Below are 89,263 nucleotides of genomic sequence, written 5' to 3'. Positions count from 1 at the left end.
TACCCCCCGTCCTGCCTGCCGAGGTGGCGGACGCCCTCAAGCGCGACGGCGCCGGCCTCGTGGCTGCGATCGTCCAGCAGTTCGACACCAACGAGGTGCTGATGCTCGGCTGGATGGACGACGAGGCGCTGCGGCGCACCATGACCACCGGGAGGGTGACGTTCTACTCCCGTTCCCGCCAGGAGTACTGGCGCAAGGGCGACACGTCCGGCCATGTGCAGTGGGTGAAGTCCGTTGCACTGGATTGCGACGGCGACGCCCTGCTGGTCCGCGTTGACCAGGTCGGCGCGGCCTGCCACACAGGCACCCGGACCTGCTTCGACGGCCGCGGGCTCGCCGTTATTCCCGGCGACGCCGGTGCCCACGCCGGCTGACAGGATTACGGCCGGGGGCGGCGCAGGCGCAGGACACCCCATCCACACGTTTCAGGCACCACTCAAGAACAGGCGGAGAACCATAGCCATGCAGGACCTTGGAATCATCAGCCCGGGCCTCGAAGAATTCCGGGAACTCGCCAGCCACAGCCGTGTCATCCCCGTCCGGTTGAAGGTACTGGCGGACGCGGAGACGCCCATCGGGCTCTATCGGAAGCTGGCAAACGGCCAGCCCGGCACCTTCCTGATGGAATCAGCGGCCGTGGGCGGTTCGTGGTCCCGCTATTCCTTTATCGGCGCCAAATCCCGCGCCACGCTGACCACCAAGGACGGCCAGGCGCACTGGCTGGGCGAACCACCTGCCGGCGTGCCCGTGGACGGGAACCCGGTGGACGCCATCAGGGACACCGTCGAAGCACTGCGCACCGACCGCTTCGACGGCCTGCCGCCCTTCACCTCGGGACTGGTCGGCTTCCTGGGCTGGGAGACCGTGCGGCACTGGGAGAAACTCACCAGCCCGCCCGAAGACGACCTGGAGCTGCCGGAACTGGCTCTCAACCTCGTCACCGACATGGCCGTGCACGACAACATGGACGGCACCGTCCTGCTGATCGCCAACGCCATCAACTTCGACAACAGCTCTGAGCGGGTGGACGAGGCCTGGCACGACGCCGTCGCCAGGGTCAAGGCACTCCTTGCCAAGGTCAGCACGCCTGTTGAGCAGCCGATTTCCGTGCTGGAACCGGCAGCACTGGACTTTGCCTCCAGCGTCCAGGAACGCTGGAACGAGCCCGACTACCTTGCTGCCCTGGACCGCGGCAAGGAAGCGATCGTGGACGGTGAAGTATTCCAGGTGGTTATTTCCCGCCGCTTCGAAATGGAGTGCGGCGCCGACCCGCTGGATGTGTACCGGGTGCTGCGCAATACCAACCCCAGCCCGTACATGTACATCTTTAGCCTCGAAGACGCCGCCGGCCGGCAGTACTCCATCGTGGGATCCTCCCCGGAAGCCCTCGTGACGGTCACGGGCGAGGAAGTCATCACCCACCCCATCGCCGGCTCCCGTCCCCGGGGCAAGACCGTGGAGGCGGACAAGGCTTTCGCGGAGGAGTTGCTGGCCGACCAGAAGGAACGCGCCGAACACCTCATGCTGGTGGACCTCTCCCGCAACGACCTCTCCAAGGTGTGCGTTGCCGGCACTGTGGACGTCACGCAGTTCATGGAGGTGGAGCGCTTCAGCCACATCATGCACCTGGTCTCCACGGTGGTGGGCAGGCTTGCTCCCGCCGCCAAGGCCTACGACGTCCTGAAGGCAACGTTCCCGGCAGGGACGCTCTCCGGAGCTCCGAAGCCCCGTGCGCTCCGGCTGCTGGATGAGCTGGAACCGCACCGCCGCGGCATCTACGGCGGAGTGGTGGGATACCTGGACTTCGCCGGTGACATGGACATGGCTATCGCCATCCGTTCCGCGCTGCTCCGTGACGGCCGCGCCTACGTCCAGGCCGGCGGCGGCATCGTGGCCGACTCCGTCAACCCGACCGAAGCCCTCGAAACGGTCAACAAGGCGGCCGCGCCGTTGCGCGCCGTGCACACGGCCGGCTCCCTGCACAACATCACCGCCGACTCCGTTCCGGAGCCAGGAGATGCCGCGGGCAGCTCACCCCGCCAAAGCCCGGGCAGTTGATGGGCGTCATGGAAGACGGCGTCAGGGAGGACAAAACGAGCCAGCCGGCCAGCAAAGGAATTGGTGTCCCGGTGTGGGCGCGGAAGTCCACGCTGGTCCTGGTCATTGCCGCGATGGCCCTGGCGGTGTTCGGCACTACTACGCAGACGTGGCTGACTGTCCATCTGGATCCGGCGCAGCTGGGCCAGGCGGTCAACAGCCAGGACGGCCTGCAGGTGCAGGGCAGCAAAGCGGCGACTACGGTCACCGCGCTGGCACTTGTGGCGTTGGCGGGCGGACTCGCCGCGTCGATTGCGGGGCGGATTGCGCGCTGGATCATTACGGCGATCATTGTCCTTGCGTCAGTGGGCATCGTGACCGCGGCGGTGACGGTGATGACGGACCCGCTTGCTGCCGCCCAGGGGTCCATTGCCGCCGCCACCGGCATCACCGGCAGCAGCGTCCAGGTGAGCGTCTCCGCTTTCCCGGCACTGGCCGTCGTCGTCGGCGTCCTGCTGGGGCTGGGAGCCCTGCTGATCATTCCGGCCGGTCGTCACTGGAAGACGCGGACCAAATATGACTCCGCAGCGGCCGGCACGGCCGGCGCTCCGGAGGGCCCCGCGGACGAGATCGACAGCTGGGACAGGCTGTCCCGAGGCGACGATCCCACCTGAGCCTGACTGCCGATGTCCAAGGCACCGCCAAAAAATGGCAGAATGTAAGCAGTATTCATCCTGAGGAGATTCCCATGAGCAAAGCCACTGTTTCCGCATCCAAATCCGCTGCTGCGCAGAACGTCAACACCGGCGTCGACCACAGCGCAGACCTCGGCCACGGCAACAGCCCGGCAGCCTGGACGTGCGTGATCGTTATGCTGATCGGCGCGCTCATCGCGTCCATCGCCTTTGTCATCGCCAGCACGCCCATCTTCATTGCCGGCGCAGTCGTGATGGTCATCGGCCTGCTGCTCGGCTGGATCATGCGTAAGGCCGGTTACGGCGTGGACGGCAGCAAGCTGAAGAACTCCGGCCACTAGCAGTGACTGTTCTCGATGACATCAATGCCGGTGCACGGGAGGACATGGAGGCCCGCCGGCGCCTGGTGTCCCTCGCCGAACTGAAGGAACGCGCTGCTGCGGCGGCGCCCGCCCGTGATGCATGGGCTGCCCTCGGCGGAGATACCTCGCCGCGGAACCAGCTGAAGGTCATTGCCGAAATCAAGCGGCGGAGCCCCTCCAAGGGCGATCTGGCGAGCATCGCCGATCCTGCCGAGCTCGCGGCCCAGTATGCCGACGGCGGCGCTTCCGTCATCAGCGTGCTCACCGAACAACGCCGGTTTAGCGGGTCCCTCGCCGACCTGGACGCCGTCCGGAAAGCCGTGGATGTGCCGCTGCTCCGCAAGGACTTCACAGTTGACGAGTACCAGATCTGGGAAGCGCGTGCGCACGGCGCGGACCTGGTCCTGTTGATCGTCGCCTCGCTCAGCGACGCTGAGCTGCGCGACTTCAGCCAGCTCACCCGTGAACTGGGCATGAACGCGCTGGTGGAGACGCACACGGCGGAGGAGATCGAGCGCGCCGTGGCGGCTGACGCCCGGATCATCGGCGTGAACGTCCGCAATCTCAAGACGCTCGACGTCGACCGTTCCGTTTTTGCCTCCCTCGCCGGCGGCATCCCTCCGGAAGCGGTCATCGTTGCCGAATCCGGAGTCCGCGGCGCGGACGACGTCCGGCATTACGCCGCGAACGGCGCCAACGCCGTGCTGGTGGGCGAAGCGCTGGTGAGCGACGCTACCCCGCGTGAGCGGATTGCCGAATTTACCGCTGCCGGCGCCGAAGCCATCGCAGCACGGGTCTGACGACCGGGGCGCCCGGCAGCAGACCGCTGACGCCGGGCGCCATCCGATATTTCTTTTGAACAGTGGAACAGGATGGTGAGACCGATGGTCGACGCGCCAACAACCGGCAATGATGAGGGCACCGCGGACGCATTTCTGCAAGGAGACCGGTCCCTGCGCCACGCGCCGGGCCCGTATTTCGGCTCCTACGGCGGGCGCTGGATGCCCGAATCGCTTATTGCAGCCCTTGACGAGCTGGAAGACACTTTCGAGAAGGCCAAGGCCGACCCGGAATTCGTCGCCCAGATCAAGGACCTGAACAAGAACTACTCCGGCCGCCCGTCCCTGCTCACCGAGGCCAAGCGCTTCGCCGGGCACGCCGGGGGCGTCCGCATCTTCCTCAAGCGCGAGGACCTCAACCACACCGGTTCGCACAAGATCAACAACGTCCTGGGCCAGGCCCTGCTCGCCAAGCGCATGGGCAAGACCCGCGTGATCGCCGAGACCGGCGCAGGCCAGCACGGCGTGGCCAGCGCCACCGCGGCCGCCCTGCTGGGCCTTGAGTGCGTGGTGTACATGGGCGCCGAGGACTGCCGCCGCCAGGCACTGAACGTGGCCCGCATGGAGCTCCTGGGTGCCACGGTCATCCCGGTGACCAGCGGATCGCAGACCCTCAAGGATGCCATCAACGAGGCACTCCGTGACTGGGTTGCCAACGTCGACCACACCCACTACCTGCTCGGCACGGCCGCCGGAGCCCACCCGTTCCCGGCGATGGTGCGGTATTTCCACGAGGTGATCGGCGAGGAAGCCCGCGCCCAGATCCTGGAACAGGCCGGCCGGCTCCCTGACGCGGTCTGCGCCTGCATCGGCGGCGGCTCCAACGCGATCGGCATCTTCCACGGATTCCTGGACGACCCCTCGGTCCGGATCTTCGGCTTCGAGGCCGGCGGCGACGGCGTGGACACCGGACGCCACGCCGCCACCATCACGCTGGGCAAGCCCGGCGTGCTCCACGGCGCCCGTTCGTACCTGATGCAGGACGACGACGGGCAGACCATTGAGTCGCACTCCATCTCCGCAGGCCTGGATTACCCCGGCGTCGGTCCGGAGCACGCCTACCTGGCGGACATCGGCCGCGTCAGCTACGAACCCATCACCGACGCTGAAGCCATGGACGCCTTCCGGCTCCTGTGCCGGACCGAAGGCATCATCCCCGCCATCGAATCCGCCCACGCCCTGGCCGGCGCCATCAAGGTGGGACAACGCCTCGCCGCCGAAGCGGCGGCCGAAGGCCAGCCCGCGGACAGCAAGATCGTCGTCGTGAACCTGTCCGGCCGCGGCGACAAGGACGTGGCCACGGCCGCTGAATGGTTCGACCTGTTGGACAAGGATTCCGTTGAGGCCGAGATCGGCAAAGAAGGGGAACAGCTGTGACCGGCGTTCAGGACATCACCAGCACCAGTAAATCGGCAGCGGCCATCGACAAGGCACGGGCTGAAGGGCGGGCTGCCCTCATCGGCTACCTGCCGGCCGGCTACCCCAGCGTGGAGCAGACCATCGCCGCCGGCATCGCGCTGGCCGAAAACGGTGCCGACCTGATCGAGATCGGCATCCCGTACTCCGACCCCGTCATGGACGGGCAGGTCATCCAGGCTGCCACCACCGAGGCCCTCGCCAAGGGTTTCCACGTCCGCCAGGTCTTCGACGTGGTCCGCGGGATCACCAGCAAGACCGACGCCGCCGTTTTGGTGATGACCTACTGGAACCCGGTGGTCCGGATGGGTGTGGACGAATTCTCCCGCCAGCTGGCCGAAGCCGGGGGAGCCGGGCTCATCACCCCTGACCTGATTCCCGACGAAGCTTCCGAGTGGATGGCTGCCTCGGACAAGTACGGCCTGGACCGGGTTTTCCTTGTGGCCCCGTCGTCCTCGCCGGAACGCATGAAGCGCACCGTTGATGCCAGCCGAGGCTTCGTGTACGCCGTGTCCATCATGGGCGTCACCGGTGCACGAACGTCAGTCAGCAGTGCCGCGGAAGGCGTTGTTGCCGCAGCGCACGCGGCCGGGGCGGAACGCGTGTGCGTCGGCCTCGGAGTGTCCAACGCCGGCCAGGTCCGCGAGATCGCGGCCTACGCCGACGGCGTGATCGTGGGCACGGCGCTCGTCGCCGCCATCCGCGACGGCGGCGTGGACGCTGTCGCCGCCCTGACCAAAGACCTCAGCACCGGCCTGTCCAGGGAAGAAGCCTAAATAATGCAGACTGTCCTCCACGCTGCGGCCATGATCCCCGCCAGCATTCCGAGCCCGGACTGGTCCGGGTTCGATATCCCGCTGCCGTGGGGGTCGCTGCGCATCCACGCGTACGCGCTGTGCATCCTTGCTGGAATCGTGGTTGGCCTGTGGCTGACCTCGGTCCGCTGGAACAAGCGCGGCACGCCGGAGGGCAGCCTGTGGGACATCGCCATCTGGGCCATCCCGTTCGGCATCATCGGCGGCCGGCTGTACCACGTCTTCTCGTCCCCGGATGCCTACTTCGGCCCCGGCTTCGACGGCACGGGCGACCTTTCCCTGATCCCGCAGATCCAGCGCGGCGGGCTGGGGATCTGGGGTGCTGTGCTGCTCGGCGCCGTGGGCGCGTGGATCGGCTGCCGCCGGGCGGGGGTCAAGCTCACCGCGTTCCTGGACGCCGCCGCTCCCGGGCTGTTGCTGGCCCAGGCTGTGGGGCGCTGGGGCAACTATTTCAACCAGGAACTCTTCGGCGGGCCCACCACGCTTCCCTGGGGCCTGCAGATCGACGCCGAAAACGCGAACTTTCCGGCCGGAATGCCCGCCGAAACCCTCTTCCACCCGACGTTCCTTTATGAATCCCTTTGGAACATCGTCGGCGTCGTGATCCTGCTCGCACTCGACCGGAGGTTCAACTTCCGCCGCGGGCGGCTGTTCTGGCTGTACGCCATGTACTACACACTCGGCCGCGTCTGGATCGAAGCCATGCGCATCGACGATGCCGAACAGATCAACCTGTTCGGCATCACCACCCGCCTCAACGTCTGGACCAGCATCTTCGTCTTCCTGGCGGCCCTGATCGTGTTCATCGTGCTGGGTCTTCGCAAGCGTGATGAGCCGGACACCCCGTACCTGGCCGGTCACGGTCCGTCCGGCGATGCCGGGGCCAAGCAGGCGGAAGATGCCGAATTGGCAGTCGTTCCGGCGGACGGCAAAAGCATCCGCCATTCGGACAAGAGTGTCTCAGATAGTGGGTCCCGTGGTAATCTCCCAGATAACCAAAACGGTCCGGGGCGCACTTCCGCCCCAACTGAAGCGGTGAAGGAACCAGCTGTCGGCACCACGCCCGCCAAGGGCGGCCAGGCAGCTGAAAACTCCGTTCACCTCGACTCCGGATCCGCGCCGGACACTGACCGCACCAAGTAGTCAGGGCCGGCAAACCGGGCAGCAGGGCTACCGCCCGCAGCGCCCGTTCCCACAGCGTCGTGGCACCAGGGCCCCTTCCCGTCAGCACAGAGCTGCCGTCGGGTCAAGCCCAGGTCAGGGCCTGCGTAACTGTTAGTTCAGCAGGCCGGGCTGACCTACAATTTCCAGTAAGTAACACTTTGTTGTGCCCATCACACAGGCACCGCGAGTGGGGCCAACGTTGTCCCTTCCATACGCTCGATCAGGAGGAAGGACGTCTCCCATGACCCAAACTCTTCACAGCCCCAGTTGGTCCGAACCGAACCAGCCTGCATCTGCCATGTCGCCGTTCAAGCGGTTCGCGGCGCTGCCGGAAGCCGGTGGGCTCTACAACCCGGAGCAGGAGAAGGACGCCTGCGGCCTCGCCATCATTGCCACGCTCCGCGGGGAGCCCGGCTATGACATCGTCGACGCCGCCCTGACCGCCCTGCGCAACCTTGAGCACCGCGGTGCCGTGGGTGCCGACGAAGGAACGGGCGACGGCGCCGGACTGCTGATGCAGATCCCGGATGAGTTCTTCCGCGCCGTCACCGAGTTTGAGCTTCCGGCGCCCGGACAGTACGTAGCGGGTACGGCATTCCTGCCCGCCGAGCAGCGAGAAGCCGACGCCGCCAAGGCCGGCATCGAAGGCCTTGCCGCCGATGAAGGACTCACCGTCCTCGGCTGGCGCGAGGTTCCGATCGTGGCCGACCTTGTCGGTGCCATGGCGCGGGCCTGCATGCCGTACTTCTCCCAGCCGTTCTTTGCCTCCAGCACCGGGGAAGTGCTGGAGCGCAACGAACTCGACTCCCGCGCCTGGCGCATCCGCAAGCGCGCCCAGAACAAGTTCGGCGTGTACTTCCCGTCGCTGTCCTCGCGGACCATCGTCTACAAGGGCATGCTCACCACTGCCCAGCTGGAGCCGTTCTACCCGGACCTCTCGGACAAGCGCTTCAAGACCAAGCTCGCGATCGTGCACTCGCGCTTCTCCACCAACACGTTCCCGTCATGGCCGCTGGCCCAGCCGTTCCGCACCATCGCCCACAACGGTGAAATCAACACCGTCAAGGGCAACCGGAACTGGATGCGTGCGCGCCAGTCCCAGCTGGCCAACCCGCTGCTGGGGGATTCCCCCGAGGAGCTCTACCCCATCTGCACCCCGGGCGCATCCGACTCGGCGTCGTTCGATGAAGTGGCCGAGCTGCTCTGGCTCTCCGGGCGCCCCATCACGCACTCGATCATGATGATGATCCCCGAGGCCTGGGAAAACCACGCCACGATGGATCCTGCCCGCAAGGCGTTCTACGAATACCACTCCCTGCTGATGGAACCGTGGGACGGCCCTGCCGCCGTCTCCTTCACCGACGGCAGCCTGGTCGGCGCAACGCTGGACCGCAACGGCCTGCGCCCGGGACGCTACTGGATCACCGAAGACGGCCTGGTGGTGTTCGCCTCCGAGGTGGGCGTCATCGACGTCGAACCTTCCAAAGTGGTCAAAAAGGGCCGCGTCTCCCCGGGCAAGATGTTCCTGGTGGACACCGAGGCCGGCCGGATCATCGACGATGAAGAGGTCAAAGCCGAAGTTGCCGCCGCCAACCCGTGGGCGGAGTGGGTCAAGGACAACCTGATCGACCTCAACGACCTGCCGGAACGCGAACACGTGGTGCACACTGCCGCGTCCGTGAACATCCGCCAGCGGACCTTCGGCTACACCACCGAAGAACTGAAGATCCTGCTGGGCCCGATGGCCCGCACCGGTGCCGAGCCCCTCGGCGCCATGGGTTCGGACACTCCCGTGGCCGTGCTGTCCAAGCGCCCGCGGCTCCTCTTCGACTACTTCGTGCAGTCCTTCGCGCAGGTCACTAACCCGCCGCTGGACGCCATCCGCGAAGAACTGGTCACGTCCCTGATGTGCGCCATCGGCCCGAACGGCAACCTGCTTGACACCAAGCAGGTCCGGCAGCCGCAGGTTTCGCTGCCGTTCCCGGTGATCAACAACGACCAGCTCGCCAAGATCGCCAACATCGAAACCCCCGACGGCGACAGGATCGCCATGAAGGTCCGGGGCCTGTACCGCCCCGAAGGCGGCGAAAACGCGCTGCGTGCCCGCCTGACGGAAATCTGCGAGCAGGTCTCGGGTGCCATCAACCGCGGCGTTCAGTACGTGGTGCTCTCGGACCGCGACTCGAACGCCCAGTGGGCGCCCATCCCGTCGCTGCTCCTGGTCAGCGCCGTGCACCACCACCTGCTGCGCAGCGCCAACCGGACCAAGACCGCCCTGGTGGTCGAGGCCGGCGACGTCCGCGAGACGCACCACGTGGCAGTCCTGATCGGCTACGGCGCCTCTGCCGTCAACCCGTACTTGGCCATGGAATCCGTGGAACAGCTCATCAGCAGCGGCGACGTTGTTGGCGTGACCCCTCAGGACGGCGTCTACAACCTGATCAAGGGCCTCGGCAAGGGCGTCCTGAAGATCATGTCCAAGATGGGCATCTCCACGGTGGCCTCCTACACCGGTGCGCAGACGTTCGAAGCCCTTGGCCTCGGCCAGGAACTGGTGGACGAATTCTTTGCTGGCACCCACTCCCAGCTCGGCGGCGTCGGACTCGACGTCATCGCGGCTGAGGTGTCCGCCCGGCACCAGATGGCCTACCCGGAGGGCGGCATCGAGCAGCCGCACCGTCCGCTGCTCGGCGGCGGCGAGTACCAGTGGCGCCGCGACGGCGAGCCGCACCTGTTCAACCCGGAGACGGTCTTCCGGCTGCAGCACGCCACGCGTGAACGCCGGTACGACATCTTCAAGTCCTACACCCGGGGCGTGGACGACCAGTCCGAGAACCTCATGACCCTCCGCGGCCTGCTGCGGTTCAAGTCCGGTGTGCGTCCGGTGGTTCCGCTGGAGGAAGTGGAGCCGGTGTCCAGCATCGTCAAGCGCTTCTCCACGGGCGCCATGAGCTACGGGTCCATCTCGAAGGAAGCCCACGAGACCCTGGCCATCGCCATGAACCGGCTGGGCGGCAAGTCCAACACCGGTGAAGGCGGCGAGGACGTGGACCGCCTGCTGGACCCCGAGCGCCGCTCGGCCGTCAAGCAGATTGCCTCCGGCCGTTTCGGCGTCACCAGCCTGTACCTGACCAACGCCGACGACATCCAGATCAAGATGGCGCAGGGTGCCAAGCCCGGCGAAGGCGGCCAGCTGATGGCGCAGAAGGTGTACCCCTGGGTTGCCCGGACGCGCCACTCGACCCCCGGCGTCGGACTCATTTCCCCGCCCCCGCACCACGACATCTACTCGATCGAAGACCTCGCCCAGCTGATCTATGACGCCAAGCGCGCCAATCCTTCGGCCCGGGTGCACGTCAAGCTTGTCTCCGAGGTGGGAATCGGCACGGTTGCCGCCGGTGTCACCAAGGCGAAGGCCGACGTCGTACTGGTTTCCGGTCACGACGGCGGTACCGGCGCCTCGCCGCTGAACTCGCTCAAGCACGCCGGTGTTCCGTGGGAGCTGGGGCTCGCAGAGACCCAGCAGACCCTGATGCTCAACGGCCTGCGCGACCGCGTGGTGGTGCAGGTGGACGGCCAGCTTAAGACCGGCCGCGACGTCGTGATCGCCGCGCTGCTCGGCGGCGAGGAATTTGGCTTCGCCACGGCACCGCTGGTGGTGGAAGGCTGCATCATGATGCGCGTCTGCCACCTGGACACCTGCCCGGTGGGCGTTGCCACGCAGAACCCCGAACTGCGCGCCCGCTTCAGCGGCAAGCCGGAGTTCGTGGTCAACTTCTTCGAGTTCCTGGCCGAGGAAGTCCGCGAGATCCTGTCGGAGCTCGGTTTCCGCAGCATCGAAGAGGCAATCGGCCACGCCGAAATGCTGGACACCCGTGAGGCGATCAACCACTGGAAGGCCGAAGGGCTGGACCTGGACCCGATCCTGCACGGACTCGAGTTCGACGACGACGCCCCGCTGCGCAACCTGACCGGCCAGAACCACGAGCTGGACAAGCACTTCGACCAGCGGCTCATCACCATGGCCGCCGAGGCGTTGACCGACCGCAGCCCGGTGAAGATCGCCGTGGACGTCATCAACACCGACCGTTCCGTCGGCACCATGCTGGGCCACACCGTGACCAAGACGTTCGGTACGGACATCCTGGCGACCGACACGATCGACATCACGCTGACCGGAACGGCGGGCCAGTCGCTGGGCGCGTTCCTGCCTGCCGGCATCACCCTGCGCATGTTCGGCGACTCGAACGACTACGTGGGCAAGGGCCTGTCCGGCGGCCGCATCATCGTCCGCCCGGACCGCACCAACGTGTTCCAGGCGGAGAGCAATGTGATTGCCGGCAACGTGATTGGTTACGGCGCCACCAGCGGCGAGATGTACCTGCGCGGCCAGGTGGGAGAACGCTTCCTGGTCCGCAACTCCGGCGCCACCGCCGTAGTTGAAGGCATCGGCGACCACGGCTGCGAGTACATGACCGGCGGCCAGACGCTGATCATCGGCCGGACGGGCCGCAACTTCGGTGCCGGCATGTCCGGCGGAACGGCCTACGTGCTGGACCTGCGGACCACCCGCGTCAACAAGCAGGCGCTGGAGTCCGGCGAACTGCAGCTGCGTGAACTGGACGCCGAGGACCGCGACATCGTCCACGGCCTGCTGGTCAAGCACGTTGAAGAAACCGAATCCCTGCACGCGCAGCGGCTGCTCGAAAACTTCGACGACACCGCGGCCCGCATTACCAAAGTCCTGCCGCGCGACTACGCGGCCGTATTGCAGACACGCCTTGACGCCATCGAAGAGGGCCTGGACCCCGATGGCGAAGAAGTATGGTCTCGAATCCTGGAGGTGACCGGTGGCTGATCCACGCGGATTTCTGAAAGTACGTCAGCGTGAAACCCAGCCGCGCCGTCCCGTTCCCGTCCGCATCATGGACTGGAAAGAAGTGTATGAGGCCCAGGAAAAGGGTGTCCTGAAGAGCCAGGCTGGCCGCTGCATGGACTGCGGCGTGCCGTTCTGCCATCAGGGCTGCCCGCTGGGGAACCTGATTCCCGAATGGAACGACCTCGTATGGCGGGACAAGGGCGAGGAAGCGATTGAGCGGCTGCATGCCACCAACAACTTCCCGGAGTTCACGGGCCGTCTGTGCCCGGCTCCCTGTGAGGCGTCCTGCGTGCTGGGAATCAACCAGCCGGCGGTGACCATCAAGCAGGTTGAGGTCTCCATCATTGATGAGGCATTCGACAACGGCTGGGTCAACCCGCTGCCGCCGACGCGCCTGACCGGCAAGACCGTGGCAGTCGTGGGCTCCGGCCCCGCCGGCCTGGCCGTTGCCCAGCAGCTGACCCGCGTGGGCCACACCGTTGCCGTGTACGAGCGCGACGACAAGATCGGAGGGCTCCTGCGGTACGGCATCCCCGACTTCAAGATGGAGAAGGAACAGGTTGACCGGCGCCTTGAGCAGATGAAGGCCGAAGGCACCCGCTTCCGGACCGGAGTTGCCGTGGGCACCGATGTGACCTGGGAGCAGCTCCGCCGCCGGTACGACGCCGTGGTGGTTGCCACCGGTGCCACCGTGCCGCGGAACCTGCCGATTCCGGGCCGCGAGCTCGAAGGTGTCCACTACGCCATGGATTATCTTGTTCCCGCCAACCGCGTGGTGGCGGGGGAGCAGGTGGAGAACCAGATCCACGCCAAGGGCAAGCACGTGGTGATCCTGGGCGGCGGCGATACCGGTGCTGACTGCCTCGGCACCGCACACCGCCACGGGGCCGCCTCGGTGACCACCCTCGCGATCGGCAAGCAGCCGTCCGCGGAGCGCATGCCGAACCAGCCCTGGCCCACGTTCCCCACGCTCTTCGAGGTTGCAAGTGCGCACGAAGAAGGCGGCGAGCGTACATACCTCGCCTCCACCGTGGAATTCGTTGGTGAAAACGGCAAGCTCACCGGGGTGAAGGTTGCCGAGACCGAGTTCGTGGACGGCAAGCGTCTCCCGAAGGCAGGCACTGAGCGGATCATTCCCGCGGACCTGGTGTTCCTGTCCCTGGGCTTCACCGGCGCGGAGCCTGCCGGCATCACCGAGCAGGTCCACGCTGAATTTGACGGCCGCGGCAACGTGGCCCGTGACGGCTACTACATGACCAACACCGAGGGTGTCTTCGTTGCCGGTGACGCCGGCCGGGGGCAGTCGCTCATCGTCTGGGCCATCGCCGAAGGCCGCGCCTGCGCTGCGGCCGTTGATAAATTCCTGATGGGAACCACGATCCTCCCTGCCCCGGTTGCCCCAACCGACCGGGCGATCGCCGTTCTCTAGTCACAGCTCTGCAGTCACAATCGGGGGACCACGGAAGTTCACCAGCGGTACAACTTCAATCCAGTAACAGACCAATAGGGTAGGTATATGAGACGCGCTAAGATCGTGGCAACATTCGGACCGGCTATTTCCAGCTTCGAGAACACCCTCGCAGTAGTGGAAGCCGGCGTGGATGTTGCCCGCATGAACATGAGCCACGGCGACTACTCGGTGCATGACGTGACGTACGAAAACGTCCGCAGGGCATCAAAGCAGCTCGGCAAGCCCGTGGCCATCATGGCCGACCTTCAGGGCCCCAAGATCCGCCTGGGCCGCTTCGTTGACGGCCCGCACGAACTGGCCGTCGGCGACATCTTCACCATCACCACCGAAGACGTTCCCGGCACCAAGGAAATCTGCTCCACCACGCTCAAGAGCCTCACCGATGACGTCAACGTCGGCGACGCTCTGCTGATCGACGACGGCAAGGTGGCCCTGCGGGCCATCGAGGTCGACGACGTCAAGGTGGTCGCCCAGGTGACCGTCGGTGGCTTCGTATCCAACAACAAGGGCATCAACCTGCCCGGTGTTGCCGTCAACGTTCCCGCGCTGAGCGAAAAGGACGAGGACGATCTGCGCTGGGCCATGCGCCGCGGCGTGGACATGGTTGCCCTGTCCTTCGTCCGTGACGCCACGGACATCAAGCGCGTCCACGAAATCATGGACGAAGAGGGACGCCGCGTTCCGGTCATCGCCAAGATCGAGAAGCCGCAGGCTGTTGACCAGCTGCACGAGATCATCGACGCGTTCGACGCCATCATGGTGGCCCGTGGCGACCTCGGTGTGGAGCTTCCCCTCGAAGAGGTGCCGATCGTCCAGAAGCGCGCCATCGAACTGGCCCGCCGCTGGGCCAAGCCCGTCATCGTGGCCACGCAGGTGCTCGAGTCCATGATCGACAACCCGCGCCCCACCCGCGCAGAGGCTTCGGACTGCGCCAACGCAGTGCTCGACGGCGCCGACGCAGTCATGCTCTCCGGCGAGACGAGCGTGGGCAAGTACCCGATCGAAACCGTCAAGGTCATGGCCCGGATCATCGAATCCACCGAAGTCCACGGCCTGGAGCGCGTCCCCCCGCTGGGCACCAAGCCCAAGACCCGTGGCGGCGCCATCACCCGTGCCGCCGTCGAAATCGCCGACCAGCTGGACGCCAAGTACATCTGTGCTTTCACCCAGTCCGGCGACTCCGCACGCCGCCTGTCCCGCCTGCGTCCGGTCAAGCCTGTGTTCGCGTTCACTCCGGTGGAGCACGTGTGGAACCAGCTTGCGCTGACCTGGGGCATCCAGCCGGTTCTGGTTCCCATGGTGGACCACACCGACGAAATGACGGCCCAGGTTGACCGCAGCCTGCTGGAACTGAACCTGGTGGAGGACGGTGACCTGGTGGTCATCGCTGCCGGTTCCCCTCCCGGAAAAGCCGGTTCCACAAACTCGCTGAAGGTGCACAAGGTGGGCGACCTCGCTGATTCCACCTTCGCGGGCGAAGTGGCCAGCAACAAGGAAAAGCTCGGCCCCTGGCCGGAAAAGAAGAAGAAGGCCTAGTACGTCCCCTGCGTGCGGCGCGAGCCGCACGCAGAACAAAAGGGAGGGTCCCCGCCGGTTGGCGGGGACCCTCCCTTTTTGTCTTGCTCATGACCCGGCGAGTGGTGCCGGGTGGCAGGTGCCCGGCAGGCCGCCGTCGTACGCTGCCTGCCGGGGTGCAGCTGTTAGTTGACCTGGTTGATGATGGTTTCGGCGACCTCGCGCATGCTGAGGCGGCGGTCCATGGAGGTCTTCTGGATCCAGCGGAAGGCCTCGGGTTCGGTGAGGCCCATCTTGGTGGTGAGCAGGCTCTTGGCGCGCTCTACGAGCTTGCGCGTGGCGAACTGCTCCTGAAGGTCCGAGACCTCGCTTTCGAGCGCCTTGATCTCTTCGTGGCGGGAGAGGGCGATTTCGAGGGCGGGGATCAGGTCCGCTGGAGTGAACGGCTTGACCACGTAGGCCATGGCACCGGCGTCGCGGGCGCGCTCCACGAGTTCCTTCTGGCTGAAGGCCGTGAGGAGGACGACAGGTGCAATGCGGGCCTTGACGATCTTTTCGGCGGCGGTGATGCCGTCCATGACCGGCATCTTGACGTCCATCAGGACGAGGTCGGGCTTGAGTTCCTCGGCGAGCTGGACGGCCTTTTCGCCGTTGTCCGCTTCGCCGATGACGTCATAGCCTTCGCCCCGGAGGATTTCGATGATGTCCAGGCGGATAAGGGTCTCGTCCTCGGCGACAATAACGCGGCGCGCCGGCTGGGTGTTGGGGTTTGACTCCGTCTGTTCTGACACGGGAACTCCTTGAAAGGTACGGCGGGAACTAGTCCATCTTAGTTGGGCCCGCTGTTGTACTTGGAACTGCTTGGGTTCGTTGCGGCTTCACTGGCGCGATTCTGGAATTCAGCCTATCTGCATGTAGAGTAATTTCGCGCACTGGAAGCGATCGCGTTGCTCACAACTCAGCTGTGAGCCTAAGATTGTTACTCCGTGTAATCCGCGCCCGAGTGGCGGAATTGGCAGACGCGCCGCACTCAAAATGCGGTATCGAAAGGTGTGTGGGTTCGAGTCCCACCTCGGGCACAGTGTTTCCGCAGGTCAGCGGCCTAATGGGCCGTTGACTGTGGACAAAACTCCAAAAAGTGTGGACAGCGGCGTAGCATTTTTTCTATGGCCAGCATTCGAAAGCGCACAAAGAAGGACGGAACTACGTCCTTCATGGTCTGCTGGCGGGACCCGGCCACCACTAAAGAGCAAGGCATTACATTCGCCAACGAGGCAGAAGCCGTCACGCTGAAGCGACTCCTTGATGCCAACAACCAGTCCTTCGAAATCGCCCAGCATGCGATGGTCAAGAACCAGACCAAATCACCCACTGTGGCGGCGGTGATCCAGGAACACATCGACCTTCTGGTGCGCCCGTCCGTCGGGACGGTCCACACGTACCAGACGATGTTGAAGCTGCACATCGCGGACGTCATCGGCCACATTCCCGTGGACAAGCTGGACTACCGGCACCTGACCTACTGGATCAAGACGATGCAGAAGAAGGGCAGGTCTCCGAAGACCATCAAGAACAACCATGGCCTGATCTTCGCGGCCATGGAGACGGCCGTTATGCTGCGCTACCGGAAGGACAATCCTTGCCGACATGTTCAGCTCCCGTCGGGCGAAAAGGCAGAGGATGAGGCCCGGTTCCTGACGCACGCCGAATTTGGGATGATCCTTGAATGCATGGGGGAGCGGTACAGGGCTTTCACCGAGTTCCTGGTCATGACCGGAACCCGCTTTGGCGAGGCAACGGCCGTTACCGTAGCTGACGTGGACCTGATGTCCAAGCCCGCAACAATGCGGATCAATAAGGCATGGAAACGTGGCGCTGATTCCGAGTACTACATCGGTGCTACCAAGACGGGCGCCGGCAAGAGGACGGTTTCCTTGAACCCGCATTTGGTGGAGGTGCTCATTCCCCTGGTGGCCAGCCGGCCTGGATCGGAGCTTCTGTTTACGACGCCAAAGGGTGAACGGATCATTCACAAGCTGTATTGGCATCACTACTGGGTTCCGGCAGTGAAAGCGGCGCAAGCGCGCGGGCTGACCAAGTCGCCCCGAATTCACGATCTGCGCCATACTCACGCGTCCTGGCTAATCCAGGACGGCGTTTCTCTGTTCACTATCTCCAGGCGCCTGGGGCATGCGTCCACTCGTACAACGGAGCAGGTGTACGGCCACTTGATGCCACAGGCACTTCAAGATGCCGCGGATGCCGTTGAGCGGTCCGCCGTCGTCTGGCGCGGCTAGCGGCGCTCGCCCAAATTATGAGTATTTCTGCCGTGCCTTGGCCCGGGTCCCGATCATTCGGACGGAGGCCTGGGAAGGAGTAGATGATCGGACTTCGCGCAGCTGGGCAATCTCCTTCAGGTGGACAGACGTGAAGACGATCTTTCCCTTGCCCCAGACGGAATGCGGGAACTCTCCCTTGGCGGCCCCCTCACGGAGCCACGCCTCTGAGCACTTGAGGACCGAGGCGGCCTCGGCCGGCTCGAAGAATTCAAGTTTCATGCCTTCTTCGATCCTTTCGTGATTGTGCTGCGGCAGTGCTCCGTGCTGAGTCCTGCCCTAGTTCATCGGAGCAGGGCCATCCGGCGGCATGACCGCGTTGCCGAAAGTCGCTGCAAAGGCATAGGTCTGGCGCCGCACTTGCTCCGGAGAAGCCGTGAAATGGCTGGAGGCGCGCTGCACGAGGCCTGCGTTGCCAAGGAAGTAGAGCTGCCGGCGGATGGTCGACGGCGATGCCTGCAGCTCGGCTCCGATTTCGCTGCACGTTGATGGACCGTTCTTGAGTAAGAAGCGGACAATTTGGCTTCGCGTTCGGTTCATCAGGATGTTCGACATGGAGACCGGAACCTAAGGAATGAAGGGAGCGTGTTGCTGTAGACGGGTCTACAGCAGCAGGTTACCCCTGCTGAGGTCATGATGGAAGGGCTTGTTTTTGCCCATGAATCTTCTAAGGCACCGGGACCCTGATTGCCGAGGCGCATGACTCGCGGAATACTGGGCGGTAGGGCGGGGGCGGTACCTGACTGGACTGCCGGTGTTGAAGTGGCTGATCAAGGGGCGTTTATGCGGATTGACGAGACAGGGCACGGTGCGGGGCTGTCGCCTCAGGCCCAACTCGCCCGTCGTTTGAATCTGCTGCTCGACGTTGTAGTTGCAGAGCGCGGGAAACCGGTGACGTTCAGGGAAGTGCAAGCAGACCTTGCCCGGAGGGGCATCAAATTGTCCCGCGCGCGCTGGTTCTACATGAAAGAAGGGACTGGCCGCCTGGTCAGCGATCCGGTTTTGCTGGCTGGCCTCTGTGACATCTTCAAGGTAGACCCGTCCTATCTGACTGGCGATGATGCAGCCTTGCCCCAACGCATTGATTCCCAGCTTGAGTTCGTCAAGTCTCTGCGTGCGGCCCGTGTGAAGACCTTCGCCGCACGAACCCTTGGGGACGTATCACCGGAGACCTTGCAGGCCATATCTGAATATCTCAACAAGGATATTGGGCGCCACCCGGGCGGGGAGCAGGCGGCGGCTAGCCCTCCAGAAGATATTCATGATGAGCCGCCAGCAACTCCTTGATCCTTGCCGGGTTGGCTGAATAGCGCGGCGATCGGCCGTGGCGACGGCCTGGTTCGACATCGACTACGATGGCGCCGGACTCCTCCAATGCCAGCAGGTGCTTGGCCACACTAGGTTCCCCGGCGCTGACTGATGCCGCAATGTCCCCACGGGAGGCCGGCCCGTGCGCCGAAAGGTAGCGAAGGATCTCATTCCGTGAACGGTTGCCGAAGGTCGCGACGGCGGCTTCGACGTCGGCCGACCATGCGTCGTCGTGAGGCTGGGTAATCCTTGGCATGGAACCATTCTTATCTACAGCTCGAAGAAAAGTAAGACTCGTCGTCTTGACGATACTTTAATTATCCTTGAGAATAGTTTGCATAGCCTTAGTGCATTCGCGGTCGGTCCTCGTTTAGAGGCCATTCTTGAGGTGTCGGGAGTGCCGCCACCGGAGTTACTGGAAGCGTTTAGTCGAAGCGGTGAAGACCAATGCGAGTCGAAGCCAGAGCGAATCAGGCCCACCATGACGCAGCAAATGCAGTTACCGTTGATGTTTCCTTGCACAGGCCGCCAGCGCCGACCGCGCTGGCAGTCCCGGTGGATCAAATCATGGTCGCCGTCGACGGTGTGCGCCGATATGTCGTGTCGCATCTGTCCCGGATCGGCCGAGCCTGCGACGTGGACGACGTTATGCAGGACATCCGGGTAGCGGTGTGGGATGGAGTGACCCGCGGCCATTATCGGCAACTCCCAGGTATTCCCTTCGGGGCCTGGGTCCAGGGAGTGTGCGCCAACGTGTGCGCCGCGCATATCCGCAGGGAACTGAGCCATCAGACGTTCCCGTTGCTCATGGAGCCCGGGGATGCGGACGGTCCGGCGTCACTCGATGCTCTGTCTATTCTCGGTATCGGCGGAGTGGATCGCAGTGCTGAGAAGATCATCGATCAGGAATGGGCGCGAACGATTATCGAACTGACGCGGGCAAGCGTGCCGGCGGAAGTTTGGGAACTCGCCGTTGGCAGTCTTACCGGGCCCCGCCAGTATGGTCCGCCATCGCCGCAGGACCGCCGCCGATGGCATGCTGCGACCGTAGTGCGCCAAACAGCCAGGACTGTTCAAAACGCACTGGAGGTTGAGCCGGCGGAGATCCGCAACATCGCGGACGTATGCCAGCGTGCGGCGGAATGCCTGCCCACGACTGTGCTGCGCCGTACTGCGGCAACCATTGTTCGTCCCGATCTGCGAGGACCAGAGCGGACCGGGGCCTTGGCCTCGTTGGCCGCTGAACTTGGCGTCACGGAGCGCTACGTTGCTGTGCAGATCGGCTTCGCCCGAAGGCTGTATCAGACGTCCTGGCGGATTCTCCGGGGTGGAAGGCGACCTGCCCGCTGAGTCATGTCCTCAGTCGACCATCTTGCAATGAACAGGTGAGGAGGCTGGTATGTCGATGACCCGGAGAATTGCATTGCCTGGCTCGAGCAGCAAACGGCGATGGTTGGTCCTAGCGTTCGTGCTTTTGAGTGTAGTCACCGTGTTGTTCGCTATCACGCGGCCTACCCCGAGGTCCGCACCTGAGACAGGTCCAGCGCTGTCGACGGCTCCGACTCCCCAGAGTTCGGCGGCCTTCTCTACTGGGCCGCAGTCAGAGGCGCTGACGACGGCTCCCCCCGCCGTCGAAGGACCTGGCAGGTATGGCCCGCCCCGCACAACGGACTTCCGCAAGCTGGCATCGGCGGTGGCGACAGCTGTCTACACGTGGGACACACGTGGGGCTTCGTACTCCGAGGTGTACTCCGGCCTCCGAAACTGGTGGCATGTGCTCCCTGACGGGTCCAATCCTCTGGCCGTGTTTGTCCGGGAGTTCGAAGCGACCGGGATCAACGCTGGAACCTATCAGTATCTGGCCGGGCAGCAGGCGTTCCGTTCGGCCGGGGTCGAATCCATGATGTGTGATAGTGAGCTTGCCAAGGTGCGGGAGCGACCGGCGCCATGGGTTGGTCTCCATGTTTGCACGGTCTTTCTTCGCGTCTTGGATCAGTCAATTTCTGCCCGCAACACGTACACGGCCCCAGTCAGCGTCATGGTCAACTGTCCGCCAGCCGCCAGTGCTCCTTCGGATCATTGCATCATGGTCGGCTTCTACGCCGCGCCGAACAGGATCGTCTACTAATGCCCGCTCCGGCGTTGCTGGCTGTCCTGGCAAGGCGCCGGATCATCCTCCGGGCTCTGGTGGCCGCGGCCACGACCGCGATCCTGGCGGGTGCTTTTGCGCTCTGCGCGGCCGTTGCGGTGCTCGGCGCCAATGCGACGAGCATCGGCTCGATGTGCTCTTCAGCAGCGTTGAGTGGTCAGCGAGGCGCCGACGTGGGTGGTGTCTTGGACATCGGCAATAGCAGCCAGCCGCCGGTCAACCTGACGGCCCGGCAAATGAGCCTCGCGGAGGACTACATTTCAGTTGGCAAGCAGTTGGGCGTGCCGCGAGATGGGCAGATCATCGCAATCATGATGGCTCTGCAGGAATCAAGCCTCAGAATGCTGGCCAACGTGAACGTCCCCGAATCTCTCAACTATCCGTATGACGGTATCGGAAGCGATCACGATTCCCTTGGCACGGCCCAGCAGCGTCCAGCTGCTGGCTGGGGGAGTGTCGGAGAGCTGATGGATCCCATCTACAACGTACGGGCTTTCTATGGTGGACCGTCTGGTCCCAACCGGGGGAGCCCCCGCGGGTTGCTGGACATCCCTGGATGGCAAACGATGAGCAAAGGCCAGGCTGCCCAGGCTGTTCAGGTGTCGGCGTTTCCTGACCTGTATGCGCGATGGGAGCCGGAAGCATCGGCAATCGTTGTTGCGCTCGCAGGAGGGACAGCACCTTCTCCTTGCGTCGATACGCCGTCCGACTCAGCGCCGACACCAGAGTCGGAAGATTTGAGTCAGATCCGAAAGGATATCCTTCGGTTTACCCAAACCGGCGTCGGTGGGTCCTATGTGTGGGGCGGGACGGCGTTCAAAGCGTGGGACTGCTCCGGCTTCGTCCAGTGGGTCTACCGGCAGGCCGGAATCAACCTCCCGAGGGTGGAGCAATGGAGGGTTGGGGTGCGGACGACCAATCCGCAGCCAGGGGACCTAGTCGTCCAGAACGCACAAGGGCCGAACAACTGGGGCCATGTTGGCATCTACGCCGGCGATGGGATGATGTACAGCGCACTCAACCCTTCGGTGGGCACTCTCGTCCATCCGATCGCGTGGAATTCGGATACGGCCTATTTTGATCTCTTGACCGACAACTAATTGTCGCCGTACCCGTCCTGGCGCCGGAGTCGGGTAGCCGTCTCGATGTATCGATGTTTTCGTTCTGCCTGATTGCAGCATGCTCAAGCATGCGAGGGGACGGAGGCTAGACATTCTGAGGTAGTGGGAAGTCTTGGATTTGCCGACGTCACTTAGGTGAGTGCGGACGAGGAGAGTCGTTGGTGGAAGTCTGTTGTGAGAGCCTGCAGTCTCTCCTCCGATAGTGCATCGGCATTGCAGACACACTTGTTCTTCTGAACGCCCCATTGACCGGCAAGGTGGTGTGCGAACTGGCGCTACCCTCTGGATGAACAACTCAAAGCTGTGAAGCGACGGCATCTCAGGGCGCACCGCCGCCTTCGGTCACGACGCTCCAGTCGTCCGGACGAAAACAAAGAAGAGCGGTCCAAGACAAAATTGCCTTGGACCGCTCACCCTTGCTTGACTGGACAATAGCTTCGAATCAGTCAGCGCCAGGGCCGAACTGTTGGACGAGCTCCGGCGTATTTCTGATGTGGAGCTCGAACTCAAGTGCCTGATCGTCCTTGGCCAGCTCGGTTAGCATCTGAGTGACAGTAGTGCTCTGGTGCGTCAGCTGCATTGTCACCTTCAGGTGGTCGATGTCCGGTTGCACTTGCGTGCGTTCGACCCTCCCGAACATCTTTTTGACTTCCACCCACTGCGGTTCATTGTGCTTAGCCAACTGTCGGTCGAGGTCGGCGCGCAGACCGTTCAGGTGCGCTCGGCTCTGATTATTATCTGCTTGCTTCGCTGTGATCTCAGCTCGTCTCAGATCAAGATATGGCCGATTACTCAAATTAGTCGATCCTCCTATTCGGCATTAGCTGTCACATCGCCGGTTATCCCCGACGATTGGCTTCTTCGAAGGTCTCGATCATTTGTTTGGCTTCATCAATGTTCCGTTGGTAATTGTCCAACACGAACTGTCTCGGAACGGAGCCCGCATTAGCCATCGAGACGACAGCGTTGCTGTACTTCTCCTCGGCCTCTGCGAGCATCTCCTTGGCATTTGCGATGTTTTGGTCATATCGGCCCATAATGCTCGCTTCCAACAAGGTGAGAAGGCTAGTAGTGGATCTTAAGCGTATCGATAGCACCTGCAAGCCCGGGAAGGTTTTTGGCCTTGTCCTGCAATTTCTTCAGGATGCTGTTGTCGTGCCGAAGTGCTCCTTTGTCGGACTGCTGCTTGAGGTACGCGAAGTCTTTTTTATAGTCATCCGGAATGGTCGCCATTGGAAAACTGCCCCCTATTTGTCTTTGCGCTTACGAACGGAACGGGCCCTGCGGGCGCCGCATGATCATCATGTCCGACGGGTAGGCACTAATCAAGAGTTTTGAAAATTGAATGCTCCACGGGCGTAATCCTTCCGTCACGGATGACAAAATGACGGGCTTGGTGTTGGAGGATCTCGCTCTGTTCCGGAGCAACAAGGAACGCCGTCCTTGGGCTAAGGACGCTACCAGCATTGAACCTTTGCGCTATCAATGGCACTTAGGATTTTCCGCTGATTTCGCCTCTAATAAAGCAAATTCGCTACAGCTCGCTCTCGCCCTTCCACTCTTCCGGTTTCACTCGCTTGATGCTCGATGAGTGCGCCCAGCCCATGTGGTACTTGCCAGAAGAGTCGAGCCATTCAATCAGGCCGTAGGTGTGCGTCCACCCAACCGCCTTGCCGTAGATTCCGCTCACATAGACCAGGGGCCGGCCATACTTTGGGAAGTCGCGGATTGGAGCTGGGTCGTCAATCGGTCGGCTCTCTTCGGCCTGCATCCGGGCAAACATGCGCTCGGAGTCGTCGGGAGTACCACGCTTAATCACCTCTAAATTATAGAACATATGTTCGAATAGTTCCCTGGCCCCAGAGCCTCTCGCCGCCTCAAAGCGGCATCCCATTGGTCCAAAGCCTTAGATACCTGCTCCATAGCCAGCTGTGGGTAAAGCCAGGTACGCCGCGCGGTTCCTCAAAGCCCGCGTCGGCGACATCGTCGATGAAGATAACGCCAGGGGATGATGGCAGCTGCGGCTTCATCGTCACGGACTTACAAGCCCCGAACGCCCTCCGGAAACCGCTCGAAAGCTGCGAGTAGGCCATTCCCCGCTCGGCCGGGACTGCGTGTTCGGCGTGTTGTAGCTAGCTCACGCAGCGAATCCGTGTGCACGTTGCGCAGGTGTATCCATAAGGTCAGACAGAAGGTCATGTCGTCCCACCCCGCCACCTCCATGAAGTCGTGAGCCCAAACCACTCATTCCCCTGAAGACGACAGATGGAGCGCGCGATGTTTTTGGCAGCTGTGGACCCTGGCATCACCCCGAACACGAACTTCCCCTTTCTGGAATCGCTCAAGCAGGTCGGCGGAGGCATCCTGGTTGGGGCCTTCATTGTGATCGCGATCGTCGCCATTGTCGGGGCCGCAATGCTTCTCGCCGGCAAGCTCAGCCAGTCATCACGGCTCGCCTCGGGCGGCGGCATGATCCTGCTTTGGACAGGACCGGTGGCCGCGATACTCGGCGGGATCAATGGCTACATTCTCTGGTCCCAGTCGGCGTTCAATCTCGGATTCTAGGTCCAGCCAGTCATGCCAGTTCAGTGCGACCTGGACGGATGGTGGCCGCCCGGTTGCGGTCTCGTCTCTCAAGCGAACGACGGCGTCCAAGGCTCCATCACGTCATTCTTCGCGAACATTCTCCAAAGCACCGCATCCTGGATCTGGTCTTTCATCACGGGCGCTTTCAGTGTCTCTGACGTCGATGATTCTCAATGGACGGCGGTCGAAGGACTAACGAGTTGGTGGGTTGTCATCATGATGACGCCGCTGGTCGTGGCCATGATCCTCCAGCTGCTGTCCGGTCTGATCAGCCAACAGCCCCGCCGCTTAGTGCGCGCTATGGTCGGCGGCGCGGCGGCCATTCCCCTGGTGGCCGGTGCCGTTTACCTTGTCCGCCAGCTCACCAAGGTGGGCGATTCCGCAGCGACTGCACTGCTGGGGTCCATGGGGACGGATCCCTATCTGGTGTTCATGCGGCTCTTTGGCTTCGAACGGGCCCCGGCGGACTCCGGCAGGGAATGGAACGTCGTGTCGCTGGCCCCGGGAACCAGCGGAGGTGCGGCCGGGGCCGTCGTCGTCACGGTGATGGCCGTGATCGTCGTCTGGATCCTGGCGTTCATCCTGATGTGTTCGATGATCTTCCGATCCTTTGCGCTCATCGTGCTCGCGGCCGTTGCTCCAGTCGCTCTCATGCTGATGCCGTGGGAGAAAACGAAAACTTGGGCCCGTCGGTGGTGCGAGATTGTCGTTGCCTTGCTGCTGGCCAAACCGCTTGCCGCAACAGTACTGGCCGTGGCCATCAAGCTCTTTGCCGACTCCAAGTCATTCGCCGGGCTGGCGGCCGGCGTCGTGGGCATGGCACTGGCCTGCGGTGCGCCTCTGATGGCACTGCGGCTCGTGAGTTTCGCCGGAGGCGAGCTGGCCGCGGCTGCGCAAACTGCCGGCGGCGGCCACGTCCTCACCCGCACTTCCAGCTTCACAGCCCGGCAGATCAGTCGCCAGACCGGTGGCCGTTTCACCTTGGCAGGGATGGCTGGCCGTTCGTCGATGACCCGACCAATCCAGTCGAGTCGTCAGCAGTTTCCCACCCGCACGCTGCCGGCCGGCGCCCCACTTCCGGCACGGCCAACGAGTACGACGCCGTCATCGGCGCCAGCCGGGAATGCCAGTGCGTTGATGCTCGACGCCGGCGCTTCGGCCGCCAGCGCGGCCTCGCCTCAGGCAAGTAGCGCACAGCCGCGCCCAGCCCCAGGTGCATCGGCACCGGGCAGCAGAAACGGCGGCAAGGCCCCTAGCGAGCCCCCAAAGCCGCCGTCGTCGAACCTACCGAACGACTCGCCACCGATCACCCCGCCAGTCCAGCCACCCATCCACCGGCCACGAATCATTCAGCCCCCAACCGATGGCGATTTCCATGTCTGAAACTTCACGCACCCTTGAGGCAGTCAAATTCCCCCGCTACGAGCGCCGCGGCTTGTTCATGGGACTGAAGTGGTATCAGTTGCTGTTGCTGGCGGCCGGCGTCGTTGTTGCGAGCCTGGCGTCTGCATCTCAAGGACCGATCGGCCTGTTCGTGTCGGGACCCTTGTGGCTGATGTTGATGCTCCTCGGCCTGTTGCAGTATTCACGGATTCCGTACCCGGTATGGGTCAGCCATGCTGTCCTGTTCTTCTACCGATCGATGGTCGGACAGACACTGTTCCTCACCAGACCCGAACGGGCGGTCCTGGCCGGACGGCTGGCGCTGCCGGGAGGGCTGGGGAACCTAGAACTCCGTCGGACCTCGCGAGGAGAGTGTTTCATCGTAGACGCCCGCGGCAGGGAGGCGATAGCCGTACTTCGCTGCAGCACCCGATCATTTGCGCTGTTGGACAGCGACGACAAAGCATGGGCCGTGCAGGCCTGGTCCCGCGTACAGGCGGGCATGGCCCAGCGAACAAGTCTCGCGAGAATCGCCGTGCAGGACTTTACGGTTCCGTATCCGTCCACCGCGCTGCGGGACTTCTACGAAATGGCGTCACCGCGGCCAGCGGGCCACTCCAGCGAACTCACGTGGGGGCAGCGGGCGTACGAGGATCTCATCTCGGCGGCGGGATCCACGATGAGTCACGATCTCCTGATCGCACTTGTGGTTGATACGGCCAAGGCCCGACGCCGGATTAGAGAGTCAGGCGGGGGACTGGTCGGCGTCGAACGGGTGCTTCGGCTGGAGGTCGAGGCCATGACTACCGCGCTGGGGACGCACAGCGTCAAGGTGGAGGAATGGCTGCCGGAGGGCGGAATCCTCGACGTCGTTCGGGGCGCCTTCGATCCTGCCGCCGTCGCAAGCTGGGCTGGGAAACAGAACGAATCACAACCCCGAGACTCCATGAGGCCTAACGTGTCTGCGGGGCCCATGGCCGTGGAAGAGCACTGGACATACGTCCGCACTGATTCCGGTTTTCACCAGACCTTCTGGATCGCTGAGTGGCCGCGGCAGAAGGTTTTTCCGGGTTTCCTTCATCCGCTGATTTATGTGGGCGACTTCCGGCACACGGTGACGGAGGTGATTCGGGCCGTGCCCACAACTGAGGCGCTGCGGGACATCCGCTCCGCCCAGGAGGCCCATGAAACCAGGCGCCGCATCAACACCCGCTTCGACAGGCCACTGACACGCGAGCAACGGGCTGAGGAAGAAGAGGTCGCCCAGCGCGAGGAGGAGATCGTCGCAGGACACGGGGACGTAAGGCCCGCTGCCTACGTCACCGTTACTGCAGGGACCCTGGAGGACCTGGCCCGACACCGGCAGGAACTGGAGTCGGCGGCCGCGGGGGCCTTCGTCGAATTGCGCCTGCTGGCCGGGCAGCAATGGGCTGCGTTCGTCGCCGGTGCGCTCCCGTTCGGGCGTGGTCTGCGATGACGCGTACAAACCAATCCCTGCAATACCTGCCTTCGGGCGTGAACCGCAAGGAGCATGAGGAACGACGGTGGCGGGCGGCTGGCGCTGACAGCCGGCCTTGGGCCAACGCTTTTAGGCGGGCCGGTGAGGTGGTTGGCACCAGGTTGGACACCGCTGAGCGCGGCGGCGGCTGGGGGAGCAGGGAACCCGCCTCGCTGCGTGGCCCGCACCGCCTGCGGCCGGCACCGCACCGCGCGTCGACCCTGACCTTCGCCGCTGCGTATCCGTTCATCACAGAATCCGGGCTCGGCCACGAAGGCACCTATATCGGCACAGACGTCTTCGGCTCCGGAGCATTTTCCTACGATCCGTGGATTCTCTATGACAAGGGCGTCATCAGCGGACCCTCGATCGTCGTCATCGGCACCGTGGGGACCGGGAAATCCATGTGCGGAAAGTCCCTGGTGGCCAGGTCCATAACGCTGGGGCGGAAGGCCGCCGTCGCCTCCGATCCCAAGGGCGAATGGGTTGCCGTCGCGAATGCGGTTGGTGGCAAGGTCATTTCCGTGGGCCCCGGTCGGGCTGCCCGCGTCAATCCGCTAGACGCGGGGCCGCGGTCTAGCGCCTTGAGTGAGGCGCAGTGGCAGGCGGTGGTGCGCCAGCGCCGTCGTTATCTGTTGGTGGCATTGGTGTCTCTCATGCGGCAGGGCATGCCCCTGCGTCCGGTGGAGCACACTGCCCTGGACATGGCTCTAATGGAGACGGTAGCTGAGAACTCGAATCCGACGCTGCCGATGGTTCTGGACCATCTGTTGAACCCGTCGAAGGAAACGATCGGGCTGGTGGGCAAGGACGGGGGACTGGCGGTCAGCCACTCCCTGAGGCGGACGGTCTCCGGTGACCTGGAAGGCATGTTTGACGCCCCCTCTACCGTCGCTTTCGACGCCGATGCGCCGATGATGGTGATGGACACTTCTGCGCTCATCGGTGCCTCAGAGCAAGCCTTGTCCCTGGCGGCCGCGTGCGGTGCCACTTGGCTGGAGGCCGCCGTCACCAATCCCGACGGCGGCAAACGGCTGGTGGTCTACGACGAAGGCTGGCGCATGCTGGCCGATCCGTACATGCTCGCCAAAATGAGTGAGCAGTGGCGGTTAGCCCGCACCTACGGCATTGCGAATCTGCTCATCATGCATAAAGTCGCGGACCTCAACGAAATCGGAGACAGCTCCAGCGGGCACCGGCAGAAGGCACTCGGCCTGCTGACCGAGGCGGACACCAGGATCATCTACCGGCAAAAGCACGACGCCATGCGACTGACGAAAGAAGCCCTGGGCCTGTCGGAGGCCGAATGCGAGCACGTAGAGAACCTCCCCAAGGGTGTTGGCCTCTGGAAGGTCGGGAACCGTTCCTTCATTGTGGCGAACCGGGTCACGACCGATGAGCTTGAAGTCTTCGGCACCGATGACCGGATGATCTGAATGCCACAGACGAGTTCGCGGCGAGGCATCGACAGTCCGTTGGTCACGGCCGGGCTTATCGCCGTGGCTGGTTATGTCTGTCTGAGTTTCCTGATCCAGGGGGCAGCTAACGTCGTGATGGGTTGGCGCTGCGGCGGCAGGCCGCCGTCGCCGTTCAACCCGGCCGCCGCCGTCGGACTTTTCATCGGTCGGATCGATTGGATCGTCCGAGTACCGCAGGGATGCGACGTCGGAACCGGCAGTATCTGGTGGATCGTTGGCCCTGTCATCCTTCTGGCGGCTGCGCTCGCTGTCGGGTCTGTCTGTGCCTGCCGAAGGTGGAAGCAGTCAGGCGCGTGGCTGCGTCAGGACATCCTGAACCGCGAGGGCATCGCGCGCCGCACCGAGATCCTCCAGGATTTCGGGGCTAGGGCCGTCCTGAAGCGCGGCAAGTTCACTCGGCCGGGCCTCGCAAAGCCGCGGGTCCAGGACTTGGCCTGGACCTTGGGCCGTTCCCGCGGTGTCACGATCCATGTCTCCACGGAGGAATCGATGGTCATTCAGGGTGCCCCGCGATCCGGTAAGGGCCTTTACGTGATCATCAATGCCATCCTCGACGCGCCGGGTGCTGTGGTCACGACGTCGACCCGCGCCGACAACTTGGTGGTCACGATGAAGGCCCGCGCTACACGCGGCAGGCCGGTCACGGTGTTCGACCCACAAGGCATGTCCGGACTGCCCTCAACACTTCGCTGGTCTCCCGTCCGCGGCTGCGAGGACCCGGATATCGCCACGCGCCGCGCTCTCGTTATCACTGCGGACACGGAGATGAAGGGGGAGAACGCTGCATGGCAAAAGCGCTCGCTGATCATCCTGCAATGCCTCCTTCATGCTGCGGCCCTGTCCGGCGAGGGCGTCCGCGCGTTTCGGCGCTGGTCCTCGAGCCCGGTCTTGGCACGTGAGGCGTTGGAGGTCCTGAGCCAACCGGCGGCTGCGCTGGGATGGCAGGCCGATCTCATGGGCATCCTGGAGGATGACCCCCGGAACACGTCCAACTCCTGGATTGGTGTTTCGGCTGCCGTCGCACCGCTGTCGTCACCGAAAGTGCTCGCAGCACTGGATCCACGGGACGAGTCTGAGGAATTTGACCCAAAGACGTTCATCCGGGACTGCGGGACCCTGTATCTGATCGGCACCCGTGCGGGAGCAGCTGCGGCAGGACCGTATCTTTCGGCTCTGATCGACGACATCGACAACGCCGCGCGCGAAATGGCATTTGTCTCCCCTGGTGGAAGGCTGGATCCGCCGCTGTCCCTCATCCTGGACGAGATTGCCAACCTGGCACCGTGGCCGGGCCTGCCCATCGCCCTCTCCGACGGGGGCGGCATCGGCATCTCAACCCTGGTGGTGCTCCAATCCCTGTCCCAGGCCCGCACTGGCTGGTCCATCGATGAGGCGGCCACCATCTGGGACTCGGCCATCATCAAAGTGATCTTCGGCGGCGGCTCCGACGAACGTGACCTGCGCTCGCTGGCCGGGCTGCTGGGGGAGCGGAGCCTGACCCTGAACACCCGTTCCTGGTCTGCACAGGGCCGGCAGGACGGCGAACAGATCAGGGAAAGCCCGGTCCTGCCGCTTCATGAGATCAGGCGCTTGCCGGCAGGCACGGCCCTCATGCTGGGACGGCGAACCCGGCCGATCCTCCTGGACTTGCGCGAATGGCACAAACGAAAAGACGCTGCCGAGCTCGGCCGGTCAAAGCTGGAGCTTGAACGGACCTTGGCTGATGGGCACCGTCTGAGACAGGCAGCACCTGAGGAGGCGGCCGATGGCCAGCCATGACGACGTCGAACGCTTTGAGATCCCGTCAGCCGGAGCGGACGACGATGAGCTGACGGCGGAGCTCTTCCGCTCTGCATTCCGGCCACCGGGGCGGGCATCCGGTGTGACGTACCGTTGGCGGGACATGACAGCTGAGCAGGCCGGAAGCGTGTGGCGTTCTTTGGCGGTCTGGGTCCGCTGGCTTGTCGCCACGTATTTGCTGACGACGTCAGTCGTTCCCGGTTGCTGGTGGCGCCACTCCGAGATCGTCGCCGAGCTCTATGCCCTTCAGCGGGCGGAACTGGCCTCCTACGCCAGCGATGATCCCGGGTTTGGGCCCCTGGCGTTTCACGAACGGCTGCCGCACGCCGTCGAGCGTCTACGGATCCATACCCGGACTGCCGGTTGTGTCGGGCTGCAGGCGCACAAGGAGTCCGCAGGGAGAACCTTGCGGCTCGACGCACCTGAGTTCGTTGAGTGGCAGGCGGGTTCCCACCAGATCGTAGACGAATTCTGAACTTGGTCACTTCACGCGGACCAGGTGGTGTGAACCAGTATTTGCAGAGTAGCCTGCAGGATTTAAGGACTTATGGTAAGACACCAATGGAGCCCAGAGGGTGACCGTGTGTGGCAATGAGTTGGGCTCCGAAAGCCGCGCGTCGACGCTTTGCAGCGGTTCTCCTGAGGGACCGACCTGTTGTCCGTGGTGTTGGGTCAACAACGGGATCGCCGTAACAGCGGAGCGGTGCAATGGTCACCCTGCCTGCACAGATAATCGTTATAACATCATTTGGTCATGATCGAAGATGCTGCCGCCTCTGCTTCTGTCGGGGTTGGATAGCTACCGCGAAGACACAAGCCGGGTCCGGTCAACAGTCGGGTCCAACACGTCGAAAACGTTGCAGATACATGTAAACGTCCACGCAAATTTTTTTGGGGGAATCTTATGAGTGATGCAGTCGAAGAATCCGGACAGGACAAGGTTCAAGGAAGAAATTCCTTGTTGCCGAAATGGGGCTGGTCCGGCCTGATCGGTTTGCCGATCCTAGTGCTCGCTTGGTTCCTGAACGAATGGGAACAAGCGTGGTGGAACAACACTCTTACAAACGTAGGAGTAACCTCTCTGTTCATCATCCCGGCCGCGATTATTGGACACTCATTTTCCAATTGGAAGCAGAGTGTCAATGATAGAACGACCGCCGCAGAGACAAAGGCTGAGGCCGCTACTACAGAGGCCAGTGCAGCCACGAAGGAGTCACAAGGCGCAAAAGCTGACGTAGAGATACTCTCAAACGCCCTCTCAGCCAGTGAGGGGCGGCTATCGAGCCTTGACTCCATTCGGGAGCAGTTTCTGGCTGAGCAAGTTGCTGAAGCGGACAACGAACAAGAGATTTATGCCGAACTCGCTAAACGAGGTGATCGGTCTAGCCTCCTACACGTACTCCGTCACGGCACTGATACCGGACTGATTAGCGAGCGAGGCTTGCGGTCTCCGATTTGGGAAACCGGCCTGCACTACAGGTTCTATCTGGAGAAGGAGACGCTCTTGGTCATCATCGAGAACGATGCTGGGCATGAACTCGCTGAGTTCGCGTGGGATGAGCATATCGATGAGATCACCTTTTACAAGAAGCTTCTGAAGGCTGTTCAAAAGCTGGGTGCCTACCAGGGGGTCATGACGTTCGATCCAACGCAGAACATGGAGAGTATTGCCGAGTCGCTGGAGTACGCCTCGCGCTTTCGCTCGCAGAAAATGCTCATGGGCACCGAAAATGTCAGGGACATCATCGAGTTTGTTGAGGGCTGGTACATCACGGAAGAGGGAATGTTTCCGAAAGGCCGCGAGCACTACCTTATTGAGGCGCACCGGCTCTGGTCCCTTGATTGGGAAGAGCACATAATGGGCAAACGCTGGGACGTCGGCAATATTGTGGCTGCAATAGCGGTGGCCCGGGCTCTGCACGCGAGCAAGAATCCCGCAAAGGCCACTGCGGGTGCAACAAAGTAGCCTCGGCCTCTATTAATGACGGCGGAGCGGCGCTACCCTCGTGGCATGAAAGATTGGTCGAGCTGAGGAGCTCGTCGAGGGAGAGGATTTCTTCCTCATCCCGGAGGATGCTGACTGTTTTACCGTTGTGCCGGAGCCGGACGGAGCGGGTGCAACTACCAAGTTCGCCGACGGCTCCTTCGCGCGAAATTAGAAACCGAGGAGCGCGTAAGTGACGAAGGAAGAGATTGCGCTTTGGGTCCAGGTGTCAGCCGTGGTCGTTGCCGTTCTGGCCTCTATCGTCGCGCTTGTCATTTCGGCGTTGGACCGGCGAAATGCGCAGCGGATTGCGGCTGACGACCGGCGCATGGCGGTGAAGCAGAGCAAACTGATGTTTGAACTTGAGGCACTCACACGGCTGTCCCAGAATCTCAGGAGGGGCGGGCATACAGACAGCCAGATACGCCAAGACATGGGCGCTGAGGCCGCGGCGCTTATAGATGCAATCGGGCCGGAAAGGCTTTCGCGCAACTGGGAAAATCGGGTCGGCCTGTCGCGCGCGGAACTTGAAAAGCTGGTTGACGATCCAAGCGAACCGGAGTTCAACCGCATGGCGGTTGAGGCTCACCTGGCGCTGGAGACGGTGGCTGAGGAACTTCACGAGCTCATTCGCCGGGGCGAACCGTGACTGACAGGCGACGACGGTGGCCGGCCGTCCTAGACGGCTCAGACCTTAGCTGGAGGCCCGAGCCGCCCTACATATCGGGTGGCGAAGGCCCCGTAGCCTTCCTCACTGCCCGCCTCGCCTTCGACGCGCGTATCGCGGTCCGCCGACCGGCCCCTTTATCGAGGCCGACGTCGCCGACCCTCGAGCCGCCCTGGCGGCCATGGCGGAGCTCGGAGGAGAGCCCGTAGTTTCCGAAGGGGCGCCGATGCTGGGACGGGTGCCAGCCAGAGGTGTTGCGTAGGCGGGCTGAGAACGGCTGTAGACCGACCGAAAGAGCCCACCCTGGAATTTACCCGGGGTGGGCTCTTTCGTGGCCTCTGCTAGAAGTCGACGGGGAGGTACACGAAGAAGCCAGTTAGTTCCTCGCGCTCGTCGTACTTGGCTCGTACGCCGACACGAAGGAGGCGCCGTTGCGGCGGAGCTCGTCGACAATGCGCGTCGCTTCGCCGACGCCGCGCCGGGTGAGACGGTCCAGGCGGTAGACGGCGCGGCCTTCGGCGATCGCGGCCAGAGCTGCGTCGAGTCGGGGGCGGGCGGCCGTGGGATCGTAGCCGCTGGCGCCGAGGTCCTGGTAGTGCTCGACGAAGGTCCAGCCGCGGGAGTCAATGAGGGCGCGCGTCTGCTTCCGCCGGGCTTCCGGCGAGCCTTGAGATTCGTCCCCACGTTGCCTAGATTGCCGGACGTAGGTAGTGGCCTTCATGGTGAGCATGGTACGCGTTCGGTGGAACGCGGGACGCCACCATGACTAGGTCTTCAGGGCCAAGGCACAGCATGTCAGCGGCACGTCACGGCATCGGTCTGAAGGAGAATCAGCACAGAGAACTCCTGATTCCTGGTGCCATCAGGCCGTGGCCGAGCTCTATGCCCGGCAGCGGGCGGAACTGGCTTCCTACGTCAGCGACGATCCCGGCTTCGGACCGCTGGCCTTTCACGAGCGGCTGCCGCACGCCGTCGAGCGTCTGCGGATCCATACACCCGGACGGCCGGTCAGGCGCACAAGGAGTCCGCAGTGAGAACCCTCCGGCTCGACGCAGCGGGCTTCGTTGAGTGGCAGGCGGCTTCCCATCAGTTAGGGGACGAATTCTGAAGTCATGCTGTTGGCCGCCTCTCAGGACATGAACAAGTATCCGCGGGGTGGTCCCGGCCGGATTCCAAGAAGCATGAAGGGCGGCTGTCGTGGCCCCTGAATCTGAAGACGCATCGAGTGCAAAGGCGGCAGCTGTTGCGCCGGGCCCGGGTAAACCGGGCAATCCGCGCATGACACCCGAAGAGCGCATCTCTGCCTTGACGGATGGCCTCCATAAGATCCTGGAAAAGGCGGTGGAATCTCCGTCGCACTGGCAGGTGCTGCTGGACGCTTCGGCAACGTTGTGGCGTTACTCGGGCGGCAATGTTGCCCTGCTCATGATGCAGATGGCCCAGCGCGGTACTGACGAACCGACTCTGGTGGCCGGGTACAAGGAGTGGGCCCGCCACGGCCGTACGGTGATGCGAGGTGAGCATGCACTCTGGGTGATAGCTCCCCGCACAGCCCGACTTCAGCAGGTCACGCTTCCTGACGGTACCCGGCAACGCATCCCTGCGGGTGAACATGTGCCCCATGGCGCCGTCGACGACGGAAAGAAGACCGTCATTACGGGTTGGCGCGGCCAGGCAGTCTTCGATGTCTCACAAACGCAGGGAACTCCGCTGCTGGTGCCCCGGGCCGGTGCCGGGTCCTCGGTGTACACCGCTGAGTTGTGGGGAAATCTTGCGGCCGTGGCAAGCAGTCATGGCTTTAACGTCCACGTGACCGATGCCCAGTATGGGCTGACGAGCGGATTTACAGATTTCAGCCAACACCGGGTTCAGGTCGGCGCCTGGCTTGGCCCGGAAGAGCGCGCAGCCGTCCTTGCACACGAACTTGGGCATGTGCTGCTTCACGGACCCGACGATGCAGTCGGCCGGCTGTATGGCAGCAGCGCAGACCATCGCGGACTCGCTGAGGTTGAGGCTGAATCCGTGGCATACACGGTGCTGAAGGCGCACGGGATCGACCGTGGCCCGCAATCAGCCAGTTACCTGGCTGGATGGGCTGACGCCGTCCTCGAAGCGGAGAAGGACGCCACGACCCACGATGGCGGCGGCAAACTACCGGCATCCCGTGCGGACATTGCGAAGTCAGTACTGGGCAGAGTCACCGCTGCCAGCAAGGGAATTCTTGAAATCACCCGTCCGCCGGGATTCGGCGGCAAGATCACCGCCGTGGACGCGGATCCGCGGTTGAACGCGTCCGCGGCCTACGTGGGCATGGTCCAGCCGGTGCGGTCGGCTGACGGACCGGCGATTGCCGGGCCGTGAGCCCGACAGGCAACAAGTTGTCCGGCGGGAGAGTCCCGCCGGCGTTGGAAAGGACAAGAACCATGGGCACAAAAATCCCGATCAGCATCGCCGGCAACCTGGTTGCCGATCCCGAGTTGAGCGTCGGCGAAAGCGGAGTGGCCCACGCTAAGCTCCGCGTCGCCGTCAACCAGCGAATCCAGGGTGCGGACGGCACTTGGCAGGATGGAGAACCCGTCTTCCACAATGTCTCTGCGTTCCGTGCGCTGGCCGAGAACTCGGCGAGTTCACTGAGAAAAGGCGACCCGGTAACCGTGGCGGGCGAGCTGGAATTCCGCTCGTACGAGAAGGACGGCGAACGCCGCGAAGCCCGACGCATTGTCGCCGACACCATCGGACCGGATCTCCGCTTCGGGACCGCGGTGTACCAGCGCATGTCGCACGCGGCTGCGGCACCGGATGCTGAAGTGCGTGCGCGCCTTGAGACGCCCGTATCAGCAGAGGCTGGGACCCCGGCATACAACGTCACGTCAAAGAGCCCGGTGGTGGTGCCCCCTTTCGGGGCAGCCGCGGGGAGTGAAATGAGTTTCTGATAGCAGTAGGGGCCGTTCCTATGACTGGAGGCGAGCTTTGCCTAAGCGGGTTGGCTAGAAAACCAACCCGCTTTCCCCACTACGAACCACAGACTTGCTTTGTTCTTGCTGGATGGCTCGTTCGGCGATCTCTCGGAGCCTCCTTCGCACATCAGCATGGCGCGGCTTCATGGCTGCTGACTCGATATCTGAGTTCTCATTGCTGGAATAGGGGCGGAAGGACCAGCAGCCCGCGAGCTCACGGGCGATCGCGGTGGCGATTAAAGGGGTAGACGTCAAGGACGCCAACGCCCGTACATACGGCGGGGTACAGCCCGTGCCAGACCTGAGGCTCCGACGTTCTGAAATGGTCGGGACGACGCGGTTGGATTGTAGCGTTCCTGGCGCCCGCTGCTGCTGGCCCTCTTCTCTGCATGATCACCGGCGGCACGAGCGCGGTTGACCAGTACATGGAGAAGGTTTGGGAGATGGGTGTCGCAGCTTTGGGTGGAGGCAACCGCCGCCGCTCCCACCGCGGTGACCCTGATCGGGTCCCGGCGAGCAAGCCCTCAGCGACTCTCGCCCGCGTCCGGTGGGGATTCCTGGCCCGGCGCGCTCGGTTGGCGGCGATCGGTCAGGCACCCCGGGCGGGAAACTTAGCGAGTTCTCAGTCAGTGAAGAGATGAAATCAGCCGCCAAGCCAGGGCATTATTGTGGACTCGAACCTGAGTTGGCGCGAGCGGGACCAGCCGGCGAGGTGTGGCCGCGACAAGACTCGGGAAATTTGCCAGCGGGTCCCTGATAAGTGCGCTTATCGGGGCATGGAGAAGCACTGCCGTCGCGTGACGCGGTGAGGGAAAACAACCGCATCCTGATCCCCGATAAGATCACGAGGAGGTAGTGCGCTCAAGCGCTGCCATGGCTCATTGGGGGAAGAGGAACCGTGGCCGAGGAACGTCTGAGCCAGCCGGAGGCACCGGGGCAGCAGATCAAGCTGCGCACCCTTGCCCCTGAATTCAAACCGAGCCAGCACGGGATATACGTGCGGCACCTTGAGGAGGCGGTCCTCGACAAGAGGAACCGCAACATCGCCCTGACCGGCCGCTACGGAGCCGGCAAGTCCAGCGTGCTGGATGACTTTCAGAAGAAGCACCACAAAGACACTGTCCGCATCAGTATCAACACCCTTGGCCCGGATAAAGACGACGAGGACCTGACCAACCGGATCCAGAAGGAACTGGTCAAGCAACTCGTCTACCGGCTGACACCAGGGAAGATCCGTCGATCCAGGTTCGCCCGGCCCAAACCCGTGACCAAGGGCCGTGCGTTCCTTCATGCCCTCTTTATCAGCGTGGTGGGCCTGGGGCTTCTCTGGGTGCTGGGGGTGCGTTCCGGACCCGGCTGGCCGGACGCCGCAGCTGACTTGCCCGGGTACCTCGTGCGGGCGGGAATGCTTTTCAGTCTTGTCCTAGCGTCCCTGTGGGCGGCCCGATGGATCATCGGCGACCGGATCGTTTCGGAGGTCACGACTGCCGGCACGAAAATCGCCCTGGGCGAAGGCCCGACCACCTATTTCGACAGCTTTCTCGACGAGATCGTTGCCTTCTTTGACACCGTCAAGCCGAGGTTCGTGATCTTCGAAGATCTAGACCGCTTCGAGGATCCGCAGATCTTCGACTCGCTCCGGGAACTGAACACCCTCATCAATGCTTCCGCGAACTGGCCGGCCAGTGACGAGCCTCTGCGGTTCATCTACGCCATCAAGGACAGCCTGTTCGAGCAGCTCGGAAAGGAGCCGGAATCCAAGGACGGAGAAGGAAAGTCCAAGGACGGCGAGGCTAAAGCCAGTGACGGCCAGGACAGCCCCACAGCCAGCGCGAAGCCCCGGCTCGACATTGCTGCAGAGGCGGTCCGGCGGGCGAACCGGACCAAGTTTTTCGAAATCGTCGTTCCCATGGTGCCGTTCATCTCGCACCGCAACGCCCGTGACCTCCTCGCCGAGGAGCTGGAAAAACTTGGTCTTGCCAAGAACGTCGTGTCGCGCCCTCTCCTGGACCTGATCGCACGGCACACCACCGACATGCGCCTGATGAAGAACATCTGCAACGAGTTCGTGGTGTTCGCCGAGCACCTCCTGTGGACGAAGACCCCCGCGCCGGGCATGACGGTGGACCACCTCTTCGCACTCGTCGCGTACAAGAACTTCCACCTCGCCGACTTCGAGGCCATCTCCCAGCGCACCAGCACGCTCGATGAGCTCGAACGGCTCCATCGCGACGAGGTCAGGACACTTATCGAGGGTCTGCAGGAGCAGCGGCGCAAGCGGATGAGGACCGAGGAACAGCGCGAGCGGAAAGAGGAGACTGCGCTGGAGCTGGGGCAAAGGCTCCGCCACATCAAGGATCTTTTCCCTCCGTCAAACGGCTGGCAGTACATCTATGTCAAGGTTGATGACCAGAATTACGCGTTCGACGCGGTTGACACAGTGGCGTTCTGGGAGCGCGTCGCCAAGTCGAAGTCCTTCTCCATGGTCCAGAGGAATACCTCAACCCTCGTGACGCCCTCTGCGGAACAGATCAGCCGCGTTTTCCCAGAGGTCATGAATTCCGCGCAATGGTTGGATCCTGATCCCGTTGAGCTTGCCCGCCTGATCCAGCGGTACGACCAGGACATCGCGACGTTGCGAGGAGCGGACTTTGCCGGACTGGCCCGCTACGAACGCGTACCGAAGGGAAGAGCCGGGTTCGACCAGCGCATCACCGACGTGCTTGAGTCGGGGCTGGCGCGCGATCTCGTGCGGCGGGGTTTCATCACGCGCAACTACGCCGAATACTCCGCGATCTTCTACGGCAGCTTCGTCGGAGTCGATGTTGCCTTCTTCTACAACCACAGCGTCCAGCCGAACGAGATGTACCTCGACCACGAGTTCACCTCTGAGAACGCCATAAGTAATCTGCTCGAACAGGTCCCGGCCGACTTTACGAGCAGCGTGAGCGCACTCAACCTCCAAGTCGCGTCATACTTGCTCAAAGAAAAGCCCGAAGACGCGAAGCAACTTGTCGCGTACGTCGTCACGCATGACAGCAAGGACGTCCAGGTATTCCTGGATGCCTTCCTCAACGCACCTAACGCCCCGCGCGAGCTCCTCGTCCAACAGCTGACGAAACACCCGTGGCTTGACATCTTCGAGTACGTCGCGAACCACCCCGGCATTCCGGACGAAGAGACGCGGCTGAAGCTGTTCGACGCGGCGCTCATGAACGCGCTGCATGCCGACGCCTACGAGATCGGCGAGTCCTCCCGGGCGCTGCTCGAGTCTTCCTATCCACGGCTCACCGCCGTCCGCGAGAGTCTGACCGCACCTCAGACTGAGCGGGTCTTCGAAATCCTCGAGACGGTGGAGCTGCTGGTCACGGACCTTGGCGATCTGAGCGCCCCGCTCCGGGACCGCATCGTGGCGGTGCACAGGTACGAGGTCAGCGCGCCAAACCTACAACTGGCACTCGGGATCGACGAAGCCCCGACGCTCGATGAGGTGCGCAAAAAGCCAAGCGTGTGGGAGTTCTGCAAGACACGCATCGACGACTACATCGCCGCGATGGAGACCGACGGATCGGCCCAGCCGATCGTGCTCATGGAGTCCGTACTGGTCGATGTCATCAACGAGCAGCACGGCTCCTGGACGGAGGACCAACTGCGCGACGTCATCGAGCGGAGCTCAGCTTCCGCCACAATCCAGGAGATCGAGGACGTCCCGGAGCCGACCTGGCCCTTGATCGTGGATGCGGGCCTCATGGCTCCGACGGTCGCCAACGTGTCCGCTTATGCACCGGCTCATGGGGTCGACGAACATCTGTCCGGCCTTCTCGTCCCGGATGGAGCCGATCCGGTCGAACTGCGGGACGTTGAGGAGGTTGCGGACCAGGACCGAGGCGTCCTCGCGGTCCGCGTGCTGAATGCTTCGGCGCACCTGACGGCGCAGGCCCGGGTCCAGCTCGTCAAGCAGCTGAATCCCGAGTCCGCGATTGAGCTCGCTGAGGTGACTCCGAGCCCCGACCAGCTGCTCGCCAGGGCGCTGGAGGGGAAGCTGCTGCCGGATACCTTCGACACCTTCGCTCATTTCGCGAAGGGCGGGTGGGAATCGGTCTCCGAGGCCTTCGCGGTGTCGGAGAATGCATCGGAGTTCATGACGCCGGCGCTCTTGGCGGGTTTCGTCGGCGAGTTCGTGGAGAGCCCATGGATTCCCGACGAGCTGCGTCGGATGGTGGTCGAGCGCCTTGGCGACTATGTGCCCGGCGACGACAAGAAAGCTCTACGCGCCGCTGGACAGTTCGCGATCGGCTACCAGATCTGGCTGCCCCTCGGGGAGATCCGTCGTATCGCTCGTGTCACACAGGACCCGGACATAGTCCTGCGTCAGCTGACCCACGCTAAAGACACCGACCCGGCCGATCTCTCGGGCATCCTCGCGTCGCTCGGCCAGCCCTACGACGAGCTGTCGGCAGGTCCCGGGATAGAGTTCGACCTCCCCGGAGGATCGTCGAACGAGACGCTGTTCAAGCGCCTCGAAGCCGCCGGGAGAATTGAGATCGTTCCGAAGCTCATCCGCGGAAGGAAGGTCCGGAATCTTGTTTGAGACCCGGACGGAGAAGCGCGTCTGCCCGAAGGACCTCACCGCCCAGATGACAGACGCCGGTAAACCTGTTCTCGCCAAATATCGAGAGCCCTTTTGCGACTCTTGGTGGTTCGACCGCTCGCACCTGAAGCAAGACGGCCGGCCTGACTTCGATGTAAAAAAGAGTGACCCCCGCCCAATGGGCGGGGATCTGCGTGTACTTGTGAGCGAGGGTGACGCGCGGCCGCCTCGGGATTGATGGATTCCACCATGCTCACGTGGCCGCTTACCAGCACGGTCCCGGTCCGGTCTAAATGAAGTAGTCCGGCGTCAGGAAGCTTCAGCGTTCAGGATATGCCCGTGTCGGTCAATCCCAGGTCTGGCCGCACCAGCAGCTGCCGTCCTTGTGCTCCTGGATGACCAGAATCCGTTCCTCACCAAGCAAGATGATGTCTTCGTAGCTGAGCATGAATCCAGTTCAGCATCAGCAGCCCCCAGGCCCGGTGGCTGAGTTTTGCGCGGTTCCCAATTGCGTTACGCGATCCCTGATGTCAGCAAGCGGTTCCGTCAACTGGTCTGCTATGCCGGCCAGATGCACGAAGGCCTCGGTGCCTAGCAGCACCATGCTCGGCAGCATCGCACGGAAGTGATTGTGCGGGGCTGGTTCCATGTGAAGATGCATTCCGGGCTCATCAGGGTCGAACTCGACATAGGCTTCTGAACTGGTCAGTGTTGCATGGGATTCTTGGGTATCCGTAAGCCAGATTTGGAAAAGAATCTGGTAATCGGAGATGTCGTTCATCAAGGACTTGAGGTCTTTGAAGGAGACGCTGTCCGATCCGGGATCCGCTTCGGACTTGAGTAATTCGATGATATCCAGCGCGCCATCGGGTAGAGGGGTGCCGGCCTCTGCCGCAAGTGTGATGTTGCCCAAGCTATGTTTGCGCTTGTTCAATGCTGCTTCGACGAATCGGCGGGTGTCGACGGTGGTGGCCCAGTTGAGCCTGATGACGTGTTCAACGACGGAGCGTCGGAGCGGGGCGCACTCGACGCCGAATCCGCGCTGTTCTAAGAACCTGATGGCCTCGGCAGTGCGTAGGATTCGCATAAGCCACCCCCACGCGATGCCGACCGCACGGACCGCGGCCTCATCATCTCGGTTCCATTCACCAAGCAGAGTCGGAGGCAGCGGCGGTAACTTTTCGATCATTGTTCTGAAATCCGCCAGGATCTTGTCTTCTTCGTCACCTGGGCTCTTCGTGGTCGTCATGCTCCAAGACTGACGCCCGATTTGGCCAGCCGCAATTCAGGACAGCGACGGCTCGGCTCGAGCAGACAACCGCCGCACATCCACTCCGGACACAACCAATGGACGGGCCACTAAAGCCGCCGCGCCTGGCTCGTGACATAAGGTGTTCCTGTGTCTGATCTTGCTCTCGACTTAACTGCGGAGACTACAACTTCTGCGGTGCCGGCTTCGCGCGCGTCCCTCACTCTCGGCCATGTATTGACCGGCATGGGTTCGGATATCGACCCGGCGGTCCGGCTGGAGGATGTATTGCTGATCCGCCATGCCTTCAGGCCCGGCGACCCCACCGCGCTGCGTGGTCCCGAAGACCTGGCCGAGGAGCGGGTCATGGCCTACACCAGGGAGCAGGGTCTCTCTCCCAGGCAATTCCCCTCGGATCCTCCCCGTTTCTGGGTGATCCTCATCGCCGACGGCAAACGCCGCTCCCGGTTGTGGGGCACCTTCGAGAACCATGGCGAGATGATCGCAGAGCGTACTGAGGTGAACCGGTTCTTCGACCTGCGCATCTCGGATTTCCTGGCACCTCTGAATGACCGGCTCGTGATCGAATGGGACAGTCCGCGGAACTGGCACCGGCGTGCCACGAGTGCCGCGAACCTGCCCGTACTGGAGATCGCAGACCGAGACAAGGAACCGTTCCCAGGATTCGATGGGGTGTTGCTCACCTACCACCGACTTTGCGAAATGGTAGAGAGCCCCCGCTACGCCGATTGGCGCACTGCCCTGAAGGAAGTGCAGGGCATCTACCTCATCACTGACTCCACCAACGGCAAGCAATACGTTGGAAAGGCGGACGGTGCTGAGCGCATTCTCGGACGGTGGACGAGCTACGCTCGCGACGGCCACGGCGGGAACGTCGCACTTCGTGAACTTGCCTACGACAGTGCAGCCGGAGAAACGACCAAGACAGACCACGCCCGGCATTTTGTCTTCAGCCTTCTTCGCGTGTTCGGACCCAGCACACCCTCTACAGAGGTGGATTCAGCAGAGTCTCACTACAAAGACGCACTGATGACACGACAATTCGGCCTCAACAGAAACTGATCGACCGATGACACCACGTCCACGCCGCGCCTGGCAGGCGGCAGCAAAAGCCAAGCAAGAGTCCAAGGAACTGGGCGAGCTGCACGCGATCGAACCAGCCTCCCGGCGCAGCGATGGCTCACCCAAAGTGGGCCCTGGCCAGGTTTACGTGGTGAGCTCCGGCAAGGTCTATCACCCGGCCTGGTGCAACTCAGTGGGCAACGTCTGGGACGACAACCCCAAACGGCTTCTGGTCGTCGAGGAGACCGGTCTTGGCGGCCGTCAGGCCTGCAAAGCCTGCGACGAACCCCTGCAGGCCTGATTTTGCATGTTTAGCGGCTACGACTGAGTCAGGCCTCCGGCGGTCCTCTCCGTAAGAGACGGTCCGCCCGCATAGGATGATCCCATGTCTGAACCCGAGCCAATCATGATCCGGAACAGTCTGCCGAACATCCTCGCAAATGAGGCGTACGGCCCGGATTGGAAACGCACGCAGGATGTCATGGTGGTCATAACAGTAGGTGGTACTTCCACTCACCTGGCTTTGAAGTCTGCACCCACCACGACGCTATGCGGTCAGAATTCCCGGTTCGTGGCCCGCGCCTGGTTTCTCCTCAGCGGCTGCATGAAGTGTTCAAAGGCTGGTCTCAAACAGGGCATCGCCACAATCACCGATACAGACGGCACACTCATCGACCTGGCGACCAACACCGAGAGCAAGCTGCCGGAACACTAAGCTCTTGCCGCTTCGAAGGCAGCTTCCTGGATCTCCATTGAGGGACCGGGCCAGACCTGAGTGATAGCCTTGGTCAGGACTGCAGAGCGCTCCTTGATGTCGGCTTCAGTCCAGAGATCGATGTGGCTCTGGATGATTTCTTTGTTGAGCACCAGAAGGCTGAAGGCGTCGAGCAGCGTTCGCTTACCCTTGCCGGACTCACCACCGTCGATGAGTCCCGTGGCGTCGCTGTCTGTCCACGGACGGTTGGATAACGAACCATTGAGTGACTTGGTCACGAGCGTTAGATTACCGATCGTGTTTACGACTCGGTCACGGACAGCTGCCTCTTCGGGAGTGAGTCTTGGCGGCGGGTCCCAGTGGGTTCGCCAACCTTGCGGCATGACGTGCTCGATTTCCAATCCCCATGGAAGCTCGACTGCTTCGTACTTCGTGCTTTGGTTGCGAAGTTGTTGCTCTACAGCACGGAGGACTACCTGGAGTCGCCACTGGCGGATGTTCCCGTAGAGCTTCACATCAGGAAGGGTCGTCAGCATCTCCTGATCGGAAGGCCAGTAACGGGTCTCCGCGGTCTGCTCCGAAAGAAAGTCCCGGATGGCGCTTCCGGCTTCGCGAGCATCAACGCTCCCGAGCGACTTCAAGGTGGCCACCATGAAGCGATTTACATCCTTGGAGGTCTTCCGCAGGAGTGTACGGCGAATAACCCAGCTCTCGATTGCATCCAGTGCTATCCGCAACTGGTCACGGGGAACCGAATGGTTCTCGGAGAGGAGCCAGAGAAAGACGGGAGTGGTGGCCGCCAGCTCCATCGTTTCTATAACCCGGGAGCGGAACCGTCCTTCGGGCGTTCCTACGTCCAGTTCGCTGAGGCCCCGGTAGGTGTCGGCATCCTTCCGCAGTTCCGTCAGCAAGGCTTCCGCGCCAACGGGCGTAGTCAGTCGTGACCCTGCGTAGTCCGCGAAAATTCTAAACACCAACTCCGCTTTGACTTCTTCCTGTAAACGCATCGTGAGCCAGTACTGCAGGAAGATGTCCACACGGGACCGAATTTGACGGCCCTGGGAGATTTCAGCCCGCCACCATACGGTATCGAAGTCGGCCCAGTGCGTCCTGGACCACTTGTCCACATCAGCACCAATCTGTTCGCCCTTGCGGAAGACCCAGTTCTTGATGAGGTCCGCTTTCAGCAGAGGTGTGCCCCGGTCGTTCAGCGTTTCGAAGATCAGCTGTGAGTCTTCATGTCCTGACAAGTCGATGGCGACGACGACCAGTCGATGTTCAAGCGTCGAGCATAATTCCTTGGCACGGAGCTTTTCTGTTCCGGGTGGGACGATCCCTTCCTCATCCGGCGTTCCTATCAGCCACTGTTCTATTTCGCGCCGGAAAAAGTCGTGGGCCTCGATGACTCGATGCTCCTCGACCCGCGGTTCCTCTGGATCCATGGCATGGGCAAAGGCGCTTCGGTCCGCCTGGGATGGCCAGAGTTTGAAGCGCTCGATGCGGCCTTTGAAGGTCAACGCCTTGTTCAGAATGAGCTCTTCGAGCTGATCCGCTTCCGTCTGGTGTCCGCGCCCAGCGACGATTTCATGTGCAGCATCAAGCAAGAGCTGAAGTGTCGTCATGCGCTGTTGGCCGTCGATGACCTCGTGCCGTGTCACATCGCCGGCAGATGGTGGCTTCGACTCGTAAACTACCGCACCCAGGAAGTGATTGGGAATTGGGGGCTTGCCCCCGTCAAGAAGATAGCTCTCGGTGACGCGGACCACGTCGTCCCACAGAGGGGCCCATTGGCTCTCCTCGTCCCAGACATAGGGGCGTTGAAATGCGGGAATCTCAAAATGGCGACGACCCTCGAAAAGATCTCGCGGGCTTCGAGGATGAGTATCCACTGCATGCACCTTTCGACTACGACGTCCTCCGTCACACGCTATCGGTCAACTAAGCACGAAAGCGACAAATCAAGCATCGCCGTCATTTGGGTCGCCGGCTTTGATTGACACCGGCGCGCTCCCGCGTTTGATTCGAGTCCCGAAACTCATCCAAATGAGATGATCGCCGAGACGCAACCTAATCCGCACCTGAATGGAGCCATTATGACTGGACCGCAGTCCGACCCATCATCGTTAGTCAAAGTTGAATTGAACTTTGGCGAACCAACCTACCTGAGGCTTGCTGCACGCCTCTACGGCGAAGACACCGAGGAATGGTGGAAGGATCTCGGTGATCTGCTGTATGGCCGTCCCGGCTGGTACTGCGAAATTACGTCAACGCCTGAGATGGAGCTGATTTGGTCCTACGGAGCGGTTGGGTCCTCGTTGTTCAATATCTCGTATGAGGACGAACCCGGCTACGCCCTGTTCGATTGGGAAGCAGACTCCACGAGAAAGTTCCAGACAGTTGATGAGCTACGCAAATGGCTGGATGAAAACGAATGGCGGCACGCAGATCACACTCTTAAACTGCGTGATCTCGCTTCATCCTCTGACTGGGCAGTTCTGAAAGCTGTTGGCTTCGACATAGACGTGACCTTTGACGACGACAGATGGATCGGAACTGTGCGCAAGCTGCCCGTAACTATGAGTGCAGGGATGTCCCTGGCCGATGTCGTTTCACAGATGCGCGAGGGGATTGCCCAGGCTTTCGACGCCCCTGCCTCCGTCGCCAAGGATCTTCAGGTACGGGTACACCTCGATCCCGCTTCTGCCGCGGCTTTGACCAGCTAACTGCGCGGGCAAAGAGATTACGGACCCGCGGGCTGGGAGCCTTGAAGTACAGCTGTGCCGTGCGTGGGACTGCGCGCCTGACTATCTCACTGGTGCAGCGTCCGTTCCGGGTGGCTTGTCCTAGCGGTCCCGTGAGGGCGGAAACACGACAATGCCACGGCCCGGGACGGGGCTGGACGGCGGCTAGTATCCAAGGATGGTCAAACAGATGAGGGACGCGGCCTTCAAAGCTGAGCAGTTCGCCGGTGTGCACCTTCCACACGTCACCGCAGTGAACCAGTTGGTCGAGTCCCTCCGGGAGCCTGAGCCTTCGACCGGCCGCGGGTGGGTGCCGTACGTCGCGCCTCTTCATGGGGGCTCGGAGGCCAGGATCCTGAGCATTTTGCGTGATCCCGGGCCGATGACCCACGAGACCATGGGCTCCGGAATGCTGTGTGTGGAGAACGACGACGATTCCGCAGCGCTCCAATGCCAACTGCTCGCCTCGGTAGACCTGATGCCTGCTGACCTGACCCCTTGGAACGCCTACCCGTGGTACCGCCACGATCAGTCCAGCGGTCTGAGGAGCCCGCAGATCACGGAAGGGCTGAACCCTTTGGCCCGGTTGATCGACCTGATGCCAAAGCTCGAAGTCGTACTCCTCCAAGGCGGCGAAGCGCAGACCCTGTGGAAGCGGTTCGCCCGCAAGCACCCCAGAGTCGCTGCCCGGTATGCAGCAGTGGAAACTTATCACCCTGGAAGGACTGCGCTCAGAGACCCTGATCCAGCAGTTCGGGAAGCTCGGGCCAACCGCCGTTTCGTAGCTTTTCGCGAGGTCCGTCAGATTCTGGGCCGCGGTCAGGATGGCCGCTAGATCGGGGACCGTCGCAGCCGTTTATCCATGACCTCCGTGGAGCCATCTGGCTTGGGATACGGCAGAGCCAAGCTCTTAGCTACGCTTTTCGGCCGGCCGGTACCTGTCACCAAAGGCGACCAAGGAGCTCTGGAGCAGCGTCATGCTGCCCAGTATGTCCACTGGCCGGGAACGGGATTCTGCCGGCAGTGGGCTGACCATCCAGGCGGCGAACACGTTGTGAGGAATCTTCAGGCTCATCGCCTGGTCAAAGAGGCGCAGCACAGGTTCGTGGAAGAGTCCATCTTTGAGCTGGAAGCCCGGGCAGAAGGTTCCCTCGCCGATGATCTGTTTACCGGACTAAGTTGACGGTTCACGGCGCGTGTCATCGGCTGGGACGAACCCCGTCAGCGTCATGCTTTGGTCATGGAACTCTCGGATCGCAGTTCGGATCGGCATCGGGCGGAGGGACTGACTGTCGCGAACGTCGGGCGGGTGATTCCTCGCTCCGGTGTTCCTGGGTTCGTGGTCCTCGACGCGATGGGCGAGGAGTTCGCTCCTGCCACTGCATATCTGCTTGAGCTGGCAGCGACGGACCGTTCGCCTCAAACGGTACGAACCTATGCCTTGTCGTTGCTTCGGTTCCTTCGATTTTTATGGGCCACCGGTGTCAGCTGGGAGCAGACAACGTCCCTTGAAGCGCGCGACTTCGTGTTGTGGGCGCGCCAGACCGAGAAGTTCGTCGGGAATCGTAACGTCCCTCAGCGGCGGGGGAGCCGGAACCTTGTCACGGGAAAGAAGCATCTCGGAATGCGTTACTCACCCTCGACGATCAACCACACGACGACGGTGTGTAAGGAGTTTTACGCTTTCCAGCTTCGGATGGGAGACGGGCCCATCGTGAATCCTTTCGAGCTGCGCCGCGGGCGAGCCCATGCGCATCATGATCCTCAGCGGGAGTTTGCCCCGGTGCGGCGCCAGCCCTTGCGTCAGCGCGAGGCGCACCGGGTGCCAAGATCAATCCCGGATGGAAAGTTCAACGATCTGTTTCGCCGTTTGCGGTCCAACAGGGACCGGGCGTTGGTGGCGTTTTATGTCAGCAGCGGTGCACGGGCGAGCGAGCTGCTCGGGATCACGGGCGACAGGGTCAACGTGGGTGACCAGCTAATCGGCGTTTACCGCAAAGGCGGCCAGCTGCAATGGTTGCCCGCGGCGCCTGATGCTTTCGTATGGCTTCGGCTCTATCAGCTCGAAGGAGGCGTCGCCGGTCCGGATGAACCGGTTTGGCTCACGCTGCGGGGCGAGCCCCGTCCTCTGTCCTACGAAGCCATGCGCGCCGTCCTGAGACGCTGCAACGACCTGCTCGGCTCGAACTGGACGCTGCACGATCTGCGGCACACGTTCGCGATCCGAGCGCTCGAGGGCGGGATGGGCCTTCACGAAGTCCAGGAGTTGCTGGGTCACCAGTCGCTGACTACGACCACGGTCTACGCGGTTCCGCATATGGAGGAAGTCATCGAGCATTACCGGACCCACCTGAGCAGCAGGACTTCCCCTGCCGCTGACAGTTCACCGGCCGGTCAGCCCTATAACCCCGATGAGTTGCGCGTGCTTTGGGGGAACCAGTGACAACTCCGCCCATCAATGACATCCAGACCGCACGACGAAGCTGGAATGACCACACGCCGCCACCACAGGAACAACAACCGCCTGCACTGCCGCCCATCCCGCCTGGACCGCTGACCAGCGCCAGCATTGAGGACATCATCAACCGTCTTGAGGACTGCAGCCAGTACTGGCCACAGGTGCATGAGCACAGGGCGCGCATTCGGCGCCTACTTGGTCATTTGAGGCAGTTGCCGGGTGAAACCTGGCAGGACCGCTGGGCGCTGTTCGAGGGCCAGGTCGGGCATGACGCTCTGACGTGGCGGCTCAGAATAGCCGGCGGTTCAAGCAAGAACACGAAGAATCGCAACGAGGTCGAAGGACTCAATGCGGCGATGGGACCGCTGCTGGCTCTGGACGTCATGCGCCCGTCCCACCGGTGGATCGCGGGTCAGCGCTTTGCCTTCTGGAAAGCACTCAGCCGGTTCCGGGATCCCGCCCACACAGCTGAACTCGAAAACGCCCTCGTCCATGTGAAGGCTTCACCGGCCCAGGCCACTAGCGGGATCCTCACCTTAGGTCGCATTCAGGCCCATACAGGTAAATCGATCCGCCAGCTCACAGCCGAAGACATCCTCGACCTGACTACCCAGCTCCCCGGGAAGCTGATCGACGTCAGCCGCAGCGGGCTGACCGCCGTATGGCCTGTGCTGCACGGGCTGGGATGGATCAGGCACGATTCCGGGACCATGCCCACACGGCTCCGCGTCGGACCGAAAACGGTGGATGAGATGGTCGACTACTACGACATCACCGGCCCCTGCCGGGAACCACTCATACGCTATCTTCAGGTCCGGTCGGCTGGCCTCGACTACGCCTCGCTCTGTGCTTTGGGCAGGTATCTGGCCGGCCTCTTCTTCGCCGACATCGTCAAGCACTACCCAGGCCAACGCAGCTTCGCACTGACTCCGAAGCAGGCTGCTGGCTGGAAAGCCAGAGTCAAAGTCAAGGCCGACGGCTCGCCGCGCCGGGAAGTTTACAGCGTCTTCTTCTCCGTCCGGGCGTTCTATCTCGACATCAGCCAATGGGCACTCGAAGATGCCTACTGGGCGCAATGGGCCGCCCCAAGCCCCATAACCTTCGCGGAAACCCGTGGTTACGTGAAGCACCGGCGCGCGACCATCGCCACGATGCAACAGCGCACCCGCGAACTGGCTCCCGTGTTGCCCCGTCTGGTGGAGGCTGCCGAACAGGCCCTCCGCGCAGCAGAAGCAACCCTGGCGGATGCCACGACGGCCGGCGCCGGCCAAACTATCGACATGGACGGCGAGGCTTGGGAAGTCTTCCAGAGCAGCGAACATGCACATGTCCGGATTCGGCGCAATGGAAAGGACCGGGACCTGTCCTTTGAAGAGGACAACGCCTTCTGGACTTGGGCGCTTGTTGAGACACTTCGACACACCGGTGCACGGATCGAAGAAGTCCTCGAGTTGGTGCACATGAGCATCCAGCCCTATAAGATTCCAGGGACCGGGGAGACCATACCGCTGCTGCACTTCGCTCCGAGCAAGACCGACACCGAGCGTCTGATGGTGGCAGGCCCCGAGCTCGTGCACGTGCTCTACCGAGTGCTTTCTCGTATCACCAAGGACACGGGTGGTGCACCGCTGACACAGCGATGGGACTCAGCTGAGAAAGTGCTGAGCTCACCTCTTCCGCACCTGTTCGTCCGCCGCCGTGGCGCCGGACCGCCGAACGTGATGACGACGGCCACCGTTTCCACGCTGCTCAATGACTTGGCGCGACGCGCGCAGATCCAAGTCAGCGGTGCCGAGGTGAGGTTCACCCCGCACGATTTCCGTCGCATCTTCGCGACCGAGGCACTTGCCAGCGGCTTGCCTCCACACATCGTGCAGGTGCTGATGGGGCACGCCAGTCTGGCGACGACCCAGGGATACGCGGCGATTTATCCCAGGGACGTCATTCGGCACCACCGCACCTTCATCGAAAAGCGACGGGTCATTCGGCCCACCGAAGAATACCGCGAACCAACCGCCGCCGAATGGGACGAATTCGAAGCCCATTTCGTGCAGCGCAAACTCAGCTTGGGCAGCTGCGGACGGGCATACGGCACAGGCTGCCATCACGAACACGCCTGCCTTCGCTGTGCCCTTCTCCGTCCGGATCCCAGCCAGATCAACAGGCTCCAGGACATCATCGACAACCTCGAAGAACGCATTACCGAAGCGGAACAACACGGCTGGCTCGGCGATGCCGAAGGACTGCGGGTTACGCTCAACAGCGCCGAAATGAAGCTCGCACAGATGTTCAAACTGCAGAGTCACCAAATGCCCGGAGCCGTCGACTTAGGAATCCCAATGGTCGGGCGGCCGAAGCGACACACCAACCCACCTAGACCAGATAGTCAGATGAGTTGAATATATTCGTTGCATGAGTAAACGAGAGATGAGAGAGCCTACTTTTATGGTGCTGTCGGTCCTGGCTCACGGACCGCAGCACGGGTATGCGCTGCTTTCCGAGACGAAGAGGCTGTCGGAGGGACGCGTTTCGCTTCAGCCGGGCACCCTGTATGCGTCCTTGGATAGGTTGCGGGAGGAAGGGGTGGTCACGGTGGTTCGTGAGGAGGTTGTCGATGGCAGGCTGCGCCGATACTACGAATTGACGGATAGCGGAGTTGAGGAGCTTAGCAACGAAGTGCGGCGGCTTGATGCCAACGTTCGGTTGGCTAAGGCAAGTCTGCGGCTTCGCCCTGTAGGAGGCATGGCATGAATGACTCTGCAAGTCTCTTGGAGATTAGTTACCGGCGCGCGTTGCTGGCGTATCCGGCCAGTTGGCGCAGGCGCAACGGTGAAGAAATGGTGGGCGTCCTCCTGGACTCGGCTGAGCGCGAGCATCGAAGCATGGCAACCGCCCAGGAGCTGTTGGCTTTAGTCGGTTCGGGTCTGGCTGCGAGATGCGAGCGAATCCTTCCACGCGTGCCGGCAGAGGCGAGAGACAGAGTCTCGTGCATGTCACTTACGATCGCAGCCGCTTTGGCGGCGATCATGCTGGTTCTCGGTGAACTTAGCCGCTGGTTTCGCTTCAACAGCTACGCCCCCGGCCCTGGGATGTTTGGGCCTTTCACCACGCCAGCATCGCTGACATATTTGCTCATTCTGGCCGCCTTTACGGCCGCCGTGCTCGGTTCCAATGGAGGGCGCCGGATCCTCTTAGGCCTTGCGATGATCTCTGCAGCTGCCATCCCTCTCATTTCCGCGCTGACCAATGGAATTGTTCCCGTGGGGTGGCCGGTTGTGGCGGTCTTTATAGGGGCATCTGTCTTAGGGCTGGTCGGTGAACCTTCGCATACTGAGAAGCTCCGTTGCGTGCTTACCTATGGAGCCCCGTTAGGTGCCCTGGCTTTCGGCTTCACTAGTTACTTGCAGGGAGGCGGCGCGCAAAAGTGGTTCTATCCCGGAGGAATTACCATGGCCGCGGACACCTTGGCACTCGCGGCGGGGTGCCTTCTGCTGTCGGGACTTCTGGTCTTTGGAGTCGTGGGCCGCTGGAGGCCCTTAGCTGTGTTGCTCGCGATTGCTTTGTTGCCGTTGCCCATTAAGGCCCTCTTCGTCGTTTACATAGCCGCGCCTCTTTGGGGAGCGATAGCCGCAGCATGCGTGACAGCGGCGGTCTTCGTGGCTTGGCACACTCGTCAAAGCCAGATCTCCGAACGAAAGGGTGACCTCTGAGGGCGTCGCCATGCGAACTTCCTAGTCACGGCTGACTGGTGCTTAGCCGGCACTGACACGAACTGGATCGGGACAACCTCCTTAGTCCGGATAAGAATACCCGAACTGCCCGGCGCATGGCCTCCGGGTCGCCGAGGGATTGGAAATGCGTCTCCAGGTCTGCCGCTGTCGGCAGGGTGAATTCTTCGCGGATGCTGTTCCAGATATGCTCCGGGACAGCCGGCCAAAACCGCTCAGCCTTCGCATTCGACGCAGTAGGCATGGCCGTCCTTCTCGCGGGCCTTCTGCGAACGGTGGCGGACCAGGAAGCAGGACCAGCAGGTGAACTCATCGTCAGCCTGCGGGATGACCTGGACGACCAGCTCTTCGGCAATGAACTCCCCGCCAGGGGTCAGGCCGTCCAGGGCGTCAGCCTCGTCGAGCTCCTGAACCACGGATTTCGCATCCGGGGCTTTGGCGGACTTCAGGGCCTCCAGGGAGTTTTCCTGGGATTCCTTGACGTAGGTGCGCAGTTCATCGTAAGCGGTTGCCACGGAGGTGCATCTCTTCTCTGTTGAGGGGGTATTACCGGTCCTGCAACGTATGGGACACGGGAGAAATTCCCTGAAAGTGCAGTGCTGCATGGGCACACAATAAGAACCTCCGGGAACATGGCATTGCCGACGGTCAGTGGGGCACCTGGGGTTTCAATATCAGGAAGTGACACCTAGTCTGGGACAGAGCCGATGGCCGCGACATTTGCGGAACCAACCACCGGATTCGTGCGCCTAATCACTCTGGCCTTTGGGGGAACCTTGAGCTATCCGGAATACCCGCAGCAGCAACAGCCGCGCGTCTTCGATACTTCGTTCGACTACATGACCGACACCCCTCCAGGGACTGACCCGGACAGTGGCAGTCCGAATCTCCGGGCGGACCATCAGTTGCTGTGGACCAAGACGCTGAACTCCGGCGTCCTTTTCGAACCGACCGCGCCGCCGAAGCGTACGGACGGCTACCTCATCTTCACCGACCCCTTCAGAGCGATGCATTGGTACGGCAGTGACGCCATCACCCACTCCTACACCGGCCGGGCACGTACGGCGTCTCTGGCGAACGCCATCGCCTCGCTGAATGAGGAGCAGCGGGCCCGCTACCTGAAGCCGCCGTACACCATCGGCAGTGCGATGATCTGGCCCGTCAGGAAGAAGGACCGACCCACGATGAACCAGGCGAGGGGGCTCAGGTCGCTCATCGCCGACCGGATGGATCTGACCCTGGAGTGCATCCGGCGTCATTACGCAGGAGAACCGGAGAGCCCACTGGCCAATGTCATCAACGCGTACGCGGACTTCTTTGCGTTCTTCGACGGATTCAAGGAGTTCGTGGACTTCTTCCACTTTCAAGACCTCGTGACGCCCGACTACGAAGAGGTTCGGTTCTACCTTCCTTTCGACAACTTCAAGCGTTCCGGGATGCCGGCCACAAAAGACGAGTACGTAACGTACCGGGAGGCCACGCTGGAGTTCATCGCGGCACGGAACCGTCGGATGGCTGAGTGGGTCATAGAGAACCACCCCGAGATTGAGGTTCGCCATTCAGACTGACTACGCACGTCGCAGGGTAATAGTCGGCGCAATGAAACCATAGGGGGACTTCATGGAACTACCAGCCATCCTGAAAGAAGAGAACGTCGAAGCCGCAGCCGAACTGCTCCGGCGCTACTACCTTGAACCGTCCACAAAGACGGGGCTGCTCAGTACCGGCAGTTACTTTGATGAATGGGCGAACCGCGGCGACGGCCCTGACGTGAGGGACAGGATCACCGATAGCGACGCTGTCGCCGTGACCATGCTCAGCGTCAAAGTTCCGGCCCAGGCCATTATCGGGCTGCAGGAACAGCCGTTGGCTACGCGCATAGAGAAGCTCCTGGCTGATATACCCACCGACGTGAAGATGAGCCGCCTCACAACCGAAGAAGCTCAGGAGAGACTGGGGAAGGGCAGCCCGGCATGGTTGCTCTGGCAGGAGAAGCGACCGCATCTCATCCCCATCTGGGACAAAGTAATTGGGGAAGTCGTGGGCAAGGACACCTCTGAAGGCCAATGGCTGAATTGGCACAACCTCTTCATGGAAGACCCCGACCTTGCTGGACGATTGGGGCGCATTCACAAGCTTTCTATGGTCCAGACACCCATTTCCGAACTGCGCATCATCGACGCCATCCTGTGGCGCTACGGCAAGGACCATGGCATCAAGGGCGGGCGAGCCGGCAAACTCGGAATCACCTGAATCCCGCCGGTGTCAGCGATGCCACGAGGAACCTGGTCGCATAGCGGGCCAGCGCCCGCGCCAAGTTCGTAGCCGGCCAAGGTCTGCTGACTATAGAGCTCCATCGCCTTTCATCATTTGCTGCGCCAAACGAATCGGATCGTTGGGGTCCTGGGCCGACACAATTTCATTAAGCTTCGCTGTTAGGTATGCGAGAAGCTCGCGGTTCCACTCCAGTGGCGACCCGTCAAAGGAAATCGGTCGTTCTCTGCCCGCATTCTGAATGGCACAAACGACCAGACCGTACATCTCCTGTGTGGAGTCGAGGATGAAGTCCTTTAGGGCCGCGTGTTCGGATGCGCCCAGATCACCCTGCTGCTGGTGATGATTACTGTGTTGAAGCAAGCACAGGCTTTGTCCCGCGTATGAAATGTACTTCTCAATGAGCCATTGACCATCAACTTCGTCATTGGTCATGTAGGTCCTCAAGGAGTACCGGTAGAGCATGGGTTGAAGGTACTGCTCCATAAGCGGCCACAGCATCCGGGGGTTGTTGCCGTTTTCAAAGTACCTAAACGACAGCTCTTCCATGGCGGCGTCAAAGGCTGGCAGAGACCGCGCATCCGCAAGGTCAGGTATTCGGACGGCAGGCCTTGAATCCTGGATATGTTTGGGCTCCGGGCGCAGCGGTATGTGGTCCGTTGACGTATTGTCCATGCTGGGAGTCAGGGCTTTATCAATAATCCGAAGTAGCTCGGATATACCCTCCATCGCCTCGCCGTAGAGGTTTGGTGGGAGCCCTTCCAGCCAGACCGCGATGCGCATTCGATTGCCGTCACGGAACCGGAGCGAGGCAATGAGATTGTTCGAAGGCCCTTGATAGTCGATATGGCTGAGCGCCGGAGCGGACGAGGCGGGCATCAATATGGAGCAGGCATTGAGTTCTCCAAGCTGAGCAAGTATGGGGCTCCCTTCGGCAGGGTCATCCGCCAAGAGGTCGCTTTCCTCGAAGAATCCGATTACACCGTCCTTTGTAATGATCCAGCCATCCCATCGCCGCTCTTCTGCCCCTTCCCCAGATACGTAGGTAGCAGGGAGCATTACTCGATCCCCGAGGAAGGACAGGTCGACTGTCTCGAAGTAGCGGTCCGCTCCTTCCGCCATCGCTTTTACTTCGCGCTCCGCTGTTCCTGCCGGATACCCAGCATCGAATACAGCGCCGCCGGCCGCGCCGAATACCCGATCACACATCTCCTGGACGAGAGCTGCCCTGGCGAAGGGATCCTGGTCGTTCTTGGGTTGCTCCTCGTACTTGCTGATCAACCAGGCCGCTTCTGCTCTTCCAACTATCGGTTGGGGAATACCGGGGATCCTGCTGTTACGAGGCAAGTAGGCTACCTGTCCCATAGCGATAGCAATCGCAGGAGGCACACCCAGAGCCTCAAGTCGACGTCGGACATCATCGGCTGCGCCGTCCAGGATTCTCCCCATGGTCATATGATCTGACCCCAATGGTTCAACGACAACCCTAAGCCGAGAAACTCCCTGCCTTGACAGCGGCCGAAACCATGTCTGGTGGAGACGGGCCCGGCGGGAAGAGACCTGGTGCGAAGGATTGCCCCCGTCCCGCTCGGTTTGGTCGTGTTGCCTGTAGGCTGCAGATCAGCACGAACCCGGTGAACGCACTCGACGACACACAATTCCTCGCTGATACCGTGGAAAGAGGGCAATGGTCTCCTTTTGAACATGTGTGAGTCGGGGAAAGCATGACGGAGTGGAAGCCGGGTTGGTGGGCACGCGCGTTCAGAGGTGCCGGGTCATGGGTGCTGTCGATCCGTGAGGGCCGCCTGCGCGTCTGCGGAATCCCCCAGGAGGTGGACGCTGATGTCATCGACGTCCTCGGACTCGCAGTCGATGCAGGCTCAGGGCAGCTCATCGTCACTCTCGTCCACGGGACGGAGACGGTGCTCAATGGGCTGTCTCGTCGCGCAGTGCGTGAGGTCGCCGCGGCGTACCACTCCGAGCTCGATGAGCGACGGCATCTCGCCGCCCTGCTCTCAAAGGCTGAGGAGCAGGGCGAGACGGCGCGCCTGTGGTGGTCCCGGGTGCAAGAGGTGATGAACCGACCCCGGTGGGCGGACCAGGACACGATCGCCGCACTCGAGGGCTCTCGTCCAGATGTCGCAGCGTGGTTGGCTGCCGACAGCGATCTGAGGCTCTCCGGGCTTCCCAAGGGTAAACGTGAGGACCAGCGTGCCGCAGTCGACGCCTGCCGCACCACTGACTTGTCAAGGTGGGCTGCCCAGCGGAACGAGGCGTTCCTGGAGTGGGAGAAAAACGAGTTGGCGGACTTCTTCCGCACAGTCGAGAAGTCGCCGTTGACGGAAGAGCAGACGAGGGCGACGGTCTGCTTCGACAACAGGGGCCGGGTTATCGCGGCCGCGGGCTCGGGGAAGACCTCGACGATGGTGGCGCGCGCCGGTTACGCGATCCAGCGCGGCATCGCAGAGCCGACCGAGATTCTTGCTCTTGCTTTCAACAAAAAGGCAGCCGGCGAACTCTCGGACCGTCTCGTCTCCCGCCTCGGCAATGATGGTGCCGGCGTGGCGTCGAGCACGTTCCATGCCTTCGGGCTGCGTATAATCGGCGAGGCCACTGACCGCAAGCCGTCCCTTCCCGATGACCTGACCGCGGACAACGGGATCGGGCGGCTCGCGAGGATCGTGGATGCCTTCCGCGACCAGGACCAGGCCTTCCGGCGGGACTGGGACCTCTTCCGGCTCGTTTTCGGCCGGCAGCTTCCGGATCTCGGTGATGAAGCCGATCCTGAGAAGTCGGACAGGAACACAGGTACCAGCGGCTTCGGTCCTCTCGCAGGGGAGATCGTCAAGAGCCAAACTGGCTCTTCCTGAACGGTGTCCGCTACCAATACGAACGTCCCTACGCGTACGACGTCGCGGACGCACACCACCGGCAGTACCAGCCTGACTTCTACTACCCGGACATCGATGTGTGGCATGAGCACTGGGCGCTCGGTCTCGACGGCACCCCGCCGCCCCACTTTGACGGGTATGCCGAGAGTATGCAGTGGCGGCGTCACACTCACGTCCGTTACGGCACTCGACTGATCGAGACAACTTCGGCGACCATCCGGGACGGGTCCGGGTTCGAGCACCTGGAACAGGAGCTCCGCCGGCACGGAATCCAGCTCGAGGAAGACCCCTACAGGGAAGCAGCCGGGGAGCCACCGATCAGCGACCAGGCGATGCTGGCGCTGACGCGGTCCTTCATGTCACACGCGAAGGGCAACCGCCTCACCCCTGACCTGCTGGCGGAGCGGGCCGGCCGGACTTTGCGGGCCAGGCTCTTCACTCGCCTGTACGGCGTCATCCTCGCCGAATGGGACAGCCAGCTCCGCGCTGCGGGCCAGATCGATTTCGAGGACATGCTGAATCTCGCCACCGATCATGTAGAGTCCGGCCGGTGGATGAGCCCTTACCGGCTCGTCATGGTCGACGAGATGCAGGACACCAGCGCTGCCCGTGCGGCGCTGGTGAGGGCGCTGATGAAGACTCCTGGAAACTACCTGTACGCGGTCGGCGACGACTGGCAGTCGATCAACAGGTTCGCGGGCTCAGACCTCAGTGTGATGACCCGCTTCGATAATTGGTTCGGGACAGCGTCCACCATCTGGCTGGACCGCACCTTCCGGTCCCCGCAGTCCCTGTGCGATGTCGCCGGTGGGTTCGTGATGAAGAACCCCAATCAAATCTCCAAGAACGTCCGATCTTCAGCGCCGGAGACTGACGAGACGGTGTGCGCCGTCAGTGTACGGGAGCGCAGCCACTACGGATCGGTCGTTCGGCAGCACCTGGCAACCCTTGACTCAGAGCTCACTGAGCCGGCCACTGTGCTGCTGCTCGGCCGGTACTCCCGGTCCAAGGACGATGTCATCTCGGCGCTGGAAGCCAGATACGCCAACCTGACCATCGAGTTCAACACCGTGCACGCCTCAAAAGGAAAGGAGGCAGACTACGTCGTTGTGCTCGGCCTTGAGAGGAACGGATTCCCCAGCATTGTCGAGGATGATGCTCTCCTGCAACTGGCCATGGCCGCCCCCGACTCCTACCCACACGCAGAAGAACGACGCCTGTTCTACGTCGCACTGACCCGTGCCAAGCGCTCAGCGCTCCTGGTCACGCGCGCCGGTAGGGAATCAGCGTTCCTCCTCGAGTTGGTCGGAGATCGTGTCGTCAAGATCCGATCCGCGACAGGCGACGATATGACCCCAGTGGTCTGCCCGAAATGCAAGAAACACACGATGAGGGAACGCAAAGGGCGCTACGGCCGGTTCTTCGGCTGCACCGCGTACCCGACCTGCAAAGGAACGATGAAACTCGCTGATGCTTAAGAACAGGGAGATGTCGAAATTGCGAGGCCATGGTGTCCAACTCATTCTGGGGCGGTCCGCTCGCCGCCGGGTCGATCCATCGACGGCGGAGCTTCTGTGCCTTCTTACGGACGCCACCGCTTCGCGATCCATCAATAGGGGAGTTTGGGCTTGTGTGGAAAACCTGTTGGACTGCCGCAACTTAGGCTGCTTCGATAAGTTTGCCGTCCGAACCAACTTTTCCGGGTGCCCGTTAGGCAGAGCCGGATACGGTCAGCTTCCGAACGAGCCCTCGAAAGCAAGCGGCGCGTCGTCGTCGGCCCCGTGCAGATAGCCGGACACAGGGGGCTAGGTTTAGGTGTCGAGGAAGTCCCATTCGGCTCCAAGCACCCATCTCAATGCTGAAAGCTTTCCGTTTAGCATTCCCCACTCAAAATCGGTGTAAGGGCCTAGGGTCTCACCAAATTCGGCTTCTACACGCTCCATAGGCGGTCCGGCCACTTTCATGTACGCGGCTAAGCCTCGGGTGTCTCCGGCCCCCTCGAGTTCATAGATGCGGTTCAACTTCCGCTGATACCAAATCCTGTCAAATATCTCCTGCTCCGATTTTTGGATATCAACCAGCAGGCGCGGATTCTCAGCAAAGTCCGACTCATCCAGCATGTCAGTCAATTCATCGCCAAAGTGATCCTGCAGTGTTGATTCGAGGCCCTCGAAGCCAAGGGCGTATGTTGACCCCTGGTGAGCGAAGGCAGACTCAAGGTCTTTGTGAGGGAGTCGCTTGTCACCATGGTCTTGAGAGAAGTCGTTGGAGTTGCTTGTCACGAAGGCATGTGGATCTTCGGCGAGTTCAGCAGCACCGGTCGCGGAAATATACAGCTCGATCAGCAGTGCGTCCGCAACGCTGTTCCGCGAACGATGAAACGGAGCCTTCTTATCCAAACCTCTCTGGACGACTCGGCCGTTTTCAAGGCTGGTGGGTTCCAGCCGAATGCCGGCCTGAAGCAACTCAAAGATGTCTTCAAAGTTCCGGGTAGTCATGGCTCCAATGAGAGGGATATGGTGGGCCAGTCCATCGAGGATGTTGAGGGCCTGCTCCAGTTCCTCGCTGTCGTAGGTTGCTCCGATATCTGTCCGGAGGAGACGGAAACGATCTGCTACCCGGGTCGTCATTGTTTGTTCCGCACGAGGGCGGTTCCGCTCAAATTCCTCTATGACCACTTCCGGCACAAGAAGGCGGAGTCGGCCTTGAAGGATGAGCAGACGTAGGGAGACTATCCATTTCTGGCCATCACGCCGACTTGCAAGATCCAGCCAGGTCGAAGTATCAACAAAGAGGTTCAGCACGGCCCCACACTAGTGGCAGAGGAGTGGGTTGCTCCGATGCATTTCGAAAGTGACGGCCGATTCACTGTCTCAAGACTCATCTCCTGCTTCAACATTCGTCAGTCGATCTCGTCTCAGATGGGCTCCCGCGAGGACCTGATCGCCGTCGATCCACAATCGGAAGATGGGCTTTGGTCGCGCGAGTTCCACCATTGGACGGGATGAGAACACCCTTGACCTGCGAAAACGCTGCTATGAGTAGACCCACCTCATGGTTCAACATTCACTGGTGCCAACTGCAGCCTGGTGCTCGGAGCCCTCCTGACGGCCGGCCGCGGTCTGAGTTGCCGCACCGGTACAGCTGCTCGTCCCTGCGCCCTGTGCCACGACGGTCCTGATGGCAGTCGCCGGCGCCTTCTGTCCCGGCGTCGCCGGAACGGCCCGGTTCATGGCGGGTCCGCCCGCCGAGTCACTCCCATGGGTCGAGGGTTCCACCAGGCTCCTGACGGGGCAGTGATGCCACGCTGGACTCTCGTAGGGGAAACTGATAACCGGTGCCTCGTACACCTTGAGGGCGCCCGATCACCCGTGGCTGCGGCACGTGAGCGCCAAGGGAAATCTGTTCCAGGTCGCGGCTGTCGCAGCAGGCTATTTGCCTATGACAACCCATGACTTCAGGAGGGCATGCTTCGTAGTGAGCCCCCTGAAATCGTGTTCATTGAGTGAGATTGAATTTCTGGTGATCAGATCGTCCGAACCGGTGGCGAGTAGCGTGTCCTGACGACGGGGCCCGGATGGGTGGTGCCCAAGCCAGGCAATCTGAAGCACTTAAATAGTAAGTTTCAGGCCATGGTGCACCAGGCCTGACTTGTGCCGGATCCGGTGCAATCAGCAGTACGGAACCGGGCCAGATCGGCTCCGGAAGAGCTTCGATCCACGCCCGTTGAACGTGGTCGAAGCGATTCCACTTGATCGTGATCCACGAGCCTGTGGGTTCGAGGGCGTCAACGCTCAGAACTGTAATCTCAGTCGTCGTGCCACTGCTTCGCTTCATGTCGTTGAAGTGGTCCCACTTCTCGTTAGCGCCAGCCATCCATGAACGTCGCCGGCGTCCTCGGACCAACCAGACCGCTCCGGCGACTGCGGCCGCGAGGAGTGTCGTCGCCGCGGTTAGTAGCAAGGGCAAGTTATCCGGCCCGTTGCCGCCCGCGGCTCCGACGAGATAGACGACGCACACAACTATCGCCACGCTGCTCACAAGCAAAGCAGGTGTCGCAAGTTTCGGCTTCAGGACTGGGTTCGTATCCATGGATCACCTTCTCGACCAGTTTAGAGTTGCCAGCCGACATTGATAAGGCGGGCCTCCCAAGTCTTCGGGTCATCCGTCCACGTCGGAGCCTCCACAGGACTGGGGGAGGGAAGAGCTGCTTGATCGATGAGGCGACCCATATCTGCTCGCTGCGCCTCTTGCTCCCACTCGTAGGCGGCCGGAAGTGGACCAAGGGGAAGGGACGAATCCTGGATGCCCCAACGGTCCCTGTAGATGGCGACTTGCCGGATGACAGCAGTTGCTTCATCTGGATAGACGAAAGGACCCAGACCTTCCAGCAGGTTCCGTTTCCAAGCGGCGTCGTTCACCAGTGCGGATCTGATGACATAATCGCGCCTGTGCTGCATCCGGTCCCGTACTTGGCTGACCATGTCGGCGACGTCGGGACGAGCAGTCCGGAGAACCTCGGTCAATGGATCAATTGCGCCGGCAGGCATCGCGGCAAGGAACTGCCGCAGCCGGGAATGGATGACTGCCGCGGTATCTCGGGCGGACGCATTTTTATCCAGTGCCGCAGCGACAACACGCTGGGCACTTGGACGGCTGACTCCAACTGACCTGCGCCACGCAGCTACAGCTGCGCCCCACGAAGTAGATTGCTGAAGCGCTGAAGCTCCGCCAGTTGAGTGAGTCTCGATGAACCCGGCCAGATCATCAGAGGCGGCCATTTGCGCGAGATGGTCGTACTCAGCACTGAGGCGCTCCAAGCTGTCCGCCTTGGACTGCTCGGCCTCGCGGACTTCGTGGGCCGTTCGTTCGGCGCCTTCGGCGGCAAGGACCTCGCCCAGGATCTGCCGCCACGAGGCTTGCATGGCGGGATCCATGGGCTCGTCATCCAAGGGATCATTCTCGCTGACATATGCGTTGTTTCCAGCCCGTCCCCGGGTCATGCTCACGTACAACAGCTCACGAGTGAGCCGGCCTTGGGTCACTACAGTGTGGCCGGTGTCCACGGTGATGCCCTGCGAGCGGTGGGCCGTCGTCGCATATCCCAGCTCGACGGAAGCCTCAACGTAGTCCCGGCTCAGGCTAATCGTTGCGCCGGTGTCCCGGCGAACCGCGATCAGCGAGCCGTCGCGCCTGCCAGTACGGACGACGTCGAGCATCGTTCCGTTCCGGATGAAGTCACCGCTGCTATCGGTAATGGCCCGGTCATTCTGGCGGGCAATGACAGTATCGCCAGTGCCGGCATGAAGTCCGTCGCTGAGCCGTACCGACTCTTCCGCATCCACGGCACCCTGGACCACGCGATCGGCCTGGGCGCGCTGGTTGAGCATACCAACCGTGTCATTATCCGCTGCGATGAGAATGGACGACTTGCCGGCGAGTATGTCGGCCTTCCATCTGAGGTACGCCTGGTCGACCATGTCGAGGTGCACCCCGTGTTGAATGCGCCCGTGGCTGTCGTAGTCAGCAATGGCACCGAAGTCCCCGGCACGAAGCTTCAGCGAGGCGCCTTGCTCCCATGCCTCCTTGAACCGCCAAATCGTGCTCAGCCGCACCGTTTTGCCTTGCCGGTCCAGCCAGCCGAGGACACCGCCGGCGTCGATGGCGTCCAATTGCCCCGGGTCTCCCACCAGGAGCACCTTGGCCCCGGCATCCCGGGCCTGCTTTACCAGTGCAGACAGTTGCAGGGTGGACACCATGGAGGCTTCGTCGATGACGACCAGCTGATTTGGATGAAAACGCCACCTGTCCTGTTCGGCGGCAAGCCGGGTGGCTCTCTGGACGAGGCGAGTGGAGCTCGGTCCCCTGACGGTCACCTGGTTGGCGAGCTGCTTCTCCGTGTCGAAGAACTGTGCAGCCCGGTTGCCAGCTCCCTGTCCGACAGATTCGTAGAGCCACTTGGCTACGTTCTCCGTAGTCAGTGCAAGCTCCCGCCCAAGGACCTCGGCGCTCGCAGCCGCTGGCGCCAATCCGACCACGGTACCGGCCCCGAACTCTGCTTCCCAGGCTGCCTTGACCGCGCCGAGGGTGGTCGTCTTGCCCGTTCCGGCAGGACCGACGACGGCGTCGAGCCGGTTGCCGCTGAGCAGGACATTGGCCGCTGCTGCCCGTTGGTCGGAGTGCAGATCGAGCCGGCCACCGTGTTTATAGCTCGCCAGTGACTCCATGGCGACGGCGGCGCCCACCGCCGGGCCGCCGTCGTCGTTCCTTGCTCCCAAAACGACGTCCTCATCGGCGAGGGTGGCAGCGTCCGTGTAGAGGCGGGAGCCGTGGAAGTCGAAGATGCTGTGGTCTGCGAAGCGGAGATCGGCTTGGGCGTTCGCAGGGAGGGCGTACCGGTACTCATTGAGTGGGACGGACTGGGCTTCGGCGGCGGTGGCCACGTTGTCAATCATGGTGTGACGGTCCGCCGGGGTCTGGCAGCGGATTTCGGCGCAGACACGTTCGGCTTCGGCCAGCAGGTTCCACCGGTTCCAGGTGGCGCGCTTCGTGGCGACGCGCTCGCGGGTCAGGGAGCCCACCGCGTCCACCCAGTCTGGCGTGAAGTCGCAGGTGCGGAAGGGCGTTGTCCGGGAGCGCCGAATGGTGTTGGCGAGCACTTCTCGGGATTCGAAGCCCTTGGCGGCCGCCCGTGCGCGCCACTGGGCGGAGAGCCGGTGGAGCGGGATGGCTGTTTCCGGTTTGGCGGTCCGGGTGGAAAGTGTTGCCTGCTGGCGGAGCTTGATGGTGGTTGTCGCGGTTGGGGGAGTGCCGTGACTGGCGGTCCATTCGGCCACGAGCCGGTCGGTTTCGAGATCGATAAGACGCGATCGGTTGGAGAATTCGCGGATCAGCGTATCGTCGACGCCAGTTAGTTGCTGGCTGGGGTTGTGGGTGTTCGCGGCCGGCACTCGGACATCCGTATCGGTGCCGAGGTTTCGGTGGAGGGCGTCCAAGAGGAGACCGTTGTAGTGCTCGCTGGCAGCTACCGCAGCCTTGTACAGAGTCCGCGAGTCGAGAGTGACCCATGCGCCGTCAGTGATGCGCTGGATGCGGTTGGCGATGACCATGTGCGTATGGAGCTGCGGATCCCCGGCTCGCGACTCCCAGTGGTCGAAGGCAGCAGCGATAGCTCCACGTGTGCCGAGGTGGGCGACACCGTTGCGGCCGGCCCTCGTGTGGATGACGTAAGTTTCGAGCCACTCAAGGGTGGCGTTGACCGCTTGGTGGTGGGTCTCGAGGATTTGGTCTTGGAGTGTGCGGGGGCTCAGCGCCCAGAGGACGGAGACGGATTTGGGGACGCTGAAAGTCAGGTCAAAGCCGACGACGGCGTGCCGCGTCTCTGTGCGGCCTTGGCTGTTTTGCACGATGGTGGGTTGGCCGTGGGGGCGGCCAAGAGGTGCGCCGGAGTCCGGGTGGGTGGCGTGATCGAAGATTGCCTTGGCGTCCGCTTCCGTGACGACGTCTCCGGCGGTCCGGTTGATGCCTCGCACGCCGGACCCGAGCCAGCGGCCCTGCGGTGTTCCGGCTTTCATGTAGTACGTGATCGCGTCGGAGGGGGTGATTGTCAGGTCGTCCATCATGGTGGTCTTGAAGAGATACTTCAGGCCCGACTGGGCGGAGAGCCGGGCGATGGACATGGTCATTGGCTTTGGGTTTCTGGGTTCCGTTTGGTGGCCGTCCAGCCTCGGCGGCGGAACAGCGCCTTTGTACTGCGGTGGAGGTCGACGCCGGTTGCTTGGGTCAGGGCCAGCAGCTTGCCGCCGAGGTGGACTAGGTCGTGGGCATCGGTCTGCTGGATAGTTTGACGTCGTGCAAGGTCGGCACGGAGGGTCCTGATGACGTCACGCTGCTCGGCGTTCTCGGCTCCGAGTCGGTCGATGTCTACAGCTTGAGCCCGGAGTTGGTTGCGGAGCGAATCTTGGCCTTGTCGGCTTCTGGTCAGATCAGCAACTAGCCTTCCTGACGCCTTGCGGTGGGCCTCCCGCGGGCCAAACTCCGGATCGAAACCGCGACGTCGAAGCGGGACAGCGGGAGCCGGGCTCGCTACGGCAACTGCGTGCCGCCGTCGTCGATCGCGTTGTCTGTTGGCGCAGCGCGTTGAACAGAAGCGCTGAGACGAGCGCGAAGGCGCGAAGCTCTCGCCACATTCCCCACAAATCTTCCCGCTCACGTTGGTTCATCTTTGATGGCTCTGGTTACGACATGACTTGCCGTGAGTCCGCGCTCACGGCGAATGCCTTGGATGCCAGAGGTGTAAGGGAGTGAGGGTGGAGGGGTGAGGTTAGCGAAGGGGAGACTAACAGCCGTCGCCGACGGACGCAGAGGGTCATCGAGGGAGAGCCGCATACGTGGCTGCGATCGGCCCTGACACCAAGCCCGAAACTTTGAGCTTGGGCGTGTTAGCGGCCGCCGCCAACCTGCCAGAGCTGTATGCCCGGAGTGTTTCGGCGATGGCCTCATCGATGGGGGTTGCTGTGATGCCTGGCCTGTCCGTGATTCTGCTGCGATGAATGGCTCCTCGAATTGATATCGAGGAGTCCACGGCTGGTGGGGTTGAAGACGCTCAGGCCGCGAAGGAGCGGCGCCGGCATGGTTCAGAGCGTAGGGCGTTCCATCTGCCCGAACGGGGCAGCATGACGAATGCCCGCTGGGCCATAGGCGAGTCAGGTTCGGCGGTGTCGGTGTCGATGGCGAGGGGATCAGCCAGGGTCCGGGCACCTACACCGCGCTCTTTGAGGTCGTGGACCATATTCAGGGTGTCCCGGACTGTGCGGCCAAGCCGGTCCAGGGTGTGCACGATCAGGACGTCACCGTCCCGCGCGTGGGTCAGTGCTTCCTGGAGTCAGTGGCGGGCGGTGGTGGCTCCGGATTTCCTGTCTACGAAGATGTGTTCGTTCCTGATGCTGGCGGCCGCCAGAGCGTCCAGCTGCCGGGCAAGATTTTGTTTCGCGGTCGATATTCGCGCATACCGAATGTCCATGCCCGGAACCATACCGAAAGTTGTAGCTGTGACGGGTGATTGTGGCGGGAGTTTTGGGATAACTTACGGGACAGTCAGGTTACGCGAGTTTCCGCGGATCCCGGGTGTGACCTTCGGCGATAAATGGCGGCTTTTTCACGGCGCTATTTGGCGCCTTCACCGGACGCTCCATCTAGCTAGGGCCGTTCCAGAAGAGGTCCGTGCTGGCACAGGGCTGTTCCAGGGGTCCCGTCGAGTCAGGGAACGCCGAAGCTGACTCCTCCCGCCGGTGCCAAGAGTTTGAGGCGTTTGTTCTGTGGGAAGGACGGTTTCTCGCTGGTTGCCCCCGGCATGATCCGCACCGTGCCGCCGTCGGCCACCACCGCCATCGCCGCCGCAAGGGTACTGAATGGACGAAAGAAGTCACCCTCGCTGTCCCCGGTCCATGCGAAGTCGACCCACACTTCGTGGTTGCCGCCAGCCTCCTCGAACTCGCCGTTCTCCGCCAGCCGCTTGGGGCGCGCCGCGTCGCTCAGGTCCAACGTGAGCTTGGTGGCCAGGTCATGGTTGGTGATCGTCACGACGGCCTCCGCAGGGCTATTCATCACGGTGCCGTTCAGGAACCTGTCGGTGATGTTCCCGGCGTCACCGATGCTGTCTCGAGGGTCACCCCGCGATTCCACCGAGAGCACTTTCGCGCCGATGTTGGCGCCGTCCCGTTCCACGCCCTCCCAGATGACAAAGCGCAGCCTGTTGCCGCTCTCGGTAATGTACTCTTTCTCTACATTGTTTTCGAGGCCGATGGTGCCGTTCCGCCGCAGCACACGCGCCACGAATTCCCGGAAAGTCACAGTTGGATGGAGCCAGGTGTCGAAGGCCTCCAAGAAGGAAAACCTCTCGCCGTTGTGGATGGCGAGGTAGAACCCGGCCGGTTCCGTCTGCCCGGGAAGCTTCGTACCGCAGTCCACAAACAGGAACCTGCCCTGCAGCTGCGCCTTGGCCTGAACCCACGGGGGCAGGTGGATCTGGTGCCCGCAGGCGAAATCCGGACCGACTCCGTAGTTAGCCACCAGCGTGGCAGGCCCCGCGGCGAAGGTGGAAAACTGGATCAGGTCCCTTGCCCTGTTCTGCGTGCCGGCGCCCGCTACCTGCCCTGTGGGCAGAAACGACGTCGTCACCGCCACACCCACCTGCTGGGCATTCTTTTTCCAGCCCTTTTCCACCAGGATGGAGGGCCCTGGGTCGATGGCATAGGGACCCGGAGCGCCGCCGGCCGTGATGAGGTAGCTGGGCGAGCCAGCGAAGATTTCCATATTGTCCGCGTTCCGGTTCCCGCCGACTTCCTCCTCGTAATCAACGGGCACGCGGTGCAGCCGTTGGAAGAAGCGCCGGTGCAGGTCATTGACAAACAGGTCATGGACGGACGGCGGCAGCCGGTAGTCGCTCAGTGCCTCGGAGACCGCGTACAGCCCGTGGCTGGCAATGCCCCAGGGCCACGGGCGCTCCGGGGACGTTGTTTCAAAGGCCCGGGTGTTCCCGGCCTGCTGCGCGAAGTGCTCGACGAGCGGGTCCGCGCCCAGGAACCACTCGAGCAGGCCCGTGTCCATGGCGCCGCTGGGCAGCACCGCCGCCCTCCCATGTTCGGTTTTGTTCAGCCGTCGGAACGGAACCATCCGCCGCAGGTCATTGCTGGATACCGCGATGTGGGCGGACACGTAGTCAAGGACCATGCGCGCGGCCAGCCGGACCTCGTGGTCATAGGCAAAGCTGCACAGGTTCAGCAGCGCCGCGCGGGTTTCGGCCTGGTACGGCTTGGCGTTGTATTCGGAAAAATCATCCCGCAGGATCCTGCGCAAAAGGTTCAGCAGCAGTTCCGTGCAATGCGGCCCGACCGGGACCGGAATGCCGAAGACCACGACCGTGCCGTTGCGCCGGTTGTCATAGACCGGGTCATGATCGCGCTGATAAAGCAGCTGGTTGGTCAGGTAGCGTGCAGTCAGGATGCAGAGAATGTGGTTTTCGGTTTCCCCAATCCTTATCTTGTACCCGATCGGGCTGACGAATCCTGCCCGGCTCCAGTCTCCTGGGGTACGACGGCTGGTGAACGTGTCGTCGACCCTTGGCCGGTGGATCCTTCCGCGGGCGAGCAACACGGTGATAAGGAACTCCCGCGCCTCCGGCGAGAGCTCATCATAGTAGCGGTACACCATGGGAAGCAGATGCATCTGGGACAGGTCATAGTTGCCCTCATAGAAGTCTCCCAGCACGTCCGTTGCTGCATCCACGCCCGGGCCAAAGGTTCCGCACCAGCCCGGGCTGGCCGCAAGCAGCGCTTTTGAGACCTTGTGCCGCAGGTATTCCGCAGAGACACCCGGAAAATAGTCCGGAAAGGCCAGCGCGGCCAGGCATTTGGCCTTGGGGATGTAGATGGCCGGAGCCTCCTCCCCGTATTCCTTCCACTCGAGCAGCTCCTCGTCCGGATGCCCGGACGGGTACATCCGGACCTTCCGGAAGAATCCGACGGCGCAGCTGACCGCGGCGGCCGCCCGCGCGTCGAAAAGGTCGTTGAAGGCCGCGAGGTTGCCCGGATCCGCCGGATAGGAGGGTCGGTGCGCATTGGTCAGGTCGATGTGGGTGGTGTCGCTGGCGAAGCTGCCCAGGTTGAACGGGGCGGGCCGGCTCCGGCGGTAGAGCGGATGCGTGCTGCCGCCGATCGGAGACCATGGCTCGGCAAGGCTGGCCTGTAGCTTGCCCAGAAGGGAGCGCACCGAGCCGCCGTCGGGAGGCGCGGCTTGCCGAAGGAGGTCCCTGACGCCCACGGTTACGGCGTCAGGCAGTTTTCCATGCTTGCGCAGACCCCTGACGGTCCGCAGCAGGGCGGGCACGGGGACCCCCTACTGCAGCGCGATGAGGACGGGGATGAGCCCCTGGCCGTCCGGCAGCGGACGCAACGCCTTGCCGATGACCGAGCCGAAGGCCCGCAGCGGATCATCGGCGCGCATCGCGTGTCCTGGAGTGGCCGACGTCGTCAGTAGATCCCCCACGCAGATCGGTCCGAACCGCGCGTCGGCCTTGCAGAATACCTTACCCAGCAGTGCGATGGGTTTGCGGCCGTTCTCTCCGCGCTGCTTGTCCAGGATCAGCCCGGGCCTATAGTCCCCGGCACCGGAGACGACGCCCGCCACCCGCTTGTCGTAGGGCAGGCTGCTCTCACGCAGGTTGCCCTCATCGTCAAGCGCCATCACCGTCCCCGGTTCTGCTGATGCTCCGGCCCAGACGTCAAAGTCCTCCGCGCAGTCGGCATTGGTCAGCGTGATGTCGCCGGTGACCACAAGGTCGCCTTCGAAGAAGCCCGCCACCCGATTGCCGGCATGCTTCGCATAGATGGCCGCCCCCGGGCTGTTGGCATTGCGCTGGTAGGCAGCCAGCGCCGCCGTCACGGTGGAATGCGTTTCCGCGTGCAGTCCCTCATTGTTGACGCTGGTGCCGAAGACGCCCACGCTGTTATCGCTCGTGCCGTAGATGGCGATTCCGCCGGCCGTGTTCACGCCGACGACTCCGCCGTGATGGATGTTGTTGGATGTGCCACGGACGCCCTCGCCGTTGGCGCTCTCACCCGAGACGCCGGGGCCGGCATCGCTGGTGCCGACCACGCCGGTACCGCCTTTGGTGTACCCCCACACGCCGTTTCCGGTTTCGCTGATGCCGTGCACGCCCTCCGCCTTGGTGCTCCAGCCTTCGAGCCCGCGGCTTTCCTCCGAGCTGGAGCGCAGACCCGCCGATTTCTTGCTGTGCGCCCGAAGCCCGTAGTCCGCCTCGCTGGTGGCGACGACGCCCCGGCCGCTGACGCTGTGGCCGTGAATTCCCCAGCCTGTTGCGCTTTCGCCTTCGACGGCGGCGCCCGTGGTGCCCGAGTGTGTGCCCTTGACCGCTGGGACGCTGATATCCGCGGAATCGCCCGTAAGATTAGCCATATCAATTCGCCTCAAATTTCTGATCGGAATTGCGCGGACCGGCGCGCTTGGGCCGGCGTTGAGAGGAACAATACGCCGTGCGGGGGCTGCTGGCGAGGGCAGGCCCGCGGCTGGTGGTCCGCGTTTCCCACCCTGTGCTCGTCATGCGCCGAGCAGGTACACAACTCCCTGCTGCGGCGCGTCGCCCCGGAGAGGAAGAATGCCGGCAGCCAAAGGCTCGAAACCTTCTCGACTTACTTCCCGCAAACCGACGGCGAGCAGGTCCGGGCGGCCTTTCTGGCCGCGGGCCGCCTCGAGGGATACGCCTCCATTACGGAACTCATCGAGGCCGCAACCATGCGGGAAGTGAAACGGCTCCAGCGCAAGCACCACCAGGGCAAGCCGCAGGCGTGCTGCGCCGGGGAAAGCGGACCCTGGAGGAACTCCACCACCGGAAAGAGGACGCCTAAACCATGGCGAAGCCACAATGGACTAGGAGCCGGAGCCCGGGCGACGACTCCCGAAAAATGCGGCCCGAAGTCCGAGGAGGATCGGTAGGGAAATTCACGCTAGGTGTGGCTCCTGGAGTCGATGACGACGAGCTCCTTCCTCCCGACTCCGGCGATGGCATGTCCGCACGCCGGATTCCTGCCGGGGAGATACGCAAGCTGCTTCTGGAACCGGGCCTGATTACGGATCCCCAGGGCCTGATGATCCGTGGTGCACTTATTACCGGGGCACTCGACTTCGACCATGCGAAACTTCCTTGCCGCCTTGTCTTCGTTCACTGCCGCTTTGAACAAAAGCCTTCCTTTGTGATGGCAACCCTGCCCGCCCTGGTTCTCAGGGGCGTCGCCGGCGCTTCTCATAGGCTTAGAACAGCAAGGCTGCGAGGATTGCCAGCCCTAACAGGCCGGCGCGCACCAGCCCGTCTCCCGCGAAGGGAAGCCTGATCATGAGCAGAGTGCAGCAGCGCCCGCGCTGAACACTTCGGGGGGCGAGATGCGGCTATGACCATCGCGAAGACAATCCGTTGTGCATCCTGTCGAGCATTCTTATAAAGGAAGGATTCCGAGAAAGCATCGAATCGAGATCCCGGGGCCGATCGCTCATAGAAGTGGCTGTGATTTGCGGCGATAAATGGCGGTGTTTTTGCGCCGCACCATGTCGCCCTCGTATGGCCGTCCGAAGGTGCAGTAGGCAGCCCAAACGCCGACAGCCACGCCAACTCTCCAAGGTTTCGGGGCGGAATGGTTTCGAGACAAGGGGGAGGCTATCGCTGGTCCTCGTTCGGCCCGCCCTAAAGTGGCCTAATGAGCAACGCAACCCAGGACATTTTCATTCGCCCAGCGCAAGGCGTTCGTCATAAGGTCCGTCGTTTTGATGGCGGCGGTTCCCTCCGCTGGCGTTGGCGCTGCCCTCATGTAGTTCTCCTCTATGCCCGTGGGGCCGGTACCGCCCACGATAGTCTTACTCCATCGCCATTTCGCCGCAGCGGGGAGTGCATCATGAGTCTGTCCGATACGCCCGCGCCCCTTGATCCCGCAGGCAAAGACCACGGTGCCATTGTCCCGGGCGGTGTGAGGGCGGCACTCGCCGAACCCACGCGGAAGGTCACCGGACGGTGGGTGACCGGGCTGGTCCTGGTAAACGTGGGCATCTTTACTGCATTCTTCGGCCCCATCAACATCTTCATCGGGCTGCAGGCCATCAGTATCGATGAAGCCAACAAGGAAGCCATCCTGTCCCTCGCCACGGCGTGCGGAGCCGCGGTCTCGATGGTGACAAACCCCCTCTTCGGCGCCCTCTCGGACCGCACCACATCCCGCTTCGGCCGCCGCTCGCCCTGGGTTCTGGCTGGTGCCGTGCTTGGCTCGGCGGCCCTCCTGGCCATGTCCGGGGCGGGCACCGTGGCTATCATGGTGCTCTTCTGGTCCCTGGTCCAGCTGGGGGCAAATGCCGCCTTCGCTGCCATCACCGCCGTCGTACCGGACAGGGTGCCCGTGCCCCAGCGCGGGAGGGTGGGCGGACTGGCAGCAATGGGCCAGACGCTGGGTGTGTTAACGGGCTCGGTCTTTGGCGCAGTGGTGTCCGGCAACTTCATGGTGGGCTACTGGCTCTGCGCCGCAGCCCTTCTCCTGTCGGTGCTGCCATACCTCTTCCACCGGGACGATCCCGTGCTCCACAAGGGCGTCCTGCCGCGCTTCCGGCTAGGGGTGTTCCTTCGCGGATTCTGGCTCAGCCCGCGGCTGTACCCTGATTTCGCCTGGGCGTGGCTCACCCGCTTCCTGGTGAACCTCGGCAACCAGCTGACCTTCGTCTACCTGCTCTTTTTCCTCCGGGACATCCTGAAGCATGAGAACCCGCCGGCGGGCTTGTTGGTGCTCACCGGCACCTACGCGCTGATGGTGATGATCACCGCGGTGGGGGCCGGCCCCTGGAGCGACAGGGTTGGCCGCCGCAAGCCGTTCGTGATCGGCTCCTCGGCCATCATCGCCATGGCGGCCCTGATCCTGGCGTTCTTCCCCGTGTGGCCGGGAGCCCTGGCAGGCGCTGCGGTCCTGGGGATCGGGTATGGGGCGTACCTGGCGGTGGACTTCGCCCTGCTGACGCAGGTCCTGCCCCTGGCGGCGGACCGCGGCAAGGACATGGGCATCATCAATGTGGCTAATTCACTTCCGCAGGTGGTGGCCCCGGTGCTGGCCCTGCTGGCTGTCACATCCTGGGGCGGCTACCGCTCCCTGTTCATGACTGCCGCCGTCATCGGCCTGCTCGGTGCAGTCTTTGTGGTAAAGATCAAGAGCGTCCGCTGAGCTCCGGAAGGGGACCGACAAGCGAGTCAGTGGTGTGCAGCACAAATGTCTGAACCCGCCGGCATAACCGTTCCCTGCCCGAACGCCCGGTTTTCCTCGCTTCCGGCCCAGACGACACCGCCTGCAGGGCAGGGCATCGCCTCGAACGCCAGGCCATCACGCTGGGCCCGCAGGCGGCGCCCGTCATCCTCGACCACTTCCCAGCCCGCCGCTGGCAGTGCTGCACGATAATGCTGCAACACATCGGCGTCTTCTGAGAGCACAAACCAGCGGGTACAGCCGCCGACACCACTTATGCCGCCACCCCTGAAATGTCCGATGTGGCTGATGGAATCGAACGCCTGCTGGGACTCACGATCTGCGCTGGCCATGGGCTCATCCGTGTCCTCGATCACGCATTGGGGAGCGGAAACAAACTGTGTCTCCATCTTCTACCCCAGCGCCGCGGGGGTGACAGCGAACATCCCGAGCAGCATGAGGACCGGGATGGCCACGGCCGTCAGCCGCATCCACCGTCGTGTCGAGAGCACGAAGCCGATCAGCACAACCACCATGACCAGACTGAGCGCCAATCCAGAAGGACCAGCCGTCAAGCCCCAGGTGAATCCCTCGAACGCGGTGTCGGTGACACCGCCGTACATTGCCATGAATCCGTAATGGACCAGTACAGCCAATAGCGCCAGTCCTGCCCCAATGACGAGCAGCACCACGGCAGAGACGACTCGGCCGGTCACGGACATGGCTTATTGTAGGCCCGCGTGGCAACTTGTCAACAGGTGCGGATGACTACTTTAGATAAGGGTCAGCCGGCCTACTACACGTTCAATGTGTCGGCCGATGTCGATTGCGGTCCGGTCCTCGAGATAGGGAGCGACGACCTGAACGCCCACCGGCAGGTTGGCGGTCGTCAGTCCTGCCGGGACAGCGACGGCAGGAAGGTCGGCAACGGTCGCCAGCCCACTCAAAATGGACTGGCTCAGGTAGGGCGTGGGTCGGCCGTTGACCCGGATCGTCCGCAGGGCGGGTTAGGGGCTTCATGGAAGATCGCAGGACGTTTGAGACTGGGCACAGGAGGGCGTCGTACTGGTTGAAGAACGCGCCGCCCAGCGGACCTTGAGTTGGGCGCGGGCTTCCCTGGCGAACGACCAGTCCCGCACTGTTTGGAGGTTCCACCGGGCCCACTGTGTCGTGGGATTAGTGTCAGCGGGGCCAGCACGGGCGACTATACCCTCGTAGAAGTCCATGGCCTGCGGCGGCTGGAAGGCGGCGGTGACTCCGGCCAGAGCCTGCTGGTACAGCGGGTCGGTTTCGGACAGCGGCGCCGGCGGGGAAGTTTCCTCGATGTTGCCCCGGCTGACCTGAATGTAGCGACCAGCGAGGTCAGGACCTCCACCACGGTTGTGTCGACTGGGCAATAAGGGTCATCGAAAACGACAGTGTCAGTGGAAGCATCGTCCAATCCAACGAATATGACATCAAGGGGCGGATTTAAGCGGCTCGGTGCTCCTTGTCTCGCAACTAATGACGCCTTTCGAAATGGAATTGTCGAGTTGCGAGACATAGATGCAAGAAGTTCCGTGGCCCCTAATCTGCCTCCATAGATGCACACGTTCATGTCGCTGAGACGCCTCGTAGCCCAAGGGTTGAAACACAAAACGATCAGCCGGCGACGGCAAGAACTTTGTGGCCGGGACACCGACTGGTCTTGCCATTGACCTCACGAATCATCTGCAGCCTTGACTGTAACGAGCCGAATTAGACCTGACGTCTGCCGGCCGCGGGCTCACACGCGTAACCGACCGAATGAAGAGGCACGTGGTTGTGCGGAGTGGTAGGCGAGAGCGAGCCCTCGGGTTCCTGCATGCCCCTGCGATAGCGCAGGGGCATGCAGGAACGAGGAGCCAGAGAAGGCCTGTGCAGTACTTTCGATCTATTGGATTCGGAACCCGGGGTCTTTCGTGAAATTGCTTGCCAAAATCGCATTCGCTCTCTGTCGAGCTTGTAACTTCAGCGCGGGAGTGGAGCCTTCAGCTGCGACGTAATACCACCAGAGCCAAACAACTTGCCACCGCCAGGCTCCGTTATACTCCCAGCTCGAATCGTTATTGCCGTCGTCATGACCCTTCCAGTCGGCATGCCGCGCTTCGTGCAAGATGGTTCCAGCCCGCAGCACAACTCCCTGACCATAGAAGAAATTCAGGAAGAGCCGGGTCCAGTTGTCGATGACGATTCCCCACTGCGTCCTGGCATTTGCCGTACCATTGCCGCAGCGGGCATCAAGTTCGTCGATCTCTTTCGACGAATACCGCCAACCCCATTGGAGAATGTTGCCGTCAGGATCCCAATTACCGGAACCGGGCGAATACACAAGGCAGTAGAGACCGGCCATCGTTCGCGCCAGCGCTTTAGTCCGGTCCCAACGGTCCTCAAATCCGAATCCTTCATTCCAGTCGCCTTCATCAAAGTCGTAGGCATCCCACGCCCAGTCGAAGAACGCTTGCCATTCTTTCATTCTGTCGGCATATAGGTTGTCCCCGCTGGCGTCCATTTGCGCCCTCGTCGGGACCGTATACGTGCAGCTAGCCATTCGACTCACCTCTTTCGCAACGGGGGTGCAGGCGACTCACCTGCGTCAAGACCCAAGGAGGATGGGCGCTCGTCGACGCTGGAAGGTTCTGCCTCTAGGACAATGTCGACCAAGTACTGGCTGGTTTCAGGTAGCGTTAACCGCAGTTGGTCAGCCGCACCGGGGTCAACCTTGAGAAGTTGTAGAACAGCGGCGCTATGAATTGCTGGATCTGTGGGTTGAGAAACCACGTTCCGTAGGGACTCAATTGCCGCCTTTCCCCTTGCGGACTCAGCAAGCATTCCAAGCCCCTCAACGGCCATCACTCCGACCAGTACCTCACCATCACGGGCGGTTTCACAGGGCCCGGATTTTTCTTCGGGGGATGGGAGGCTGCGCAGAGCAACACGTTCGAACCAACTGGCAGCGTCCTCGGGGCCGGCCAATGCAAGAACGTACAGCACGCTCCATCTAAATGTGCTGTCCTCCGTGTGCGACTCATATAACGATATCGCCGAAGCGAGGACGCCGGGGTCATTCCGGAGCGCTTTGATGCTTTCTGCGAGCGACGCATCTTGATCTCCTGTAAAAGCCCACCCAATCGCACGGAGAAAAGCCCCAGAAGATTCCTCTGTCGCAGAGACCTTGTCGGGAGGAGGAACGGCCGTTACCTTGTCTGTTGCAGACCTAGGAGATTTACGCCCTGCCATGTCACTCATCGAGGACCTCCCTTGGACCACGAGGTAATACCGAAGCGATCACGTACAGGGTGCTCGCGTCCCGAATTCCTGAATTTTACTAGTGACACCCCGTACCGTAAAGCGGGGGCGCGTTTACCTATCTGATACCTCCGCGCAGTCAGGCAAGTTGCGTCACGTAGAAATCTGGGTCTGGTAGTGGTTGGGGCCCCGGGCAGGAGTCCGGTGTCCCAACCAGTCGCTAGTGGAGACTCTCCAAAAGAAGGGCGGGCAGTACCTCCATCAGCCGAAACGGAACGGCGCAGCCGGTCAAATTGGAAGTCTGGGGCATTCGCCCACACGGCCGAGGGCATCACCGCCATCGTCTTCTATGAAGCTTAGTGGCGGCGCGAGTATGTTCGCATGGTCAACTCGTCGATCATCGCCTGGTTATTGGTCACGACGAACAACACCACGTCCTCCGCCTATCCCCTTCCCGGAACTAGGAGAGCGTCCAGCTGAAGAGTCTCGTGCTTTTGTCTCGCATCCCTTGGGATACGAGACGTCTCACTGGCTCTGTCCTGCGGGATTCTGGTTCCTGTGAAATCTGTCGTTTTCAGAAGTCGTCTGCACTCGCTCCCGCGGAATTCCGGGGTAGTGCAGACGAGTACGGACACGGAGATGTCACAAGTCCCCTGCACGGAATTGCATTCCGCTCAGTAGTCCTCTGCACCAACCATCACTTTTCAGAAGTCGCCTGCACCAAACAGCAGCGGCTTTTGCGTCGAAGCCCCCGTCGCGCCTGCTGCCGGGACCCACCGGTAGAGCGTCGGGACGGAGACGCCGAGGCTGGTGGCCACTTCCCGGGGCGGTGTTCCCTGGTTGAGTAGTTTGCGGGCTGAGCGGATCTTGGCTTCCGTCATGATGCGTTTGCGGCCGCCGACCCGTCCCTGTTCGCGCGCGGCCAGCAGCCCGGCTTGGGTGCGTTCGACCATGAGCTCCCGTTCCATCTGGGCCAAGGATGCCATCACGTTGAAGAAAAAGCGCCCGGAAGCCGTGGTGGTATCGATCGCGTCGGTGAGGCTGACGAAGCCTACTCCGCGGTTGTTTAGGCCGCCGGCGAAGTCCAGGAGGTCTTTCACGCTCCGGCCCAGGCGGTCTAGCTTCCACACCACCAGGGTGTCACCGTCGCGCACGGCGTCCAGCGCCTGGTCGAGTCCTGGGCGTTGGGACGTGGTGCCGCTGATTGTGTATTCGTAGATCTTGTCGCATCCGGCCTTCTTCAGTGCGTCGAGCTGGAGGTCCAGGTTCTGGTCCCGGGTGGAGACCCGGGCGTAGCCGATGCGGTGTGCGGGCATGGGTGTTCTCTTCTCAAAACTCAATCAGGGGCGTTGGTTCGACTGTACCGTTTCGAGAACTATTTGTGAGAACGACCGGCCCCGAGCTCGACTTTTCGTCCCCACGGCGGTTTTCCGCAGAAAGACGCCCCTTTGCGGCCGATCGCCGCGAACACCCCGATTCTCAAATCAACCTGTTCTTGAAATCCTTCGTTTATAAGAAGAGGCTAAGCATGAGTTCCGTTTCTTCAGTTATCCCGTTTTCCCGCATCACAACTGCAGAAAGGGCAAGTACGCGCCTTGCCTGTACTGGTCTGCAGAAATAGTTCAGACGCGATCACGTCGAGCGTTGGCTTACGGGTTCAAACCAAGCCGGCACCACTGATCACCCAGCCCCAGGGCGTTCTGCTTCAACACATTTCGGGGACCACAGAACTCTTCGGTGTCGACCGTCTACGAGCAATTTAGCGCATGAAACCAGCTTCGCCGTCTGCTTTGGCTCCATATGGCGCCAACAGCGCCGCCATCAGGCGATCAAGATCAAGAGTCGGGACCGATGCTGATATAAGAAAGACATGGATCTGGCTGATGATGCTACAAACAAGGTTTTGACCCTTTTGGCCGCCGGAGGTGCGGCCGTCGTGGCGCTTTTGGCCCTTGTGGTGAGCATTGTGGCGCTGGTGAGAACATGGCACAGGCCTCGACCCGAGCTTGTGCTCAGGCCGATATGGAGGGAAGCTCCGCGGGCAGAGGGCCCTGGCCCCTACTGTGGCTACTACTTCGACATTGCCAACGTTGGAAGCGGCCCTGCTATGAACGTTGAGCTTAGCGTTGAAGCTCCATCCCTGGGGATGGTTGGCCACCCTCAAGTCAAGACGGCAATCAAGGGAGCCCATCCTATTGATCAGGACGAACTGAGCGGGCGGCAAGAAATTCTTGCCAGCGGTAGCAAGATGCGAATACCCGTCTGGTTTTACGACCGGCAACAGTACGGAATCAATCCCAAGAGCAAGTACGTCAGCTTCCTCACAGAGGGCGTGAAAATCAAAGCCGAATACAGCTTCCCTCCCAAATTGCTGAAGCGCCGAACCAAAGTATTTGACCTAGATGCCGAAGTTCACCGGGTCCCAGCGGGTTAGAGCTAGCACTTCGCAGAGATCGAAATGGGCGCTGGCGTCCGTGGCGTTTGAGTTAGTACGCCAGCACAAAGAGTGAGTAGATGGGTGTATGAGCAGCACTCCGCCGAAACCCCGCACGTCAGATGACACTCCGGGTAGACGAAACCTCACGACCTACTTTCAGTCCTGGTCTCCGCGAAAAGTGATTCTTCTAGCCGTTGCTTGTCTCGGAGTGCTTGCGGCCATCGCCTTCGGCATTGCCTGGAGCACAAACTTGGTGCCGCTGGAGACAGTCTGGGGACCAGTGTCGTCATGGGTGAACGTCGGGGTGACGGCGCTGGGTTTCATCGTCGCCGGCCTAACCTTCTATCTCAGGTTCCGGGAAGTTGCACAGAGTGATGACCAGAAAAAGGGTGAAAAGGAAAAAGAAGACCTGAATAACACCTTCGAACTCCACCAACTGACAGCCCTTGAACATCAGCGCATGGAGGATGAGGCTTCCCACGTGAAGCTGGAAATATACGCGAGTCTGGTTGGCCCTTCGGATCTATCCGATTGGGAACGGAAATATTGGGTGCAGCTCGTCGTTAGAAACAACACAGGAAAGCGGTTGACTGACATCATTCTCCGACTACCTTCGTTTACCACGCACTATGGCGACTACCCGGAAAAGTCGCTTGCCCTAGAAGACTCAGCTGAAGTCAGTTTTTCATCGGGTTTCCTTAAGTGAGGTGTAGTAATGATGTGAGACACAGTTTGAAAGGATTGTGCTCATGTCTGCTCGACCTACCTATTCCGATGAGTTCAAGGCCGATGCCGTGGCCTTGGCGGCATCTTCGGGGCGTTCGTTGCCTGCCGTCGCTGCTGATCTCGGTATCTCGTTGACCGCTCTGAAACGCTGAATCCGGTTGGCCCGTGAAACTGATCTGGAGGGCGGCGGAAAACCTGATGACCCGGTGGATCCGGTGAAATTCAAGGCCATGGAGGCCCGGCTGCGGGAACTCGAGCGGGAGAACGATTTCCTGAAAAAAGTTTCGGCGTTCTTCGCCAAAGAACAGCGGTAGAAGATCTTTACCGAGTCGTTCGGGAGAAGAACGCCGACTTTCCTGTGGCCTGGATGTGCCGGCAGCTTGGGCTCCCACGGGCGTCGTATTACCGGTGGCGGGACGCGGTGGAATCCCCGACCGCTACCCGGCACCGGGAACTGACCGACCACGTGAAGACCGTCTTCGATTCCTCCGACGGGATTTTCGGTCACCGGATGGTGCACACCAAACTCGTTGCTGCCGGCATCGAGGTTTCTGTAGGCACGGTGGCCGGGATTATGGCCGAGAACGGGTGGGCGGCAAAGCGGATGCGCGCGTTCAAGCGCACCACTATTGCATCGGATCCGGACAAAGTCTTCGCGGACCTCATCGGCCGGGACTTCACCGCAGACGTACCTGGAACGCGTCTAGTGGGTGATATTACCTATCTGCGCACGGGCGAGGGCTGGCTATATCTGGCCACTGTCATTGACCTGTGCACGCGTATGGTGGTCGGCTGGGCCATGGCTGACCACATGCGCGCCTCGTTGGTTACCGGAGCCCTGACGATGGCCAGGGACCGCGGTCACCTGACCCCGAACGCCATCTTCCATAGTGACCGCGGAACTCAGTACACGTCCCGGGAAATGGGCGTTTGGTGCGCCGGGAACAAGATCCGCCAATCGATGGGCGCGACCGGGGTGTGTTGGGACAATGCCGTGGCGGAATCGCTGTTCTCGTCCCTGAAGAACGAGTTCTACCATCATCACAGCTTCGCCACACGCCAAGACGCCAGACGCCAGACGGGCAACGATGCGTTACATCGAAGTGTTTTACAACCGCTGGCGACCCCACACCAACAACGGTGGTCTCCCGCCAGCGACAGCGATGGCCAACTTCACAACAGAAAGCCAGCCGCTTCCCGCTGCTGCGTGACCGAGAAGAAACTACCCGACTGTCTCACATTCTTGACACACCTCAACTCCGCCAAGGAGGGGACGGTTCCGGCGTCCTACGGGTCGTGGGGGGCCGTACTTTCCACGTCGTGGATGTCCGTGGCCCTTTCCAGTGCATCCAGTCGCCACAATACGTACATCACCGCCACCAAGTCGCCCACGTCCGCGTCTGGCGCCCCGCTTTCCAGCCGTTTCAGGGCGGCCGGGCTGATCCGTGCCCTGCGGGCCAATTCCTCGAGGGGGTATTCCAGGGTTTCCCTGGCCTGGAAGATGTTGTACCCGATGTTCAACAGCCCCTGCTGGACCTGGGCGGGTTGTTGCCGGCGCTCGGGCTCTCCGGCTGATGCCTCCGCTTGGTGGGCATTGGCCGGATCGGAGGGCGGGTGTGGGGTCTCGTCCATGGCGTCATCGTAGGCGGGACAGGATCATGGCGGCAGAGGAAAATTGATGGAGGACCGCCAAGCCGCGAACCAGGCGTCAGTCCATCGTCCACGGCTTGTGAGGATTCGGGTTCGAAAGTCATGCCTCAATTAGCCCTGGTCCCCTGCTCCGGTTCACGACCCGTTCAAGGCGTCCCTCACCTCGTCCACGACCCGGTGCAGGTGCTCGGTGTCGCAGTACTCCTCGTCCAGTTCTTCGAGATTCTGGATCCACTCGTTCTTTTTCGGGCGCACGTACCGGCTGGTGTGACGCTCGAACTCGTCGGTGTCCGGACCCAGACGCTTCAGGTTGACGATCAGCCTGCCCACGCGACGCCGGTGGAGACCGCCGAGGACATGGGGTTCCTGCCCGGCAGTGGGCCAGCCATACCGGGGATCGGCCCGGTAATCCGGCCAGAAGGCGGCACGCACCCACGCCACGTCCATGGACTGGCGAGGGGCGGCTGCCATCTCCCAACGCCGAAATGGGATGTCCGTGTTGATGTGCAGGAGGACGATCGATTCGTCCCCCACCTGGAACTCGATCGCCGGCAACTGCTGGGCGTTGAAGTACGTCCCCGCCTTCCGACGCTCGGTGATGGCCAGGTCCACGGAAACCATGCTGTTGTACAGGCTTCCGGCACCCTGGTACAAGTGGTTCTTCTGGTCGTTCCACACTTGGTGCTGAGAGGTCAGCTGCCAGACGGTGCAGGCCCGCACAGCTTCCACCGGGCGGGCCATGAACTCCGGGTCGCTCAACCGCACAGGGGAGAATCTCATGCGAACACCCTACTGAGAGGGGCCGTCAGGGCGTGACGGCGACCCGCCGGCGACTGCACCGTAAAGTCCCGAGTCTCGCTTATCGGCGAGCCCTTTTTGGTCGGCCAGCAGCCGGTACAGGGCTTCGATGCAGGAACATCCTTCTTGCAAGGAGCGAATCCTCACAAGTCAGGAGCCAACTGAACCCGGGACAGTCCCCATCGCCAGATCACTGCTGGAAGCAGGAGGATTCAGGCCCCGGCCACACCCTCATTTGTGAAGAGCCGCATATCCGCGCTGAATCCTTGTTTTGCAATGTGGATATTCTATGGATATGGACTACGGATATAGAACACCATCTGTTGAAGCTTTTATTGATTCCCTCCCCTCGTTAACCGTTGCCGAATGGGATCGGGGAATCATCAGCATGGTGAGGGAGATCCCCGGCGTTGATCGGGTTAGCGATGCTGCCACTAATCTCATTGAACTAACAGCGCATCAAGATCCGGTAGTAGCTGCGCAGATCAACGCGGCCAAGCAGGCCGCTTGGGAATCGATGAAGCAAATCTCGTGGTCGCAAACAAATCAGAACATGGTCGAGGGCGTACTGAAAGCCGTTTCTGCAATTGTGATCTTGGATATTGTCCCGGTTCAAAACATCTCAATCGCACTTGCCCCTTTCCGCTTCTCGAATGTCTGGTTGCCCGTCTCGTGGGGTAGCCCGGACGCCTAGTAGCTCGTCGCTTCTAATGTTCCGGGTATAGGTGGCGGAGCTTGATGCGGGCGTCACTGGTGGTGAAGTGCCAGTTCACCTGCCGCTGGTCGACCTCGGCCCGGCTCATCCAGGTCCGCAACGCCTCAGGGTGCACCCCGAGCTGTTCCCCGATCCGTTTGAACGCCCCGGTCCTGGTCGCAGGGTCCTTCCGGGCATCCAACGCCATCCTCGTGGCGCGTTCACGCAATTCCTCCGGGTACTTCCTATGGGCTGCCATGCATCCGATCCTTCCGGGTAATCGATGCCTCCATCAAACCCGGTGCGATTCACTCGGCGGCGAAAAGCCATCACTGTGTGCCTACGGGCGGTGCCAGGCGCGTCCGTGCCGGTAGCGTGCGCTGGAGACTTCCGATGACCGTGGACAGGTTCAGTCGAGGCGCTCAAGTCCGTCTCAGTCCGGCAACGATGATTATTTCCAAGAGGGCCCCCAATATGCGACAGCATCGGCGATATTGTCGCACAAGCCTCCGACATTAATTGCAGGCTGGGCTGAGCGACAGGATGAAATGCCGCGGCATTGGCATTCGAGAAGGGCGGGTTTCTCGATTCAGGACGTTCCAGGAATCCTTCGTTTGCGAGAGCGGCCGGGCAGGTCGGCTGGTCCGGGAGGGGTTCCTCAGTTGGACCGACTTGTAGCCATGGCGTTTTCGACGTCCGCGACAGCAATCCGCGCCAGGCAGGCTCGAATCAGGGCTGCGGTATCAGGAAGTGAGCGACGACTGTCAGGACCAGGATTAGAGGCACAGCGAAGACGACACTTCGAGACATACGGCCCAGCCAGCCGTTTGCTCGGGGCCGACGCAGTAGCCCGATGATGACAGTCGCGAGCAGTGCAACAAGAATGCCTGCGCTGATCAGCGATGCACGAACAGGCAGCAAATGCGGAGGGCACATCGCCGGAAAACTGGTCGCACATCCCCAACTCGGCAGGACCGGCTGCGCCATCCAAAGGACCAGCAAGCCCAGAAGGACGACGCAAGCCGCGACTACAGGAGAGCGCGTGGCGCCGCGTGTCTGGATGGTCATGTTGCCAGACTATCGATCAGCACTCCCGTTGCACGACGACCACGCAAGTGCGCCGGGGTGCACCCGTAGAATCCGGAGAACCCCTAGAGCGTTCCGCCAACGAACACACAATCGCCAGTGCAGAGGACTTCTGACATTCCGTGCAGGCGACTTCTGAAACTGACAGAAATCTCGCGACTTTCTCTGCTTCCGGCGATTCTCATAACTATGTCTCGAAACCTTCTGCTTGAATCGAGGTACCAATGATTAGTTATGAGACACATTGGAGGCAGGCGTGTCGAAACTTATTGGCTATGCGCGAGTTTCGACGCGGCAGCAGTCCACGGACCGGCAGCGAGCGGATCTCCTGGGCGCCGGGGTTCGACGCGATGACCTCTACGTCGACCAGGGTGTGTCCGGAGCGCGCGCGTCGCGGCCCCAGTTCGATGGAGCACTCGACGCCCTTATGGAGGGTGACACCCTCGTCATCACGACTTTGGACCGGCTTGGGCGTTCCACCCAAAACCTTCTCGCTTTTGCCGATGAATCCGCAGTAGGGGCGCCGGCCTGCGCGTCCTGAACCTAGGCGGAGGCGACGTCGACACAGCAACACCGATGGGCTCTATGCTGTTCACGATCATGGCCGCCCTCGCGCAGATGGAACACGAAATCAAGCGCGAACGCGTCACGGATTCAATAATCAAGCGAAGAGAAGCTGGCAAAGACCTTGGCGGCCGGCCCCGCCGGGTTACGGATAGTCAGATCAGAAGCGCTGTTCGCCTGGTCAAAGGTGGCGAGCCCGGCTTGCAGTCGACGTGTTGAAGCCCTGTGTGGCCGGCATCTGCCACTTCCAGGGCCCGTGCACAATGGCCTCGGTGCATGTGGGAACATGACGGCACCGGCCCACAACCTGATACTCCGTGCCCGGGGCATTGGAGTTGCAACTGGCTCCCACGCTGGCCTCGCCGATATAGAAGTTGCAGTGGGCATACCCGTCGTCAGCCAACGCAGGTTGAGCCGTGAGTAATGTCCCGCCCATGAATGCAAGGGCAGCGCTGGCAGCAAGAACCTTTCGCGAAATCGTCATAGATGTTCCCCCAAAGTCTGATTGGTCTTCGATGTCGTCACTTGATACTCGGGCACACCCAGCCGTTGCGCGATTGGGCGAACTACCCACACAGTCTTCCCGTTCACAACTGCAGTATCGGTTGTCTTCCGTGCATACGGATTGGGAACTGGATTTTTGTGCCGCAGGGACCGCGTTACTGGCGCTGGGATTGGCTCGTTGCTCGGCTGCGCAACCTCTGTCGTTCAAAAACTAAGTTCTGCACCGTCAAGGACTGCGGTTGGATGTTCGAGGTTCAGAAGCCGGAAACCACCACCACAGAAGTCTGCAGACTCGGCGGCCGCAGTGAGTGTGGCAGGTTTCCAGTGGTTCAGACCTAAGTGCCGGGCGGCGCTCCGCGCTTCGCGGTGCAGGTATTTTCCCACGCCGACAGGTCCACACTCAGAAGAGTAGTCCTCAATAGCTTCCCTCTTCTCATTGAGCAGCTCAACTGCTTCTTCGGAATAGACCGTATCTAAATGGAAGTGGTCGAACTGGCGAGCGAGAACCCGGTAAGTTTCGTCCGGTAGCCCCGGTGCTGGCACGACCTCGAATGAAGGAATAACGCCGTCGTCAAACTTCAAGGTTGCCCGAAGAAAGGGCTCCGAGCTCGGAAGCTGATCGAGGTAGGCGTGGATGAACGCAGGACCGCCCAAGCTGGTTATATATTCTTCGTCCTTCCGCTTGTTGCAGACGCCGCACACAGGAACCAAGTTGACCGTGTACACAGCGAACTCGGGGAAAATCTGCTTAGGAAGGTAGTGATCGAGCTCGCTTGTGGCACGAAGACCACAAAGACAGCAAATCCTGCTACGCGCCAAGATCATCGCACCATCAGCAGCAAGCGCACCTGATCTCAGAACCGCGTAATTCGAGCGGATTTTCTCGGCCGTATCGTCATTTTCGATCACGGTCGACAGACTGCAGAGCTCCCCGGGCTTGTACTGGGAGTAGGCTCCGAACACTGTCTCCCTGGCATCAGCGAGCACGTTTGCGGTGTCACTGTTGCGCCGTGCTTGCAGGCGATCATAAAGATCGCGTTCGTCGATTACAGGCAGTGCAAGAGTCCTCATGAAGTTCGAGAAGCCCCTCTAGCGCGTAAGGCCAGTGCTCGCGCCTGGCTGCTAAGCCCCAGGGGAAACAGCTCTTCAAGCTCGTCGAGGCTCAACTTTTTGGCGAGTTCGCGAATTACAGTGCGATAGTCGGATACAGAGTTATCGAGTCCGAACGCCTCATGCGTAAGTTCTCCAAGCCCTGCTCCGAAGGTCTCAAGCTGAGGGCTAGCAGCGCGAACGATTGTGCCGAACCTCTCGATCACCTGCACGTCTTTGGCAGGCACCTCCTGAAGGACGACGGGACTGTGCGTCGCGATGATCGCGAATGAATCGAAGCCGTCGAGGAGTCTTTGAGTACCCCGTAAGAGAGCTGCCAAAAGTGAGGGATGCAAATGCGTTTCCGGTTCGTCGATCAGAACTAGAGAACGCTTGCGAAGATGTGCAGCCAGTTGGACGACGATGTTGATTACAATCTTTTGCCCGGCGCTGAGCATCGCCAGTTTTTCGTAAGGCAACTCACCGACCTCGACCCATTCCGAAAGACGTAGACCTGATCGTCCAAACGAGGGGTCCAGCTCTAGGTCTCCCAGTGCTTGACTAAGTGCATTCGAGTCGCGAGTGCACGCTGTCCGGAAAGCGCTTGAAAGCTCGACAGTCAACTCATGAATGGATTTCAGCTGGGAGCTCGCCTGGCCATTTTCAAGGCGGCGAAGTCCGCAGTACGTGTATCCAAAGTACGTTGTAGTTGACGCATAATCGGTATCGCCACGTGCGTTATTCGTAGGGCCGGCCGATGGGGGGAGTTCAAAGGTATCGAACGCGCTGTATGAGACCGCGACGACGGCGCTGAACAGACTCTCAGTTTCTCCATGGAGCTCAGGAGACTGTCCGACCTTGCTTGTTCCCCTGGCTAGGTCGGCGAGTAACCGCGTCTTGCCGACCCCGTTGTAGCCGATCAAGACCTTACAACGTCCGGGAAGCGCATTCGAATCATCAAAATCGAAACAGATCTCTGCATCAAGGTCACGGCTTCGATGGGTGAAGGAAACTACTCCTTCGGACGGTGCCGTTCCATCGAAGAGCGAACTTGCGGAAGCAAGCGTGTGCTCGGCCTGCCCAAATCGGAGTAGCGACGTGCCCCAGCCTTCTTCGCTCTCAAATGTTGCGGCTATCTCCTTATCGGTCGCGGCATCCCGAATCGATCGCAGGAAGACGACCCGCTCTTCGTCAGCAAGAGCAGCCAGCTTCTCGTAGTATTCGATGTCCTGGCCAAGCGAACAGTAATCATCGCCCAACGCCTCGAATTCATTGGCTTCGAACGGTGTCAGGCCCGTCAGTTGACCAGCTCTGAGGATCTTTACAAGTCCAAGGTGGACTGGATCGCCGACCTGTCGCACCACTTCCACTTGGAAGGAAGTCTTGAATCTGAAGTCATCCCAAGAATCACGCCTCAATATGACCAAGGTCTCATGTGGGAGCCTGCCGTAGGTCCCGAACCCTTCGACCACCCGGAATTTCATCTATTACCTTCCGCAGGTGGGGCTATCAATTGCGAGCACAAACCCGGGCATCTTGTTGAGACATATGGACAACGAATGTGTATCACTGTCGAATCATAAGCGAGGTGGTAGTAAGCCAAAGAAGATTGCGGCGATTACCCAACGGGCCGAACGTCGTATGTCCGGCCCTTCCTCATGCCCGCGTCCGAGGATAAGATCAGCCGCCACAACACGCTGGGCGCGCAGCCCCAGGGGATCTCGCTTCGTCTAGGGAGCGTCCGGGGAGATGCTCGCCCGCGTTGTTTCGTAATCCGCTCCTCCAGCAACCTCAGTGGGACAACATGCTGCGGTAGGCCCCACCCGCAAACTGCCCGGTGAAGGTGCCCTATTCGCTCCGGTCAAAAACGACGGATATTGCGGGCAAACCAGCAACGGGACACTCAATCCAGTACTTCACGAGAGGGCGAGACGCGGAACGGACGGCATCATTCGCCGGCCGTTCGTGTTCAAGAAGCGAAGCCTCCCGCAGGAGCGTTAGGACATTCAGCTATTTGCGGTCCCGCAGGTGGGTGCTGAAGTCCTCAAGATGCCTGGATACCTGATTTTCGAACTGGTAGTGCGTGAAGTAGAGATTGTCCGTGAGTTCGAGTCGGAGAGGTTCCTCTGCCACGCCGGCCAGTCCCAGCATGGCGTGAGTGGGGTAGAGGCGAATCGATCCCAGTTCGCCGTACAGAACTGAACCCCCCGTCTGCACTCCGAAGCTTGATCCAATGTGGTTCTGATTCAGCTCTCCGGCCTGGACTGTGTATTCGTCCCTGCCGCCTCCCAAAAATGCCATTCTGCTTCCCTTTCGTTGTTCGAGTCTTTCCTCGCGAGACTTGTTGACGCCAACCGAAAGTAGGGCCAATAACGCCAACTGAAAATGAGGCCACTGACCATTATGGAAGGTGATCACATTGGATGTTTGGGCGCAGATACGCCACCGATACGCGACGGAGAAAATCTCCAAG

79 protein-coding genes, 1 tRNA gene and 3 pseudogenes are annotated in these 89,263 nt (G+C 61.8%); 52 read left to right on the top strand and 31 right to left on the bottom strand.

Annotated features, from left to right (window positions below; all coding sequences use genetic code 11):
- Positions 1-11: 11 nt before the first annotated feature.
- The 11 genes from hisI (at position 12) to pyk (ending at position 15,214) form a co-directional block, all read left to right on the top strand.
- A complete protein-coding gene (hisI, locus tag WMN78_RS09305; protein WP_340533469.1) occupies positions 12-374 on the top strand; it encodes a phosphoribosyl-AMP cyclohydrolase in 363 nt (120 codons plus the stop codon).
- Positions 375-462: 88 nt separating this feature from the next.
- A complete protein-coding gene (locus tag WMN78_RS09300) occupies positions 463-2,058 on the top strand; it encodes an anthranilate synthase component I (protein ID WP_340533467.1) in 1,596 nt (531 codons plus the stop codon).
- Positions 2,059-2,066: 8 nt separating this feature from the next.
- Complete coding sequence (locus WMN78_RS09295) at positions 2,067-2,711, top strand: Trp biosynthesis-associated membrane protein (RefSeq protein ID WP_340533468.1); 645 nt, start codon at positions 2,067-2,069, stop codon at positions 2,709-2,711.
- A gap of 74 nt (positions 2,712-2,785) precedes the next feature.
- Entirely contained in the window at positions 2,786-3,073 is a 288-nt protein-coding gene (locus WMN78_RS09290; RefSeq protein WP_340533466.1) for an HGxxPAAW family protein, read from the top strand.
- Between the two features lie 2 nt (positions 3,074-3,075).
- Complete coding sequence (gene trpC / locus WMN78_RS09285) at positions 3,076-3,894, top strand: indole-3-glycerol phosphate synthase TrpC (RefSeq protein ID WP_340533465.1); 819 nt, start codon at positions 3,076-3,078, stop codon at positions 3,892-3,894.
- An 84-nt stretch (positions 3,895-3,978) separates the two neighbouring features.
- Positions 3,979-5,310 (top strand): tryptophan synthase subunit beta, encoded by a 1,332-nt coding sequence (gene trpB, locus WMN78_RS09280; protein ID WP_340533464.1) that lies wholly within the window; start codon positions 3,979-3,981, stop codon positions 5,308-5,310.
- Positions 5,307-6,125: a tryptophan synthase subunit alpha gene (trpA, locus tag WMN78_RS09275; protein WP_340533463.1), complete on the top strand. Its 819-nt coding sequence runs from the start codon at positions 5,307-5,309 to the stop codon at positions 6,123-6,125. The genes trpB and trpA overlap by 4 nt, the downstream gene beginning before the upstream one ends.
- A gap of 3 nt (positions 6,126-6,128) precedes the next feature.
- A complete protein-coding gene (lgt, locus tag WMN78_RS09270) occupies positions 6,129-7,307 on the top strand; it encodes a prolipoprotein diacylglyceryl transferase (protein WP_340533462.1) in 1,179 nt (392 codons plus the stop codon).
- Positions 7,308-7,569: 262 nt separating this feature from the next.
- The gene (gltB, locus tag WMN78_RS09265; protein WP_340533461.1) at positions 7,570-12,186 is read left to right on the top strand and encodes a glutamate synthase large subunit; all 4,617 of its coding nucleotides are present in this window, start codon (positions 7,570-7,572) and stop codon (positions 12,184-12,186) included.
- Entirely contained in the window at positions 12,179-13,636 is a 1,458-nt protein-coding gene (locus WMN78_RS09260) for a glutamate synthase subunit beta (protein WP_340533460.1), read from the top strand. Before gltB ends, WMN78_RS09260 begins: the two co-directional genes overlap by 8 nt.
- 87 nt (positions 13,637-13,723) lie before the next feature.
- The gene (gene pyk / locus WMN78_RS09255) at positions 13,724-15,214 is read left to right on the top strand and encodes a pyruvate kinase (RefSeq protein WP_340533459.1); all 1,491 of its coding nucleotides are present in this window, start codon (positions 13,724-13,726) and stop codon (positions 15,212-15,214) included.
- Positions 15,215-15,378: 164 nt separating this feature from the next.
- Here pyk and WMN78_RS09250 read toward each other — a convergent pair whose 3' ends face one another.
- Complete coding sequence (locus WMN78_RS09250; RefSeq protein ID WP_340533458.1) at positions 15,379-15,984, bottom strand: ANTAR domain-containing response regulator; 606 nt, start codon at positions 15,982-15,984, stop codon at positions 15,379-15,381.
- A 206-nt stretch (positions 15,985-16,190) separates the two neighbouring features.
- Here WMN78_RS09250 and WMN78_RS09245 point away from each other — a divergent pair.
- Positions 16,191-16,272 (top strand) — tRNA-Leu (locus WMN78_RS09245).
- Between the two features lie 87 nt (positions 16,273-16,359).
- Positions 16,360-17,490: a tyrosine-type recombinase/integrase gene (locus WMN78_RS09240; protein WP_340533457.1), complete on the top strand. Its 1,131-nt coding sequence runs from the start codon at positions 16,360-16,362 to the stop codon at positions 17,488-17,490.
- A gap of 15 nt (positions 17,491-17,505) precedes the next feature.
- Here WMN78_RS09240 and WMN78_RS09235 read toward each other — a convergent pair whose 3' ends face one another.
- Together WMN78_RS09235 and WMN78_RS09230 are read right to left on the bottom strand one after the other, a co-directional pair.
- Positions 17,506-17,751 carry a hypothetical protein gene (locus WMN78_RS09235; protein ID WP_309978316.1) on the bottom strand — a complete coding sequence of 82 codons (246 nt, stop codon included), beginning with the start codon at positions 17,749-17,751 and terminating at the stop codon, positions 17,506-17,508.
- A 57-nt stretch (positions 17,752-17,808) separates the two neighbouring features.
- A complete protein-coding gene (locus WMN78_RS09230) occupies positions 17,809-18,084 on the bottom strand; it encodes an ArsR family transcriptional regulator (RefSeq protein WP_309978314.1) in 276 nt (91 codons plus the stop codon).
- A 228-nt stretch (positions 18,085-18,312) separates the two neighbouring features.
- Between WMN78_RS09230 and WMN78_RS09225 the strand changes: the two genes are divergently transcribed.
- Positions 18,313-18,816: a hypothetical protein gene (locus tag WMN78_RS09225; protein WP_309978312.1), complete on the top strand. Its 504-nt coding sequence runs from the start codon at positions 18,313-18,315 to the stop codon at positions 18,814-18,816.
- Here WMN78_RS09225 and WMN78_RS09220 read toward each other — a convergent pair.
- A complete protein-coding gene (locus WMN78_RS09220) occupies positions 18,770-19,093 on the bottom strand; it encodes an ArsR/SmtB family transcription factor (protein ID WP_309978310.1) in 324 nt (107 codons plus the stop codon). The two genes, WMN78_RS09225 and WMN78_RS09220, sit on opposite strands and share 47 nt — an antisense overlap.
- Before the next feature lie 311 nt (positions 19,094-19,404).
- Between WMN78_RS09220 and WMN78_RS09215 the strand changes: the two genes are divergently transcribed.
- From WMN78_RS09215 to WMN78_RS09205, 3 genes are all read left to right on the top strand, one after another.
- On the top strand, positions 19,405-20,187 hold the full coding sequence (locus tag WMN78_RS09215; RefSeq protein WP_340533456.1) for a hypothetical protein: 783 nt from the start codon (positions 19,405-19,407) through the stop codon (positions 20,185-20,187).
- A 454-nt stretch (positions 20,188-20,641) separates the two neighbouring features.
- Positions 20,642-20,965 (top strand): hypothetical protein, encoded by a 324-nt coding sequence (locus tag WMN78_RS09210; protein WP_340533455.1) that lies wholly within the window; start codon positions 20,642-20,644, stop codon positions 20,963-20,965.
- The gene (locus WMN78_RS09205) at positions 20,965-22,086 is read left to right on the top strand and encodes a C40 family peptidase (RefSeq protein ID WP_340533454.1); all 1,122 of its coding nucleotides are present in this window, start codon (positions 20,965-20,967) and stop codon (positions 22,084-22,086) included. The genes WMN78_RS09210 and WMN78_RS09205 overlap by 1 nt, the downstream gene beginning before the upstream one ends.
- Before the next feature lie 463 nt (positions 22,087-22,549).
- On the opposite strand, the gene WMN78_RS09200 is transcribed toward WMN78_RS09205, so the two are convergent.
- The 4 genes from WMN78_RS09200 to WMN78_RS09185 form a co-directional block, all read right to left on the bottom strand.
- A complete protein-coding gene (locus WMN78_RS09200; RefSeq protein WP_309978302.1) occupies positions 22,550-22,903 on the bottom strand; it encodes a hypothetical protein in 354 nt (117 codons plus the stop codon).
- 43 nt (positions 22,904-22,946) lie between these two features.
- Entirely contained in the window at positions 22,947-23,162 is a 216-nt protein-coding gene (locus WMN78_RS09195; RefSeq protein WP_340533453.1) for a hypothetical protein, read from the bottom strand.
- A 10-nt stretch (positions 23,163-23,172) separates the two neighbouring features.
- Entirely contained in the window at positions 23,173-23,340 is a 168-nt protein-coding gene (locus tag WMN78_RS09190; RefSeq protein WP_309978299.1) for a hypothetical protein, read from the bottom strand.
- A gap of 301 nt (positions 23,341-23,641) precedes the next feature.
- Positions 23,642-23,926: a hypothetical protein gene (locus WMN78_RS09185; protein ID WP_309978296.1), complete on the bottom strand. Its 285-nt coding sequence runs from the start codon at positions 23,924-23,926 to the stop codon at positions 23,642-23,644.
- A 458-nt stretch (positions 23,927-24,384) separates the two neighbouring features.
- Here WMN78_RS09185 and WMN78_RS09180 point away from each other — a divergent pair, with 458 nt between their 5' ends.
- From WMN78_RS09180 to WMN78_RS09145, 8 genes are all read left to right on the top strand, one after another.
- Positions 24,385-24,672: a hypothetical protein gene (locus WMN78_RS09180; protein ID WP_340533452.1), complete on the top strand. Its 288-nt coding sequence runs from the start codon at positions 24,385-24,387 to the stop codon at positions 24,670-24,672.
- Positions 24,673-24,909: 237 nt separating this feature from the next.
- Positions 24,910-26,076: a type IV secretion system protein gene (locus tag WMN78_RS09175; protein ID WP_340533451.1), complete on the top strand. Its 1,167-nt coding sequence runs from the start codon at positions 24,910-24,912 to the stop codon at positions 26,074-26,076.
- Positions 26,069-27,553: an SCO6880 family protein gene (locus tag WMN78_RS09170; RefSeq protein WP_340533450.1), complete on the top strand. Its 1,485-nt coding sequence runs from the start codon at positions 26,069-26,071 to the stop codon at positions 27,551-27,553. The genes WMN78_RS09175 and WMN78_RS09170 overlap by 8 nt, the downstream gene beginning before the upstream one ends.
- Before the next feature lie 143 nt (positions 27,554-27,696).
- Positions 27,697-29,010, top strand: a complete 1,314-nt coding sequence (locus WMN78_RS09165; RefSeq protein ID WP_340533449.1) for an ATP-binding protein — start codon at positions 27,697-27,699, stop codon at positions 29,008-29,010.
- The gene (locus tag WMN78_RS09160) at positions 29,011-30,831 is read left to right on the top strand and encodes a type IV secretory system conjugative DNA transfer family protein (RefSeq protein WP_340533448.1); all 1,821 of its coding nucleotides are present in this window, start codon (positions 29,011-29,013) and stop codon (positions 30,829-30,831) included.
- A complete protein-coding gene (locus WMN78_RS09155; RefSeq protein ID WP_340533447.1) occupies positions 30,818-31,327 on the top strand; it encodes a hypothetical protein in 510 nt (169 codons plus the stop codon). The genes WMN78_RS09160 and WMN78_RS09155 overlap by 14 nt, the downstream gene beginning before the upstream one ends.
- 429 nt (positions 31,328-31,756) lie before the next feature.
- On the top strand, positions 31,757-32,818 hold the full coding sequence (locus WMN78_RS09150) for a hypothetical protein (RefSeq protein ID WP_340533446.1): 1,062 nt from the start codon (positions 31,757-31,759) through the stop codon (positions 32,816-32,818).
- Positions 32,819-33,029: 211 nt separating this feature from the next.
- Positions 33,030-33,485, top strand: a complete 456-nt coding sequence (locus WMN78_RS09145; RefSeq protein WP_340533445.1) for a hypothetical protein — start codon at positions 33,030-33,032, stop codon at positions 33,483-33,485.
- Between the two features lie 394 nt (positions 33,486-33,879).
- On the opposite strand, the gene WMN78_RS09140 is transcribed toward WMN78_RS09145, so the two are convergent.
- Positions 33,880-34,224, bottom strand: coding sequence for a recombinase family protein (locus WMN78_RS09140; protein ID WP_340533444.1), 345 nt, complete (start codon positions 34,222-34,224; stop codon positions 33,880-33,882).
- Between the two features lie 148 nt (positions 34,225-34,372).
- On the opposite strand from WMN78_RS09140, the gene WMN78_RS09135 reads away from it, so the two are divergent.
- The 4 genes from WMN78_RS09135 (at position 34,373) to WMN78_RS09120 (ending at position 41,051) form a co-directional block, all read left to right on the top strand.
- Positions 34,373-34,537 (top strand): hypothetical protein, encoded by a 165-nt coding sequence (locus tag WMN78_RS09135; RefSeq protein ID WP_340533443.1) that lies wholly within the window; start codon positions 34,373-34,375, stop codon positions 34,535-34,537.
- A 244-nt stretch (positions 34,538-34,781) separates the two neighbouring features.
- A complete protein-coding gene (locus WMN78_RS09130; protein WP_340533442.1) occupies positions 34,782-35,864 on the top strand; it encodes an ArdC-like ssDNA-binding domain-containing protein in 1,083 nt (360 codons plus the stop codon).
- A gap of 62 nt (positions 35,865-35,926) precedes the next feature.
- Positions 35,927-36,436, top strand: coding sequence for a single-stranded DNA-binding protein (locus WMN78_RS09125; protein WP_340533441.1), 510 nt, complete (start codon positions 35,927-35,929; stop codon positions 36,434-36,436).
- A gap of 922 nt (positions 36,437-37,358) precedes the next feature.
- Entirely contained in the window at positions 37,359-41,051 is a 3,693-nt protein-coding gene (locus WMN78_RS09120; RefSeq protein ID WP_340533440.1) for a hypothetical protein, read from the top strand.
- Between the two features lie 463 nt (positions 41,052-41,514).
- On the opposite strand, the gene WMN78_RS09115 is transcribed toward WMN78_RS09120, so the two are convergent.
- The gene (locus WMN78_RS09115; RefSeq protein WP_340533439.1) at positions 41,515-42,300 is read right to left on the bottom strand and encodes a DUF5677 domain-containing protein; all 786 of its coding nucleotides are present in this window, start codon (positions 42,298-42,300) and stop codon (positions 41,515-41,517) included.
- Between the two features lie 150 nt (positions 42,301-42,450).
- Here WMN78_RS09115 and WMN78_RS09110 point away from each other — a divergent pair, with 150 nt between their 5' ends.
- From WMN78_RS09110 to WMN78_RS09100, 3 genes are all read left to right on the top strand, one after another.
- Positions 42,451-43,383 (top strand): GIY-YIG nuclease family protein, encoded by a 933-nt coding sequence (locus WMN78_RS09110; protein ID WP_340533438.1) that lies wholly within the window; start codon positions 42,451-42,453, stop codon positions 43,381-43,383.
- Between the two features lie 7 nt (positions 43,384-43,390).
- Entirely contained in the window at positions 43,391-43,684 is a 294-nt protein-coding gene (locus tag WMN78_RS09105) for a hypothetical protein (protein ID WP_340533437.1), read from the top strand.
- 84 nt (positions 43,685-43,768) lie between these two features.
- Positions 43,769-44,098: a hypothetical protein gene (locus WMN78_RS09100; protein ID WP_142938944.1), complete on the top strand. Its 330-nt coding sequence runs from the start codon at positions 43,769-43,771 to the stop codon at positions 44,096-44,098.
- Here the strand turns inward: WMN78_RS09100 and WMN78_RS09095 are convergent.
- Entirely contained in the window at positions 44,095-45,987 is a 1,893-nt protein-coding gene (locus WMN78_RS09095) for a DUF262 domain-containing protein (protein WP_340533436.1), read from the bottom strand. The genes WMN78_RS09100 and WMN78_RS09095 overlap by 4 nt on opposite strands.
- Before the next feature lie 159 nt (positions 45,988-46,146).
- Here WMN78_RS09095 and WMN78_RS09090 point away from each other — a divergent pair, with 159 nt between their 5' ends.
- The 6 genes from WMN78_RS09090 (at position 46,147) to WMN78_RS09065 (ending at position 53,007) form a co-directional block, all read left to right on the top strand.
- A complete protein-coding gene (locus WMN78_RS09090) occupies positions 46,147-46,821 on the top strand; it encodes a hypothetical protein (RefSeq protein ID WP_340533435.1) in 675 nt (224 codons plus the stop codon).
- A 196-nt stretch (positions 46,822-47,017) separates the two neighbouring features.
- Positions 47,018-47,674 carry a uracil-DNA glycosylase gene (locus WMN78_RS09085; RefSeq protein WP_340533434.1) on the top strand — a complete coding sequence of 219 codons (657 nt, stop codon included), beginning with the start codon at positions 47,018-47,020 and terminating at the stop codon, positions 47,672-47,674.
- Positions 47,675-48,079: 405 nt separating this feature from the next.
- The gene (locus WMN78_RS09080) at positions 48,080-49,282 is read left to right on the top strand and encodes a tyrosine-type recombinase/integrase (RefSeq protein WP_340533433.1); all 1,203 of its coding nucleotides are present in this window, start codon (positions 48,080-48,082) and stop codon (positions 49,280-49,282) included.
- A complete protein-coding gene (locus tag WMN78_RS09075; protein WP_340533432.1) occupies positions 49,279-51,696 on the top strand; it encodes a tyrosine-type recombinase/integrase in 2,418 nt (805 codons plus the stop codon). The genes WMN78_RS09080 and WMN78_RS09075 overlap by 4 nt, the downstream gene beginning before the upstream one ends.
- A 13-nt stretch (positions 51,697-51,709) precedes the next feature.
- Positions 51,710-52,048, top strand: a complete 339-nt coding sequence (locus WMN78_RS09070) for a PadR family transcriptional regulator (protein ID WP_340533431.1) — start codon at positions 51,710-51,712, stop codon at positions 52,046-52,048.
- Positions 52,049-52,287: 239 nt separating this feature from the next.
- Positions 52,288-53,007: a hypothetical protein gene (locus tag WMN78_RS09065; RefSeq protein ID WP_340533430.1), complete on the top strand. Its 720-nt coding sequence runs from the start codon at positions 52,288-52,290 to the stop codon at positions 53,005-53,007.
- Positions 53,008-53,240: 233 nt separating this feature from the next.
- Here the strand turns inward: WMN78_RS09065 and WMN78_RS09060 are convergent, their stop codons facing one another.
- Positions 53,241-53,540, bottom strand: a complete 300-nt coding sequence (locus WMN78_RS09060; protein WP_340533429.1) for a DUF4193 domain-containing protein — start codon at positions 53,538-53,540, stop codon at positions 53,241-53,243.
- Between the two features lie 228 nt (positions 53,541-53,768).
- Here WMN78_RS09060 and WMN78_RS09055 point away from each other — a divergent pair, with 228 nt between their 5' ends.
- Together WMN78_RS09055 and WMN78_RS09050 are read left to right on the top strand one after the other, a co-directional pair.
- Positions 53,769-54,593: a DUF6994 family protein gene (locus tag WMN78_RS09055; protein ID WP_340533428.1), complete on the top strand. Its 825-nt coding sequence runs from the start codon at positions 53,769-53,771 to the stop codon at positions 54,591-54,593.
- Between the two features lie 52 nt (positions 54,594-54,645).
- Positions 54,646-55,278, top strand: coding sequence for a DUF6308 family protein (locus WMN78_RS09050; RefSeq protein ID WP_340533427.1), 633 nt, complete (start codon positions 54,646-54,648; stop codon positions 55,276-55,278).
- A 90-nt stretch (positions 55,279-55,368) separates the two neighbouring features.
- On the opposite strand, the gene WMN78_RS09045 is transcribed toward WMN78_RS09050, so the two are convergent.
- Positions 55,369-56,748, bottom strand: a complete 1,380-nt coding sequence (locus WMN78_RS09045; protein WP_340533426.1) for a hypothetical protein — start codon at positions 56,746-56,748, stop codon at positions 55,369-55,371.
- A 332-nt stretch (positions 56,749-57,080) separates the two neighbouring features.
- Between WMN78_RS09045 and WMN78_RS09040 the strand changes: the two genes are divergently transcribed.
- Positions 57,081-58,169 (top strand): UvrD-helicase domain-containing protein, encoded by a 1,089-nt coding sequence (locus WMN78_RS09040; RefSeq protein WP_340533425.1) that lies wholly within the window; start codon positions 57,081-57,083, stop codon positions 58,167-58,169.
- Positions 58,170-58,339: 170 nt separating this feature from the next.
- Positions 58,340-59,668 (top strand): UvrD-helicase domain-containing protein, encoded by a 1,329-nt coding sequence (locus WMN78_RS09035; protein WP_340533424.1) that lies wholly within the window; start codon positions 58,340-58,342, stop codon positions 59,666-59,668.
- 333 nt (positions 59,669-60,001) lie between these two features.
- On the opposite strand, the gene WMN78_RS09030 is transcribed toward WMN78_RS09035, so the two are convergent.
- Together WMN78_RS09030 and mobF are read right to left on the bottom strand one after the other, a co-directional pair.
- The gene (locus WMN78_RS09030) at positions 60,002-60,994 is read right to left on the bottom strand and encodes a PIN domain-containing protein (RefSeq protein WP_340533423.1); all 993 of its coding nucleotides are present in this window, start codon (positions 60,992-60,994) and stop codon (positions 60,002-60,004) included.
- A gap of 1,308 nt (positions 60,995-62,302) precedes the next feature.
- Entirely contained in the window at positions 62,303-65,875 is a 3,573-nt protein-coding gene (gene mobF, locus WMN78_RS09025) for a MobF family relaxase (RefSeq protein WP_340533422.1), read from the bottom strand.
- A gap of 134 nt (positions 65,876-66,009) precedes the next feature.
- Between mobF and WMN78_RS09020 the strand changes: the two genes are divergently transcribed.
- Positions 66,010-66,186, top strand: a complete 177-nt coding sequence (locus WMN78_RS09020; protein WP_340533421.1) for a hypothetical protein — start codon at positions 66,010-66,012, stop codon at positions 66,184-66,186.
- A 609-nt stretch (positions 66,187-66,795) separates the two neighbouring features.
- Here WMN78_RS09020 and WMN78_RS09015 read toward each other — a convergent pair.
- From WMN78_RS09015 to WMN78_RS09005, 3 genes and pseudogenes are all read right to left on the bottom strand, one after another.
- Positions 66,796-67,212 (bottom strand): annotated as a pseudogene (locus WMN78_RS09015) (recombinase family protein).
- 236 nt (positions 67,213-67,448) lie between these two features.
- Positions 67,449-70,076: a hypothetical protein gene (locus WMN78_RS09010; RefSeq protein WP_340533420.1), complete on the bottom strand. Its 2,628-nt coding sequence runs from the start codon at positions 70,074-70,076 to the stop codon at positions 67,449-67,451.
- Between the two features lie 9 nt (positions 70,077-70,085).
- Positions 70,086-71,165 carry a hypothetical protein gene (locus tag WMN78_RS09005; RefSeq protein ID WP_340533419.1) on the bottom strand — a complete coding sequence of 360 codons (1,080 nt, stop codon included), beginning with the start codon at positions 71,163-71,165 and terminating at the stop codon, positions 70,086-70,088.
- Here WMN78_RS09005 and WMN78_RS21140 point away from each other — a divergent pair.
- On the top strand, positions 71,049-71,702 hold the full coding sequence (locus WMN78_RS21140) for a ParB family protein (RefSeq protein WP_425341138.1): 654 nt from the start codon (positions 71,049-71,051) through the stop codon (positions 71,700-71,702). The genes WMN78_RS09005 and WMN78_RS21140 overlap by 117 nt on opposite strands.
- A gap of 11 nt (positions 71,703-71,713) precedes the next feature.
- Here WMN78_RS21140 and WMN78_RS09000 read toward each other — a convergent pair whose 3' ends face one another.
- Positions 71,714-71,899, bottom strand: coding sequence for a hypothetical protein (locus WMN78_RS09000; RefSeq protein ID WP_340533418.1), 186 nt, complete (start codon positions 71,897-71,899; stop codon positions 71,714-71,716).
- A gap of 753 nt (positions 71,900-72,652) precedes the next feature.
- Between WMN78_RS09000 and WMN78_RS08995 the strand changes: the two genes are divergently transcribed.
- Positions 72,653-73,957, top strand: coding sequence for an MFS transporter (locus tag WMN78_RS08995; RefSeq protein ID WP_340533417.1), 1,305 nt, complete (start codon positions 72,653-72,655; stop codon positions 73,955-73,957).
- Between the two features lie 26 nt (positions 73,958-73,983).
- Here the strand turns inward: WMN78_RS08995 and WMN78_RS08990 are convergent, their stop codons facing one another.
- From WMN78_RS08990 to WMN78_RS08970, 6 genes are all read right to left on the bottom strand, one after another.
- Positions 73,984-74,328 (bottom strand): hypothetical protein, encoded by a 345-nt coding sequence (locus tag WMN78_RS08990; RefSeq protein WP_340533416.1) that lies wholly within the window; start codon positions 74,326-74,328, stop codon positions 73,984-73,986.
- Between the two features lie 60 nt (positions 74,329-74,388).
- A complete protein-coding gene (locus WMN78_RS08985; protein ID WP_340533415.1) occupies positions 74,389-74,691 on the bottom strand; it encodes a hypothetical protein in 303 nt (100 codons plus the stop codon).
- A 57-nt stretch (positions 74,692-74,748) separates the two neighbouring features.
- On the bottom strand, positions 74,749-74,922 hold the full coding sequence (locus tag WMN78_RS21135; protein ID WP_425341137.1) for an amidase family protein: 174 nt from the start codon (positions 74,920-74,922) through the stop codon (positions 74,749-74,751).
- Between the two features lie 965 nt (positions 74,923-75,887).
- Complete coding sequence (locus WMN78_RS08980) at positions 75,888-76,469, bottom strand: hypothetical protein (protein ID WP_340533414.1); 582 nt, start codon at positions 76,467-76,469, stop codon at positions 75,888-75,890.
- Between the two features lie 80 nt (positions 76,470-76,549).
- Positions 76,550-77,242 carry a hypothetical protein gene (locus WMN78_RS08975; protein WP_340533413.1) on the bottom strand — a complete coding sequence of 231 codons (693 nt, stop codon included), beginning with the start codon at positions 77,240-77,242 and terminating at the stop codon, positions 76,550-76,552.
- A 704-nt stretch (positions 77,243-77,946) separates the two neighbouring features.
- Positions 77,947-78,558 (bottom strand): recombinase family protein, encoded by a 612-nt coding sequence (locus WMN78_RS08970; protein WP_340533412.1) that lies wholly within the window; start codon positions 78,556-78,558, stop codon positions 77,947-77,949.
- A gap of 554 nt (positions 78,559-79,112) precedes the next feature.
- Here WMN78_RS08970 and WMN78_RS08965 point away from each other — a divergent pair.
- The 5 genes and pseudogenes from WMN78_RS08965 to WMN78_RS21130 form a co-directional block, all read left to right on the top strand.
- Positions 79,113-79,676 (top strand): hypothetical protein, encoded by a 564-nt coding sequence (locus tag WMN78_RS08965; protein WP_340533411.1) that lies wholly within the window; start codon positions 79,113-79,115, stop codon positions 79,674-79,676.
- Positions 79,677-79,764: 88 nt separating this feature from the next.
- Entirely contained in the window at positions 79,765-80,385 is a 621-nt protein-coding gene (locus WMN78_RS08960) for a hypothetical protein (protein WP_340533410.1), read from the top strand.
- A gap of 43 nt (positions 80,386-80,428) precedes the next feature.
- Positions 80,429-80,557, top strand: a complete 129-nt coding sequence (locus tag WMN78_RS08955; protein WP_340533409.1) for a transposase — start codon at positions 80,429-80,431, stop codon at positions 80,555-80,557.
- Positions 80,558-80,563: 6 nt separating this feature from the next.
- A complete protein-coding gene (locus WMN78_RS08950) occupies positions 80,564-80,719 on the top strand; it encodes a hypothetical protein (RefSeq protein ID WP_340533408.1) in 156 nt (51 codons plus the stop codon).
- Between the two features lie 32 nt (positions 80,720-80,751).
- Positions 80,752-81,474, top strand: a pseudogene (locus WMN78_RS21130) (IS3 family transposase); the annotation flags it as partial.
- A gap of 218 nt (positions 81,475-81,692) precedes the next feature.
- Here the strand turns inward: WMN78_RS21130 and WMN78_RS08945 are convergent.
- Both WMN78_RS08945 and WMN78_RS08940 read right to left on the bottom strand, forming a co-directional pair.
- The gene (locus WMN78_RS08945; RefSeq protein WP_340533407.1) at positions 81,693-82,037 is read right to left on the bottom strand and encodes a helix-turn-helix transcriptional regulator; all 345 of its coding nucleotides are present in this window, start codon (positions 82,035-82,037) and stop codon (positions 81,693-81,695) included.
- Between the two features lie 153 nt (positions 82,038-82,190).
- Positions 82,191-82,835, bottom strand: a complete 645-nt coding sequence (locus tag WMN78_RS08940) for a hypothetical protein (RefSeq protein WP_340533406.1) — start codon at positions 82,833-82,835, stop codon at positions 82,191-82,193.
- A gap of 307 nt (positions 82,836-83,142) precedes the next feature.
- On the opposite strand from WMN78_RS08940, the gene WMN78_RS08935 reads away from it, so the two are divergent.
- Entirely contained in the window at positions 83,143-83,547 is a 405-nt protein-coding gene (locus tag WMN78_RS08935) for a hypothetical protein (protein WP_340533405.1), read from the top strand.
- A 13-nt stretch (positions 83,548-83,560) separates the two neighbouring features.
- Here WMN78_RS08935 and WMN78_RS08930 read toward each other — a convergent pair whose 3' ends face one another.
- Positions 83,561-83,806, bottom strand: coding sequence for a hypothetical protein (locus WMN78_RS08930; RefSeq protein WP_340533404.1), 246 nt, complete (start codon positions 83,804-83,806; stop codon positions 83,561-83,563).
- Between the two features lie 1,083 nt (positions 83,807-84,889).
- Between WMN78_RS08930 and WMN78_RS08925 the strand changes: the two are divergent.
- Positions 84,890-85,416 (top strand): annotated as a pseudogene (locus WMN78_RS08925) (recombinase family protein).
- A 489-nt stretch (positions 85,417-85,905) separates the two neighbouring features.
- On the opposite strand, the gene WMN78_RS08920 reads toward WMN78_RS08925, so the two are convergent.
- The 3 genes from WMN78_RS08920 to WMN78_RS08910 form a co-directional block, all read right to left on the bottom strand.
- A complete protein-coding gene (locus WMN78_RS08920) occupies positions 85,906-86,772 on the bottom strand; it encodes a hypothetical protein (protein WP_340533403.1) in 867 nt (288 codons plus the stop codon).
- Positions 86,769-88,274: an AAA family ATPase gene (locus WMN78_RS08915; protein ID WP_340533402.1), complete on the bottom strand. Its 1,506-nt coding sequence runs from the start codon at positions 88,272-88,274 to the stop codon at positions 86,769-86,771. The genes WMN78_RS08920 and WMN78_RS08915 overlap by 4 nt, the downstream gene beginning before the upstream one ends.
- Positions 88,275-88,800: 526 nt before the next feature.
- On the bottom strand, positions 88,801-89,263 hold a 463-nt coding region (locus WMN78_RS08910; RefSeq protein WP_340533401.1), incomplete at its 5' end, for a hypothetical protein.

The organism is Arthrobacter oryzae (assembly GCF_037911235.1).
GTDB classification, from domain to species: Bacteria; Actinomycetota; Actinomycetes; order Actinomycetales; family Micrococcaceae; genus Arthrobacter; species Arthrobacter oryzae_E.
Note: the sequence above shows the minus strand (reverse complement) of the source record. Positions and strands in the feature narration are given on the sequence as shown.

Coding starts and splice junctions, on each gene's coding strand:
- WMN78_RS09300 (WP_340533467.1), top strand. CDS start 463: ATGCAGGACCTTGGAATCATCAGCCCGGGCCTCGAAGAATTCCGGGAA.
- WMN78_RS09295 (WP_340533468.1), top strand. CDS start 2,067: ATGGAAGACGGCGTCAGGGAGGACAAAACGAGCCAGCCGGCCAGCAAA.
- WMN78_RS09290 (WP_340533466.1), top strand. CDS start 2,786: ATGAGCAAAGCCACTGTTTCCGCATCCAAATCCGCTGCTGCGCAGAAC.
- trpB (WP_340533464.1), top strand. CDS start 3,979: ATGGTCGACGCGCCAACAACCGGCAATGATGAGGGCACCGCGGACGCA.
- lgt (WP_340533462.1), top strand. CDS start 6,129: ATGCAGACTGTCCTCCACGCTGCGGCCATGATCCCCGCCAGCATTCCG.
- gltB (WP_340533461.1), top strand. CDS start 7,570: ATGACCCAAACTCTTCACAGCCCCAGTTGGTCCGAACCGAACCAGCCT.
- pyk (WP_340533459.1), top strand. CDS start 13,724: ATGAGACGCGCTAAGATCGTGGCAACATTCGGACCGGCTATTTCCAGC.
- WMN78_RS09240 (WP_340533457.1), top strand. CDS start 16,360: ATGGCCAGCATTCGAAAGCGCACAAAGAAGGACGGAACTACGTCCTTC.
- WMN78_RS09235 (WP_309978316.1), bottom strand. CDS start 17,751: ATGAAACTTGAATTCTTCGAGCCGGCCGAGGCCGCCTCGGTCCTCAAG.
- WMN78_RS09230 (WP_309978314.1), bottom strand. CDS start 18,084: ATGTCGAACATCCTGATGAACCGAACGCGAAGCCAAATTGTCCGCTTC.
- WMN78_RS09225 (WP_309978312.1), top strand. CDS start 18,313: ATGCGGATTGACGAGACAGGGCACGGTGCGGGGCTGTCGCCTCAGGCC.
- WMN78_RS09220 (WP_309978310.1), bottom strand. CDS start 19,093: ATGCCAAGGATTACCCAGCCTCACGACGACGCATGGTCGGCCGACGTC.
- WMN78_RS09215 (WP_340533456.1), top strand. CDS start 19,405: ATGGTCGCCGTCGACGGTGTGCGCCGATATGTCGTGTCGCATCTGTCC.
- WMN78_RS09205 (WP_340533454.1), top strand. CDS start 20,965: ATGCCCGCTCCGGCGTTGCTGGCTGTCCTGGCAAGGCGCCGGATCATC.
- WMN78_RS09190 (WP_309978299.1), bottom strand. CDS start 23,340: ATGGCGACCATTCCGGATGACTATAAAAAAGACTTCGCGTACCTCAAG.
- WMN78_RS09180 (WP_340533452.1), top strand. CDS start 24,385: ATGTTTTTGGCAGCTGTGGACCCTGGCATCACCCCGAACACGAACTTC.
- WMN78_RS09175 (WP_340533451.1), top strand. CDS start 24,910: ATGATGACGCCGCTGGTCGTGGCCATGATCCTCCAGCTGCTGTCCGGT.
- WMN78_RS09170 (WP_340533450.1), top strand. CDS start 26,069: ATGTCTGAAACTTCACGCACCCTTGAGGCAGTCAAATTCCCCCGCTAC.
- WMN78_RS09160 (WP_340533448.1), top strand. CDS start 29,011: ATGCCACAGACGAGTTCGCGGCGAGGCATCGACAGTCCGTTGGTCACG.
- WMN78_RS09155 (WP_340533447.1), top strand. CDS start 30,818: ATGGCCAGCCATGACGACGTCGAACGCTTTGAGATCCCGTCAGCCGGA.
- WMN78_RS09150 (WP_340533446.1), top strand. CDS start 31,757: ATGAGTGATGCAGTCGAAGAATCCGGACAGGACAAGGTTCAAGGAAGA.
- WMN78_RS09140 (WP_340533444.1), bottom strand. CDS start 34,224: ATGAAGGCCACTACCTACGTCCGGCAATCTAGGCAACGTGGGGACGAA.
- WMN78_RS09130 (WP_340533442.1), top strand. CDS start 34,782: ATGACACCCGAAGAGCGCATCTCTGCCTTGACGGATGGCCTCCATAAG.
- WMN78_RS09125 (WP_340533441.1), top strand. CDS start 35,927: ATGGGCACAAAAATCCCGATCAGCATCGCCGGCAACCTGGTTGCCGAT.
- WMN78_RS09115 (WP_340533439.1), bottom strand. CDS start 42,300: ATGACGACCACGAAGAGCCCAGGTGACGAAGAAGACAAGATCCTGGCG.
- WMN78_RS09105 (WP_340533437.1), top strand. CDS start 43,391: ATGACACCACGTCCACGCCGCGCCTGGCAGGCGGCAGCAAAAGCCAAG.
- WMN78_RS09100 (WP_142938944.1), top strand. CDS start 43,769: ATGTCTGAACCCGAGCCAATCATGATCCGGAACAGTCTGCCGAACATC.
- WMN78_RS09090 (WP_340533435.1), top strand. CDS start 46,147: ATGATCGCCGAGACGCAACCTAATCCGCACCTGAATGGAGCCATTATG.
- WMN78_RS09085 (WP_340533434.1), top strand. CDS start 47,018: ATGGTCAAACAGATGAGGGACGCGGCCTTCAAAGCTGAGCAGTTCGCC.
- WMN78_RS09080 (WP_340533433.1), top strand. CDS start 48,080: ATGGAACTCTCGGATCGCAGTTCGGATCGGCATCGGGCGGAGGGACTG.
- WMN78_RS09070 (WP_340533431.1), top strand. CDS start 51,710: ATGAGTAAACGAGAGATGAGAGAGCCTACTTTTATGGTGCTGTCGGTC.
- WMN78_RS09065 (WP_340533430.1), top strand. CDS start 52,288: ATGTCACTTACGATCGCAGCCGCTTTGGCGGCGATCATGCTGGTTCTC.
- WMN78_RS09050 (WP_340533427.1), top strand. CDS start 54,646: ATGGAACTACCAGCCATCCTGAAAGAAGAGAACGTCGAAGCCGCAGCC.
- WMN78_RS09045 (WP_340533426.1), bottom strand. CDS start 56,748: ATGGGGAGAATCCTGGACGGCGCAGCCGATGATGTCCGACGTCGACTT.
- WMN78_RS09035 (WP_340533424.1), top strand. CDS start 58,340: ATGCAGTGGCGGCGTCACACTCACGTCCGTTACGGCACTCGACTGATC.
- mobF (WP_340533422.1), bottom strand. CDS start 65,875: ATGACCATGTCCATCGCCCGGCTCTCCGCCCAGTCGGGCCTGAAGTAT.
- WMN78_RS09005 (WP_340533419.1), bottom strand. CDS start 71,165: ATGGCTAATCTTACGGGCGATTCCGCGGATATCAGCGTCCCAGCGGTC.
- WMN78_RS09000 (WP_340533418.1), bottom strand. CDS start 71,899: ATGGTCGAAGTCGAGTGCCCCGGTAATAAGTGCACCACGGATCATCAG.
- WMN78_RS08995 (WP_340533417.1), top strand. CDS start 72,653: ATGAGTCTGTCCGATACGCCCGCGCCCCTTGATCCCGCAGGCAAAGAC.
- WMN78_RS08990 (WP_340533416.1), bottom strand. CDS start 74,328: ATGGCCAGCGCAGATCGTGAGTCCCAGCAGGCGTTCGATTCCATCAGC.
- WMN78_RS08980 (WP_340533414.1), bottom strand. CDS start 76,469: ATGAAAGAATGGCAAGCGTTCTTCGACTGGGCGTGGGATGCCTACGAC.
- WMN78_RS08975 (WP_340533413.1), bottom strand. CDS start 77,242: ATGAGTGACATGGCAGGGCGTAAATCTCCTAGGTCTGCAACAGACAAG.
- WMN78_RS08970 (WP_340533412.1), bottom strand. CDS start 78,558: ATGCCCGCACACCGCATCGGCTACGCCCGGGTCTCCACCCGGGACCAG.
- WMN78_RS08965 (WP_340533411.1), top strand. CDS start 79,113: ATGGATCTGGCTGATGATGCTACAAACAAGGTTTTGACCCTTTTGGCC.
- WMN78_RS08960 (WP_340533410.1), top strand. CDS start 79,765: ATGAGCAGCACTCCGCCGAAACCCCGCACGTCAGATGACACTCCGGGT.
- WMN78_RS08955 (WP_340533409.1), top strand. CDS start 80,429: ATGTCTGCTCGACCTACCTATTCCGATGAGTTCAAGGCCGATGCCGTG.
- WMN78_RS08945 (WP_340533407.1), bottom strand. CDS start 82,037: ATGGACGAGACCCCACACCCGCCCTCCGATCCGGCCAATGCCCACCAA.
- WMN78_RS08940 (WP_340533406.1), bottom strand. CDS start 82,835: ATGAGATTCTCCCCTGTGCGGTTGAGCGACCCGGAGTTCATGGCCCGC.
- WMN78_RS08935 (WP_340533405.1), top strand. CDS start 83,143: ATGGATATGGACTACGGATATAGAACACCATCTGTTGAAGCTTTTATT.
- WMN78_RS08930 (WP_340533404.1), bottom strand. CDS start 83,806: ATGGCAGCCCATAGGAAGTACCCGGAGGAATTGCGTGAACGCGCCACG.
- WMN78_RS08920 (WP_340533403.1), bottom strand. CDS start 86,772: ATGAGGACTCTTGCACTGCCTGTAATCGACGAACGCGATCTTTATGAT.
- WMN78_RS08915 (WP_340533402.1), bottom strand. CDS start 88,274: ATGAAATTCCGGGTGGTCGAAGGGTTCGGGACCTACGGCAGGCTCCCA.